The organism is Lentzea jiangxiensis (assembly GCF_900104175.1).
Taxonomy (GTDB): Bacteria; Actinomycetota; Actinomycetes; order Mycobacteriales; family Pseudonocardiaceae; genus Lentzea; species Lentzea jiangxiensis.
Map to the genome: position 1 here is coordinate 1 of NZ_FNIX01000016.1, position 112450 is coordinate 112450.

The 112450-nt window shown below is 69.3% G+C and carries 116 protein-coding genes (1 of these 116 cut by a window edge); 48 read left to right on the plus strand and 68 right to left on the minus strand.

Annotation, left to right across the window (positions count from 1 at the left end):
• Positions 1-326 precede the first annotated feature (326 nt).
• Positions 327-1409: a ScoMcrA-related endonuclease gene (locus BLQ91_RS30055; protein WP_143022883.1), complete on the plus strand. Its 1083-nt coding sequence runs from the start codon at positions 327-329 to the stop codon at positions 1407-1409.
• Positions 1410-1704: 295 nt separating this feature from the next.
• On the opposite strand, the gene BLQ91_RS30060 is transcribed toward BLQ91_RS30055, so the two are convergent.
• The 8 genes from BLQ91_RS30060 to BLQ91_RS30100 all read right to left on the minus strand — a co-directional run bounded on the left by BLQ91_RS30060 (position 1705) and on the right by BLQ91_RS30100 (position 7745).
• Positions 1705-2655 (minus strand): tyrosine-type recombinase/integrase, encoded by a 951-nt coding sequence (locus BLQ91_RS30060; RefSeq protein ID WP_425412561.1) that lies wholly within the window; start codon positions 2653-2655, stop codon positions 1705-1707.
• 230 nt (positions 2656-2885) lie between these two features.
• Positions 2886-3080: a helix-turn-helix domain-containing protein gene (locus BLQ91_RS30065; protein WP_090102250.1), complete on the minus strand. Its 195-nt coding sequence runs from the start codon at positions 3078-3080 to the stop codon at positions 2886-2888.
• Between the two features lie 15 nt (positions 3081-3095).
• Positions 3096-4670 carry a replication initiator gene (locus tag BLQ91_RS30070; protein WP_090102545.1) on the minus strand — a complete coding sequence of 525 codons (1575 nt, stop codon included), beginning with the start codon at positions 4668-4670 and terminating at the stop codon, positions 3096-3098.
• A 26-nt stretch (positions 4671-4696) separates the two neighbouring features.
• Entirely contained in the window at positions 4697-6274 is a 1578-nt protein-coding gene (locus tag BLQ91_RS30075; protein WP_342670675.1) for an FtsK/SpoIIIE domain-containing protein, read from the minus strand.
• A gap of 304 nt (positions 6275-6578) precedes the next feature.
• On the minus strand, positions 6579-6839 hold the full coding sequence (locus BLQ91_RS30085; protein ID WP_245733906.1) for an AMED_5909 family protein: 261 nt from the start codon (positions 6837-6839) through the stop codon (positions 6579-6581).
• Entirely contained in the window at positions 6826-7086 is a 261-nt protein-coding gene (locus tag BLQ91_RS30090) for a hypothetical protein (protein WP_143022884.1), read from the minus strand. Before BLQ91_RS30090 ends, BLQ91_RS30085 begins: the two co-directional genes overlap by 14 nt.
• Positions 7086-7286, minus strand: coding sequence for a hypothetical protein (locus tag BLQ91_RS30095; RefSeq protein WP_065915786.1), 201 nt, complete (start codon positions 7284-7286; stop codon positions 7086-7088). The genes BLQ91_RS30090 and BLQ91_RS30095 overlap by 1 nt, the downstream gene beginning before the upstream one ends.
• A 3-nt stretch (positions 7287-7289) precedes the next feature.
• Positions 7290-7745, minus strand: a complete 456-nt coding sequence (locus BLQ91_RS30100; RefSeq protein ID WP_090102262.1) for a hypothetical protein — start codon at positions 7743-7745, stop codon at positions 7290-7292.
• A gap of 158 nt (positions 7746-7903) precedes the next feature.
• On the opposite strand from BLQ91_RS30100, the gene BLQ91_RS30105 reads away from it, so the two are divergent.
• Positions 7904-8647: a DUF5919 domain-containing protein gene (locus tag BLQ91_RS30105; protein WP_090102264.1), complete on the plus strand. Its 744-nt coding sequence runs from the start codon at positions 7904-7906 to the stop codon at positions 8645-8647.
• Positions 8648-8657: 10 nt separating this feature from the next.
• Complete coding sequence (locus BLQ91_RS30110; protein ID WP_090102266.1) at positions 8658-9131, plus strand: NUDIX hydrolase; 474 nt, start codon at positions 8658-8660, stop codon at positions 9129-9131.
• Here BLQ91_RS30110 and BLQ91_RS30115 read toward each other — a convergent pair.
• The 4 genes from BLQ91_RS30115 to BLQ91_RS30125 all read right to left on the minus strand — a co-directional run bounded on the left by BLQ91_RS30115 (position 9116) and on the right by BLQ91_RS30125 (position 13424).
• Positions 9116-9682, minus strand: coding sequence for an HD domain-containing protein (locus BLQ91_RS30115; RefSeq protein WP_090102268.1), 567 nt, complete (start codon positions 9680-9682; stop codon positions 9116-9118). The two genes, BLQ91_RS30110 and BLQ91_RS30115, sit on opposite strands and share 16 nt — an antisense overlap.
• Before the next feature lie 106 nt (positions 9683-9788).
• Positions 9789-11675 carry a hypothetical protein gene (locus tag BLQ91_RS40575; protein ID WP_143022885.1) on the minus strand — a complete coding sequence of 629 codons (1887 nt, stop codon included), beginning with the start codon at positions 11673-11675 and terminating at the stop codon, positions 9789-9791.
• Positions 11676-11728: 53 nt separating this feature from the next.
• Positions 11729-12286, minus strand: coding sequence for a hypothetical protein (locus tag BLQ91_RS40580; RefSeq protein WP_143022886.1), 558 nt, complete (start codon positions 12284-12286; stop codon positions 11729-11731).
• A gap of 13 nt (positions 12287-12299) precedes the next feature.
• Positions 12300-13424 (minus strand): dsDNA nuclease domain-containing protein, encoded by a 1125-nt coding sequence (locus BLQ91_RS30125; RefSeq protein ID WP_090102272.1) that lies wholly within the window; start codon positions 13422-13424, stop codon positions 12300-12302.
• A gap of 502 nt (positions 13425-13926) precedes the next feature.
• On the opposite strand from BLQ91_RS30125, the gene BLQ91_RS30130 reads away from it, so the two are divergent.
• Positions 13927-14286, plus strand: a complete 360-nt coding sequence (locus BLQ91_RS30130; protein WP_090102275.1) for a hypothetical protein — start codon at positions 13927-13929, stop codon at positions 14284-14286.
• A gap of 265 nt (positions 14287-14551) precedes the next feature.
• On the opposite strand, the gene BLQ91_RS30135 is transcribed toward BLQ91_RS30130, so the two are convergent.
• Together BLQ91_RS30135 and BLQ91_RS30140 are read right to left on the minus strand one after the other, a co-directional pair.
• Positions 14552-15688: a tyrosine-type recombinase/integrase gene (locus BLQ91_RS30135; protein ID WP_245733908.1), complete on the minus strand. Its 1137-nt coding sequence runs from the start codon at positions 15686-15688 to the stop codon at positions 14552-14554.
• Between the two features lie 365 nt (positions 15689-16053).
• Entirely contained in the window at positions 16054-16827 is a 774-nt protein-coding gene (locus BLQ91_RS30140; protein ID WP_245733909.1) for a class I SAM-dependent methyltransferase, read from the minus strand.
• Positions 16828-17517: 690 nt separating this feature from the next.
• On the opposite strand from BLQ91_RS30140, the gene BLQ91_RS30145 reads away from it, so the two are divergent.
• The 3 genes from BLQ91_RS30145 to BLQ91_RS30150 all read left to right on the plus strand — a co-directional run bounded on the left by BLQ91_RS30145 (position 17518) and on the right by BLQ91_RS30150 (position 19109).
• Positions 17518-17949 carry a hypothetical protein gene (locus BLQ91_RS30145; protein WP_090102548.1) on the plus strand — a complete coding sequence of 144 codons (432 nt, stop codon included), beginning with the start codon at positions 17518-17520 and terminating at the stop codon, positions 17947-17949.
• A 126-nt stretch (positions 17950-18075) separates the two neighbouring features.
• The gene (locus tag BLQ91_RS41680; protein ID WP_176960027.1) at positions 18076-18228 is read left to right on the plus strand and encodes a hypothetical protein; all 153 of its coding nucleotides are present in this window, start codon (positions 18076-18078) and stop codon (positions 18226-18228) included.
• 149 nt (positions 18229-18377) lie between these two features.
• Positions 18378-19109, plus strand: coding sequence for a DUF7873 family protein (locus BLQ91_RS30150; RefSeq protein WP_090102277.1), 732 nt, complete (start codon positions 18378-18380; stop codon positions 19107-19109).
• Between the two features lie 459 nt (positions 19110-19568).
• On the opposite strand, the gene BLQ91_RS30155 is transcribed toward BLQ91_RS30150, so the two are convergent.
• The 3 genes from BLQ91_RS30155 to BLQ91_RS42225 form a co-directional block, all read right to left on the minus strand.
• Positions 19569-21011 (minus strand): MDR family MFS transporter, encoded by a 1443-nt coding sequence (locus tag BLQ91_RS30155; RefSeq protein ID WP_090102278.1) that lies wholly within the window; start codon positions 21009-21011, stop codon positions 19569-19571.
• Positions 21012-21241: 230 nt separating this feature from the next.
• Complete coding sequence (locus tag BLQ91_RS42220; protein WP_218130467.1) at positions 21242-21472, minus strand: zinc-binding dehydrogenase; 231 nt, start codon at positions 21470-21472, stop codon at positions 21242-21244.
• Between the two features lie 102 nt (positions 21473-21574).
• On the minus strand, positions 21575-21844 hold the full coding sequence (locus BLQ91_RS42225; RefSeq protein ID WP_218130463.1) for an MDR/zinc-dependent alcohol dehydrogenase-like family protein: 270 nt from the start codon (positions 21842-21844) through the stop codon (positions 21575-21577).
• 280 nt (positions 21845-22124) lie between these two features.
• Between BLQ91_RS42225 and BLQ91_RS41685 the strand changes: the two genes are divergently transcribed.
• Positions 22125-22820, plus strand: a complete 696-nt coding sequence (locus BLQ91_RS41685; protein ID WP_176960028.1) for a hypothetical protein — start codon at positions 22125-22127, stop codon at positions 22818-22820.
• Here the strand turns inward: BLQ91_RS41685 and BLQ91_RS30170 are convergent.
• Entirely contained in the window at positions 22785-23261 is a 477-nt protein-coding gene (locus BLQ91_RS30170; RefSeq protein ID WP_218130464.1) for a DUF6328 family protein, read from the minus strand. The two genes, BLQ91_RS41685 and BLQ91_RS30170, sit on opposite strands and share 36 nt — an antisense overlap.
• Positions 23262-23477: 216 nt before the next feature.
• On the minus strand, positions 23478-24158 hold the full coding sequence (locus tag BLQ91_RS30175; protein WP_176960029.1) for a DUF4241 domain-containing protein: 681 nt from the start codon (positions 24156-24158) through the stop codon (positions 23478-23480).
• Between the two features lie 63 nt (positions 24159-24221).
• On the opposite strand from BLQ91_RS30175, the gene BLQ91_RS30180 reads away from it, so the two are divergent.
• The 6 genes from BLQ91_RS30180 to phoU all read left to right on the plus strand — a co-directional run bounded on the left by BLQ91_RS30180 (position 24222) and on the right by phoU (position 31178).
• Positions 24222-24509, plus strand: a complete 288-nt coding sequence (locus tag BLQ91_RS30180) for a hypothetical protein (protein ID WP_090102283.1) — start codon at positions 24222-24224, stop codon at positions 24507-24509.
• Between the two features lie 10 nt (positions 24510-24519).
• Positions 24520-25644: a tRNA dihydrouridine synthase DusB gene (gene dusB, locus BLQ91_RS30185; RefSeq protein WP_245733911.1), complete on the plus strand. Its 1125-nt coding sequence runs from the start codon at positions 24520-24522 to the stop codon at positions 25642-25644.
• Positions 25637-26089, plus strand: coding sequence for a hypothetical protein (locus BLQ91_RS30190; RefSeq protein ID WP_090102285.1), 453 nt, complete (start codon positions 25637-25639; stop codon positions 26087-26089). Before dusB ends, BLQ91_RS30190 begins: the two co-directional genes overlap by 8 nt.
• 141 nt (positions 26090-26230) lie before the next feature.
• Positions 26231-27076, plus strand: a complete 846-nt coding sequence (locus BLQ91_RS30195; protein WP_090102287.1) for a GGDEF domain-containing protein — start codon at positions 26231-26233, stop codon at positions 27074-27076.
• Positions 27077-27374: 298 nt separating this feature from the next.
• Positions 27375-30440: an LCP family protein gene (locus BLQ91_RS30205; protein WP_143022887.1), complete on the plus strand. Its 3066-nt coding sequence runs from the start codon at positions 27375-27377 to the stop codon at positions 30438-30440.
• Between the two features lie 72 nt (positions 30441-30512).
• Positions 30513-31178: a phosphate signaling complex protein PhoU gene (gene phoU, locus BLQ91_RS30210; protein ID WP_090102293.1), complete on the plus strand. Its 666-nt coding sequence runs from the start codon at positions 30513-30515 to the stop codon at positions 31176-31178.
• Positions 31179-31191: 13 nt separating this feature from the next.
• On the opposite strand, the gene BLQ91_RS30215 is transcribed toward phoU, so the two are convergent.
• The 7 genes from BLQ91_RS30215 to BLQ91_RS30245 all read right to left on the minus strand — a co-directional run bounded on the left by BLQ91_RS30215 (position 31192) and on the right by BLQ91_RS30245 (position 38118).
• Positions 31192-32352 (minus strand): hypothetical protein, encoded by a 1161-nt coding sequence (locus tag BLQ91_RS30215; protein ID WP_090102295.1) that lies wholly within the window; start codon positions 32350-32352, stop codon positions 31192-31194.
• 10 nt (positions 32353-32362) lie between these two features.
• Positions 32363-33139 (minus strand): phosphate ABC transporter ATP-binding protein PstB, encoded by a 777-nt coding sequence (gene pstB / locus BLQ91_RS30220; protein ID WP_090102297.1) that lies wholly within the window; start codon positions 33137-33139, stop codon positions 32363-32365.
• Between the two features lie 10 nt (positions 33140-33149).
• Positions 33150-34064, minus strand: a complete 915-nt coding sequence (gene pstA, locus BLQ91_RS30225; protein WP_090102298.1) for a phosphate ABC transporter permease PstA — start codon at positions 34062-34064, stop codon at positions 33150-33152.
• Positions 34061-35125 (minus strand): phosphate ABC transporter permease subunit PstC, encoded by a 1065-nt coding sequence (gene pstC, locus BLQ91_RS30230; protein ID WP_090102301.1) that lies wholly within the window; start codon positions 35123-35125, stop codon positions 34061-34063. Before pstC ends, pstA begins: the two co-directional genes overlap by 4 nt.
• A gap of 33 nt (positions 35126-35158) precedes the next feature.
• Positions 35159-36271, minus strand: coding sequence for a phosphate ABC transporter substrate-binding protein PstS (gene pstS / locus BLQ91_RS30235; protein ID WP_090102303.1), 1113 nt, complete (start codon positions 36269-36271; stop codon positions 35159-35161).
• Between the two features lie 199 nt (positions 36272-36470).
• The gene (mshD, locus tag BLQ91_RS30240) at positions 36471-37346 is read right to left on the minus strand and encodes a mycothiol synthase (RefSeq protein ID WP_090102305.1); all 876 of its coding nucleotides are present in this window, start codon (positions 37344-37346) and stop codon (positions 36471-36473) included.
• 10 nt (positions 37347-37356) lie between these two features.
• Complete coding sequence (locus tag BLQ91_RS30245; protein ID WP_218130465.1) at positions 37357-38118, minus strand: response regulator transcription factor; 762 nt, start codon at positions 38116-38118, stop codon at positions 37357-37359.
• 175 nt (positions 38119-38293) lie between these two features.
• Here BLQ91_RS30245 and BLQ91_RS30250 point away from each other — a divergent pair, with 175 nt between their 5' ends.
• The 11 genes from BLQ91_RS30250 (at position 38294) to BLQ91_RS30295 (ending at position 47350) form a co-directional block, all read left to right on the plus strand.
• The gene (locus tag BLQ91_RS30250; RefSeq protein ID WP_245733912.1) at positions 38294-39016 is read left to right on the plus strand and encodes an alpha/beta hydrolase family protein; all 723 of its coding nucleotides are present in this window, start codon (positions 38294-38296) and stop codon (positions 39014-39016) included.
• Positions 39013-39831 carry an LmeA family phospholipid-binding protein gene (locus tag BLQ91_RS30255; protein WP_090102309.1) on the plus strand — a complete coding sequence of 273 codons (819 nt, stop codon included), beginning with the start codon at positions 39013-39015 and terminating at the stop codon, positions 39829-39831. Before BLQ91_RS30250 ends, BLQ91_RS30255 begins: the two co-directional genes overlap by 4 nt.
• Positions 39828-40238 (plus strand): thioredoxin family protein, encoded by a 411-nt coding sequence (locus BLQ91_RS30260; RefSeq protein WP_090102311.1) that lies wholly within the window; start codon positions 39828-39830, stop codon positions 40236-40238. The genes BLQ91_RS30255 and BLQ91_RS30260 overlap by 4 nt, the downstream gene beginning before the upstream one ends.
• Positions 40239-40323: 85 nt before the next feature.
• Positions 40324-40395, plus strand: coding sequence for a putative leader peptide (locus tag BLQ91_RS43865; protein WP_355300619.1), 72 nt, complete (start codon positions 40324-40326; stop codon positions 40393-40395).
• Between the two features lie 72 nt (positions 40396-40467).
• Entirely contained in the window at positions 40468-40905 is a 438-nt protein-coding gene (locus BLQ91_RS30265) for a DUF4395 domain-containing protein (RefSeq protein WP_090102314.1), read from the plus strand.
• 28 nt (positions 40906-40933) lie between these two features.
• The gene (locus BLQ91_RS30270; protein ID WP_090102316.1) at positions 40934-41779 is read left to right on the plus strand and encodes a sulfurtransferase; all 846 of its coding nucleotides are present in this window, start codon (positions 40934-40936) and stop codon (positions 41777-41779) included.
• Entirely contained in the window at positions 41779-42078 is a 300-nt protein-coding gene (locus BLQ91_RS30275; protein ID WP_090102318.1) for a DUF1416 domain-containing protein, read from the plus strand. Before BLQ91_RS30270 ends, BLQ91_RS30275 begins: the two co-directional genes overlap by 1 nt.
• A gap of 467 nt (positions 42079-42545) precedes the next feature.
• Positions 42546-43157 (plus strand): heme-binding beta-barrel domain-containing protein, encoded by a 612-nt coding sequence (locus tag BLQ91_RS30280; protein ID WP_090102320.1) that lies wholly within the window; start codon positions 42546-42548, stop codon positions 43155-43157.
• Between the two features lie 133 nt (positions 43158-43290).
• Positions 43291-43878: a 5-oxoprolinase subunit PxpB gene (gene pxpB / locus BLQ91_RS30285; protein WP_090102322.1), complete on the plus strand. Its 588-nt coding sequence runs from the start codon at positions 43291-43293 to the stop codon at positions 43876-43878.
• Positions 43875-44747 (plus strand): 5-oxoprolinase subunit C family protein, encoded by an 873-nt coding sequence (locus BLQ91_RS30290; RefSeq protein ID WP_090102324.1) that lies wholly within the window; start codon positions 43875-43877, stop codon positions 44745-44747. The genes pxpB and BLQ91_RS30290 overlap by 4 nt, the downstream gene beginning before the upstream one ends.
• 65 nt (positions 44748-44812) lie before the next feature.
• Positions 44813-47350: a glycosyl hydrolase family 18 protein gene (locus BLQ91_RS30295; protein WP_090102326.1), complete on the plus strand. Its 2538-nt coding sequence runs from the start codon at positions 44813-44815 to the stop codon at positions 47348-47350.
• Position 47351: 1 nt separating this feature from the next.
• On the opposite strand, the gene BLQ91_RS30300 is transcribed toward BLQ91_RS30295, so the two are convergent.
• Complete coding sequence (locus BLQ91_RS30300) at positions 47352-48194, minus strand: aminodeoxychorismate lyase (protein WP_090102328.1); 843 nt, start codon at positions 48192-48194, stop codon at positions 47352-47354.
• A 27-nt stretch (positions 48195-48221) separates the two neighbouring features.
• Here BLQ91_RS30300 and BLQ91_RS30305 point away from each other — a divergent pair, with 27 nt between their 5' ends.
• From BLQ91_RS30305 to BLQ91_RS30325, 5 genes are read left to right on the plus strand one after another with little or no spacing between them, the layout of a single operon-like run.
• Positions 48222-48659: a Fur family transcriptional regulator gene (locus BLQ91_RS30305; protein WP_176960030.1), complete on the plus strand. Its 438-nt coding sequence runs from the start codon at positions 48222-48224 to the stop codon at positions 48657-48659.
• Positions 48635-49720 (plus strand): CAF17-like 4Fe-4S cluster assembly/insertion protein YgfZ, encoded by a 1086-nt coding sequence (gene ygfZ / locus BLQ91_RS30310; protein ID WP_090102557.1) that lies wholly within the window; start codon positions 48635-48637, stop codon positions 49718-49720. The genes BLQ91_RS30305 and ygfZ overlap by 25 nt, the downstream gene beginning before the upstream one ends.
• A gap of 29 nt (positions 49721-49749) precedes the next feature.
• Positions 49750-50574: a beta-keto acid cleavage family enzyme gene (locus BLQ91_RS30315; protein ID WP_090102330.1), complete on the plus strand. Its 825-nt coding sequence runs from the start codon at positions 49750-49752 to the stop codon at positions 50572-50574.
• Positions 50575-50634: 60 nt separating this feature from the next.
• Entirely contained in the window at positions 50635-51204 is a 570-nt protein-coding gene (locus BLQ91_RS30320; RefSeq protein WP_090102332.1) for an RsiG family protein, read from the plus strand.
• Positions 51205-51261: 57 nt separating this feature from the next.
• Positions 51262-52443, plus strand: coding sequence for an MFS transporter (locus tag BLQ91_RS30325; RefSeq protein ID WP_090102334.1), 1182 nt, complete (start codon positions 51262-51264; stop codon positions 52441-52443).
• Here the strand turns inward: BLQ91_RS30325 and BLQ91_RS30330 are convergent.
• A complete protein-coding gene (locus tag BLQ91_RS30330; RefSeq protein ID WP_090102337.1) occupies positions 52386-53246 on the minus strand; it encodes a DUF8083 family protein in 861 nt (286 codons plus the stop codon). The genes BLQ91_RS30325 and BLQ91_RS30330 overlap by 58 nt on opposite strands.
• Positions 53247-53419: 173 nt before the next feature.
• Here BLQ91_RS30330 and BLQ91_RS30335 point away from each other — a divergent pair, with 173 nt between their 5' ends.
• The gene (locus BLQ91_RS30335; protein WP_090102339.1) at positions 53420-53608 is read left to right on the plus strand and encodes a DUF3073 domain-containing protein; all 189 of its coding nucleotides are present in this window, start codon (positions 53420-53422) and stop codon (positions 53606-53608) included.
• Positions 53609-53680: 72 nt separating this feature from the next.
• Here BLQ91_RS30335 and BLQ91_RS30340 read toward each other — a convergent pair whose 3' ends face one another.
• The 11 genes from BLQ91_RS30340 to BLQ91_RS30390 form a co-directional block, all read right to left on the minus strand.
• Positions 53681-54676 (minus strand): NADH:flavin oxidoreductase/NADH oxidase, encoded by a 996-nt coding sequence (locus BLQ91_RS30340; RefSeq protein ID WP_090102341.1) that lies wholly within the window; start codon positions 54674-54676, stop codon positions 53681-53683.
• Positions 54677-54757: 81 nt separating this feature from the next.
• Positions 54758-55558 carry a pentapeptide repeat-containing protein gene (locus BLQ91_RS30345; RefSeq protein ID WP_143022888.1) on the minus strand — a complete coding sequence of 267 codons (801 nt, stop codon included), beginning with the start codon at positions 55556-55558 and terminating at the stop codon, positions 54758-54760.
• Between the two features lie 51 nt (positions 55559-55609).
• Positions 55610-57463, minus strand: a complete 1854-nt coding sequence (gene iolD, locus BLQ91_RS30350) for a 3D-(3,5/4)-trihydroxycyclohexane-1,2-dione acylhydrolase (decyclizing) (RefSeq protein WP_090102344.1) — start codon at positions 57461-57463, stop codon at positions 55610-55612.
• Positions 57460-58347, minus strand: a complete 888-nt coding sequence (iolB, locus tag BLQ91_RS30355; RefSeq protein ID WP_090102346.1) for a 5-deoxy-glucuronate isomerase — start codon at positions 58345-58347, stop codon at positions 57460-57462. The genes iolD and iolB overlap by 4 nt, the downstream gene beginning before the upstream one ends.
• Complete coding sequence (locus tag BLQ91_RS30360) at positions 58344-59249, minus strand: Cgl0159 family (beta/alpha)8-fold protein (protein WP_090102348.1); 906 nt, start codon at positions 59247-59249, stop codon at positions 58344-58346. Before BLQ91_RS30360 ends, iolB begins: the two co-directional genes overlap by 4 nt.
• Complete coding sequence (gene iolC, locus BLQ91_RS30365) at positions 59246-60178, minus strand: 5-dehydro-2-deoxygluconokinase (RefSeq protein WP_090102350.1); 933 nt, start codon at positions 60176-60178, stop codon at positions 59246-59248. Before iolC ends, BLQ91_RS30360 begins: the two co-directional genes overlap by 4 nt.
• Complete coding sequence (locus BLQ91_RS30370; RefSeq protein WP_090102352.1) at positions 60175-60945, minus strand: ATP-binding cassette domain-containing protein; 771 nt, start codon at positions 60943-60945, stop codon at positions 60175-60177. The genes iolC and BLQ91_RS30370 overlap by 4 nt, the downstream gene beginning before the upstream one ends.
• Positions 60942-61991 carry an ABC transporter permease gene (locus BLQ91_RS30375; protein WP_090102354.1) on the minus strand — a complete coding sequence of 350 codons (1050 nt, stop codon included), beginning with the start codon at positions 61989-61991 and terminating at the stop codon, positions 60942-60944. The genes BLQ91_RS30370 and BLQ91_RS30375 overlap by 4 nt, the downstream gene beginning before the upstream one ends.
• A 15-nt stretch (positions 61992-62006) precedes the next feature.
• Positions 62007-62993 (minus strand): sugar ABC transporter substrate-binding protein, encoded by a 987-nt coding sequence (locus BLQ91_RS30380; protein WP_090102356.1) that lies wholly within the window; start codon positions 62991-62993, stop codon positions 62007-62009.
• Between the two features lie 14 nt (positions 62994-63007).
• Entirely contained in the window at positions 63008-63868 is an 861-nt protein-coding gene (locus BLQ91_RS30385) for a TIM barrel protein (RefSeq protein WP_090102358.1), read from the minus strand.
• Between the two features lie 2 nt (positions 63869-63870).
• Positions 63871-64866, minus strand: coding sequence for a Gfo/Idh/MocA family protein (locus BLQ91_RS30390; RefSeq protein WP_090102360.1), 996 nt, complete (start codon positions 64864-64866; stop codon positions 63871-63873).
• 134 nt (positions 64867-65000) lie between these two features.
• On the opposite strand from BLQ91_RS30390, the gene BLQ91_RS30395 reads away from it, so the two are divergent.
• From BLQ91_RS30395 to BLQ91_RS41690, 5 genes are all read left to right on the plus strand, one after another.
• Entirely contained in the window at positions 65001-66002 is a 1002-nt protein-coding gene (locus tag BLQ91_RS30395; protein ID WP_090102559.1) for a LacI family DNA-binding transcriptional regulator, read from the plus strand.
• Positions 65999-67492, plus strand: coding sequence for a CoA-acylating methylmalonate-semialdehyde dehydrogenase (locus tag BLQ91_RS30400; RefSeq protein ID WP_090102362.1), 1494 nt, complete (start codon positions 65999-66001; stop codon positions 67490-67492). The genes BLQ91_RS30395 and BLQ91_RS30400 overlap by 4 nt, the downstream gene beginning before the upstream one ends.
• 311 nt (positions 67493-67803) lie before the next feature.
• Positions 67804-68166, plus strand: coding sequence for a hypothetical protein (locus BLQ91_RS30405; protein ID WP_090102366.1), 363 nt, complete (start codon positions 67804-67806; stop codon positions 68164-68166).
• Between the two features lie 383 nt (positions 68167-68549).
• Entirely contained in the window at positions 68550-68816 is a 267-nt protein-coding gene (locus BLQ91_RS30410) for a hypothetical protein (protein ID WP_143022889.1), read from the plus strand.
• Positions 68813-69322 carry a BTAD domain-containing putative transcriptional regulator gene (locus tag BLQ91_RS41690; protein WP_090102370.1) on the plus strand — a complete coding sequence of 170 codons (510 nt, stop codon included), beginning with the start codon at positions 68813-68815 and terminating at the stop codon, positions 69320-69322. The genes BLQ91_RS30410 and BLQ91_RS41690 overlap by 4 nt, the downstream gene beginning before the upstream one ends.
• Before the next feature lie 46 nt (positions 69323-69368).
• Here the strand turns inward: BLQ91_RS41690 and BLQ91_RS30420 are convergent, their stop codons facing one another.
• From BLQ91_RS30420 to BLQ91_RS30430, 3 genes are read right to left on the minus strand one after another with little or no spacing between them, the layout of a single operon-like run.
• Positions 69369-70883 carry a tripartite tricarboxylate transporter permease gene (locus tag BLQ91_RS30420; protein WP_090102372.1) on the minus strand — a complete coding sequence of 505 codons (1515 nt, stop codon included), beginning with the start codon at positions 70881-70883 and terminating at the stop codon, positions 69369-69371.
• Positions 70884-71402 carry a tripartite tricarboxylate transporter TctB family protein gene (locus BLQ91_RS30425; RefSeq protein ID WP_090102374.1) on the minus strand — a complete coding sequence of 173 codons (519 nt, stop codon included), beginning with the start codon at positions 71400-71402 and terminating at the stop codon, positions 70884-70886.
• Positions 71399-72367, minus strand: a complete 969-nt coding sequence (locus BLQ91_RS30430) for a Bug family tripartite tricarboxylate transporter substrate binding protein (RefSeq protein ID WP_245733924.1) — start codon at positions 72365-72367, stop codon at positions 71399-71401. Before BLQ91_RS30430 ends, BLQ91_RS30425 begins: the two co-directional genes overlap by 4 nt.
• Before the next feature lie 130 nt (positions 72368-72497).
• Between BLQ91_RS30430 and BLQ91_RS30435 the strand changes: the two genes are divergently transcribed.
• The gene (locus BLQ91_RS30435) at positions 72498-74036 is read left to right on the plus strand and encodes a sensor histidine kinase (RefSeq protein ID WP_090102378.1); all 1539 of its coding nucleotides are present in this window, start codon (positions 72498-72500) and stop codon (positions 74034-74036) included.
• A complete protein-coding gene (locus BLQ91_RS30440; RefSeq protein ID WP_090102561.1) occupies positions 74033-74704 on the plus strand; it encodes a response regulator in 672 nt (223 codons plus the stop codon). Before BLQ91_RS30435 ends, BLQ91_RS30440 begins: the two co-directional genes overlap by 4 nt.
• On the opposite strand, the gene arfB is transcribed toward BLQ91_RS30440, so the two are convergent.
• The 6 genes from arfB to BLQ91_RS30470 all read right to left on the minus strand — a co-directional run bounded on the left by arfB (position 74687) and on the right by BLQ91_RS30470 (position 80109).
• On the minus strand, positions 74687-75109 hold the full coding sequence (gene arfB / locus BLQ91_RS30445) for an alternative ribosome rescue aminoacyl-tRNA hydrolase ArfB (RefSeq protein WP_090102380.1): 423 nt from the start codon (positions 75107-75109) through the stop codon (positions 74687-74689). The genes BLQ91_RS30440 and arfB overlap by 18 nt on opposite strands.
• A gap of 9 nt (positions 75110-75118) precedes the next feature.
• Positions 75119-76255 (minus strand): SigE family RNA polymerase sigma factor, encoded by a 1137-nt coding sequence (locus tag BLQ91_RS42970; protein WP_245733914.1) that lies wholly within the window; start codon positions 76253-76255, stop codon positions 75119-75121.
• Between the two features lie 54 nt (positions 76256-76309).
• The gene (gene purM / locus BLQ91_RS30455) at positions 76310-77371 is read right to left on the minus strand and encodes a phosphoribosylformylglycinamidine cyclo-ligase (RefSeq protein WP_090102382.1); all 1062 of its coding nucleotides are present in this window, start codon (positions 77369-77371) and stop codon (positions 76310-76312) included.
• 30 nt (positions 77372-77401) lie between these two features.
• Positions 77402-78907, minus strand: coding sequence for an amidophosphoribosyltransferase (gene purF / locus BLQ91_RS30460; protein ID WP_090102384.1), 1506 nt, complete (start codon positions 78905-78907; stop codon positions 77402-77404).
• A gap of 150 nt (positions 78908-79057) precedes the next feature.
• Positions 79058-79363 (minus strand): hypothetical protein, encoded by a 306-nt coding sequence (locus BLQ91_RS30465; protein WP_090102387.1) that lies wholly within the window; start codon positions 79361-79363, stop codon positions 79058-79060.
• Positions 79363-80109, minus strand: coding sequence for a maleylpyruvate isomerase N-terminal domain-containing protein (locus tag BLQ91_RS30470; RefSeq protein WP_245733915.1), 747 nt, complete (start codon positions 80107-80109; stop codon positions 79363-79365). The genes BLQ91_RS30465 and BLQ91_RS30470 overlap by 1 nt, the downstream gene beginning before the upstream one ends.
• 95 nt (positions 80110-80204) lie before the next feature.
• Between BLQ91_RS30470 and BLQ91_RS30475 the strand changes: the two genes are divergently transcribed.
• Both BLQ91_RS30475 and BLQ91_RS30480 read left to right on the plus strand, forming a co-directional pair.
• On the plus strand, positions 80205-80528 hold the full coding sequence (locus BLQ91_RS30475; protein WP_090102567.1) for a type VII secretion target: 324 nt from the start codon (positions 80205-80207) through the stop codon (positions 80526-80528).
• On the plus strand, positions 80525-82495 hold the full coding sequence (locus tag BLQ91_RS30480; protein WP_090102389.1) for an alpha/beta hydrolase: 1971 nt from the start codon (positions 80525-80527) through the stop codon (positions 82493-82495). Before BLQ91_RS30475 ends, BLQ91_RS30480 begins: the two co-directional genes overlap by 4 nt.
• Here the strand turns inward: BLQ91_RS30480 and BLQ91_RS30485 are convergent.
• Positions 82492-82848: a sterol carrier family protein gene (locus BLQ91_RS30485; protein WP_425412562.1), complete on the minus strand. Its 357-nt coding sequence runs from the start codon at positions 82846-82848 to the stop codon at positions 82492-82494. The two genes, BLQ91_RS30480 and BLQ91_RS30485, sit on opposite strands and share 4 nt — an antisense overlap.
• Positions 82849-82936: 88 nt before the next feature.
• On the opposite strand from BLQ91_RS30485, the gene BLQ91_RS30490 reads away from it, so the two are divergent.
• Both BLQ91_RS30490 and BLQ91_RS30495 read left to right on the plus strand, forming a co-directional pair.
• Positions 82937-84505, plus strand: a complete 1569-nt coding sequence (locus BLQ91_RS30490; protein WP_090102391.1) for a type VII secretion protein EccC — start codon at positions 82937-82939, stop codon at positions 84503-84505.
• Positions 84502-86196 carry a hypothetical protein gene (locus tag BLQ91_RS30495; RefSeq protein WP_090102393.1) on the plus strand — a complete coding sequence of 565 codons (1695 nt, stop codon included), beginning with the start codon at positions 84502-84504 and terminating at the stop codon, positions 86194-86196. The genes BLQ91_RS30490 and BLQ91_RS30495 overlap by 4 nt, the downstream gene beginning before the upstream one ends.
• Here BLQ91_RS30495 and BLQ91_RS30500 read toward each other — a convergent pair.
• From BLQ91_RS30500 to BLQ91_RS30535, 8 genes are all read right to left on the minus strand, one after another.
• A complete protein-coding gene (locus BLQ91_RS30500) occupies positions 86191-87834 on the minus strand; it encodes a glycosyl hydrolase family 28-related protein (RefSeq protein WP_090102395.1) in 1644 nt (547 codons plus the stop codon). The two genes, BLQ91_RS30495 and BLQ91_RS30500, sit on opposite strands and share 6 nt — an antisense overlap.
• A gap of 56 nt (positions 87835-87890) precedes the next feature.
• Entirely contained in the window at positions 87891-88697 is an 807-nt protein-coding gene (locus tag BLQ91_RS30505; RefSeq protein WP_090102397.1) for an ESX secretion-associated protein EspG, read from the minus strand.
• On the minus strand, positions 88694-90007 hold the full coding sequence (locus tag BLQ91_RS30510; protein ID WP_090102399.1) for a PPE domain-containing protein: 1314 nt from the start codon (positions 90005-90007) through the stop codon (positions 88694-88696). Before BLQ91_RS30510 ends, BLQ91_RS30505 begins: the two co-directional genes overlap by 4 nt.
• 15 nt (positions 90008-90022) lie before the next feature.
• Positions 90023-90361, minus strand: coding sequence for a transcriptional regulator (locus tag BLQ91_RS30515; RefSeq protein WP_143022890.1), 339 nt, complete (start codon positions 90359-90361; stop codon positions 90023-90025).
• Positions 90362-90513: 152 nt separating this feature from the next.
• Positions 90514-91107, minus strand: a complete 594-nt coding sequence (locus BLQ91_RS30520) for a DUF3558 domain-containing protein (RefSeq protein ID WP_090102403.1) — start codon at positions 91105-91107, stop codon at positions 90514-90516.
• Between the two features lie 82 nt (positions 91108-91189).
• Positions 91190-92989, minus strand: a complete 1800-nt coding sequence (locus tag BLQ91_RS30525; RefSeq protein ID WP_090102404.1) for a glycoside hydrolase family 15 protein — start codon at positions 92987-92989, stop codon at positions 91190-91192.
• Positions 92990-93009: 20 nt separating this feature from the next.
• Positions 93010-95175 carry a putative bifunctional diguanylate cyclase/phosphodiesterase gene (locus tag BLQ91_RS30530; RefSeq protein WP_176960031.1) on the minus strand — a complete coding sequence of 722 codons (2166 nt, stop codon included), beginning with the start codon at positions 95173-95175 and terminating at the stop codon, positions 93010-93012.
• A gap of 60 nt (positions 95176-95235) precedes the next feature.
• Entirely contained in the window at positions 95236-96048 is an 813-nt protein-coding gene (locus tag BLQ91_RS30535) for an SAM-dependent methyltransferase (RefSeq protein WP_176960032.1), read from the minus strand.
• Between the two features lie 72 nt (positions 96049-96120).
• Here BLQ91_RS30535 and BLQ91_RS30540 point away from each other — a divergent pair, with 72 nt between their 5' ends.
• On the plus strand, positions 96121-96993 hold the full coding sequence (locus BLQ91_RS30540) for a pentapeptide repeat-containing protein (RefSeq protein WP_090102408.1): 873 nt from the start codon (positions 96121-96123) through the stop codon (positions 96991-96993).
• Between the two features lie 871 nt (positions 96994-97864).
• On the opposite strand, the gene BLQ91_RS43455 is transcribed toward BLQ91_RS30540, so the two are convergent.
• Entirely contained in the window at positions 97865-98758 is an 894-nt protein-coding gene (locus BLQ91_RS43455; RefSeq protein ID WP_090102409.1) for a LysR family transcriptional regulator, read from the minus strand.
• A gap of 78 nt (positions 98759-98836) precedes the next feature.
• Here BLQ91_RS43455 and BLQ91_RS30550 point away from each other — a divergent pair, with 78 nt between their 5' ends.
• Positions 98837-99676, plus strand: coding sequence for an aldo/keto reductase (locus tag BLQ91_RS30550; RefSeq protein ID WP_090102411.1), 840 nt, complete (start codon positions 98837-98839; stop codon positions 99674-99676).
• A gap of 42 nt (positions 99677-99718) precedes the next feature.
• Positions 99719-100513: a lysozyme gene (locus BLQ91_RS30555; protein ID WP_090102413.1), complete on the plus strand. Its 795-nt coding sequence runs from the start codon at positions 99719-99721 to the stop codon at positions 100511-100513.
• A 34-nt stretch (positions 100514-100547) separates the two neighbouring features.
• Here BLQ91_RS30555 and purL read toward each other — a convergent pair whose 3' ends face one another.
• The 4 genes from purL to BLQ91_RS30575 form a co-directional block, all read right to left on the minus strand.
• A complete protein-coding gene (gene purL / locus BLQ91_RS30560) occupies positions 100548-102806 on the minus strand; it encodes a phosphoribosylformylglycinamidine synthase subunit PurL (protein ID WP_090102416.1) in 2259 nt (752 codons plus the stop codon).
• Positions 102803-103474, minus strand: coding sequence for a phosphoribosylformylglycinamidine synthase subunit PurQ (purQ, locus tag BLQ91_RS30565; RefSeq protein WP_176960033.1), 672 nt, complete (start codon positions 103472-103474; stop codon positions 102803-102805). The genes purL and purQ overlap by 4 nt, the downstream gene beginning before the upstream one ends.
• Positions 103471-103710, minus strand: a complete 240-nt coding sequence (gene purS, locus BLQ91_RS30570) for a phosphoribosylformylglycinamidine synthase subunit PurS (protein ID WP_090102420.1) — start codon at positions 103708-103710, stop codon at positions 103471-103473. The genes purQ and purS overlap by 4 nt, the downstream gene beginning before the upstream one ends.
• Before the next feature lie 228 nt (positions 103711-103938).
• Positions 103939-104478 carry a DUF3800 domain-containing protein gene (locus BLQ91_RS30575; RefSeq protein ID WP_090102422.1) on the minus strand — a complete coding sequence of 180 codons (540 nt, stop codon included), beginning with the start codon at positions 104476-104478 and terminating at the stop codon, positions 103939-103941.
• A 149-nt stretch (positions 104479-104627) separates the two neighbouring features.
• Here BLQ91_RS30575 and BLQ91_RS30580 point away from each other — a divergent pair, with 149 nt between their 5' ends.
• Positions 104628-105608, plus strand: coding sequence for an NAD-dependent epimerase/dehydratase family protein (locus BLQ91_RS30580; protein ID WP_090102575.1), 981 nt, complete (start codon positions 104628-104630; stop codon positions 105606-105608).
• Here the strand turns inward: BLQ91_RS30580 and BLQ91_RS30585 are convergent.
• Complete coding sequence (locus BLQ91_RS30585; protein WP_090102424.1) at positions 105592-106716, minus strand: trypsin-like serine peptidase; 1125 nt, start codon at positions 106714-106716, stop codon at positions 105592-105594. The two genes, BLQ91_RS30580 and BLQ91_RS30585, sit on opposite strands and share 17 nt — an antisense overlap.
• A gap of 66 nt (positions 106717-106782) precedes the next feature.
• Between BLQ91_RS30585 and BLQ91_RS30590 the strand changes: the two genes are divergently transcribed.
• Positions 106783-107406, plus strand: a complete 624-nt coding sequence (locus BLQ91_RS30590; protein WP_090102426.1) for an MBL fold metallo-hydrolase — start codon at positions 106783-106785, stop codon at positions 107404-107406.
• On the opposite strand, the gene BLQ91_RS30595 is transcribed toward BLQ91_RS30590, so the two are convergent.
• Together BLQ91_RS30595 and BLQ91_RS30600 are read right to left on the minus strand one after the other, a co-directional pair.
• Positions 107369-108019 carry a polysaccharide deacetylase family protein gene (locus BLQ91_RS30595; RefSeq protein ID WP_090102428.1) on the minus strand — a complete coding sequence of 217 codons (651 nt, stop codon included), beginning with the start codon at positions 108017-108019 and terminating at the stop codon, positions 107369-107371. The two genes, BLQ91_RS30590 and BLQ91_RS30595, sit on opposite strands and share 38 nt — an antisense overlap.
• Positions 108020-108069: 50 nt before the next feature.
• Positions 108070-108945, minus strand: coding sequence for a phosphoribosylaminoimidazolesuccinocarboxamide synthase (locus BLQ91_RS30600; RefSeq protein ID WP_090102430.1), 876 nt, complete (start codon positions 108943-108945; stop codon positions 108070-108072).
• Between the two features lie 88 nt (positions 108946-109033).
• Here BLQ91_RS30600 and BLQ91_RS30605 point away from each other — a divergent pair, with 88 nt between their 5' ends.
• Entirely contained in the window at positions 109034-109477 is a 444-nt protein-coding gene (locus BLQ91_RS30605) for a hypothetical protein (RefSeq protein ID WP_090102432.1), read from the plus strand.
• On the opposite strand, the gene BLQ91_RS30610 is transcribed toward BLQ91_RS30605, so the two are convergent.
• The 3 genes in view from BLQ91_RS30610 to BLQ91_RS30620 are tightly spaced (at most 25 nt apart) and all read right to left on the minus strand, a layout consistent with a single transcriptional unit that may run on beyond the window.
• Positions 109474-110268, minus strand: a complete 795-nt coding sequence (locus BLQ91_RS30610; protein ID WP_218130466.1) for an MOSC domain-containing protein — start codon at positions 110266-110268, stop codon at positions 109474-109476. The two genes, BLQ91_RS30605 and BLQ91_RS30610, sit on opposite strands and share 4 nt — an antisense overlap.
• Positions 110265-111683 carry an adenylosuccinate lyase gene (gene purB, locus BLQ91_RS30615; RefSeq protein ID WP_090102434.1) on the minus strand — a complete coding sequence of 473 codons (1419 nt, stop codon included), beginning with the start codon at positions 111681-111683 and terminating at the stop codon, positions 110265-110267. The genes BLQ91_RS30610 and purB overlap by 4 nt, the downstream gene beginning before the upstream one ends.
• 25 nt (positions 111684-111708) lie before the next feature.
• Positions 111709-112450 carry the 3' portion of a hypothetical protein gene (locus BLQ91_RS30620; RefSeq protein WP_090102436.1) on the minus strand. 20 nt of this gene lie beyond the right edge of the window, so the window shows 742 of its 762 coding nt (coding positions 21-762); its start codon lies off the right edge, out of view — the gene reads right to left on this strand; its stop codon occupies positions 111709-111711.

Genomic DNA, 112450 nt, shown 5'->3' on the forward strand with positions numbered 1-112450 from the left:
CCGGAGGGAACCGCGGAGACTTCAAGACATGTCCTCGCCGGACGGGCAGGTCTCCAAAATGGTGCGAGGAAGTGCCGGCACGTCACGTTCCAGCGTGGGCCGGGGCACGCACCATCCCGTATGACCTCCCCGAGGGCAACCACACGCGTCAAGGGGGCCGTTCCAGCGCATGATCACGTTGAGGCGGTAGGTGCCCCCTTGACACGTGTGGTTGGGACGAGCCAGGTCATACGGGATGGTGCGAGGCCCCTCCTTAAGAGGCGGCGATGCCGCGGCGGAGTTCGGTGCCGCCGGAAATGTCAGACCGTCCAGCTAGCCTCCACTGCGTGACGCTTAGTGCTCTGACGCGCGAGGGTGTGCTGGCAGCGATCGCCGAGTTCGATGAGCTGGGCAGGCACGCGTTCCTGAAGAAGTACAAGTTCAGCAAGGCCAAGTCGTACTTCCTTGAGTACGAAGGGCAGCTCTACGACTCGAAGGCGATCGTCGGTTCCGCGCTCGGACTGGCACCTGCGGACTTCTCCGGTGGGGACGCGACTGTTTCCCGGAGGCTGATGGAAGATGATCTCGGCTTCAAGGTCCGATACTTCCCAGTGCTTGACTGGACTCGTGACGAGATCCTGCTTGTCTGCGCAGTTGTGGAGGCCAACGGATGGAAGCAGCCCGAAGGCCATGAACGCGACTGGCGAATCGTCGAGCTCTCTGAGTTGTTGCAGACGTCTGCTTTCCACCAGTTCGAAGATCAAGGGCCTGACTTCCGGAATCCGGCCGCGGTTGGACGCAAGGCAGGCGACATTGCCACCAGCCACCCGGACTACCAAGGCGCGACGACTCGAGGCGGCAAGCTGACCGCACAGGTAGTTCGAGAGTTCCTAGCAAGGCCCGCAGAGCTACGAGCTGAGGCAGCACAGATCCGCGCAAGACTGCTCGGCTACGAGCCCGGCAGCGTGCAGCAGCAGCCACCACCTCACACGCCCGACGGGAACGCACCAAAGGTGTTCGACGTTCCAGTCGAGGCACACCGAACGACGAGCTTCCGGACCACCGTGCGTGCCGCGGAGCGGGTCGCAATCCGCCGAGAAGCCGAGATGATGAAGCGCTACCAGCAGTGGAGGCGGCAGGCCGGAGGCAGGGTCACTGGAAAGGTCATCTACGCGTCGGAACGCACCCGGCTTCGCATCGACCTCTTCGACCTCGAACGCTCTGAACTCATAGAGGCCAAGGGGTCGGCAGAGCGTGACTACATCCGCTTTGCATTGGGGCAGGTACTCGACTATGCCCGGTATATCGACCACGAGCGTCGCGCCGTTCTCTTGCCCAAGCACCCTGGGCAAGACATGGTGGACCTGCTATCGAGTTGCCAAGTGGGTTGTATCTACGAGACATCCGAAGGCAACTTTGAACGCGCGTGAACGTGACTGCATGACGGTCGCCCCACCTAAAGACTCAAGATCATCGCCCCCGCATACCCCTCGTTTATGACACCAAACGTCCACAAAGCGCCGCACACGACGAGGGTTCCACCAAGCGGATAAGCCGAGGTCACAACAGATATTGACAAATGTCCGCAATGGACTACGAAGCAAGATCGCCAAACTTCGGGTTCAGGGTTCGAGTCCCTGGCGGCCCACCAAACCCCCAGGTCACAGGCCTGGGGGTTTCGCTTTGTCCGGGTCTCCCCACACTTAACCCACACAAAACCGCTGGTCATTCAACTTCGTCGTCTTCTGCTTGATCATCTTTTGGCCCTCCGAGCGCGTTCTCCAGGGCGTCAGCGGCCCGCCGGTCGACCAGCTTCCGACCCATGTAGGTGTCCTGCGTCATGGACGGCCGCGCGTGGCCGAGCTGGTCCGCGACCTGCCGCGCGGAGAGCCCCGCCTCATCGAGGATGGTCGCCGCCGTCTTCCGGAAGACGTGCGAGGTGACCCAGGCGAACTCGTCCCCACCCCTCGCCTTCCGGAGGTCCTTCCGGGTGTTGGACGGGTCGCGGAGCCCGCCGAGGGCGTCCGGGAAGACCGGCCCGTTCGGGTGGCTGGTGGTCTTGCGCCTCCTTTGGAGCATGTCGAGCGCCCATCGTGGGAGCAGGAGCGTTCGCTCACCGGCCTCCGTCTTGGTCGACTTCCGGATCAGCCCGATGTCCTTGACCCGGATGACCGTGTAGCTCACGTTGACCGTGCCAGCGTCGAAGTCGACGTCTTCCCAGTAGACGGCCAACGCCTCACCGATGCGGACGCCCGTGGCCATCATGAAGCGCGACAGGTCAGGCAGGTCCCGCTTCACGGCCTTGGGATCCGACTCCAGCATCTCCAGCCAGCGGACCCGTTCTTCCCTCGTGAGCGCCCGCGGACTCTTCTTGCGGCCGGCCTCCAGCGGCTCAGCCTCCCTGACCGGGTTCGTATCCAGCGCCTTGTCCCGGACAGCGATCCGCAGGGCACCTGAGATCACCGAGCGAGCCGTCTTCGCCGTGTCCACGCTGACCGACCGCCACAGCGCACCGAGGAACGCGTCGATCCGCGCCACGGTCATCTCACGAATCCGCAGCTCACCGAGGCCCGGAAGCACATGCCGATCCATGATGCTGCGGTACGTGTCGACGCTGCTCGGAGACCTCTTCCCAGCGTCAGCGAGCGCCTGGAACTTCGTGAACCACTGGTCCAAGGCCTCCTTGAACCGGCTCTCACGCGTCAGCGAACTGCCGGACGGTCCCTTTCGCTCGGCGAGCGCCTTCTTGAGGCTCCGCTCTGCGGCACTCTTGCTCTTCCCCCACCGCTCAACCGGGCGCGTCTTGCCGTCGTAGTCGCGATACTTCGTGGTCGCACGCCAGCCTGAACCCGTTTCATAGCAACGGATCGCGCCGTATGTGCCGAGGTCCAGAGGTGGACGCCCCATCAGGCCGCCTCCTCAAGCAGGTGCTCGAACCAGCTCCGCACCTCGGACGGCAGGTACCGCAGGTGCTTGCCGACTCGCCGAGCGGGCGGTCCGTAGTTCTTGGTCCTCCAGCCGTAGAGCGTGTGCACCGGAACGTTCAGGTAGGCCGCAACGTCACTGACTGTCCACAGTGGCTCGAACTGACGTGTCTCCATGATGTTCCCCTTAGATCAAGCAGCGTGCGGAGTTGCCGAACTCCCCGGAGGTCCGGCAGATGCGAGCAGCGCAGCCGTGTATTCGGCCTTCCACCTCCGCCGCTCAGCGACAGCACTCAGCAGCAGGTGTGCTCGAGGCGGCACATTCGGGTCACCGGGCTCGACGTTGTTCCAGACGACCCGTTGTGGCTGGTCCTGGGGCTTGATCCCGACGTCCGCGAGCAGTTGCCGAACGAACGTCTTCCGGTCGTGCTTGTGGTCGGCGAGCGACTTCCCGGACCACTTCCGCGACACGAGCACCCGCCGCCCAGCGACGCCGAGCGTGGTTCGCTTGTGCGCCTTCCCCTTGCACTTGCCCGGCACCGTGGACAGCCGAGCCCCGCGAGGCTGGACGCCGTAGAGCAGCCAGATCGGACACTGCGGCGAGCAGGGCGTGACCGCGAGCTCAGCGCAGAGGCGTTCGGCGTGATCCTCCTGGCGGGCCGTCTGTGCCTCGAAGCACTCGTTGATGCTCTTGGTCAGGTACTTCGTCAGGTAGCCGATGTGGCGGCCGGCCTCTTCGGTGCCGCCGAGGATGCCCTTGGAGTGCACCTGCACCCCGAACCGCGCGACGTGTGCGGGCCGCTCCACCTGGTCGAGCGCGTCCTCCCAAGTAGGCAGGGCCTTCCGCGTCTGTGGATCAACGAAGCCCTTGGCCCGGACGTCCCACACAGGCAGGTTGTCGCCGCCGTACTTGATCTCGTCATGCTCGGGCCACCAGACCTGGTGATACGTCGCCTCAGCGACCGCCCGCAACTCTGCCCGCGAGATCGATCCCCGAACCGCCGCGTGCCAGTGCGGAGCCAACCGCCGCTGTGGCTCGACCGTCGAGAAGTACTGGACCTCCCAGCCGACACAGCGCCGAAGGTTCTGGACGAACCGATCGAGCAGCGCCGCGAAGTGCACCGCGTCCCGAGCAGCACGCCGGTAGTTGTACGTGGACGGATCAACGGGCGTGCCGTCGCTGCGAACCTTGCCGTAGGTGTCGAGCGTCAGCGTGAGGAACGTCGAGGGCTGGTATTTGCCCCCGAAGACCTTGCCCACGGTGCGCTTGCTGACCGGCCGCCGAGGCAGGTTGGGCGCGTCCTGCCGCCGCCTGGTCGACCGCTTCCGAGCTGCCTTGAGCGGAACTTCCAGGGAGGGGAGTGAACCGCGGACTCCGAGTTGCCGAAGTTCAGCGTCGACCTCCGCAACCTCGTCCCGGACCTCCTCCGCTCCAACCTCGTCACCCTCATCGAGGGCCAGGCGGAACGCCTTCACGAGGTCAGCCCGGTAGGCGGTCAGCTCCCGCTGATCGTCGCTCGGAGCATCCGGCGTGAAGTCGGGCTCCTCCGTCAGGTGCCAGCCCTCGCGACACTGCGCCATCCGCAGACGCCGGTTCTTCTCCGCGCAGGTAGGGCAGACACTCGCGACTGTTGAGCCGCACGGCACCGGCACGATGTCGACGCGTCCGGTGTCGAGGTCGATCCGCTCCTTGGCCAACGGCCGGACACAGACGCCGTGCTCCTCAGCGACGGCCCGAGCGATGTCGAGCGCGGCCGGCTGCTTCATCCGCTCCGAACGAGTCAGGTACTCAGTCACGCCGCCGCCCTCCCTTCACCGCTGGTCGGGAACTCGTGCACGGTGGCCGGGGCGAGGTAGACGCCCAGCTCGACCAAGTCCGCGTCGGTGACGTGGAAGGCCCGCGCCCTCTCCGGTTCGCGCTGCCCGTCCTCCTTGAGCCAGGCGACGCCAGGCGTGTTCTCGCTGATCTCGTGAGCAGCCGCGCCACGTTGCCGAACGCCATCCCCAAGCACCATGTCGACCTGGACCGGCTCATCGAGCCGCAGCGCAACGCGGGTGGTGAACAGGTGCCGGAAGGAGACGACCTCCTTGCGCGGGTCTTGGACCAAGCCGACCACGGCGTAGCCGGGAGCACGTCCCTGCGAGGTGATCGTCTGAACGGCCCGAGTCGCACGTTCGCGGAGGTTCCGGTCCGGCTGGTACGCGATCAGATCCGCCAACTCGTCCACGATGAGGACCGTGAACGGCTCACCCGTACCGCGTGCCCACAAGCGCCGGATGCCCCGATACCGCGCCGCGCGTTCCTTGACCTCTGCGGCGATTTCCTCAAGCAGGGCAACAGCTTCCGGCCCGTTGTCGTAGATCACCTTCTCGAACGCGTCCGGGCACTGCCCCAGCTCCATGCCGCCCTTGGGGTCAATTCCGACGAGCCGCACCATGCCAGCCTTGATGGCAGGGGCCAGCTGCCAGACGATCGACCAGAGAACCGAGCCCTTGCCAGCACCAGGCACGCCGACCACGAGCACCTGGGAACCGAGCAGCTTCAGCCGCCAGGGCTTACCGGTCTCGGTACGACCGACGACGACGCGCTTGAGGTCAACGTCCCCGACTGCGGCGAGCTGCGGCACCGCGACCGGACGCGACAGCGGATCGGAGTGGATGAAGTCGAGCTCAAGCACGCTCGGCCGCAGCACCCGCACCCGGCAGGACCGCGCGTTGAACGAGTGCGCCAGGTTGTCCCGCCGCGCTTCCCACTGGTCTGGAGACTGAGCTGGGATCATGCGAACCCGCACCTTGTCCCGCCAGCCCTCCGACCGGACGCGGCGCAGCTTCGGGCGGTACTCCCTGCCTCGGTTGTCCTTGGCCAGCTCTGCCAGCCGCATCACGGTGCGCCAGTGCGGCACGTAGACCGTGAGCCGCCGCCACTCAGTCAGGACGCGGTACCAGCCATACCGCAGGAACGAACCGCGATCGAGGCCGTACCAAACCGTCAGAGCACACACGAGCGACAGCAAGGCCAGGACCAGCGGCGACAGCCCGAACTGGCGATACCCGAAGTACCCGCCGAGGCAGGGCGTGACAGCAACCGGGTACCGGATTGCCACCAAGACGAGCTTCACGGCCAGTCGGCCGGCGAGCCAGATCAGCGCGACCGGCGCGAGCAGAACCTTGATCCAGCCGGGAAGCCACACCCACCACGGGACCCGTGGACGTGCGCCCTCGAACGGTGCGGGGTCGACCCATCGGTTGCCTTTCATCGCGCACCGCCAACGCACTTGAGACACTGGAAGACGTTGCCAACGCTGGGAATGCGTCCAACAGACCGGAACGCTCCCGAAGTGGCGGTGTGCTGCGCCCGACAGGTGAGGCATTCGAAGCCCCGAGCCTGTGCCGCCGTGAGTTCCATCGTCTCCAGCGAGCCGCCGTCAAGCATCACGGCGTAGGTGGAAACGGTCTGCCTGGCGGAGATCATTTGATGCCCGTCTAGCGCACGAATGCGCTCAGGCTCTACGCTCATCGTTGTTCACTCCTGAGTTGGGTGGACAACGCAGGAGCGGCGAGGTTGGTAGCCGGGTTCCGCTCCTGCGTCTCACGTTCTCTTTGCGCCACAACAAGACGTGCGACATCGCCACGTGACCCAGCAAAGTCACGCGCTCTGTCCAATGAGGATTTTTGCTACTTCTTCGCCGTCTTCGTGACCTTGATCGCCTCCCCCTTCTCGCGCTCACGGTTCGCCCAGTACATGGCCTCGTGGTGGTGGCTGCGATCGGTCTCGGCGACGCGTGCGTAGATGGCGGCCGAGCGGAGGTAGTAGTCCCTCAGCACCTCGGGCGCGGACTTGGGATTGGGCAGGAGCTTGCTCAAGACGTCGTGCGCCTCGCTGAGCGTCCGGGCCTGTTCCGCCAAGCCCCAGTGCATGGCGTTAACCGCGGACATCGGGAGCCTCCTCCGCGAGCGCGTGACGCCCCTCCTGGTTGCCGAGGTGATCAGCCAGCTTGGCCGCCTCCCGCGACAACTCGCGACAGAAGCGCATCAGCACGTCCGAGCCACCGGGGAACGGCGGGAGCTGGATCGCGATGTTCACCGGGTCGAGGTAGATGGCCAGTGCCGGAACCTCGGGCGTCACCCGGATCATGGCCGCGCCCGCGTCTCGACCGGGCGTACAGGTGGCGTTGAACCCCATCACTGACCACCCCGCGCCGCATCGAGAGCCGTCTGTCCCTCAGCGACAGCCTCAGCAAGGCGAGGCAGCGCCTCCGCGTCGACCACCAGGACGGCCGGGAACGCGTTGCCCAGCCGGAACTCAACCCGTCCGGCGAAGACGAGCGGTTCCACCCGGATCGGCAGGTTCGCCGTCAGGTGCAGGCGCATCAAGTCGGCCACGGATCACGCCGCCTTGGGTGCGGGCTTGGCCGCGACGGCCGCCTTCATGCCGGTGGCGCGCAGGCTGTAGCCCAGCTTGGCCCGGCAGCGGTGACGCTCACCGACGTGGCCACCACGGCAGCCCTTGTCATCGATCCACGGCGTGACCGTTAGCCCCTCGAACACGGCGGGCCGGATGTCCGTGCCGGGAATCGCCTCGGGCGGAACGGGCCGGTGAGGTGCGGAGATCTTGACCGTGACCGCCGCATCCGTCTTGCGCTCCGCCGCCTGGTCGATCACGAGGACGGACCACACAAGCAGCCCGTTGTCCTTGTCGACCTCCTGCTCGACAGGGAGCCCCTTGGCGCGGTCCTCGGCCGACTGGAACTTGAGCACCGGCTCGACGCCCATCACGAGCGCGCCCCTCGGGAACACGAAGTCGTGACCCGCCGGGAGCCTGCTCCCACCTGTGATCGCCATCGTCGTTCTCCTGTCGTTCGTGCCGGTCGGGGCCGTTCCCCGACGTTCCGACACCTACGACTTTCGACGAACCGGCAGGACGTCAACACCACACATCAGGACAACTACAGACGTCTCGACTACATTGAAGTCGTCCCTAGTTGTACGGAAGGTGGGCCATGCCGAACCAACGCCTGCGGGATGCGTTGCTGCGCAACACTTTGGGCTTCGATGAAGTCGCGAAGGCAACCGGCGTAGATCCGAAGACCGTCGAACGGTGGATCACGCAGGACCGGACGCCATACCCGCGTCACCGGCACGCCATCGCCGCGATGGTCCGCGAGACAGAGACCTACCTCTGGCCAGACGCCGTCGCACCGGAGAAGAAAAAAGAGATCAACGAGTCCGAGGTGGTGCAGGTCTACGCACACCGCCACGCCGTTCCGCAGGACATCTGGGGACACCTGATCGAGCAGTCCAAGATCAGCATTTCGATCCTGGTCTACGCCGGCATGTTCCTGGTGGACAACCCAGCCCTGATCAAGACGCTGCGTCAGAAGGCAGAGAGCGGCGTCAAGATCCGACTGTTGCTCGGGGACCCGGCAAGCCGAGAGGTCGCGCGCCGCAGCGAAGAAGAGGGCATCGGTAAGACCACGCTTGGCGCGAAGATCCGGAACGCTCTCGCGGTCTACAAGCCGTTGGCGGAGGTGCCCGGCGTGGAGATCCGGGTTCACGGGACGACGCTCTACAACTCGATCTACCGCTTCGATGACGAGATGCTCGTGAACACGCATGTGCACGGCTTCATGGCAGCTCACGCGCCGGTCCTGCACCTGCGGCGACTGTCCGGGGGCGACCTGTTCGAGACGTACGCCGAGAGCTTCCAGGGCGTCTGGGATGGCGCGAAGCCGCCGAAGTGGTAGGCAGGTAGGCATGGCTCGCACTGATCACTACAACGACCCGAACGCACCGAAGGCGACCAACATCGTCGTGGCGGTGACGGCGTTCGTGCAGGACGAGCAAGGCCGGCTGTTGATGATCCGGCGGACCGACAACGACCTGTACTCGATCCCTGGTGGGGCGCAGGACGTCGGCGAGACCATCGGCCACACCGTGACCCGCGAGGTCAAGGAAGAGACCGGGATCGACGTCGAGCCCGTCGACATCATCGGCGTCTACTCCGACCCCGCGCACGTCATCGCCTACACGGACGGCGAGGTGCGACAGCAGTTCTCGATCTGCTTCCGAGCGCGGTTGGTCGGCGGGGAGCTGCGGACCAGCGACGAGTCCAGCGAAGTTCACTGGGTAAGCCGCGGGGACCTGGACTCACTCAACGTTCACCCGTCCATCCGGCTTCGAATCGAGCACGGGTTCGAGGAGCGCACGACGCCCTACTTCGCGGTGTAGTCGACTCCCGCCGCTCGTAGCCGTTCCTCGGTGCGCTCGACCGCACCAACCAATTCAGGCTTGGCCTGCCGAATGAAGAAGGTCACTAGGTCTTCCGGACCGTAGCGCTTCTGGATCTCCTCGATCCGGTCGTGCACGCTCGTGGGTTCACCGTCTGGCGTGGTGGTCATGTCCGCCCACCAGAGGGCATCACGCAGAGGCGTGCTCTCATCCGTCCAGCGCGCGAGTTCGGCTGACAACCCGCGAAGCTCAGCTTCCCGGTACGCGCACGAGTGGTGCGCCACCAACGAGCACAGCCGACCGTTCGCCTGACCGTCAGCCAAGAAGCTTGCCCCGTCCAGCGGGTGAAACCCGGTATACGCCAGTCTTGGCGCGTAGCCGACGTCATGGAGCAAAGCCGAGGCAACCAGCAGTTCTCGTTCGTTCGGATCGAACAGAGGTGCTGCGATTCGCGCCTTACGCCCGACTCCCAGCACATGAGCGAACCTACGAGGCAACGACTCTGCGAGCTCATCTGCGACGACCTGGGTAGCCCAGAAAACGAGATCCACGCAGCCACCCTACGCATGTGCACCAGGACCCACTGACCATGTCGAATACACAATGGGGCCGAAAGAAGGTCATGTATCCTAGTCAGCCAAGCCGCATCAAAGGTTCTCAAAGCTCATCAAAAAGATACTCGTCTGGCATCTCGATCTCATGATGAGGGCTGCGAAGATCAACCGCCGGACGCGATTGCGTCGTGATCAACTGCCCCCCGGTGCGATAAGCGAGGTTACCGATCAAGTCCAAGCTTTCCCTGACCACGGTTTCCGCCAAATCATGCTGATACGGATTATCCAGGATGACGAGGCTTGGGGCGAAAGAGTCTTGACCGATATCCGATTCCAAAGCAAGCAGAGCATAGCTATAAGAAAGAAAGAAAAGGACGCGAGCTTCTGCGCCGAGCTGCTCATTCCAAGGACGGGTGCCCACAAAGAAGGTTAGATCTTGAGAAATCGTGACGCTACTTCCAACCCACCCGCGGCCTTGGAAATTGCGCAAGAACTCATTCATTCTGTCAGCCAGCTTAGAGCATCTCTCACCAGCGATACGCCTAAAAGCCTGATCGTCAAGGATAGCTGATTGAGCCCGGTCCGCTTCTTTGCGAGCAGCGATTACAACCCCCTCAGCGGTTCCTTGACGTGCGAGCGCTTGAGATATTGCCGGAAGCGCAGCACGTTGCTGGATCAGCTTGGCTGACTCTGAGGCAATGTCCTCAAGCGCAGTAACAAACGGCGCAAGCTGAGCAGATCTAACGTCATTGATCAGGCCAGCAAGCTCAGCCTGACGACTTTTCAGCGCCTGCTCTCTCTCGATCGCGTGCTCTAGGTCGTAGCGGGATCGGGCAAGGGCCTCTTCAACTTCTCTTTTTTCTGAGTCCAATGCTCTCTGCTCTAGCTCAACCCTCCTTTTACGCAAGTCCGCGACAACCGGCTGGAAACACAAATAGCACGATCCGTCGGGATGTTCTCGCTTGACATCAACTTTCTGCTCACATGCAGGACATGTACGCACAGGCAACTCATCAAACACTTCAAAAGCGCCTGATAGCCTCTCCAATCGACCCCGATCGAGTTCCACAAGAGAAAGAGACTGCGTGTGCTCCTGGACCAACACCCGAAGGCTTGCGATCGATTCGGCAGCCCTCTGCACGGCGACACTAACGTCCTGATAACTCTGCGTCAGCGCAGGATCATAACCTGCGGCGGTGGCGGCAACATCGCCCTCAGATTCACCAGACATCTGTTGGCCGACAATTTCATTACGACGCCGATGCAGTTCCGCAAGATGATCAGAGAGTTCAGTCTGAGCAGCCAGAATTCCGGATTCGTTCACCAGAATTGGTAGGCCGAGCTGAGTACAGACCGATCTGATCATCTCATTGGTACTATCCGTTACGTCCCGATGGACAGCTTCAGCCGCCGCTAGATCACGCTCCGCTTGAGCGAGTTTGAACTCCCGCGCATCACGCTCATACTTGTTTGGCGCGAGCCCAAGGAAATAGTTAACAACAGCGACCCTATAGTAATCGTACTCCTTACTCGCAAACTCCGTCCAAGACGATTCTTTTCGGTAGATATGGCGCAGCAAGGTACGGAATGAAAGAGCAACCATCTGCTGGGCAGTATCAGCGTTTCGACCCAGCGGGATCTGCAGGCTTGGCCATCCAAGCTGAGAGTAAATCCAGTCTGAAAAATTCTCCACCGGAAAATCTGACTCGTCATCGAGAAAGACTTTCGAATACTCACCTCTAACAAAGCTTCGACGAATCGTCCGATGAGTACCGTTCAGCGAGATCGTTAGGGATACATCCTGATACTTGTCAGCGATAGAACGGCCCACTGCGGAGTACGGGCCGTCACGATCCCCAAGACAGTAATCAATCAACTTCAGAGTTGAAGTCTTCGAGCTGTTGCGTGGCCCCGTGAGCACGGTGAAAGAAGATTGATCAAATCTATACTCTTCAATCTCACCCGTGCGTTGAACCAGCTGAAGACTCACAATTCTAATCCCGCGAACCGACCGTGCCGCGGCGATTGTGGAACCACTTTCAGTCACGGCACAATCTCCTCTTGCATCTCAAGCTCGCCAACCTCACGCGGGAAGACCTCATAGATCAGATCTTTCAGCGCGGTACCTGACATCTCAGCGAGATTTCCCCGCATGGCTGTGCATCTGTCGACCAGGACAGCGAACTCACTGCGTTCACCAATAGTTTCCGCAGCGCGCCGGCCTGCTGACGTCAACTTCACCCGCTCAGGTCGATGCGTGCGAGTTACTGTTACAAGATTACGAGATTCCAAGAATGCGAGAAACTGACGATAGCGATGATCCCACGGACCATACCGATATCTAATCATCGGAGCTTCCACTTCCTGCACGTTCCAAACCTCGAACGGCCGGATCGATGGATCAGCCTCACGCAGTTCTTCTTGAGCTCGCCTTAGAAATGACGGATACCGGACAAAGAAGTCCAGCTTCGCGAGCTTCGTACGACCATCAATGTACGGACCGGGATTGCTACCACAGTGATCTATCAGAAGTAGAAGTCGCGCAGCATGAAAATCCAAGCTTGCATCTGGGTCCATTGGACGATGCAGGGGAGGAACCACCCGCGGTCCTAGCTCACGAGGCATCTGCGTATCGATTCTGGCATCGCGCGGTGATGTCCGAGAGCAACGCGTGCGCGTGACGAAGTGGTATCTCGCCACTGATGACTTGAGGAAGATTCTTCACTTGCTCAAGAGTCTTCATGTACGACTCCGCGCCAGCAGATATTTCTCCACCGCGTCGTTTCGCCATCACTTCAGTACAGATTGCGTGAATGTCATCCGACAGATCGTTAAAAGTCTCCTGCTGCAGACCGACAGACGACCTGTAGAGGCGCCGAAAGCGCGTCATGGTATCGGCAATCCTGGCTGCCTCCGCCTCAGAAACACCGGCTGGAGCAAGCTTGTCTCGCAGGGGTATGAGAGGCTGGAGTTCGCCGTTCTGACCTACCCCGATGGCTTTCGAAATACAAGACTGCAGCTTCGTGTGAAATTCTTCAGCAGTCCACGTAGTAACTTCTTTCGCTCGTGCCTCACGAGCGATGCAAGTCAGTATTGCCGTGAGTGCGTTGTCGAGCTCTGATATCAGCGGCGCAGCTCTAAGCATACCTACTGCATGCGGCTCAAGTTTTCGAAGTGCGTCATTCTCAACATCTTCGATGTCTCGTTGGCGTATCTCTACCTCGAACCGGTCGGCGCACCACGCCAGGTCTCGCCCGTCCGAAACAGTGAGACCATCCAAACGGGTTACTATGTCCCTTTTGTGGTCTTCTAGATAGGACCTATCTCTACCGTCGTTGGCAGACACGAAACAGTAGAGATCAGCACCCGGAGTTTCGTTCACAACAAGGACAAACGACGCCCCATCAGGAAGCGGTTTCCCCGAAAATAGCTTCCCGAGGATACTGGTGTGTGGATCCTTGTTCTTCTCTGCCCTGCAGATCGAGGCAATACTGAAACGCGTTTGAGCGCCCTCTTGCGTTTTTACTTGCTTGTAAATCGGCACGTCCCCCCTGGCGCACTGGATGTCTTCCAGGTCTTCCCAGGAGATACGTGTATGACCAAGCTTTTCCATATCAAGGCAGGCCAGGAGTGTCACAGCATCCTGGTAGGCAAAGCCTCGACGACTCCGCCGGCCACCATCGCCAGGTATCAAAGTCAGCTCCCCCCATACGTCCGCAACGCCAACTAGCCTGGCCACGCCTTCCTATACGCAAGCAACCCGCGATGAACCAACTTCCAAGGTCATCGCATCGTGGCCAAGAACGTTACCTAGCTAGACGCCATGCTGTGTACATCCTTTCTGCTGAATTAAGCTCTACAGGATCAAGGCGCCGCCGCTGGCGGCGCGTGCGGTCTGGCGCTGCACCAACATCCATCCCGGCACTCCCGGCATCCGCTTCGCTGCGCCGGTCGGCCGGGCGGCGCTGCGCGCCGGACCTCAGACATCAGCTCACGGCGCGCACGATCGAGCCCGATTCGTCCCCGACTCCCGACGAGCGCCAGCACGGTCACCACGAGCTGGCTGGGCACGGCGCTCGACTGCCGCGACGGCTGCGCCGCCTTGCCACCGAATAGGGCAGTCGACATCCACGTGCCGGGCAACGGCCAGCAGAGGCCAGGCCGGCCAACGTCGCAGGTCCTCAACAAGCCAGGCCGCGCGAACGGGCAGGTCTGTCAGGGTGCCGTGTCAATCTGGCGGTATGTCCTACGACCTTGCCGTGTGGGAGGGCGCTCGTCCCGCGGACGACGCAGCTGCCCGAACGGCGCTCGACGACTTGTACGAGCGCTACGTCTACTCCGACGTCGAGCATGCTCCGACGCCGCTAATCAAAAAGTACGTCGCTGCACTGCTGGATCGTTGGCCAGACCTGAGCGAGGACGATGACGACACCTCACCCTGGTCGACAAGCCCACTCATCGGGGAGGCAAGAGGCCCGCTGATCTACTTCCCGATGCGCTACAGCATGGCGGACGAGGCTTCGGCCTTCGCGGCGCAGCTCGCCACATCGATGGGACTCGTTTGCTTCGATCCTCAGATCGACAGCCTTAGAAGCGTGTAGACCAAGATCAACCCACACTTTACTCTCACAAAACGACGGCAAACGTCGAGAAGCGACTGTCCACAGTGCTCAGATCAAGACCGCATCTGCGCAGGTAGCGAGCACTGTCGAGGAAGATCGACAAACGACGCCAAGCAAGTGCTCTTACTCTTCGGGTTCAGGGTTCGAGTCCCTGGCGGCCCACTAAACCCCCAGGTCACAGGCCTGGGGGTTTCGCATTTCAAGATCGCTGGCACACATTTGGCACGCTTTACCCCTCTGACTCTCAAGCTGCGGCATCAGGCGGGCCGTCCTTGACCTGGTCCTCTTCTCCCTCGTCAGCGTCCCGTTTCGGCGTGCCGAACGCGCTCTCCAGAGCATCAGCAGTCCTCTTGTCGACCACCTTGCGGGCGAAGTAGACGTCCTGCGTCATCGAGGGCCGGGCGTGCCCGAGTTGGTCCGCGACCAGGCGCGCCGAGAGGCCTGCTTCATCGAGGATGGTCGCCGCCGTCTTCCGGAAGACGTGCGAGGTGACCCACGCGAACTCTTCGCCGCCGCGAGCCTTGCGGAGGTCCCTCCGAACGTTCGAAGGGTCCCGCAGGCCGCCGAGGCTGCTCGGGAAGACCGGCCCGTTCGGGAAGAGCGTCACCGCACGCCGCCGCTTCAACATGTCCAGCGCCCATCGAGGCAGCGGAAGCGTGCGTTCTCCGGCCTCCGTCTTCGTGGACTTCCGGATCAGCCCGATGCCCTTGGCCCTGATCACGGTGTAGTTCACCGCGACCGTGCCCGCCTCGACGTCGACGTCCTCCCAGTAGACGGCCAGCGCCTCGCCGATCCGGACACCGGTCGCCATCATGAAGCGCGACAGGTCAGTAAGGTCCCACTTCACCGCCTGTTCGTCTGACTCCAGCATTTCGAGCCACAAGAGGCCGCTCTTCCAGCGTGAGCGCCCGAGGGCTCTTCTTGCGCCCAGCCTCCAGCCGATCCGTCTCCCGAACCGGTTCGTGTCGAGCGCCTTGTCCCTCACCGCGATCCTCAGCGCCCCGGAGAGCACCGAACGGGCCGTCTTGGCAGTGTCGACGCTGACCGACCGCCACAGCGCCTGGAGGAACGCGTCGATCCGCGCCACAGTCATCTCACGAAGCCGCAGCTCACCGAGGCCAGGCAGCACGTGACGGCCAAGGATGCTGCGGTAGGTGTCGACGCTGTCAGGCGACCGCTTGCCAGCATCTGCAAGCGCCTGAAACTTGCCGAACCACAGCGCCGCAGCTTCCTCAAGGCGCCGCCGCTGGCGGCGCGTCCCGGTCTTTCCGGCGGACAACATCCATCCCGGCACTCCCGGCATCCGCTTCGCTGCGCCGGTCGGCCGGGCGGCGCTGCGCGCCGCAACTCCGGCCTTACTCCAGCCGACGAGCTCACCCATAGAGCTGAGTCGTCCAGCAGCTCCCTACGAGCGCCAGTGGGCCACCACGGGCCGTTGGACACGGCGCTCGACTGCCGCGACGGCCGCGCCGCCTTGCCATCGCATCAGGGCCGGGACGAAGCTGCGGAAACGCTGAACGAGCACCAGACCGAGCCACCCCGACGCCGCGAGCATGACAACGGCCGGCGACTGTCGTTGCCACCGTCGTGGAACCATCGACTGCAGGTGATCCGCTGAGGGAACAGGTTCCAGATCTGCGTTAGCCCGGTCACGGCGACGGCAACCCAAACGTCCGGAAATGCCAATGAGAGGACGCAAGCCTCCTGTTTGCAACTGCGGCCCGACCACGGACTGAGAGCCCGTGTCTATACCTTGCTCGCCACCACCATGTAGTTCTCAGCCTCAAGGTTGAACGTACTCATTTCCGTCTGGAGCCCGACCCGGTGCAACTCGACTTCGAGTTCTTCGTATCGGTAGGGCCAGCTCGACAGCAGTTCCGAGCGGGCAAGAACCGACCCAGCCGTATCCACTTGCGCGACCGCAATCTCGATGTGGTGCTCGTCCTCCCAGTTCGGCGCGATGTCCCAGCGGTAGACCACGACGGCATTGCGACCGTTCCGGCGAACGAGTCGGTCACTGATGTCCAGCCGGGAACCTCTGGCCCTCACGAGTTCCCAAGTGCGGGAGGTGAGTACCAAGCGCCCGCCACGGCGCAGAAGCCGTGACATCGACTCCAGAGCAGCAACTCTGCCTCGCGCGCCCTCGGCATGGTGCAGCGAGTTGCCAACGCAGAACACCATGTCGAAGGTGTCGTCATCGAAATGGTCGGGCAACTCCTGCCAGTCCGCCTGCACTGTCCGGACAGATGCCCTGAACTCCTCAGACAACTCCGCAGTCCGACGAACCATCGCTTCGCTGGCGTCAGTTGCGACAACGTGCATGCCAAGACCCGCGAGGCCAACCGCCAACTGTCCGGTCCCGCACGAACAATCGAGGACGTGAGCGTTCGACGGCAGGAGACTGAGGACGTCATCGAACGACGAAGCGAACTCGGCCGGAGTCAGCTTTGCATCTGAGATGAGCCACTCGTACACCTCGGCAAGCGCGTTATAGGCACTCACAACTACTACCTCCGTCACGCGGCAGACTCACGGTGACCATCAGTACATCAGCGGAGCAAGTCGGTCACCAATGGTTTTCGCAAGGGCAACGCGTCCGCGCATGCCGCATTTCGGTCGTACGGGAACGCCCCGTTCGCCAATCGTCAGCGCGATAACCTGTTCCACTTCTGCGCTGCCGTCGGTGGTCCCACGACTAGCAACGTGGTGGTCCCATAACGCTGGCAGGCGACAGCGGCGCTGGGTCAAGGCTGGAACGAGTACCTTGACCCAGCGCCACCGGCCGCGTTCTAGGCTCAATGTCGGGATGATGGCAGAGGTGCGGGCGATCAGATGACCAAGATCGACGGCACACTTTAGTCTCAGAAAACGACGGCAAGCGTCGAGAAGCGACTGTCCATAGTGCTCAGTTCAAGACCACATCCGTGCAGGTAGCGAGCACTGTCGGCGAAGATCAGCGAACAACGCCGATCGACTTCCGGAAATTTTCAGGTTTCAGGGTTCGAGGCCCTGGCGGCCCACCAAACCCCAGGTCACAGACCTGGAGGTTTCACTTGGAAGTTCCACCCGATCCGAGCCTGGCGTCGTTCCCGGTTTCCGACATGCGCCAGCACGGTCACCCCAGGTCGGCTGCGTACGGTGTCTGACTGCCGCGATGGCTACGTCGCCTTGCCACCGTTCAACATGGCGGTGCTTCGTAGGATCCGGCTCATGACCGCAAGCGACCGCCCTGGACTCGTGTCGCCAGCCGAGTGCACGGACGTCTGGAGCGTCCTCGATCAGGTTCGGCTGAGGCCGGGCATGTGGATCCGCGGACGCCAGCTCCGCGACCTGGAAACCATCCTCTTGGGCTACGGCGTTGCGCTCGAAGTTCATGGCGTCAACGAATCGTTTCACCTCAACCCCGGCGGTCCGTTCGGCGAATGGCTCCACGCCCGGTTCGGTTGGAGCATGTCATGCGGGTGGGCTCAAGCCATCACCGAGAACGCCGGCACGGAAGACCCACTCGTCCTGTTCTTCGACCTCGTGGACGAGTACCGGACGGATGGTCACACCAGCCGCCAGACTGGAACTGCCGGTCGGGCCGGGGTACCGGAGGAAATCGGCGCAGGCCAGAAGAACCAAGATCATGATTGGCTTTGACCTGACGCGACGTCGATAGACGTCGAGCGCTTCGGAAGATCACTGATACGCCGCAGCCACCGAACTGGCCTCCTTCGAGGAAGGCGCGGTGGGCGCGATCAGCAGGTACTGGATCTCGTGGACGAGGTGACGCGGCGAGACGAGCAGCGCGACGGTCAGGCGGACTACAGCGCTTTGCGGATCGGGGGCTTCAACTCCGACAAGGTGCTGCCCCCGTTGCTCGCATGGATCGACCAGGTCCTACCGAACGAGGAACGGCATCCCGACGTGCAAATGTGAAGACGGCCGAACGGCCTGCTTCTGAAGTGACAGTCCACAGTGCTCGGTACACGACCGCATCTGTGCGACGAGTGAACCCGTTGGTGAAATCGCGTGCGAGCGCGGGTGTGCGCCAAGTACGGTGCGCTGGACCAAAAGGGGGGTGCGGCATGACGAAGCTGAACCAGATCATCGCGGTGGAGAAGAGTGTCAAAGGGGGCACGCTTCGGGACCTCACCGACGCGCACCACGGGCTGCAGAAGCCCGCGTTGCTGGCCGGTATCTCCCGGACGTACCAGCCGAAGGACGAGGACGGCGAGGTGTTGCCGCCGGAGTCCACCCGCGTGCAGGTGAAGGCCGAGGACGTGCTGCGCAAGACCGCGGCCGTGATGACCCGGCTCTTCGACGTCACGGCGACCAAGGACTGGGCCAACTGCGTTGCGAAGGCCGACGTGGTGGTCGACGGGCGGACGTTGCTGCGTGACGTGCCCGTGTCGTACCTGCTGTTCCTCGAAAAGCAGCTGACGGACCTGCACACGTTCGTGAAGAAGCTGCCCTTGCTCGACGCGGCGGAGGACTGGAGCTTCGACGAGTCCGCCGATTACTGGCGCACCGAGCAGGTTCGGACGATCCGCACCAAGAAGGTGCCGCGCAACCACGTCAAGGCCGAGGCGACGGAGAAGCACCCGGCGCAGGTCGAGGTGTACTACGAGGACATCCCGGTGGGGTACTGGACCACGGTGAAGTTCTCGGGTGCGCTGCCGGCCCGGCGGGTCAACGAGCTCGTCGACCGGGTGGAGAAGCTGCAGCACGCGGTGAAGTTCGCCCGGGAGGAAGCCAACAGCCTCGAAATCACCGACCAGCGCGTCGGTGACGTGGTCTTCGACTACCTGTTCCGGTAGCGTCCACAGACTCCCCCGCTGGAGCGCGGGGGTGCGCTCCCCCCACGTGGGAGCGTGAAAGCTGAAACTGAACGTCAGCCTGAACCACTCGGTGAAAAGTGGGGGTTCGAATCCCTCTCCCGGCACTTGCAGGCCGGGGTGGCCCAATCGGCAGAGGCAAGCCGGGATCAAGCTCAGACTCTCGCTCCAGGTTCAGCATTTCCGCCGAACGCCAGATCGCCCGAGCACGGACAAGACTCGCCGAGGTGCAGGTTCGAATCCTGCTGGCCGCTCTCGTGCGGCCGTAGCTCAACGGAAGAGCGCGGCGACCTAAGGACTGATCCGGCTCTTAAAAGTCGCTGGTGTGCGCAAATGGGCGGCAACCCGGGGCCCTGGACTGGACATGTCCGGGGCCCCACCTGCCTTTCCCGGCTCAGCAAGAAGCCCCGGACCAGCAGATCCGGGCCTCGAGGTGGTGTCTCAGTGACCGGCGTGGCCGGAGTCGCTCGTCTTGCTCGGCAGGAGCGCGGCGACGACGATGGTGACCACCGCCAGGGCGGTCGCGACCACGAACGCCAGGCGCATGCCGCTCAGCTGTGCCGCGGACTCGGTGGCGCCTTCGGTGACCAGCTGACCCGCTCGGGCGGACATCACGGTCACCACCAGGGCGGTGCCCATCGCCGCGGCCACCTGCTGCAGCGTGCCCAGGATCGAGCTGCCGTGCGGGTACAGGTTCGGCGGGAGGGCGCCCATGCCCAGGGTGAAGATCGGGGTGAACATGGCCGCGAGGCTCACCATCAGCAGGGCGTGCAGGCCCAGGACCTGCCAGTACGGCATGGTCATGGAGATCTGGGTGAAGCCCGCGAGGGAAGCGACCAGGCCGATGGAGCCCGGCAGGACCAGCGGGCGGCTGCCGAAGCGGTCGTAGAGCTTGCCGACGGTGGGGCCGAGCAGGCCCATGGCGAGGCCGCCGGGCATGAGCAGGAGGCCGGTCTGCAGCGGGGTGAGCGCCCGGATGTTCTGCAGGAAGAGGGGCAGCAGCATCATCGAGCCCATCATCGCCAGGAACGCGACGCACATCAGGGCCAGGGAGAGGCCGTAGGTGCGGTGGCCGAGGGTGCGGAGGTCCATCAACGGGGCGCCGGTGCGCTGCAGCCTGAGCTGGCGGACCACGAAGAACGTGACGGTGGCCGCGCCGGCGAGGACGATGCCGAGGGTGGGGCCGAGGTGGGCGTCGCGTTCGCCGAAGAGGCTCAGGCCGTAGACCAGGCCGCCGAAGCCGAGGGCGGCCATGACCGCGCTCAGCCAGTCCAGCGAGCTGACCTCGGGCTCACCGATGTTCTTGAGCTGCCGCAGGCCGAAGTAGGTCACCGCGCCGGCGATCGGGAGGACCGCCACGAACAGCAGGCGCCACGAACCCAGCTGCAGGATCAGGCCGGAGATGGCCGGGCCGAGGGCCGGCGCCACGGAGATCGCCAGCGTCACGCTGCCCATGACCCGGCCGCGGTCCCGTTCGGGTACGACGGTCATCAGCGTCGTCATCAGCAGCGGCAACATCACGGCGGTGCCCGCTGCCTGCACGACGCGGCCGAGGAGCAGGACCGGGAGCGACGGCGCGACGGCGGAGATCGCGGTTCCGGCGATGAAGACGCCCATCGCGATCGCGTAGCTCTGGCGGGTGGTGACGCGCTGCATGAACCAGCCGGTCACCGGGATGACGGCGGCCATGGTGAGCATGAACGCGGTCGACACCCACTGGGCGGCCTGTTCGGTGACGTGCATCGACTCCATGAGGCGCGGGATCGCGTTGATCATCAGCGTCTCGTTGAGGATCACGACGAACGTGGCCAGCACCAGCAGGCGCACGACCAGGGGTGTCCCGCCCGCTTTCGCGGCCGGTCGGTCTTGGATCGCAGCAGTCATGTCAGGGACCCTCACTAGGTTTCTGGCAGTCGCGTCGCGGCCAAGGCCGCCGGCGTCACCCGTGACACCGGTGGAGACCGGCAGATCAGGTGGAACTCATCGATGAGCCCGAGTGTTCCTCATCTCCGCGGCGGTCTCACCTGATTTCCGCTCCCGGCGGATCAGGTTCTTGCCCGTCTACCGGCACGTCGAACAGCAAGAGCGGGAATCGACACGGATCCGACCGGCCTTCAAGAAGTGACCGCTATCACGACGTTGCCGCGCTTGTGACCGGCATCGATGTAACGGTGTGCTGCGGCGATGTCACTCAGTGGATATGTGCGGTCGATGACGACGCGCAGTTCGCCGGACTCGAGCAGCGCGCTGATGAACCGCAGGGCCGCCCGTTTGTCCACGAACATGCCGGCGACGACGCGCTTGCCGAGGAACGCCGTCCCCAGCGCCCAGAGGTTGTTCGCCAGACCGGTGGTGTGGTCACCGTGTCGAACACGACGTCATAGGTGCCAGGTCAACGGTGAAGTCGCGCTCCGTGTAGCCGACCACCTCGTCGGCGCCCAGGGACCTCACCATCTCGACGTTCGACGGGCCGCAGACGGCGGTGACCACGGCACCGAGATGCTTGGCCACTGGACGGCGTGGGTGCCGATGCTCCCGGAGGCGCCGTTGACCAGCACCCGCTGCCCCGGCCGGACACCGGCCTTGTCGCGCAGGAAGAACAACGCCGTCGTGGCGCCGTCCGCGGCTGCGGCGGCTTCGGCGAAGGTCTCGCTCTCCGGCTTCCGGCACAACGAGCCCTCGGCGGGGAGGCGGACGTACTCGGCATGGCCGCCCACCGAGAAGCCGGTGAACCCGAAGACCCGGTCGCCCGGGGCGGAACCGCGTCACACCGGAACCGGCTTCTCCACCACCTGGACGACGTCGGGCGGACCGAAGCTCGTGTGCACGGCGGCTCTCGTGCGACGACGGTAGGGACGGCCGGATCCGTTGCGGAGCAACGGATCCGGGAATCAGGGAGAAAGCGGGGTGCCACCTGGGGGTCGGACCACGGGCCGATGGCCACCTCGGACCGCGGGCCGATCCGCCGGACGCGCGGCGGTGACAACGTCGTCCGGCATGAGGTTTCCGAACGGGTGGGTCGGTGGCACGGCACTGGTCGCCGGCCCGGTGTTGCTGGTGGCGGGAACGCTGTTGCGCTCCCCGTTCCACTTCTTCTTCCCCGACCAGTTGCGCGCGGTGGCCGAGCACCCGGCGTTGGTGCGCGCGGCCTACACGGCCTTCCTGGCGGGCACCGTGGTCCTGTGGGCCGCGGTCGCCTGGCTCGCGCACAGGATCGCGGAGCGCAGACCGGGGTGGGCGGTCTGGGGTGGCGTCCTCGTGACGGTAGGGCTGTTCGGGCGGACGTTCCACGCGGGCGTCGACCAGGCCGCGTTCAACGCTACGGAGCACCTCGGGGTCGACCGGGCGACGGACCTGGTCGCCCAGGGGTACGGGGAGCTGCACCTGTTCAGCTACCTGAGCTTCACGATCATGTCCGGCTGGTTCGTGCTGGCGGTCGGGGCTCACCGCGCCGACGTGCTCGGCGTGGTCAGGGCGGTCGCGCTGGCGTCGACGGGACTGCTGCCGCTCGGCGTGCTGAAGGGGACCGACGTCCTGTCGGTCATCGGGACGATCGGGCTGTGCGTCGCACTGGTGCCGCTGGGGATCAGGACGATCCGCGAGCAACCGCGCCTCACGATGAGGAACGTGCTGACGGCTGTCCCGGTGGCTGTGGGGCTAGGACTCCTCGCCGTCCTGAGCACGCTGGGATGACGCGAACGGCAGCACGAACCACAGGCCGGTGAAGATCGCGAACGCCAGGCCGCCGACCACCAGCGCGGGCCAGCCGCCGAGGACGATCTCCGCGAGCAGCAGGACGGTGCCGGTCATGGCCAGGGCCAGGAAGGCGAGTCCGACGAGCGCGAACGTGTTGCCCCGGCTGACCACGTCCTCGCGGCGGCCCTGCCGGAACAGCACGCGGTGCCACGCGGCGGGAGCGGTGAGGAACGCGACGGCCACCGCGGCGCACAGCACCGTGACCAGGTGGGTGATGCGGATGTGCGAACCGATGGAGACGTACTTCTCGGTGAACGCTATGGAGAGCAGGAAGCCGAACAGGATCTGCACACTGGCCTGCGCCACGCGGAGCTCCTGCATCAGCTCGTTCACGTTGCGGGCGAGTCTGCGTTGGTCGGACTCCTCAGCTTCGCTCACCCCACGCACGTACCCGGCTTGGAGGGGTTGAAACATCCGTTCGGACGCAAAATGGCCGGGTGAAGCCGTTCTGACCACGCCGACGACATCGGGGTGTCCACTGTGGACTGACGGCTCACCGAACGGCACGCGCGTCCGTTGCCGCACCGCGAACACGCGCACACCCGCCCGGCGCTGTCGGCCTCGCGGGGCGGGTGCGCCGTTCCGGACCCCGGACTAGAACTTGTTGATCACGAAGAAGTCGGTCACGAACGCCACCGGGTCGCCCGCGGTGTTGCGGCCCACCCAGGTCGGGTAGACGCCGTCGCCCCAGCCGGTCGAGAACGCCACGACGTTCAGCCCGGTCCGGGGGTCGGTCACGGTGGCCGGGCCGCGCCCACCGCCGACCGCGTTCAGGGCGTCGATCAGGGCGCAGTCGCCCGCCTCGTCGTCGCTCGCCAGCCGGTCGAGCGCCGGGGCGGCGGACAGGTCGAAGAACGCACCGGTGCTCGACTTCACCTCGTAGCCGAACTCCGGCATCACCGGGAGCATCGGCACGTGCTCACCGGGCAGGACCGCCGGTCGCCACGAGTACGCGGGTTCGTCCCGCACCGTCACCTTCGCCGCCGCGACGCGGTAACCCTGGCGCAGGTCGGGCACCCCGTCGCCGTCGAGGTACGACACCAGCGAAACCGACACCGGGTAGCTGCCCGGCTCGACCTCGTCGGTGAACGCCTCCGCGTCCTCCGGCCACAACACGAACGGGTCCGCCGCCACCAGCCTGCCGGTCGGCAGGGCCAGCTCACCGGCCTGCTGGACGGTGACGACCTGCTGTTCACCGCCGCCGGTGGGCCTGCCCACGGGCCCGTCCACGAAGAACCGCTCGAACCCGGACCTGATCAGTGCAACCGCCCCCATGCCGTCGACCACCTCCAGAGGCATGTTGGCAGAAGCCTCCGACACCCGATCGGGGCACCGGGGGTGTTCGCCGTCCGCGGAGACCCCCGCCGCCGCAACGGATCCGCTGCCACGCTGGTCAGCACGGAGATCGGGCTGGTGCCGGGCGACATCACCCGACAGCAAGTCGACATCGTCGTGACCGCGGCCACCGAGTCGTTGCCCGGCGGCACCGCCTTCCCTGCGATCGCGACGCGGACGATCCGGTCGTCGCCCACCGTGGCCACGATCCGGCTGGTGACATCCGACCGGGAGACCCACTACGCGATCGCGGTCACGTTCGGTGAAGATCGCGGCAGGTCAGTGCCGTAACCTGGAAGGCGTGCCCGTTCCCCCCACGCTGAAGATCGGCCCGTTCGCCGTCGACCCGCCCGTCGTGCTCGCCCCCATGGCCGGCATCACCAACGTGGCGTTCCGGCAGCTGTGCCGTCAGTACGGGGCCGGGCTCTACGTCTGCGAGATGATCACGGCACGCGCGCTGGTCGAACGCGACCCGATGACGATGCACATGATCACGTTCGACGAGGGCGAAAGCCCGCGGTCGATGCAGCTCTACGGCGTCGACCCGGGCAACGTCGGCGAGGCCACGAAGATGATCGTGGACGAGAACCTCGCGGACCACATGGACATGAACTTCGGCTGCCCGGTGCCCAAGGTGACGCGCAAGGGCGGCGGGGCGGCGCTGCCGTACAAGCGGGAGCTGTTCCGGCAGATCGTGCGGGCCGCGGTCCGCAACGCCGGGGACATGCCGGTCACCGTGAAGTTCCGCATCGGCATCGACGACGATCACCTGACGTACCTCGACGCGGGACGTATCGCGCAGGACGAGGGTGCACAGGCCGTGGCGCTGCACGCGCGCACGGCGTCGCAGCGCTACTCCGGCAAGGCCGACTGGACCGCCATCGCGCGGCTCAAGGAGGCCGTCACGAGCATCCCGGTGCTCGGCAACGGCGACATCTTCAGCGCCCAGGACGCGCTCGACATGGTGGCGCGGACCGGCTGCGACGGCGTGGTGGTCGGGCGTGGCTGCCTCGGCCGGCCGTGGCTCTTCCGCGACCTGCAGGCGGCGTTCCGGGGCGAGCCGGTTCCGCAGGGCCCGACCCTCGGCGAGGTCGCCGAGGTGCTGCGCAGGCACGCCCAGCTCCTCGCGGCCCACGACGGCGAGGACAAGGGCCTGCGCGACCTGCGCAAGCACATGGCCTGGTACTGGCACGGCTTCCCGGTGGGCGGCGACACGCGGCGGGCGTTCGCGATGGTGTCGAGCCTGCAGGAGCTGGACGACCTCATCGGCACGCTCGACGGGAGCGTCCCGTTCCCCGCGAACGCGGAAGGGCCTCGTGGCAGGCAGGGTTCCTCGGCGAAGGTCGTGCTGCCCGAGGGGTGGCTGGACGACCCCGAGGACGCGACGGTGCCGGCCGGTGCGGACGTGATGCACTCCGGTGGCTGAACGCATCGCGGTCCTCCTCGTCTCGCTCGCGCTCCTCGCGGGCTGCACCGGCCCGGTCGCGGGCACGGCGAAACCGGCCAGCCTGTCCGACGACGACCGCGCGCGGTTCCGGGAGTTCTACGAGCGCCTCAACAAGGCGGGTGACGAGGGCGCGTCCCAGCAGCAGAGGCTGCTCAAGGAGACCCAGCACCCGGACTTCCGGCAGAAGACGTGCGACCTGCGCGGCGCCACCATAAAGGTCGAACCGACGTGGGCCACGCTTCGGACGGACGCCGACTGGGCACCCCCCGGCGAGAAGGCCCACCCGCGCGGGAACGTCTACGTCGTCGCCGTCACGATCACGCTCAGCCGGGACGGTGCGGTGGTGGGCAGCCAGATCGGATCGCTGCACGTGGTGCACCTGGACGGACAGGTGTACGGGTTCGCACCCTGTCTCGGTGGCTGACCAGCTTGTCCACCTTCCAAGCTCACTGGATCGGAGCAGGCGACGGTCAACCGGACGGGGGAAATCCCGTCCCCGCGCGTCCTTCTGGCTCAAGCGCCGCCTCTTCGGAGACGACACCTGGCAGGTAAGGAGGTGACCGCGATGACCGCGCTGCGACCCGAGATCGCAGATCCCCAGCCCGACACCGGTGTCGACGAGCGGGGACCCGGGCCGATAGACCTGCACGAGTCCATCGCGACGTTGTTCGCCTCCCGCGGTGAGTGGCGCAAGGCGTACCTGCACCTGCGTTCCGCGCTCGACCTCGTCTACGCCGACCAGGTCGAGGAGCCGCACGTCCCGGAGCAGCTGCGCCGCGAGGTCGACAGGCTGCGCCGCGAGCACGCCGAGGCCCGCGAGCAGAGCCTGCGCGACAGTCTCACCGACTCCTACAACCGCCGTTACCTCGACCAACGGCTGATGGACCTGCTGACCGAGCACGGGGCGTGCCGGCACGGGCTCGCCATCGCCCTGATCGACCTCGACTGGTTCAAGCAGGTCAACGACACGTTCGGCCACCTGCTGGGCGACCGGGTGCTGCAGCGGGTGGTCGAGCTGCTCCAGGACGGCCTGCCGGAGGGCGCTTTCTGCGCCCGCTACGGCGGCGAGGAGTTCGTGCTCGTGCTTCCCCGCGTGGACGCCGCGAGCGCCCTGGAGGTCGCCGAGGCGGCCCGGGAACGTGTCGAGCGTCACCCGTGGCACGAGATCGCTCCGGGGCTGCGCGTGACCGTCAGCGCGGGTCTCGCGTACGAGCCGCCCGCCGACGAGGCGCCGGAACGTCCCGCCGTCAGCGCCGAGCAACAGCTGCTGCGCGCCGACAGCCTCCTGTACTCAGCCAAGCAGTCGGGCCGCAACGCGGTGGCGTACCGAGCCGACGGCCGAGTTCGCCTCGCGGGTGCCGCCTCAGGCAGGCGTGCGATCGCGCAAACACGTGCCCCTGACTACTGCTGAGTGACGTGGCTCACCCGTTCAGGGCAAGCGGACTGCGCATAATCGCGTACGGATCGCAGCTGTATCACCCGGAGTGGTCGTCAGAAGTCGCCTACATCCGTAGTATCGCGGGCGCAACTGACACGCCGGTGATGCAACCCTTGTGTCCCGGTCGTCGTCACTTCGTAATGACGAACCGCTTTTGCTTCTGACCCTGAAGGGAGATTGGGTGCCCGACGACCCCCGACGTGGCGGCCCCTCTTCCCGTGGTGATCAGGATCCCCAGCACGACCAGCCGACCGGCCGTAGACGTCGCTCGATGGAAGGCGCTGGGGGCCTGAGCGTCTCGGACCTCATCGAGCAGCACAGCAGGACGAACATCCCCCGGCCCGTCCCGCCAGGCTCGCCCGACGCACCCACGACAGGCAGGCGCGTCCTGCCGGACCCACCCGCGCCCACGGGCAGGCGTGCCCTGCCCGACCCGCCGGCGGCTCAGCCACCACAGGCTCCGCCACCGCAGGCCCCGCGGCAGCAGCCGCCCGCCGTTCACCGGCCCGGTGAGCAGACGGGTGCGCGCCCGCGGCCTCCGCTGCCGGACCAGGCGCCCCCGCAGAACTTCCCCGCCGATCAGACGGGCAGGCGGCGCAGGCCGGACGCCCCGGAGGCGAGCGCCGCCCAGACCGGTCAGCGGCCGCGTCCCGGCGAGCAGACCGGGCAACGGCCGAGGCCCGCCCAGAACGGCGCCTACCCGCCCGCGGGTGAGCAGACAGGACAGCGGCCGCGGCCCGACGCCACGGGAACGCAGCGCCGCCCGGTGCCCGGCGAGCAGCCGCCCGCGGCCCGCCGCCCCGAGGCAGCCGGTCCGCAGCGCCGTCCCGCGCCGGGCGAGATGCCGCCGAACGGCGCACCGCCGCGCAGGCTCGCCCCCGGCGACGTCCCGTCCTCGGGCGGCGTCCCGCGCCCACCGGCACCCGGTGACGCGGGCGCGCACGTCCCGCCGAGGCCCCCGGCTCCCGGCGATCCCCGCCGCATGCCGCCCGGTGACGCGCCTTCGGCCGGCGGCATCCCGAGGCGCCCCGCGCCCGGTCCGGCGCCGGAGGCGAGCGGCATGCCCAGCGGCACGCTGCGGCGCCCCGACGTCAGCGGCGCACCGCCGCGCAGGCTCGCCCCCGGCGACGTCCCGTCGTCGGGCGGCATCCCGCGCCCGCCCGCACCCGGTGAGCAACCGGGTCCCGCCGGGCGTCCCCCCGCGCCGGGAGGAACGCCGGACGGCCCCGCGCCGCGCCGCCTCCTGCCGGGCGACGCGCCGTCGTCGAACAGCATCGCGCGACCTCCCGTCCCCGGCGAGGGGCCGGAGAGCACCGGCCGCCGGCCCATGCCCCCGAACGGGGACGTGACCGGCAGGCAGCCGATGCCGTCCCGCGCGGAGTCGAGCGGCCCCCGGCCGATGCCCCCGCGGGCGGAGTCGAGCGGTCCGCGCCCGATGCCCCCCGTCATCTCCAACCGGCTCGGCGTGCCGTCGGACGCGCCCACGCCGGCGGAGGAGACCCAGGTCGGCGGGCCGGGACCCGAAGCCACCCAGATCGCCCCCGCGGCGGGTGTGGCCAGGGTCGAGAAGCGCGAAGACATGGACCCGATGAGCCTCACCACCGAGATGGAGGCCATCGGCGAGGACGTGAAGAAGCGCCGCGAGGTCGACCACACCCTCGCGCGGTTCTCCGCGGTGCACGACGAGCTGCTCGAGCAGGAGCGCCAGCGCAAGGAGCGGCGCGCCAAGCTCATGCCATGGGTCAAGGACGAGGACGAGCCCGACGAGGAGGCGACCCAGTTCGCCGACCCGGTGGTCGTCGACGACGAGACCGGCGAGCCGCGGGTCGTGGGTCGCACGCCCCAGCAGCGCAAGTGGATGCGCACCGCGCGGATCGGCGCGATCGCTGCCGCTTCCGTGATCTTCGCGTCGACCGGCATCGGCTGGGGCGCGATGAAGTGGGCCGACTCCAAGATCCAGAAGATCGACGCGCTCGGCGGCAACTCGCAGGCGGTGCAGCAGGCCGAGAAGCAGCTCGGTGACGAGAACTTCCTGCTGGTCGGCTCGGACACCAGGGCGGGCGCGAAGGCGGGCGACAACGTCGGAACGCAGGCGCAGGAGGGTGGCGCGCGGTCGGACGTGCTGATGCTCGCGCACATCCCGGCCGACCGGAAGCGCATGGTCGTCGTGTCGCTGCCGCGTGACGTGCGCGTCGACCGGCCCGCGTGCCGCAGCTGGAACCCGGACACCGGGCAGTACGCCGGCCCGCTGGCCCCCGAGAAGGACGTCATGGCGAACTCCGTCTACAACGACGGTGGGCCCGAGTGCGTCGCCAACATGATGACCCAGCTGTCCGGACTCAAGATCAACCACTTCGTCAGCATCGACTTCAACGGCTTCCGCGAGATGTCGACGGCGATCGGCGGCGTGGAGATCTGCACGCCGACGAAGATCGTCGACGGTGAGCTCGGCGTCATCATCGACAAGCCGGGCAAGCACCTGCTCAAGGGAGACCAGGCGCTGCAGTACGTCCGCGCGCGCAAGGTCGACGGCGACGGTGGCACGGACTTCGACCGCATCAAGCGCCAGCAGGGTTTCCTGTCCGCGATGCTGCGCCAGTCGTTGTCGAACGAGGTGTTGCTCAGCCCCACCAAGCTGAACAACTTCATCAACGCCCTCACCGGTTCCACCGTCGGCGACAACATCGACGTGGCTTCGCTGCTGGAGCTCGCGAACTCGTTGCAGAGCCTCGAGGCGGGACGCGTCTCGTTCGTGACGATGCCGCACTGGACCGACGACAACAAGCTGATCGACATCCCGGACGACAACATCGAGCGGCTGAAGGACGACGACGTCAAGGCGTTGTTCCAGACGATCATCGACGGAACGCCGCTGCCGCAGGAGAAGCCCGTCGACCCCAAGCCGGGGGACGCGAATCCCGCGGCCCCGCAGCCCGGCACGGTGATCGACCCCAAGGAGATCTCCATCCAGGTCCTCAACGGGGATCCGACGAACGGCGGCGCCGTCGCCAGGACGTCGAACGGCTTGGAGCAGCAGGGTTTCAAGATCGCGAAGCGGGACAACGCGCCGGAGCGCGCACCGAAGACGATCATCAGGTACGCGAAGGGCAACGAGAACAAGGCGGCGACGCTCAAGGCGGCCGTGCCCATCGCGGAGTTGGTGGAGGCGTCCGAGATGGGTGGCGCCGTCCAGTTGGTCATCGGTGCGAACTTCGACGAGAAGATCGTCTCCCCGAAGGGGAGCACCCCCGCCGGCACCAACCAGGGGCAGACCCAGCAGCCCGGTGGCGACTTCGCCGTGGTGAACGCGGCGCAGGACCCCTGCGCGGCGAAGTGATTCGCCGGGGGTTCACCTCCGGTTCATCCTTCGATGTCGCCGCCGCGGTGGTCGGGACGTAGGCTGAGCGCCATGCGCGAGGCCTACCACGACCAGCTAGAACAGCTCGCCGACCAGCTGGCCGACATGACCGGCATGGTCGCCGAGGCGATGCAGAACGCGACCGCCGCCCTGTTGCAGGCCGACCTCGGCTTGGCGGAGCAGGTCATCAGCGGCGACCAGAAGGTCGACGACGTCCGCTCCAGCATCGAGGAGCAGTCGTACGCGCTGCTCGCGCTGCAGGCACCGGTCGCGACCGACCTGCGCACCGTGCTGGCGGTCATCCACGCCGCCGAGAGCGTCGAGCGGATGGGCGACCTGGCCCTGCACGTCGCGAAGGCCGCCCGCCGCCGCCACCCGGCGTCGGCGCTGCCCGAGGACGTGCGGCCGTACTTCGCCGAGATGGGCCAGATCGCGGTCAAGCTCGCGAACGAGGCCGCGGAGATCATCCGCGAGAAGGACGTCGACCGCGCGCGCAGCCTCGAAGAAGAGGACGACGCGATGGACGACATCCACCGCCACCTGTTCTCCGTCATCATGGACAAGGAGTGGCAGCACGGCGTCCCCGCCGCGGTGGACGTGACGCTGCTCGGCCGCTTCTACGAGCGCTACGGCGACCACGCCGTGTCGGTCGCCAAGCGCACGGTCTTCGTCGTCACCGGCCGGATGCCCGGCTACGGTGGCGACGAGAACCTCTGAGAGCGCCGCTCACTCAGCGAAACTGCCCATCGCGTTCCGCCGCGAGCTCCGGATCGGCGTAGGCCTCGGAGAACTCGGCGAACACGGTGGGCAGTTCTTCGTCCCACGCCGCCCGCGCCTCGTCGCGCGGCAGATCCCGTGCCTCCACGGTGAAGTACGCCCACGCCCGCACCAGCTCCGGCAGCAGGGCCAGGTCCTCTTCGGACACGTGCAACTTCGCGGCCACGTTGAGGATCAGCACCGCGGTGAGCGACGCCGGCCCGTACACCACGGGGTCGCGGTTCTGCTCCACCGCGGCGGAAACGACGATCCCCGCGAACGCCCGCGCGGCCTCGGCGTCGGCGATCCCGTGCTGTGAAGCCAGGAACGCCTCGACGACCTCGTCCGTCCTCTCCGGACCGATGACCGGGATCTCGTACTCGCTCGGCACCAGCGCGCTCACGCGGGCGTCGGCCAGGGCGATCAGCTGGACGGGGTGCCGCACGTCCTCGTCGCCCATGAGGCCTTCCTCGGCCTCCTCGTCGGGCCCGTCCGCCCAGAACTGCTCGACGTCCGGCCACACGCGGTCGTAGACGCCGGTGGCGCTGAGCGGCGTGATCTCGTCGCGGAACGCGTCCGGGGTGGAGGCGATCATGTCCTCCAGCAGCGCCACGGTGCCCTCGTCCGGCGTCGAGAACAGCTCGATCGCGGTGGCCCCGAGCACCGGCTGGCGCATGAACAGCACGGTCTCGCCCACGCCGGCGCGTTCCTGGGTGATCGCGATGACCTCCACGTCGCCCAGCAGGTTCGTGACGAGGAAGGCGTCGCGGAAGTCGGGGACGGCGCCCGGGACGTACCAGTCCGGCTCGGCGACGCCGCGTGCCGCGACGGCTTGCGCTGCCTCGAACGCCTCGGCCCTGTGCTCGGCGGAGCCCACGCCGGACAGCGCGCGCAGCGCGGTGAGCGCCGCCGGGTCGTCCATCGCCTCCAAGGCCTCGACCATCGGCGTGTGGCCGGAGCCTGCGAGCCAGAGCGTGGCGTAGAGCTCGCTCGCCCAGGCGTCCGCGAGCAGCCACGACTCCGAACGCAGCGCGGCCGCCGACTCGAGCAGCGCCCCGTACGGGGACTGCTGCTCCTGCCGGCGGCCGGGTGCCTTGCCTTGCTTGCGCTTGCGCGACTTGCTCTGCGGGCTCACGCCCAGGAATTTAGCCGAAGCGGCCGGAGATGTAGTCCTCGGTCGCCTTCTGGCCGGGGTTGGAGAAGATCTTCTCCGTGTCGTCCACCTCGATCAGCTGTCCCGGCTGACCGACACCCAGCAGGTTGAAGAACGCGGTCTGGTCGGACACGCGCGCCGCCTGCTGCATGTTGTGGGTCACGATGACGATCGTGTACTCCTTCTTCAGCTCGGTGATCAGGTCCTCGATCGCCAGCGTGGAGATCGGGTCCAGGGCCGAGCAGGGCTCGTCCATGAGCAGCAGGTCGGGCTGCACCGCGATGGCGCGGGCGATGCACAGACGCTGCTGCTGACCACCGGAGAGGCCGCCGCCCGGCTTGTCGAGCCGGTCCTTGACCTCGTTCCAGAGGTTGGCGCCGCGCAGCGAGCGCTCCGCCACCTCGTCGAGCTTCTTCTTGTCCTTCACGCCCGCGAGCCGCAGCCCGGCCACCACGTTGTCGCGAATGGACATCGTGGGGAACGGGTTGGGGCGCTGGAACACCATGCCGATGGTGCGGCGCACCTCGACCGGGTCCACAGTGGACGCGTAGATGTCCTCGCCGTCGAGCAGCACCTTGCCCTCGACGCGGGCGCCGGGGGCGACCTCGTGCATGCGGTTGAGCGACCGCAGCACGGTCGACTTGCCGCAGCCGGAGGGGCCGATGAACGCGGTGACGTTCTTCGGCGGCACCGCGAGCGAGACGTTCTCCACGGCGTGGAACTTGCCGTAGAAGAGGTTCAGGTCCTTGATGTCGAGTCGCTTGGCCATGTCCGCCCGCTCACTTCGTCTTCGGCGCCAGCGTCCGCGAGATCACGGTCGCCAGCAGGTTGAACAGGGTGATGATCAGCACGAGCGTGATCGCCGCGCCCCACAGGCGCTCGTAGCCCGCCTGCGTCGGGTTGTTCCGCTCGTTCACCATCATCAACGGCAGCGACGCCATGGGGCCGTCGAAGAGGTTGTAGTTGATGTACGGGGCGTACGCGGCGAGCACGAGCACCGGTGCGGTCTCACCCATGACGCGGGCGAGGGCCAGCATGATGCCGGTCAGGATGCCGGACAGCGCCGTCGGGATGACGATCTTGACGATCGTCTTCCACTTCGGGATGCCGAGCGCGTAGGAGGCCTCGCGCAGCTCGTCCGGGACGATCTTGAGCATCTCCTCGGTCGTGCGCACGACGACCGGGACCATCAGCAGCACCAGGGCGAGCGACACGGCGAACGCGCTGCGGCCCAAGCCCGCGTAGGTGATCCACACCGTGTAGATGAACAGCGCCGCGACGATCGACGGCACACCGGTGAGGATGTCGACCATGAACGTCGTGGACTTCGCCAGCTTGGAGCGGCCGCCGTACTCGACGAGGTAGATCGCGATCATGATGCCGATGGGCACGGAGATGACCGCGCACACCAGTCCCTGGACCAGCGTGCCGTAGATCGCGTGGTACGCGCCGCCGCCCTCCTGGCGGGCGAGCAGGCCGGACAGCGACTTCTGCCACCAGTCCCCGTCGAGGATGACCGGGAAGCCGCGCTCGAGCACGGTGTAGAGCACCCACACCAGCGGGATGACGGCGACCAGGAACGCGCCCCAGACGAGGCCGGTGGCGAGGCCGTTCTTGATCCGGCGGGAGACGCTGACCGACTGGAACGTCGGCGGCGTCGCGAGGCGCGTCGGGTCGGCGAGGTTCGTGCTCACTCGTACTCCTTGTGGCCGGCGACGATCGAGCGCGCGATGGCGTTCACGACGAAGGTCAGCACGAACAGCACCAGACCGGCGGCGATGTAGGCGCCGGCCGAGCGCGGGTCGTTGAACTCCGGTGCGGCCAGCGCGATCTTCGAGGCGAAGGTGGCACCGCCGTCGAAGAGCGACCAGCCGAACGCCGAGGTCGCCGTGCTCAGGATGATCATGACCGCGATGGTCTCGCCGAGCGCGCGGCCGAGGCCGAGCATCGAGGCGCTGACGTACCCCGCCTTGCCGAACGGCAGGACGGTCGTGCGGACGACCTCCCACTTGGTCGCGCCGAGCGCGATGGCGCCCTCGACGTGCATCGTGGGCGTGCGTTCGAAGACCTCGCGGCTGACGGCCGTGATGATCGGCAGGATCATCACCGCGACGACGATGCCCGCGGTGAAGACGGTGGCGCCGAGCTGCAGGTTCACGTTGCCCTTGGCGAACAGCGGGAACCAGCCGAGGTTGTCGACCAGCCACTGCGACACCGGGTAGAGCTCCGGACCCAGCACGAACAGGCCCCACAGGCCGAAGACGATCGAGGGGACCGCGGCGAGCAGGTCGATGACGTACGCGAACGGCCGGGCGAGCTTGCGCGGCGCGTACTGCGTGAGGAACAGGGCGATGCCCAGCGCGATCGGCATGGCGATCAGCAGCGCCAGGATCGAGACGACAACGGTGACCAGCAGCAGGTCGAGGATGCCGAACCGCAGGTCCTCCGGGTTCGAGGTGTTCCACTCGCGGCTGGTCAGGAAGTTGACGTTGTCCAGCCCGAGCGACGGGATCGCCTGCACGATGAGGAACAGGCCGATCGCACCGATGAGCGCGACGATGAAGACACCGGATCCCGTCGCCAGGCCGCGGAAGATGCGGTCACCGGGCCGAACGTGCGGTGCCTTTGGGGTTTCTGGAGCTTCCGGTGTCGGGGGAATCGGAGCCTCCGAGGCGTGGGGAGCAGCCGCGACGCCCCGCTCCGCTCCGGGTTCACCGGAGCGGGCGGGGCGCCTGGCCACGACGGGATCGTTCATCGCGTCAGCGTTGGTCGAAGTGTCGCATCAAGCTCAGGCGATCGCCTTCACCGCGGTCAGCAGCTTCTCCTGGAACGCCTTGGGCAGCGGCACGTAGCCGGCCTCGGCGAGCTGCGCCTGGCCCGAGGTGGCGGCGACGGTCAGGAACGCCTTGACGGCCTTCGCGGTGTCGGCGTCGTAGCCCTTGGAGCAGACGATCTCGTAGGTCGCGAGGAGCAGCGGGTACGCACCGGCGGCCTTGGAGCCGTAGATCGAGTCGAGGTCGAGGACGAGGTCGTTGCCCTTGCCCTTGACCTTGGCCTCGTCGATCGCCTTGCCGGCCGACTCGGCGGTCAGCTCGACGGCGCCGGCACCGGAGTCGATCTTGGCGATCGACAGCTTGTTGTCCTGCGCGAACGACCACTCGACGTAGGTGATCGCACCGTCGATGGAGCCGACGGCCTGCGCGACACCGGCGGACTTCTCCTTGCCCTCGCCGACACCGCCCTTGAACTGCTTGCCGTCACCCTTGGTCCAGCCACCGGCGACCTTGAGGTACTTCTGGAAGTTGTCGGTGGTGCCCGACTCGTCCGAGCGGTAGACGACCGCGATGTCCTTGTCCGGCAGGGTCGCGGAGCCGTTCAGCGCCTTGATGGCCGGGTCGTTCCACTTCTTGACCGCACCGGAGAAGATCGCGGCGGTGGTCTTGGCGTCCAGCACGAGGCTGTCCACACCGGACACCTTGTAGCCGATGGCGACGGGGCCGAAGACCAGCGGGAGGTTCCACGCCGGGTTGCTCTGGCAGCGCTTGGCGGCGGCCTCGGTCTCGGCGCCTTCCTTGAGGGCGGAGTCCGAACCACCGAAGTCAACCTGGCCGGCGTTGAAGTTCTTCACGCCCGCACCGGAGCCGGAGGGGTTGTACGCGAGGTCCACACCGGGGCAGGCGGCCTGGTAGGCCTGGACGAACGCGTCGACCGCGTTCTTCTGCGCGGAGGAGCCCTCAGCGTTGAGCTTGGTCTTGCCACCGCACTCGACCGGGACAGAGGCAGCGTTCGACGTGGTGTTGGTGCCACCCGTCGGCGCGTTGTTGTCACTGCCACATGCACCGAGCAGCAGCGCGCTGGCCGCGACGAGGCCGAGCACGGCACCGTGCCGCTGGATCTTCACCTTGGTCCTCCACCTTGCGGAAAGCAGTAGCGGTTTCGCGACGGACCCCGCCGCTCGCTACGGAAGGTAGGTAGCCAGAGTGGACAACCCACCTAGACAGGGTGAACGGGAGGTGAACACCGAACGGGAAGTGACGGGTCACACGGCCGAAAGAGTGACTGCGTGACCAGCGCGTATGCGTTTTGTGACGGTACGTTGACTACCGGGCGTACTGGACGTCGGCGTCCCACAGGGTGAAGCCGAGCTTCGTGTAGACCCGGACCGCGGCCGCGTTGTCCGCCTCGACGTAGAGCATGACTTCCTTGACGCCCTGTTCGCGCAGGTGGCGCAGGCCCGCGAGGGTCAGCGCCCTGCCGAGACCACCGCCCTGCCTGTCCGGGTCGACGCCCACGACGTAGACCTCGCCCAGCTCGGGCGTGTGCAGCTTCGTCCAGTGGAAGCCCGCCAGCGTGCCGTCGCCGTCGAACGCCAGGAGGAATCCCTCGGGGTCGAACCAGTCCTCTTCTTCTTTGGCGCGGACGTCCTCGATCGACATGGAGCCCTGCTCGGGGTGCCAGTCGAACGCGCGGTGGTTCACGTAGACGACCGCGGCCTCGTCCCGGCCGGGCACGAACGGCCGGATGGTGATGCCCGCGGGCAGTTCGGGCTCCGGCAGGTCGTTCTCGACGCGCAGCCGCATCCGCAGCAGCTCGCGCACCTTGCGGAAGCCGAGTTTGGCCGCCAGCTTCTCGGCGTCCGGGTGGCCGCCGTGCGCCCAGATGCGCAGCGACTCCTGGGGCAGCGCCTTGACCAGCGCCTCGCCCACGCCCTGATGGCGGTGCTTCGGGTGCACGGCGAGCTCGGCGACCTTGTTGCCGCCGGAGTCGCCGGCCAGGTCGACGTGCGCGTACCCGGCGAGCTCGCCGTTCAGGTGCGCGAGGAGGTGGCGGCTGCCCAGCGCGCCGGGACGCATCCTCAGCCGCACGGCCTCGCCGACCGGGGCCACGCCGTCGGTGCTCCCGGCCGCCTCCAGCAGCCCCGTCACCTCGGCGGCCTGGTCGGCCGCCAGCTCCTCGAACCAGCTCAGTTGCGCCACACAGGCGAACCTACCGCGCGATCAAACGATCATCCAGGACGCGGGCGGAGTCGTCGATCTCCACCTCGGCGACGTCGGCGGGGCGACGGGACGAACCGGGACGCGGCGGGCGGACGAACTTGTAGCCCACGTTGCGGACCGTGCCGATCAGCGCCTCGTGCTCGGGGCCGAGCTTGGCGCGCAGCCGTCGCACGTGGACGTCGACCGTCCGGGTGCCGCCGAAGAAGTCGTAGCCCCAGACCTCCTGCAGCAGCTGCGCGCGGGTGAACACCCGGCCCGCGTGCTGCGCGAGGTACTTGAGCAGCTCGAACTCCTTGTAGGTGAGGTCGAGCGGGCGGCCCTTCAGGCGCGCGGTGTAGGTGGCCTCGTCGATCACGAGGTCGCCGAGCTGCAGCGCGCCGTCGCCACCGGGCGCCGTCGTGCCGCGGCGCGAGCGCACCAGGCGCAGGCGGGCGTCGACCTCGGCCGGACCGGAGTTCGGCAGCAGGATCTCGTCGACCGACCAGTCGGAGTTCACCGCGACGAGGCCGCCCTCGGTGACCACGGCCACCACGGGGACGTCCACGCCGGACGAGTCGAGCAGGCGGCACAGCGACCGGGCGCCGACGAGGTCGGTGCGGGCGTCCACCAGCACGATGTCGTGCGGGCCGGCTTCGAGGAGCGCGGAGACCTCCGGGCGCAGCGGCCGCACGGCGTGGGGGAGCAGAGCCAGTGCGGGCAGCACCGCCTCGGGGTCCGGGTCTGTCGTCAGCAGAAGCACGTCGATGCTCATCGCGGCGCCCTCCAATTCGGCCGTGGTCAGGTCACCTCGACCAGACCAGCGGCGTACGGTGACCGGGCCCCGTTGCCTGCGGATGACGGAGACGATACCTGTGCACCCCGAGAAAGTCCCAGGTCGAGAAGCCGTGCTCACACTTGTTTCCACAGACGTCATGCCTGTTACATCCATGTCACACGACGGAGTGCGCCTGCACGGCGTCCACCACAGGGGCGACGGCGACCTCGCTTTCGTTGTGGGACACGGGTTCACGAACAACGTGCGCAAGCCGTACGTGGCGCGGGTGCTGGCCCGGCTGGCCCGCCGGGCAGGGGTCGTCGCTTTCGACTTCCGCGGCCACGGACGCTCCGGCGGCCGCTCCACGGTCGGTGCCGACGAGGTCCACGACGTCGAGACGGCCGTGCTCAAGGCGCGCGAGCTCGGGTACTCGAAGGTCGCCACGATCGGGTTCTCGATGGGCGCCTCGATCGTGCTCCGGCACGCCGCTCTCGGCGCCACCAGGCCGGACGCCGTCGTCTCGGTGAGCGGGCCCGCCCGGTGGTGGTCCCGGGAGACCGCTCCCATGCGCCGGGTGCACTGGCTGCTGGAGCAGCCGCACGGCAAGCTCGCGGCGCGGGCGATGGGGGTTCGGCTCGGCGGCAGCTGGGTACAGGCGCCGGAGAGTCCGCTGGAGGTGGTCGCCCGCATCACGCCCACCCCACTGCTGATCGTGCACGGTGACCTGGACCACTATTTCTCCGTGGAGCACGCCAGGTCGCTGCACCGCGCGTCCTGCGGACATGCCGAGTTGTGGATCGAACCCGGCATGCGGCACGCGGAGTCGGCGGCGACTCCTGACCTGGTAGACCGGATGGCGACCTGGATCGCCGGCAACGTCGAGGACGAGGGATGACTGCGCACACTCCTGCACGGCCGCGGAAGAAGAAGTCTCGGCGCGGGAAGTTCCTCGTCATCACGGTGATCGTCCTGGGCGTCCTGCTCGTGGCGGCCGACTTCGCGCTGGCCGCGGCGGGCGAGTACCAGATCGCCCAGCGGATGCGGGAGAAGCTGCAGCTCAGCGAGGACCCGTCGGTGCGCATCAACGGCTTCCCGTTCACGCTGCAGGCGTTGCGCGGCGACTACCAGCACGTGGAGATCCGCGCGTACGGCGTGCCGATCCGCAACGAGCAGCAGGGCGTCGACCTGCGCGACCTCGACGTCGAGGCGGACCTGCTGCACACCCGCGTCGAGCTGGCGGACCTGCTGGCGGGCAACGTCTCCAAGGCGACCATCGACACCGTCAAGGGCAGCGTCCGGATCAAGGCGCTCGACCTCAACCGGCTGGCGAACCAGGTGACGCCGTTCGACAAGCTCTCGATCGAACCGGACAACCGCGCCGCGGTACCGGCACCGGCGAACCCGGCGGCCCCGAAGACGACGGCCGCGATCAAGCTCTCCGGCGAGACCAACGTCGCCGGCAAGGTCGTCACGCTCACCGCGTACGGCCAGATCGCGCTGGTCAGCGGTTCGATCCAGATCAACATCGACGACATCGAGCTGAACGACGCCTCGCTCAAGCAGATCGTCCCGCAGCTCCGCCAGGCGCTCGCGATCAAGATCGACCCCGGCACGCTGCCGTTCGGCGCGACGCCCACCGCCGTCGAGGTGGAGAGCGGTTCGTTCAAGCTGTCCGGCGAGATCGCGGACGTACCGCTGGTCCAGCGATGACAGGGGCGTGGGCGCTGCTGGGCGCGGTGGCCGTGGCCGGCGCGATCGGTGTGCTGCTCAAGCTCCGCGAGGGCCGCATCTCCCACCGCGCCCAGCCGTCGGCCGACCTGCCCGCTCCCGTGCGCGACCTGCTCGCGCCGGGGGTGACGCTGGTCCAGCTCTCCACGACGTTCTGCGCGCCGTGCCGGCACGCGAAGGTGGTCCTGCGCGACCTGGCCGACCGCGTCGACGGCCTCACGCACGCCGAACTGGACGTCACGAACCTCCCCGAGGTCGCCTCGCGCCTGGGCGTCATGCGCACCCCCACGACGCTCGCCCTGACGGCCGACGGCACCGAGGTGCTGCGAGTCGGCGGCGTGCCGAAACGCGACTCGTTGCTCGAGGCCCTGCGCCCGCACCTGCGCTGAGCCGGTCGGGTGAACCTGCGTTGTTCCACCAGATGGACATACCTCCCGCACCGAGGGATTGAGGGCTACCCTCGCTGGCATGACCATGCTGCTCACGAAGCGACGCGCGGTTGACCTGTGCCGCGTGCGCAGCAGCCTGTGTCGCACGACGAGCTGACCCGGGCCGCTTGACGCCCGTCAGCCACCTCTGCCGGACTGAATCCACTCGTCCGTCTGCCCGGAGGTCGTCGTGCCCAAGGACAACCCTGTAGACCCGCGCGGACCGCGCTTCTCCGCCTGGATGACCACCGTCGTCCTCGCGATCGTGCTGCTCACCGGCTGGTGGCGTCTCCTCGCCGCCCAGACGGTGCTCTTCGCGATGTGCGCGTTCATCTCGCTGAGGCTCAACCCGTGGGGTCACGTCTACCGCTACGCGATCCAACCGCGCCTGACCCCGACCACCGAACGCGAGGAAGCCGCCCCGCTGCGGTTCGCGCAAGGCGTCGGGTTCGTGTTCGCCCTGATCGGCACCCTCGGCTACGCCACCGGCCTCACCACGCTCGGCATGGTGGCCACCGGTTTCGCACTGGTCGCCGCGCTGCTGAACGCGACGCTCGGCCTGTGCCTCGGGTGCGAGGTGTACCTGCTGCTGCGCAGGCACGTGCCTGCCCTCGCTCGACCGCAATAGACACGCACTACTACAGGAGCAACTTCCCATGAGCCGTGAGAACGTGCTGGTCTCGGCCGCCTGGTCCGAGGAGAACCTCCAGACGCCCGGCGTCGTGTTCGCGGAGGTCGACGAGGACACCACCGCGTACGACGGCGGCCACATCCCCGGAGCCGTGAAGATCGACTGGAAGAACGACCTCCAGGACCCGGTCCGCCGCGACTTCGTCGACCGCGAGGGCTTCGAGAAGCTGCTCTCGGCCAAGGGCATCTCCAACGACGACACCGTCATCCTCTACGGCGGCAACAACAACTGGTTCGCGGCCTACGCGTACTGGTACTTCAAGCTCTACGGCCACCAGAACGTGAAGCTGCTCGACGGCGGCCGCAAGAAGTGGGAGCTCGACGGCCGTCCCCTCGACAAGGAAGAGGTGACCCGCCCCGCGACCTCGTACCAGGCGCAGGAGCAGGACCTCTCGATCCGCGCGTTCCGCGACGAGGTCGTCGAGGCCATCGGCAACAAGAACCTCGTCGACGTCCGCTCCCCCGACGAGTTCTCCGGCAAGCTCCTGGCCCCGGCCCACCTCCCGCAGGAGCAGGCGCAGCGAGGCGGCCACATCCCGTCCGCCGTCAACGTCCCGTGGTCGAAGGCGGCCAACGAGGACGGCACCTTCAAGTCCGACGAGGAGCTCCGCGAACTGTACGCCGAGGCGGGCTTCGACGGCAGCCGCAAGACCATCGCGTACTGCCGCATCGGCGAGCGCTCCTCGCACACCTGGTTCGCCCTGCGCGAGCTGCTCGGCCACGAAGACGTCAAGAACTACGACGGTTCTTGGACGGAGTACGGCTCGCTGATCGGCGTGCCGATCGAGCTCGGTTCCGGCAAGGAGTCCTGATGACCAACGGATGTGGAGCTCCCGCCCAGGGCGGCTCGATCGACGTCTCGACCACGGAGACGGTCCTCGAGGGCAAGGTCCTCTCCGAGGGCACCCCGGTGGGCGGCGCCTTCGTCCGCCTGCTGGACTCGACCGGCGAGTTCACCGCGGAGGTGGTCACCTCCCCCGAGGGCGACTTCCGCTTCTTCGCCGCCCCCGGCAGCTGGACCGTCCGCGCCCTGCACCGCACGGGCAACGGCCAGGCCGACGTGTCGGCCTCCGGCCCCGGCGTCCACGCGGTGGAGATCGCGGTCGCGTAGTCAGACCTGATCGGCAGGGCGAAGGCCCCGGCGGTGACTCACCGCCGGGGCCTTCCCACGTCCGGGGCGGAGTGGGGCGCGGCCGGGCAGGGCGAGAGGCGCGGCAGGGGCACGCCGGGGCTCGCTCCGCCCCGGCGCGTGACGAAGCCACCCCACCAACGCAAGAACCAACGCAACAGCAAGCCGCCCAACGCACCAGGCGTGCCATCAACCCGCCAACGGCGCCGGCCAGGCTTTGGACCAGATCGGCGGGGTCCGGGGCGGAGCCCCGCTCCTGGAACAGGCACCCGACAACACAACGCGACCACGCGGGCCCGGTGTCCTCCACCACCACAACCCTGCACGTCAAACCAGCCGGGATATCCTCATCCCGTGGAACACATCTTCACCGGACTCCTGGTGCTAGTGACGATCGCCATCACGTGGTTCGCCGGCTACGTCGTCTACCGCCTCTACTCCGACCAGCGATGACCAGCGGCGACGAGGCCATCCGCCTGGCCGAGGAACGAGCTGCCGCCACCAGGGCGCGCAACCTCCCGCAGTTCGACGACATGCCGATCCCGGCGGACACGGCGAACCTGCGCGAGGGCGCGAACCTGAACGACGCCCTGCTGGGCGTGCTGCCCCTCGTGGGCGTGTGGCGGGGCGAGGGCGAGGTCGTCTACCCGACGATCGACGGTCCGTTCCGGTTCGGCCAGCAGATCACGTTCGCCCACGACGGTCGTCCGTTCCTCGTGTACGAGGCGCGCAGCTGGCTGCTCAACGAGGCCGGTGAGGTCATCCGGCCCGCCGCTCGCGAGCAGGGTTTCTGGCGCCCGCAGGCGGACGACACGATCGAGCTGCTGCTGACGCACAACACGGGCATCGTCGAGCTGTACTACGGCAAGGTGCGCACGCAGACGTCCTGGGAGTTCGAGACCGACGCGGTCATCCGCTCGGCGAGCGCCAAGGACGTGAAGGCGTCGCAGCGCCTGTACGGCGTGGTGAACGGCGACCTCGCGTACGTCGAGGAGCGCGCGATGATGGGCCAGGAGATGCAGCCGCACGCGTCGGCGCACCTCAAGCGCATCGTCGGCTGAGCACCCGACGCGGAGCATGAGACCCAGGCAGGCCACCGATCGTTCAACGATCCTGCAAGCGCATTGCGGGATTGTTGAACGATCAGCGTGTCGGATTGTTCAACGATCCCACGATTCCCCGTAACATGGGTTCATGCTGCTGCGGCGCTGCGGAACCGACGCCCTGCTGGTCGAGGTCGACTCGCTGACCGAGGTCGCGGCCGTCCGCGCCGCGCTCCACGGTCTCGACGGCATCGAGGAACTGGTTCCGGCCGCACGGACAGTGCTGGTCAAGGGCGACCTCCACGGCATCAGAGCCGCCCTGAAGACCGTCGACCTGACCCGGGTCCCCGCCACACACCCGCGCGAGATCACCATCCCGGTGACCTACGACGGCCCGGACCTCGACCTGGTCGCGGAGACCGCCGGCACCACCGCCGACGAGGTCGTGGAGCTCCACACCGCCGCCACCTACGAGGTGGCGTTCTGCGGCTTCGCGCCGGGCTTCGGCTACCTCACCGGCCTCCCGGAGGTCCTCCGGCAGCCGCGGCTCGACTCGCCGCGCACCAAGGTCCCGCAGGGTTCGGTCGGCATCGCGGGCGAGTTCACCGCCGCCTACCCACGAGCCACACCGGGCGGCTGGCGGCTGATCGGCCGCACCGGGATCACGCTGTTCGACCCGAGGTCCGAGACCCCCGCGCTGCTGCAGCCCGGCGACCAGGTCAGGTTCGTGGTCGCATGAGCCGCACCGTCAGGATCATCAGGACCGGCCCGCAGGCGCTGGTCCAGGACCTCGGCCGGCCGGGCAACGCGCACCTGGGCGTCCCGCCGTCCGGCGCGGTCGACCCGCGCTCGCTCAAGCTGGCCAACCGCCTCGTCGGCAACCCCGAGACCGCAGCGGGGCTGGAACTGCTGCTGGGCGGCCTCGCGGTCGAGGCGAACGCGAGCTGCACCATCGCCGTCACCGGTCCGGCGGTCGCGGTCCGGGTCAACGGCAGGCTCGCCGACTCGCACCACCCGGTCCACCTGAGGGCCGGCGACACGCTGGAGATCGGCACGCCGGGCACCGGGCTGCGCACCTACCTCGCGCTCTCCGGCGGCGTCGACGCACCCGAGGAACTGGGCAGCCGCTCCACCGACCTGCTCTCCGGAATCGGTCCAGACCCCTTGCGGGACAACGACGTCCTCGAACTCGGTCCGCCGAACCCGGCCACCGGCGCGGACGTCGTGCCGCCGCACGAGGCGCCGCCGGCGTTGGTCATCCCGATCCGCCTCGGTCCGCGCGACGACTGGTTCGAGAACGCGGAAACCCAGCTGCGGCAGGGCTCCTGGACCGTTTCCGACCGCAGCAACCGGGTCGGCACGCGGCTCGGTGGCACGAAGCTGAATCGTCGTGACGGGGAGATCCCCAGCGAGGGGATGATCACCGGCTCGGTGCAGGTGCCGCCGGACGGGCAGCCCGTGGTCTTCCTCAACGACCACCCGACGACGGGCGGCTACCCCGTCATCGGCGTCGTCGACCCCGACCACCTGCGGTTCCTCGGCCAGGCGCGGCCGGGGACGGAGGTCAGGTTCCGGCCGGTCGACTGGGCATCCGGGTCATTGACGTGAGTGGTCCAGACCACATACCGTAACGACCAGGCCGCCGCGGAACCTCTACCAAACTGGAGTTCCGCATGCGCCGAATCCCTGCACTGCTGGCACTTCTGGTCGCACTGCTCGCACTGGCAACCCCTGCACAGGCCGACACGGGCATCACCGCGACCTTCTCCCGCACCGGCACGAGCGGCAAGTTCGTGGTCGCCAACGCGAGCACGACCGCGCTCACCGGGTGGTCGATCAAGTTCGACCTCCCGGCCGGTGTCACCGCCACCAACCCGCAGAACGCCACGATCACCCAGAACGGCACGAGAGTGACCCTCACTCCGGCCTTCTACATCAACACCATCCCCGCCGGACGCACCACCGAGCCGTACAGCCCGACGTTCACGCTGAGCGCCGCGGCCGACCCGGCGACCTGCACGATCAACACCATGGCCTGCGACGGCAGCGGCACCCCGCCACCCGCGCCGACTGGGCTCACCGCCGAGTACTCCGTGGCCGCGGGCGCGGCGAAGTTCGTCGTGCGCAACCACGGCACCGCCGCCGTCAGCGACTGGTCGCTCTCCTTCACGCTGCCCAACGGCGTGACGGTGAGCAACGGCCAGCACGGCACGATTTCCCAGAACGGCAACCAGGTCACCGTCACCCCGGCCCACTACAACAAGACCGTCAACGCCGGGGCGAGCACCGAGCCGTACAGCCCGTCGTTCTCCATCAGCGCGAACGCCGACCCGGTGACGTGCCGGATCAACAACGCCAACTGCGACGGCAGCGCGGACGCTCCTCCCGGCGTCCCAACGGGTCTCACGTCACCGACGAAGACCACGCGCACGGTGACGTTGCAGTGGAACGCCTCCACGCCCGGTTCGCTGCCCATCGCGGGCTACGACGTCTACCACGGCTCGGCACTCGCCGGGAGCTCCACGACGACGTCCACGATCATCACCGGCCTGGCGCCCAGCACCGCGTACTCGTTCACGGTGCGGGCCAAGGACACCAAGGGAGCCCAGAGCGGCCCGAGCGCCGCGCTGGGCGTCACGACCAACAACCCCGCCGACGACACCACGCCGCCGACCGCGCCGGGCACCCTGCGGGCGACGGCCAAGGACGCGGGCAGCATCACGCTGGCGTGGACCGCGTCGACGGACGACAAGGGCGTGGCGAACTACGACGTCTACGTGGGCTCGGCCGTGAAGCAGACGGTCAGCGGCACCACGGCGGTCGTCAGCGGTCTCGCGCCGTCCACGAGCTACACGTTCACGGTCAAGGCACGCGACGTCTACGACAACGTGTCCGCGGCGAGCAACGCGCTCACCGAACGCACCAACGACATCGTCAGCGGGTACGCCCGTGTCGGGTACTTCGTGCAGTGGGGCATCTACGGACGCCAGTACTTCGTGAAGGACATGGACGCCGCGAAGCTGACGCACGTCAACTACGCGTTCGGCAACATCGACCCGGTCAACCTGACGTGTCTGCAAGGCGTCACGAAGGGCACGAGCCCGAACCCGCAGGATCCGAACCAGGGCGATGGGGCCGGTGACGCCGAGGCCGACTACAGCAGGCCGATGAGCGCGGCGCAGTCCGTCGACGGCGTCGCGGACAGCGGCTGGGAACCGTTGCGCGGCAACTACAACCAGCTCAAGAAGCTCAAGGCGAAGCACCCGGAGCTGAAGGTGCTGATCTCGCTCGGCGGCTGGACCTACTCGAAGTACTTCTCCGACGTCGCGGCCACGGACGCGGCGCGCAAGAAGTTCGTGTCGTCCTGCATCGACGTCTACCTCAAGGGCAACCTGCCCGTGCACAACGGCGCGGGCGGTCCCGGCAGCGCGGCGGGCATCTTCGACGGCTTCGACCTGGACTGGGAGTGGCCCGGCGCCGAGGGCCACGCGGGCAACCACTTCGGCCCGCAGGACAAGGTCAACAACACGCTGCTGGTCGAGGAGTTCCGCCGGCAGATGGACGCGATGAGCGTCACGACCGGCAAGCGCTACCAGCTCACCGCCTTTACCCCGGCCGACCCGGCCAAGATCGAGGCGGGCTGGGAGCTAGGGCGGGTCGCGCGGTCGATGGACATCTTCAACGTCCAGGGCTACGACTTCCACGGCTCGGGCAGCGACAACTCGTGGGAGCCGAACCGCACCGGGCACCAGGGCAACCTCCACCCCGACCCGGACGACCCGTACACGACCAAGTTCAGCGTGGAGTCCACGGTGCAGGCCTACCTCGACGCCGGGGTGCCGTCGCGCAAGATCACGCTCGGGCTCGCGTTCTACGGGCGCGGCTGGCAGAACGTGGCGGGCGGCGGCAAGAACGGCGAGTGGCAGGCCGCGGGAGGCGCCGCGCCCGGCCAGTTCCCCGAGGAGGCGGGCACGCGCGGGTACGCGAACCTCGTCGCGTCCGTCCCGAACTGCACCGTCTTCCACGACGAGGTGGCCGTCGCGACGTCCTGCTACACCGGCGACCAGTGGTGGACCTTCGACGACGCCTGGTCGATCCAGCGCAAGACGGCCTGGCTCAAGTCGAAGAACCTGCTGGGCGCGATGTTCTGGGAGATGTCGGGCGACCGCGGCACGTTGATGGCCGCGGTCGACGCCGGTCTGCGCCAGTAGATCAGTACTCGGACTCGTAGAGGCCCTGCAGCTCCGCCAGCAGGGCCGACGAGTCGGGCAGCTGCTTGCCGTCCAGCACGTTCACGCGCGTGATCTTGCGGACGCTGGACGCGAGGAACAGGCCGTCGGCGTCGTAGAGCTCGCTGGTCTGGATCGGCTCGACGAGCACGGTCCAGCCGGCGCGCTCGGCGGCGCGGAACAACGCGTACTGCGTGGTGCCGGGGAGGATGCCGAACTTCGACGGCGGCGTGACGAGGGTCTTGCCGCGCACGAGGACCACCGTCGAGGTGGGGCCCTCGAGCACCGAGCCGTCCGAGGTCGTGAAGATGACCTCGGCGGCGCCACGGCGCTCGGCCTCGCGGAGCGCGGCCATGTTGATGGCGTAGGACAACGACTTCGCGCCCAGCAGCAGCCACGGCGCGCGGTCGGCGAGGTCGGCGTCGATGCCCCGGTCCAGCGTCACGGCGGACAGGCCCTCGGCGCGCTGCTTGTGCACCTTCGGGCCGATCTCCACGCCGAGCGCGAAGCCGGTGGGCGTGCCGTCGCCGCCCTCGACGCCGCGGGTGTAGACGAGCTTGAGGGCGAACTCCTCGCCACCGGTCCAGTTGCCGATGACGAGCTCGACCGCGCGCTCGAACGCCGCGCGGGGAGGCGGCTGCATGTCGAGCATGGCCGCGGACCGGTCGAGCCGGTCGAGGTGGGGCGTGAGCTCGCGGGGCTTCCCGCCGACCACGAGGATCGTTTCGAACACGCCGTCACCGCGCATGAGTCCGAGGTCCTCGACGCGGATCTGCGGCGAGTCGGGGTCAGCGAGGGTTCCGTCGAGCAGTGCCAGCACGCGCATGCGCCAAGCTTACTGGCAGCGATTAACATGGCCGGCGTGGAGACCGCAAGAGGCCTGCGGAAAACGCTGCACGACCGCGGCATGAGGATGACGCCGCAGCGCCAGCTCGTGCTGGACGCGGTCAAGGCGCTGGAGCACGCCACTCCGGAGCAGATCTGCGCGCGCGTCCAGGAGACGGCGCCGACGGTCAACATCACGACGATCTACCGCACGCTCGACCTGCTCGACCGGCTCGGGCTCGTGCGGCACACGCACCTGGGCCACGGCGCGCCGAGCTACTCGGTCGACGAGCACCGCCACGTGCACCTGGTCTGCCACGTGTGCGGCTCGATCCAAGAGATCCCGTGCGAGCTCCTCGACCCGTTGGTCGGAACATTGCGGGAGCGCGACGGGTTCGAACTGGATGCAAGCCATCTCGCGCTGTCCGGAACGTGCCGCGACTGCCTGACGCAGGAGACCGAGTGACCTTCCCCGGAGCCGTCCCGCCGCCGCCCGACGAGACCATCGACGCCGGTGTCGCCTGGCACTACGGCGACCCGTTCGCCGAGCAGCGGTCGGCCGTCCGGTCCGTCGTCGTGGTCGACCGCTCGAACCGCGGCGTCATCGCGATCCCCGGCGAGGACCGGCTCAAGTGGCTGCACCAGCTGACGAGCCAGCACTTCGAGCAGCTCGGCGAGGACGAGGCCACCGAGGCCCTGGTCCTCGACGCCCAGGGCCGCCTGGAGCACCACATGGTCGTCGCGAACGTGGGCGGCACGGTGTTCCTCGACGTCGAGGAGGCCGACGACCTGCTGGCGTACCTGCGGAAGATGGTCTTCTGGTCGAAGGTCGAGCCGCGCGACGCCACCTCCGAGTTCGCGCTGCTGACGATCACCGGCCCGGACACCCCCGCGCTGCTGGAGAAGCTGGACGTCCCGCTGCCGGCGAGCGCCGCTGCCCTGGGCGAGGGGTTCGTGCGGCGCGTGTCGTGGCCCGGGCAGAACTCCGTCGACCTGCTGGTCCCGCGCGCCGAGCTCGGCGACTGGTGGCAGCGCATCACGGACGCGGGCGCGCGCCCGGCCGGCAGCTTCGCGTTCGAGGCTCTGCGGGTCGAGTCGCTGCGCGCGCGCCAGGGCGTCGACACCGACGAGCGCACGATCCCGCACGAGGTCGGGCTGGTCGATCCGGCCGTGCACCTCACCAAGGGGTGCTACCGCGGCCAGGAGACGGTCGCGAAGGTCCACAACGTGGGACGCCCGCCCCGGCGGATGCTCCTGCTCCACCTGGATGGTTCTGCGGACGCCCAGCCCGTGACCGGTGACCCGGTGGTCCTGGACGGCCGCGTGGTGGGCCGGGTCGGCACCGTGGCACAGCACCACGAGCTGGGCACGGTCGCGTTGGCGCTGGTCAAGCGGTCCGTGCCGATCGAGGCGGAGCTGGTGGCCGGTGCTCCCGAGCGCGAGGTGCAGGCGCGGATCGACCCCGACTCGGTGCCGCCGGACACGCCCGGGCTGGGCCGGGAAGCGGTGCGCAACCTGAGGGGCTGAACCGGCCGGGGCCGCTACAGTCCGGAGCTATGTCCCTGGGCACGCTGATCACTGTCGCTCCCACCGGAGCGGAACACGCGAAAGCCGACGTCCCGCAGCTTCCGGTGACCCTGGAAGAGCTGGTCTCGACCGCACGGAGCTGCGAGCAGGTCGGCGCGGCGATGATCCACGTCCACATCCGCGGCGAGGACACCAAGCCGTCGCTGGACCTCGGTCGCCTCAAGGCCACCGTCGAGGCCCTGCGGTCGGAGACGAACCTCGTCGTGCAGCTGTCGACGGGCGGGTCGGTGCACGACCCCGAGGAGAACCGGCTGCGCGTGCTGGAGGCGGCTCCGGACTCGGCGTCGTGCACGATGGGCACCGTCAACTTCGGCGACGACGTCTTCCTGAACCGCTGGGAGTTCATCGTCTCCCTGCACAAGGGCATGCAGGAACGCGGCATCGTGCCGGAGTACGAGATCTTCGACATCGGCCAGCTCGCGTCGCTCAAGCGGCTGCTGGACCAGCACGGCCTGCCCGCGGGCGGTCACGTGCACGTCGACTTCGTCATGGGGGTCCCCGGTGGCATGCCCGGTGACGCCGCGACCCTCGTCGCCGCGGTGAACGCCCTGCCGGACGGCGCAACGTTCTCCGCCACCGGGATCGGCCGGACCACGCTGCCGGTGATGTTCACCGCATTGGGCGCGGGTGGCCACCTCCGAGTGGGTATGGAAGACACGACCAGCTACTCGCGGGGGGTTCCGGTGCGGGACAACGCACAGCTCGTGGCACGTGCCGCGGGCCTGTCGAAGATCGCTCAGCGGCCTCCCCTGTCGCCCGACGAGGCGCGAAAGCTGCTGGGTGTGCACATTTGAGACAAGTTTGGTGCATGGGATGTGTTGGCGGGTGAGGAGGATCTACCGCAGGATGGACACGTGATCGAGGTGCGTCCTGGCGGGCGCCGCCGAATCGACAGGGTGCTCGCCCCCGACTACGCGGAGGGCGTCGAGCAGCGCCCGCTCGTCGAGGTGCGCGAACTCCGCGACGAGGCCGCGCAGGAAGAGACAGATCTGTCCTACCTGCGGCGGCTGTTGCACGCGCGCATCGACATCGTGCGCGCGGAACAGGAGCGCCGCAGCTCGGGCGGTTCGGCGGTGGTCGAGCAACTGGCCACGATCCTGTCCACGAACGCCGTGGGGCCGGCGACAGGTCTCGGCCGGTACCAGACCCATGAGCCGTCTCGTGCTGATGCGCATCAACGGCACGTTGAGGCGCTCATCTCCGACGTCGACCTCTCCGACGTGAGCTCGCTGTCCGACGAACGCCTCGGCGAGGTGCTGGAGACGTTCATCTCGGAAGAGGCCTCCGTCTCGGTGCGGCGGCGTGAGGTCCAGGTCGTCGTCGACAGGCTCAACGCCGAGATCGCCTCGCGCTACCAGCGCGGGAGCGCGTCGGTGGACGAGCTGCTGGCAGCCGAGCGCGGACACCACCGCCGCAAGAGCTGATTCCCAGATCACGGGACGGTTGTTCCACTTTTTGGACGGCGGACCTAGCGTGCCCCCATGGGGTACCGCTGGGTCGTGCTGTCCGTCGGAGCTTTGGCGCAGGGCACCAACGCGGCCGTCTTCCTCGGACTGCCCGCGATCAGCCCCCAGCTCCAGCAGCACTTCTCGCTGACATTGCCCCAGGTCGGGCTTCTTCTCGGTGCGGTCAACCTCGGCACGATGGTCGCTCTCGTGCCGTGGGGAGTCGTCGCGGACCGACGCGGCGAACGACTCGTGATGACCATCGGCGGCGTGGGAGCCGCCGCCTGCCTGCTCGCCGTGGCGCTGGGCAACGCCTGGATCGCCGGTCTCGCGCTGCTCGGCGCCGGGCTCTTCGGGGCCAGCGTCAACGCGGCCAGCGGGCGGGCGGTGATGTCGTGGTTCAGCCGCGAGTCGCGCGGGCTCGCGATGGGGGTGCGGCAGACCGCGACCCCGCTCGGCGCGGCCCTCACCGCGGCCGTGCTGCCCGGGATCGCGATCTCGGCCGGCGTGCCCACGGCGTTCGTCGTGCTCGCGGGCGCGACGGTGTTCGTGGCGCTGGCCGTGGCACTGCTGGTCCGCGAGCCCCCCGGCGCGGTCCGGGCGACCTCGGAGCACGGGCTGGTGCTCAGGGACCCGCGGCTGCTGCGGCTGTCGCTCGCCAGCGGACTGCTCGTGGTGCCCCAGTTCACGACCACCGCCCTGCTGGTGCCCCTCCTGCACGACCACCGCGGCATGACCGTCACGGCGGCCGCGGCGGTCTTCGCCGTCGCCCAGGTGCTGGGCGGTGCCGGACGGCTCGCGGTCGGGGTGTGGTCGGACCGGGCGCGCAGCCGGATCGGGCCGCTGAAGATCGTCGCGGTGCTCACCGCAGGCGGGTTCGTGCTGGTCGCGGCGCTGGACCAGGCGCCCTTGCCGCTGCTGGTCGCCGTCCTCGTCCCGACCTCGGTGCTCGCGCTGTGCTGGAACGGCCTCGCGGTCACCGAGGCGGGCGAGCTCGCCCCGGAGGGCCGCGGCGCCACCGGGATCGCCCTGCAGAACTCGGCCAACTACCTCAGCGCCGCGCTGACGCCGTTCGTCGCGAGCTTCGTCGCGGTGTCCGCCGGTTGGCCGGCGGCGATGCTGCTGGCCGCGGCCTGCGCGGTGGCCGCGCGGGTGCTGCTTCAGCCGTGGCGTTCCCTGCGGGCCAGCTCGCCCCAGAACTCGCGCAGCGTCTCGTAGCGCAGCGCGACCTCCTCGGCGTCATCGGCTTCGAGGGCGTCCACGATGGCGTTCACGTCCGCCGCCGAGGTGTCCTCCAGCAGGTCCTTGTCCTCCAGCAGCTGCACGAGGCCGCCGTAGTCGAGCTCGACGGCCGAGTGCGGGTGGAAGTGCTCGAGCCAGCGGCCGGTGTCGGCGAGGACCGTCGCGGGCCCCTCGTCGCCCAGGGAGCTCTTCACGATCTTGAGCGCCCTCGCCACCCTGCGCCGCGCGTCCGCCATCGCCACGCGCCACGACACCTGCCGTTCCGGGTCGTCCTGGGCGCTCGCCAGCACCACGCGGCGCTGGGCGGGGTCGACGAGGGCGAACCACGGCAGCGGCACCGTCCACGTCGTGGAGATGACGTGGACCGCTCCCCCGGAGAGCTCGGCCATCACGGCCGCCGCGCGCGCTCGGACCGTTTCCGGCGAAAGTCCGAGGGCGGCGTCCTGGAGGATCGGCGGAGAAGAGGCCAGGAAGCCCACGAGAGCGGCGGCGGAGCGCGCCCTGAGGTCGAGGGGGCAGACGAGAGGCCCCGGGCCGACCCTGGCGGCCTCGGAGGTCGGAACCTCGGCCGGACTGATCGTCATCACGTCGAACGACTCGCCCGGGAGGAGCTTTCGCCCCAACTGTGATCGCAACCACAGCTCCCGTTCCCGGTCCCCGGCCTCCGAGCGGGGGACAGGGCCCTTTTCCAGGGCTTTTTCGACCTTGACCGCTAGCGGTGCGCCCAAGACCGATAACGGTTCGTACACCCGGAGGTAGGCGACGAACGGTCTGGGCACCTGTGCATCCTTCCACTCGGGGGCACCCGCGGGATTTGGCGGTACGTGTCACCCCTACCGCGTCGCGAGGAACCCCATCGGCACGGTACGGTAGTTACCAGGAACTAGTTGTCGAGACGAGTGGGGCCGCCGTTCCCCCGGCCGCCCCCGTCCCTGTGCGAGGGGGTCGAGCCATGGGGCGCGGCCGAGCGAAGGCCAAGCAGACGAAGGTCGCCAGGGAGCTCAAGTACAGCTCTCATGAGACCGACTTCGCTGCTCTTCAGCGCGAGCTGTCCGGTGACGAAAGGTCACCGAACGGGAGCGGCGGTGGCGATGAGCCACGCGACGACCCGTACGACGATTACGACGACTACCGTCGCTGAATTCAGCCTTCGGAGTTCAAGGGTTGGGCCACCGGTCTTCCGGGGCTCAACCCTTGAACTCTGAGGGCTGTCTCAGAACGCCCTGGCGTACTGCTTCGGCGCCCTGACCTCCACACCCAACTGCTGTGCCGCGTGCAGCGGCCAGTACGGGTCGCGGAGCAGTTCGCGTGCGAGCAGGACCAGGTCGGCGGAGCCGTCCGTCACGATCTTTTCGGCCTGAGCCGCCTCGGTGATCAGGCCGACCGCACCCGTGGGCACGTCTGCCTTGCGTCGCACAGCTTCGGCGAGCGGCACCTGGTAGCCGGGCCCGATCGGGATGTCCGCCTGCGCGGTGTTGCCGCCGCTGGACACGTCGATCAGGTCCGCACCCGCGGTCTTGAGCGCCTGTGCCAGCACGACGCTGTCGTCGACCGTCCAGCCGTCGTCGACCCAGTCGGTCCCGCTGATCCGCACGATCACGGGCACGTCCGGGCCGACCGCCGCGCGCACGGCCGCGGTGACCTCGACGGGCAGGGCGATGCGTTCTTCGATGCTGCCCTCGTTCGTGAGCGGCGAGTAGAACTCGTGCAGCAGGTAGCCGTGGGCCGCGTGCACCTCGAGGACCTCGAAGCCCGCCTCGACCGCCCGCAGCGCGCCGTCGACGAACGCCTTGACGATCTCCGTGGTGTTGGTGAGCTTCTCCGGCTGGTTGCCGCCGGGGAACGGCTCGGTCGTGGGCGCGACCGGCACCCAGTCACCGATCGCCTTGCGCCCGGCGTGCGCGAGCTGGATCGCGGGCACCGAGCCGTGCTCCTTGATGAACTTCGTGATCGGCTTCCAGGCCCGCACCTGCTCGTCGTTCCAGATGCCGGTGTCCTGCGGCGAGATCCGTCCGCGCGGCTCGACGGCCGTGGCCTCGGCCATCACCAGGCCGGCGCCGCCGACCGCGCGAGAGCCCAGGTGGACGAGGTGCCAGTCGGTCGGCACGCCGTCTTCCTCGTCGACCGAGTACTGGCACATGGGGCTGACCGCGATGCGGTTGGGCAGTGTGACCGAGCGCAGGGTCAGGGGGGAGAACAACAGGCTCACGGGAGCTCCTCGAACGTTCGTATACCTAACTGGTTGTTCAAGGGACTTCGCCGGGCCGTTGTTCCCCGCCGCCGGGTTGTCTCAGTCACTGAACAGCGACGCGGAGACACGGGCCGGCGTGAAGTCGGGTGGCCAGAGCGTCCCGCGGTTGACGCGAGCCCCGGTCAGGACGGCCTTGTCGAGGTTCACGGCGCGCATGTCGGCGCCGCGCAGGTCCGCGTCGGTGAGATCGGCGGCACGCAGGTCCGCGCCTTCGAGGCAGGCGACCCGCAGGGAGGCCCTGCGCAGCGAGGCCCCGCGCAGATCGGCGTCGCGGAGGTCCGTGGCGGAAAGGACGGAGTCGTCGAGGCGCGTTCCGGTCAGCCGGGCGCCGGCGAGGTTGGCGTGGCGGATCACCGCACCGCCGAGCTCCCGCTTCCCCAGGTCAGCGCCCCGCAGGTCGACCTGGGACAGGTCCAGCGCCGCACCGGGCAGCCCGGTGAGGATCGCCAGGGCCGTCGCGACGTCCGGCGCCGGTACCTCGCCGGTGAGCCGCGCCGGGTGCTCCGCGTCGGTCCAGGGAGAGCGTTCGCGCAGGAAGTCCCCGAGGGTCACGTCGACGAGCAACCGGCTCCTCGCGGAGTCCTTCGCGATCTGCTCCAGTTCGCGGAGCCCTCCCGCCCGGACCTCGGCCCGGTCGCTGCCGAGACGCTCGACGGCCTGGCGGTACCGGTCGATGATCTGGCCGTCCCTGGCCTGGCGCCAGGCCAGCACGCTCCCCCCGACGACCAGCAGACCGCCGATGAGCAGCGGTGACGTCGATCTCGGCGTGGTCGGCACCATCAGGGCGACACCGAGCACGACCAGGGCGACCGCCCCGAGCCTGACCATCCGCTTGCTCACGGAGGGTCATCCTCGCGACCACCCCCTCCCGGCGGTATCCGCTGTTGGAGTTCAGCTCAGATAGCGGACCTGTTTGGCCTTGCCCTCGAGCACCTCGTCGCGGGCGGCCGCGATGGCCGGCCGGTGCGACACCTCCGGCACCCCGACCTCCCACCAGGCCCCCGCCTCGGTCCACGACGACGGGTGCGTGCGGATCACGACCACGGCCGGCCGCTTCTCGCCGACCGCCACCTCGCGCGCCTTGCGGTAGGCGCCTTCGAGCTCGGCGAGGGAGTCCACCGCGAACACCGCGCAGCCCATCGCCGCGGCGTGGGCGGCGAAGTCCGTGCGCGGCGGCTCGGCGTGCGCGGACGTGCAGTCGGGGTAGAGGTTGTTGAAGCCGGAGCCGCCCTGGCCGGTCTGCAGGCGGTGGATCACGGCGTAGCCGTCGTTGTCGCAGACCACCGCGACGAAGCCGTGGCCCGCGAAGGCCGCGGAGAAGAGCTCGGAGTTCAGCATCAGGTACGAGCCGTCGCCGAGCAGGGTCGTGACGACGCCCCGGGTGTGGACGATCGCCGCTCCCCAGGCCCCGGCCAGTTCGTAGCCCATGCAGGAGAAGCCGTACTCGACGTCCATCGTGGACTCGCCGGTGGCGCGCCAGCCACCGATCAGCTCGCCCGGGAGACCGCCGGACGCCGTCATCACGTAGTCGGTGGGGGTGCTGACGTCGTTCACGACGCCCACCACCTGCGCGTAGGTCGGAAGGCCCTCGCCCGGTGTGCGCAGCGAGGTGATGTGCTCGTCCCACTTCGCGCGTTCCGCCGACGCCCTGGCGGCCCAGGAGGCCGGGGCCTGCCACGAGGCCAGCACGTCGGTCAGTTCGCGCAGTCCCTCGTCGGCGTCGGCGACCAGGGCGGACGAACCGTGCTTCACGGCGTCGAAGCGGGCGGCGTTCAGCGAGACCATCCGCGCGTCCGGCGCGAAGACCGTCCAGGACGCCGTGGTGAAGTCCTGCAGCCGGGTGCCCACGGCGATCACCAGGTCCGCCTCGCCCGCGAGGACGTTGGCCGAGGTGGAGCCGGTGATGCCGAGCGGGCCGGCGTGCAGCGGGTGGTCGTGCGGGACGAGGGTGCGACCGGCCGTCGTTTCGACGACCGGGATCCTGTGCTGCTCGGCGAAGCGGAGAGCCCGGCCCGCCGCGCCCGAGTAGCGGACGCCGCCGCCCAGGACGAGCAACGGGCGGGAGGCGGCCCGGATCGCGGTTGCGGCCTCGGCCAGGGCGACCAGGTCCGGGCGCGGCCGCAGCGGGCGGTGGACCACTGGGGCGAACAGGGCGTCCGGGAAGTCGTAGGACTCCGCCTGGACGTCCTGCGGGAGGGCGAGGGTGACCGGGCCGCAGTCGGCCGGGTCGGTCAGGACCCGTGCCACCTGCGGCAACGTCGACATCAGCTGCTCGGGGCGGGTGATGCGGTCGAAGTAGCGGCTGACCGCGCGGAACGCGTCGTTGACGGTCGCGGTCGGGTCGTGGAAGTGCTCGACCTGCTGCAGCACGGGGTCCGGGGCGCGGCCGGTGAAGGTGTCGCCCGGCAGCAGGAGGAGGGGCAGGCGGTTGGCGTGGGCGACGCCGGCGGCGGTGACCATGTTCAGGGCGCCGGGACCGATCGACGACGTGGCGACGCCGACCTGGCGGCGGTGCGTGGCCTTGCCGACGCCGACCGCGGCCAGCGCCATGCCCTGCTCGTTCTGGCCGCGCCACACCGGGATGCGGTCGCGGACCTCCTCCAGGGCGGTGCCGAGGCCGAGGACGTTGCCGTGGCCGAAGATCGCGAACACGCCCGGGAACAGCGGTGCCGCGGTGCCGTCCTGCAGTTCGGTCCGCTGCGCCAGCATCCAGCGGACCAGCGCCTGCGCGGTCGTGAGCTTCACTTGACGCGCCCCTCTGCTGTCGTGACCGGGCAACGCGGGTCCTGCTCCTGCGCCGCCCAGCTGTCGCGGACCCACGTGTGGGCCGGGTCGTCGCAGAACGCCATCGAGCGCTCGGGACCCGGACCGGCGAGGACGTTCAGGTAGTACATGGGGTAGCCCGGCGCCGCGACGCACGGACCGTGGTAGCCGCGAGGGATCAGGAACACGTCGCCGTCCCGCACGGTCACGTCCTCGTCGATCGTGCCGTCGCCGGTGTACGTGCGGTGGAAGCCGAACCCCGTCCGGGACGGCGTGACCTGGTCCCGGTCGGCGATGCGGAAGTAGTAGACCTCCTCGTTCTCCACCTCGCACGGCTCCGAGGAGTCGTGCTTGTGCGGCGGGTACGAGGACCAGTTGCCGTCCGGGGTGATCAGCTCGCACGCGGTGAGCTTGTCCGCGTGGTCCCAGACGCCCGGCACACCGAAGTTCGTGACCTGGCGGGTCGCGTTGCCGGAGCCGCGCACCTCCACCGGGACGTCCTGCGCCGGACCGTACTTCGGTGTCAGCCTGTTCTCGCAGCGCGCCATCGGCAGGGCGACCTCGCAGCCCTGTTCCGAGACGAGGACGACGGTCGCGTCCCGCGGGACGTAGGCGAAGTCGGTCACGCGGGTGAAGACCGAGTCGCGGCCCCGCAGCTCGAACCGCTCGGAGCCCACCTCGACCGACAGCGACCCGGCCAGCGGCAGCACGAACGCCTCGAACTCACCGGTCTCGACCGTGCGCGACCCGCCGGCCTCGATCCGCAGCACGCGCAGGCCGGTGTAGGCCCAGCCCGCGTCCCGCGGCGTCAGCGAGACGACGTCGGACGGGGTCGAAAGAGTCCCGTGTGGACGGTGCAGGGTCATTCCTGCACCCCCTTCGCGGCGCGCAGGACCTGGGCGGCGGCGGCAACTGCGGCGGCGACGTCGCCGTCCGGCGGGTAGAGCAGCGCACGGCCGACGACCAGGCCGCGCACGGTCGGGTGCTGCAGCGACCGGCCCCACGACGCCAGGTCGTCCGCGGGGTCCGCCGACGGCACGCCGCCCAGCACCAGCGCGGGCAGCGCCGTGGTGTCCAGCACGACCTCGGGTTCCTGCGGCGCGGGCAGCTTCAGCCAGGTGTAGGCGGAGGTGGAGCCGAGACCGGCGGCCACGGCGGAGGCACGCGAGAGAGCCGCGGAGTCCTTCTCCAGCACGAGCTTGCCGTGGTCGTCACGCCGGTACGGCAACGGTTCGACCATCGCCATCAGGCCGTGCTCGGCCAGTTCGGTGACCGCCCGCGCGCAGCCTTCCAGCGTCGGGATCGTGCCGGGGTCCGAGTCGACCAGGCGCAGCAGCATCTTGCCGCCGTCGAGCCCGAACGTCGCGATGGACGACGCGTCGTACGCGGTGAACCTGTCGTCGATCTCCCAGTCCGCGCCGGCGAGACCGCCGCGGTTCATCGAGCCGATGATCACGCGCTCGTTCAGGCCGTCCAGCAGCAGCAGGTCCTCGATCACGTCCGGCGTGCCGAGCACACCGTCCACGTCGGGGTTCGCCAGCGCCGTCAGCAGGCGGGACAGCAGCGACCGGCGGTCGGCCATCGCCAGCGGGTCGCCGCCGACGCCCAGGGCCCCGCGCGCCGGGTGGTCCGCCGCGACCAGGAACAGCGTGGACTTGCCGTTCAGCAACGAGTGGCGCCGCTTGCGCGACTGGTAGGCGCGTCTGATCGAACCGGGGTCCTCCGCCCGCCGCCACAACAGTTCGCGCCACTGGCCGTCGGTGATCACAGGAGTTCCTCGATCTCTTCCAGATCTGGCATGGCGTCGGCGCAGGCGAGGCGGGAGGCCACGATCGCGCCGGCCGCGCCTGCGTAGCGGGCGATCTTCACCGGGTCCCAGCCGGACAGCAGGCCGTGCACGAGCGACCCGCCGAACGCGTCACCGGCGCCGAGTCCGCAGACGACCTCGACGGGGTTCGGTTCGACGGTCCACCGGCCGTCGGGGGTGGCCACGAGGACGCCGTCGGCGCCCTTCTTGACCAGTGCCAGCGAGATCCCGCGCTCCAGCAGCCGGTCGGCGGCGAGGTCCGGATCGGACGTGCCGACCGCGATCTCGCACTCGGCGCGGTTGCCCACGGCGACCGTCACGTGGTCGAGCATCCAGCCGATCTCGGCCCGCGCGGTCTCCGCGTCCGGCCAGAACATAGGGCGGTGGTCGAGGTCCAGCACGGTGTGGCCGTTCTTCGCACGGCTCGCCAGCATCATCCGCTGCGACGACCGGGAGGGCTCGGCGGAGACGCCCGTGCCCGTCACCCACAACAGCGGGACGTCGCGCACCAGCGACCACGGCACGTCGTCCTCGCCGATGGTGAGGTCCGGCGCGGTCGGCAGGCGGTAGAACAGCAACGGCGGGTCCGCGGGCGGGTTCAGCTCGCAGAACACCACCGGCGTCAGCAGGTCCGGTGAGGTGCCGACGTGCTCCGACGAGACGCCGAAGCCCTCCAGCGCCTCGCGGACGTAGGTGCCGAAGCCGTCCGGGCCGACCTTCGTCAGCACCCCGGCCCGGCGGCCGAGGCGCGCGGCGGCGACCGCGACGTTGGTCGCGGTGCCGCCGAGCGACTTGGCGAAGGTGCTGACCCGCGCCAGCGGCACGCCGGACTGCTCCGGGTAGAGGTCGACGCCGACCCGGCCGACGGTCAGCACTTCCAGCGACGTCACGCCTGCACACCTCGCAGCTCGTGCTCCAGCGCCTCGAGCTCGGCACCGCCGGCCATCTGCTTCGTCAGCTCGCCGATGCCGATCTCGGACTTCTCGTAGCTGCCCAGCGCGCGGCCCCGCTTGAGCAGCAGGAAGCGGTCGGCGACCGGGTAGGCGTGGTGCGGGTTGTGGGTGATCAGCACGACGCCGAGGCCGCGATCACGCGCCTGGGCCACGTACTTCAGCACCACACCGGCCTGCTTCACGCCGAGAGCGGCGGTCGGTTCGTCGAGGATCAGCACCTTGGCGCCGAAGTGCACGGCGCGGGCGATGGCGACGCACTGCCGTTCGCCGCCGGACAGGGTGCCGACGGGCTGCTCGACGTCGCGGAGGTCGATGCCCATGTCGGACAACGCCTTCCTGGTGATCTCGCGCCCCTTCCGCCGGTCCAGGAAACCGAACTTCGTCGTCGGTTCCGAGCCCAGGAAGAAGTTGCGCCACACCGACATCAGCGGCACGACCGCGAGGTCCTGGTACACGGTCGCGATGCCGTGGTCGAGCGCGTCGCGGGGTGAGGAGAAGCGGATCTCCTCGCCCTCGACCCTGAACGAGCCCCGGTCGTGCTGGTGCACCCCGGCCAGGACCTTGATCAGGGTCGACTTGCCGGCGCCGTTGTCGCCGAGCACGCAGGTGACCTCGCCGGCGTTGACCACGGTGGACACGTCGCTCAGGGCGATGACGCTGCCGTAGGTCTTGCCGATGTTCTCGACCTCGATGAGTGGCGTCATCGCCGGACCCTTTCCGCTCGGCGGCGCAGCACGTTGTTCACCAGCACGGCGGCCAGCAGCATCACGCCGAGGAACAGCTGGAACCAGTCGCTGTTCCAGCCGGCGTAGACAATGCCCTGCCGGGCCATGCCGAAGATCAGCGCGCCGATCGCCGCGCCCACCGCGGAGCCGAAGCCGCCGGTGAGCAGGCAGCCGCCGATGACCGCCGCGATGATGTACTTGAACTCCTCGCCGATGCCCTGGTTCGCCTGCACGCTCGCGTACCGCAGGATGTTGATCGAGCCGACCAGCCACGCGGCGAACGCCGTCGTCATGAACAGCAGGATCTTGGACCGCACCACCGGCACACCGACTGACCGCGCGTTCTGCGCCGCACCGCCGACCGCGAAGATCCAGTTGCCGAACCTCGTGCGCAGCAGCACGACCGACGCCACGACGGTGAACAGGACCCACCAGATGATCGACACGAAGAAGCTGGTGCCGCCGATCTGGAACGTCGAGGCGAACAGGAACCCGGCCGACTCGTAGCCCGCCGTCTCCCGCATGCCCGACACCTGCACGCTGCCCGTCACCAGGCGCGTGACGCCGAGGTTGAGACCCTGCAGGGCGAGGAAGCTGCCCAGCGTCACGATGAAGCTCGGCAGGCCCGTGCGCATCACGAGCCAGCCGTTGAGCGCGCCCACCGCCAACGCGAAGGCGAGCGACACCAGCAGCGACAGCCAGACGTTCAGTCCGAGCCGGGTGGCGAGGAGAGCCGTGACGAGCGCCGTGGAGGCGGTCATGACACCGGCGGACAGGTCGAACTCGCCGCCGATCATCAGCAGTGCCACCGCGACCGCCATGATCCCGAGCATGGAGGCGTCGTCCAGCCAGGTGGCCGCGCCGCCCACGCTCAGGAACTGCTCGGTGACCACGGAGAAGAACAGGAACACGAGCAGTGCGCCGAGCATCGCGCCGATCTCGGGGCGCTTGACCAGCTGGTCCAGCGCCCTGGGCTTGCCCAGCCGTTCGTCGGCAGCCGGTGGAGCTGTGGCTGTCACGGTCATCTCCCCGCCTCCTCCTTACCTCTTGCCGTTCTTGGCGTACTCCGCGACCTTGTCCACGTTGGTCTTGTCGACGAAGCCGGGTCCGGTGAGGACGGGCTTGCCACCACCGAGCGTGTTGGCGTTGTCCTTGAAGAGCTTGAGCATCACGACCGGCAGGTAGCCCTGCTGGTACTGCTGCTGGTCGACGGCGAAGAGCACCTCGCCCGCCTTGATCGCGCTGACCACGTCGGCGTTGAGGTCGAACGTCGCGACCTGCGCCTTGGAGCTCGCGCCCTTGATGGCGGACGCCGCGTTCACGGCGACCTGCGGGTTGAGCGCCAGCACGCCGTCGACGGACGCGTCGGACTGCAGCTTGGCCCTGATGCGGGCCTCGATGTCGGTCGGGTTGGAGATGTCGACCTGGAGGTTCTCCACCGCGCCGCCGAAGCCGGAGCGGGCACCGTCGCAGCGCTGGTTGAGGCCCGAGTTGCCGGCCTCGTGGATCACGCAGAGCAGCTTGGTCTTGCCGGCGGCCTTGAGCTTCTCGCCGGCTTCCTCACCGGCGATCGTCTCCTCCTGGCCGACGTGCGCCATGGCGCCGAACTCCGCGCTCTTCGCGCTGCCGGAGTTGATCGTGATGACCGGGATGCCGGCCTTCACCGCGTTCTCGACGGACGTCTTGAGCGCGTCCGGGTTCGCCATCGACACCACGATGCCGCCGACCTTCTGCGACACGGCGTTGTCGATCAGCTTGGCCTGGGCGCCGGGGTCGCCGTCGGAGTTGTACGTGACGCCGACGCCGAGCTGCTTGCCCGCGTCCTCGGCACCGACCTTCACGACGCTCCAGAACGCGTCACCCGCGGTGCCGTGCGTGATGACGGACACCTTCAGGTCACCCGAGGCCTGCGAGCTGTTGTTGCCGCCGGTGTTCTGCGTGTTGGTGCCGGTCGGACCGCTGCACGCGGTGAGTAGAGCAACACCCGCGAGCGCCACGCCCGCGCGGATGACCAAGCGAGACTTCATCGTCTCCAGTCCCTTCAGAGGATCTTGCTGAGGTGCGCAAGGCTGCGCGCGGTGTCCTGGAGTGGCTTGTCCACCGGACTTCCGTGCTGGAGCCGGGTGTCCTGCTCGAGCACGAACCAACCGGTGTAGCCCGCCTCTTGAACGGACCGCACCAGTGCTACCACGTCCACGTCGCCGTCCCCGAGCGGCACGTAGATGCCCCGTTCCACGGCATCGGTGTAACTGAGCTCGCCGCCGCGCACCTTCGCCGCGATCTCGCCACGCACGTCCTTGAGGTGCACGTGGCCGACGCGGTCCGGGTAGCGGCGCGCCAGCTCGACCGGGTCCGTGCCACCGATGAGCAGGTGGCCGGTGTCCAGGCAGAGCTGGAGATCGGAGTCCGCGAGGAACCGCTCGACCTCCGCCTCCCGCTCGACGTGGGTGCCCACGTGCGGGTGCAGCACGGTGCGCAGACCGTGCTCCGCGGCGATCTCGCGGATCTTCGCGCAGGTGTCGACGAGGGTCTTCCACTCGTCGTCGGTGAGCTTCGGCGTCTCGTCGTAGCCGTCCAGACCGGTCGCGGCGGCGAGGACGAGGACCTCGCCGCCACCGGCCCGCAGGATCGCGGCCACGCGAGCGGCTTCGTCCAGGGTGGACCGGACGTCGGTGTGCAGGGTGACGGCGAGGAAGCCGCCGACCAGCGCCAGCTCGTGCCCGCTCAGCAACGCCTTCAAGGCTTCGGGGTCCGCGGGCAGGTAGTCGGGCGGGCCGAGCTCCGTGGCGGTGAGGCCCAGGGAGCGCATCTCGCCCAGCACCGTCTCGGACGGGAGCACGTCGCCCCAGCCCGGTACCTCGCACACGCCCCAGGAGATCGGTGCCCCAGCGATCTTCGCCATGCCTAGTTCCCCTCGATCCTCACCGGTGCGCCGCTGCGGCGCGACTGCTCACAAGCTTCTGCCAGGCGAAGGCTGATCAAACTCTCTCGCGCCGGGGACGGATTCGCGACCTCGCCCCTGATGACCTGCGTGAACAGGTTCATCTCGTTGACGTACGCGCGGTGGAAGCGCTCCGGGAAGCCGGGGTAGGCGTCCGCGCCGGCCACGTGACCACCGGGTTCGAGCGAGTTCAGCGGGGTGCGCGGGTCGACGCCCGCGACGAGCGAGTCCCTGCTGCCCATGACCTCGATGCGGTGGTCGTAGCCGACCGGGTCGTGCCGCCCGCCGGCCAGCGTGGCGTGCGCGCCGCCCGCGAACTTCAGCAGCACGACGGCGTTGTCGACGTCGTCGGCGTCCGCGAACGCCTGGTGCACCAGGACCGAGCCGCTCGCGTAGACCTCGACGACCGGCTCGCCGACCAGCCACGGCACGCAGTCGAGGTCGTGGATCAGCAGGTCGCGGAAGATGCCGCCCGAGGCCGGGAGGTAGGAGAAGTCGGGCGGGTTGGCGTCGTTGCCGATGGCCCTGACCAGGTAGACGTCCCCGACCTCGCCCGCGCGGATGCGGCGGTGCAGCTCGTGGATCGCCGGGTCGAAGCGGCGCTGGAAGCCCACCAGCACCTCGACACCGGACTTCTCGACGTCCTCGACCAGAGCCGTCATCTCGGCGACGTCGCTCGCGATCGGCTTCTCGCACAGCGTGGGAACGCCCCTGGCGACGGCCGCGCGCAGCATCTCGGGGTGGGTGTTCGTCGGGGTGGCCAGCAGGACGCCGTCGACGTCGCCCAGCAGCGCGTCCAGGTCGTCGACCGCCTTGGTCCCGGCGAGCTCCGCCGACGCCTGCGCTGCGCGACCGGGCACCGGGTCGAAGAGGAGCACCTCGTCGACCCCGTCCAGTGCGGCGAGGTTGGTCGCGTGCATGGTGCCGATCCTGCCGACACCCGCTACTCCGATCCGCATCGCAGGTTTCCCCTGTTCATGAGCCCGATGTGTTAGAGCGCTCTATTGGTTGGAGCGCTCTAATGCTGTAGCTTGCGTCACACGGGTGTCAAGGGTGCGTTTCCTGCCCGTGACGTGAGGGGGAGGTGTTGCCGGTGGTCAGGCCGACGATGGAAGACGTCGCCCTGCGCGCGGGGGTGTCGCGCGCACTGGTGTCACTGGTGATGCGCGGCTCACCCAAGGTGAGCGAGCTGCGACGCACCGCTGTGCTGAAGGCCGCGGAGGAGCTGGGGTACTCCCCGCACGCCATGGCGAGGTCGCTGGCCTCGCGCACGTCGACCGTCCTCGGCGTGATGGTGTCCGACCTGCACAACGCGTTCTTCGCCGAGGTCGTGGACGGCATCGACGAGGTGGCCCGCGAGCAGGGGTTCGACATCATCATCAACACCGGTGGGCGCTCGCCCGCCCGCGAACGCCGGGCCCTGGAGTCGTTGCTGTCCTTCCGGCCCGCCGGGCTGGTGCTGCTGTCGCCCGTCGTGCCGGCGACCGCCATCGGCAAGGCGGCCGAGCAACTGCCCGTCGTGCTGGTCGCGCGGTCGTCACGGGTGTCCACTGTGGATACGGTGAACGACGACGGCGAGACGGGCGCTCGCCTTGCCGTCGACCACCTGGTGTCGTTGGGCCACAAGCACATCGCTCACCTGGACGGCGGTGAGGGGTCTCAGGCCGGGCCGCGCCGGCGTGGGTACGTCGCCGCCATGGAGTCGCACGGGCTCGTGCCCCGGGTCGTGTCGTCCGAGTACACCGATGCGGCGGGCGCGCGGGCGATCCGCGGGTTGATCGAGGACGACGCCCTGCCCACGGCCATCCTGTCCTGCAACGACTTCAACGCCGTCGGCGCCATCTCGGCCTTGGAGGACGCCGGGCTGCGCGTGCCCGCCGACGTCTCCGTCGTGGGGTACGACAACACGTCGCTGGCCGCCCTGCGCCACGTCTCGCTGACCACGATCGACCAGCCCCGTGCCGAGTTCGGGCGGCTGGCTGCTTCCGCGCTGCTGCAACGGGTTCGCGACGGCCGCACCGAACCCGTGCGCCATCTGCTGAACCCCTCTCTCGTCGTCCGGACCACGACAGCTCCCCCAGGAGGACCGCGTTGAGCACCATCCCCCACTGGATCGACGGCGCCCGCACCACCGGGGTGTCGTCCCGGACCTCCGACGTCTTCGACCCAGCCACCGGGGCGGTCGCCGCGCGGGTCGTGCTCGCCGAGCAGGCCGACGTCGACCTCGCCGTCTCGTCCTCGCTGAAGGCGGCCCGGTCGTGGTCGGAGTCGTCGCTGTCGACGCGGTCGCGGATCCTCTTCGAGTACCGCCACCTCCTGCACACCCACCGCGACGAGCTCGCCGCGATCATCACGTCCGAGCACGGCAAGGTGCTCTCGGACGCGGCCGGTGAGGTGCAGCGCGGCCTGGAGGTCGTCGAGTTCGCGTGCGGCATCCCGCAGCTGCTCAAGGGCGAGCACTCCGAGCAGGTCTCGCGCGGGGTCGACGCCTACTCGCTGCGGCAGCCGCTGGGTGTCGTCGCGGGCGTCACGCCGTTCAACTTCCCGGTGATGGTGCCGATGTGGATGTTTCCCGTCGCCATCGCCTGCGGGAACACGTTCGTGCTGAAGCCTTCGGAGCGCGACCCGTCCGCGTCGGTGCGGCTGGCCGAGCTGTTCCAGGAGGCCGGGCTGCCCGACGGCGTGCTCAACGTGCTCCAAGGCGACGCCTTCGCGGTCAACGCCCTGCTCGACCACCCGGACGTCGCCGCGGCGTCGTTCGTCGGCTCCACCCCGATCGCGCGGCACGTGTACTCGCGCGGCACCGCGGCCGGCAAGCGCGTGCAGGCCCTCGGTGGCGCGAAGAACCACATGGTCGTCCTGCCCGACGCCGACCTCGACGTGGCCGCCGACGCCGCCGTTTCCGCGGGGTACGGCTCCGCCGGCGAACGGTGCATGGCGATCTCCGTGGTCGTGGCCGTGGGACCGGCCGGGGACGAGCTGGTCGCGAAGATCGCGGAACGGACCCGCGAGCTGCACCCGTCCGTGCTGCCCGGCACCGACCCCTCGGCGCAGATGGGGCCGCTGGTCACCGGGGCGCACCGGGACCGCGTGCGGTCCTACGTGGACGCGGGCGAGGCCGCGGGCGCGTCCCTGGTCGTCGACGGACGGGGTCACGCGCCGGAGGGCCACGAGGACGGCTTCTGGCTGGCGCCGACGTTGTTCGACCACGTCACGCCCGAGATGACGATCTACACCGACGAGATCTTCGGACCGGTGCTCTCGGTCGTGCGCGCCGAGACGTTCGAGGACGCCCTGGAGCTGGTGAACGCCAACCCGTACGGCAACGGCACCGCGATCTACACCGGGGACGGGCTCGCCGCGCGCGAGTTCCAGCGGCGGGTGCACGTCGGCATGGTCGGGATCAACGTGCCGATCCCCGTCCCGATGGCCTACTACTCGTTCGGCGGGTGGAAGGACTCGCTGTTCGGCGACACGCACGTGCACGGGGCCGAGGGCGTGCGGTTCTACACGCGCGCCAAGGCCGTGACGGCGCGGTGGCCGCAGCAGCACGGCGTGAACCTGGGCTTCCCGACGCACGGCTGATCCGTTCGGAGCAACGGCCGTCTCGCTGCGAGGCGGCCGTTGTCGTACCTGGTACGAACCAATCGAAGAGCGAACAACTCGCTGATCTGGACCGACGAACTAAGCGAACGATTGTCCTGCTGAAAATTTCCACGGTTCGCCGATCATGGAATAGCAGTGCGCGATCATCGGCTCGACAAAGACGCTGGACACACAGGTAGTATCCGCGTTCACAGCCGAACAACTCCCCTCTTTCTCGCGGGCAAGCCGCTGCCCGTTACAAATGTCGCGGGAAAGGGAGAGGAACGCCGCAAGCAGGAGGATCGACCACGATGTCGCCCAGCGAGGACGACAGTCCGTTCGCGACGGCATGCCGCGCCGCCACCGGTTGCGAATTCATCCGCGCTCTCGACGGGTTGCGCAGGTCGAGGCAGCTGTCGTTCCGGCAGGTGTCGGACAACGCCGGCGGCCTGGTCCTGGCGAAGAGCTCCGCGCACGCGATGTGCACCTACCGGATGCCGAAGCACGAGGAAGCGCTGAGGGCCTTCCTGACCGGCTGCGGCGAGCCGGAGGAGGCGCAGGAGCGGTGGGTCGGGCAGTGGCGGCGTGTGACGGCCTCCCGCGCCAACAGGAGGCCGCACCCCGCTGCTCAGCTGGTCCAAAGCTCGGCCAGGGGCTTCTCACCACCGGAGTAGCATTCCGGCGTCCGCGAGCCTAACGCCGCACACGGGTTACGCCTAGACAGTTGGACGACATTGGACGTTGCCGTTCCGAACAATTGTCCCCGGACGTGGTCAGAAGCTCCTGAGAACATGCCAAAAACTGGACATTTGGACGCCGTTGGACGGCTTTGCACGCCGATGGACGGCACGCGGAAAAAACCTGGACGATGATTCGGTTGGCAATCACCCGTGTGAGTGACATGCTCGTGGTCGAGCCGCTCTGTCGCACAGTCCGCGGCAACGCCAATTGACCGCGCAGACGATTCTCGGCATCCGGCTTTTCGTTGTTCTGCCACTCAGCTGGTCCACCCGGCGCACGGTGACGCCTGCGCCGGGCCCCACCTCAGGAGTTTCGGATGACCACGACCCCCTACAGCGGGCCTCTGCACCCCCGCCGGCGGTGCTCCACCTCCGGATCGAGCACCGTGCTGCTCGCGGCGCTCGCGTTCGGCTTCACCGGCTGGATGCTCGGGCAGGGCCACTCGCCGGTCGCCGCCATCGCCACGACGAGCGCGGTTCTGGCCGTGACGGTCGCGCTGGGCGGCAGCCGGCCGCTCACCGCGAGGTTCGGCCCGCTGCCGCCCGCCGGTCCGATGGTGATCTGGCAGGAAGAGCAGCGATGACCTACCCGGAGGGCGATCCGCTCGAGCGCCTCAACCGGCTCTGGTCCCAGCTCGTGTCCGGGCTGTCCCGGCCGGGCCGGCGGGCGGAAGCGATCGCCGCGTACCGCGAGGTGAGCGCACTGCTCACCGCCGAGCTCGGCATCGGGCCCGACCCGGTGCGGCCGCTGGTCGCGACGTCGACCGCGGAGCTGCGGGCCGCGACCGAGGCGGAGTTCGTCGAGCTGCTGCGGACGATCCACGCGCGGTCCGGGCTGACGCTGCCGGAGCTGTCGCGGCGGGCGGGGCAGGTGCTGCCGCGCAGCCAGGTCTACTCGCTGCTCAAGCGCGCCAGGCTGCCGACGAAGCCCGAGCAGGTGCGGACGTTCGTGACCATCTGCGGGCTGCCGGAACCGCAGGTCGCCCGCGTGATGGAGCTGTGGGCGACGTTGCGCGAGCAGACCGAGCTCGCCGTCAGAGGACCCGAGGACGAGAAGCCGTTCGCGATCCTGATCGTGCGCACCGCATGAGAAAGCCCCCGCCCGGTTCCTGGGCGGGGGCTTGCACACGACGCGTTCAGGCGTCCATCTTCTCACGCTCCGGCGCGGCGGCCGCGGCGGGGGTCTTCGGGAGGAACTTCCTGATCAGCGGGAAGAACAGGATCACGACGATGACCACGTAGACGACGATCGCCATCGGGCTGTTGACCAGGCCGGTCAGCGAGCCGTCGGACAGCTGCAGCGAGCGCCGCATCTGCTGTTCCGCGGCCGGGCCGAGGATCACGCCGATGATCGCGGGCAGCACCGGCAGGCCGTAACGGCGCATGCCGAAGCCCAGCAGGCCGATCACGAACATCAGCAGCAGGTCGAAGATGTCCGCGTTGACCGCGTAGGCGCCGACCGAGGCGAAGAACAGGATGCCCGCGTAGAGGTACGGCCGCGGGATGCGCAGCAGCTTCGCCCACAGCGGGGCCAGCGGCAGGTTCAGGACCAGCAGCAGGGTCAGGCCGATGAACAGCGACGCGATCAGCGCCCACACCAGGCCGGACTCGCGCTGGAACAGCAACGGGCCCGGCTGGATGCCGTACTGCTGGAACGCCGCGAGCATGACGGCCGCGACCGCCGTGGTCGGCAGGCCCAGCGTCAGCATCGTGACCAGGGTGCCCGCCGCGGAAGCGGAGGCCGTCGACTCCGGGCCCGCCACGCCTTCGATGGCGCCCTTGCCGAACTCGTCCTTGTGCTTGGAGAGCCGCTTCTCCGCCACGTACGACAGGAACGTCGGGATCTCCGCGCCGCCGGCCGGGATCGCGCCGAACGGGAAGCCGATCACCGGGCCGCGCAGCCACGGCTTCCAGGTGCGCTTCAGGTCCGCCTTCGACAGCCACGGGCGGCCGACCGGGATCGGCTCGAACGGCTTGCGGCGCAGGTGGGCGGCCACCCACAGGGCCTCGCCGACCGCGAACAGCGCCACGGCGACCACGACGATGTCGATGCCGTCGGCCAGGTGCAGTGAGCCGAACGTCAGGCGCTGCTGACCGGTCATCTCGTCCAGGCCGACCAGGCCGAGCGTCAGGCCGATGAGCAACGACGCGAAGCCGCGGATCCGCGAGGCGCCGAGCACCGAGGTGACGGCGATGAACGCGAGCACCATGACGGCGAACAGGTCCGGTGCGCCGATGTCGACGGCGTGCTTGGCGACGAACGGGGCCAGCAGGACGATCAGGACCGTACCGATGATGCCGCCGGTGAAGTGGCCGATGGCCGCCGCGGCAAGCGCTTGCGCACCCCGGCCCTTGCGGGCCATGGGATTGCCTTCGAACGCCGCCACGACCGCGGCGCTCTCACCCGGGGTGTTGAGCAGGATCGACGTGGTCGAGCCGCCGAACATGCCGCCGTAGTAGATGCCCGCGAACATGATGAACGCGCCGGTGGGCTCCATGCCGTAGGTGACGGGCAGCAGCAGCGCCACCGCCATGGCCGGGCCGATGCCCGGCAGGACGCCGATCGCGGTGCCGAGCAGCACGCCGACGGCGGCGAGCAGCAGGTGCGTCGGCGTCAGCGCGGTGGCGAAGCCGTCGAGCAGTTGTTCCACCTAGAACACCTCCATCAACGGGCCACCGGGGAGCGGGACTCCGAGCAGGTTGTTGAACATGACGAACGTGAAGATCGAGAGACCGGCCGCGATCAACGGGTCGCGCACCAGGTTGCGGCTGCCGAGCGCGTAGGCGGACCCCCAGAACAGGATCGCGCCGGAGATCGGGAACCCGACCACGCCGATCAGGGCGGCGTTCGCGAGGAAGGCGCCGCACAGCAGCAGCACCGTGCGCCAGTCGGCGGGGGCGGACAGGTCGACGTCCTCGCCCGCCTCGGCCTCGCCCTTGCCGCCGCGCAGCACGTCGCGGGCCAGCAGCGCGGCGACGACCAGCAGCAGCGAGCCGACGAGGATCGGCACCGCCTTCGGGCCGACGGGGCCGCGCTGGGCGAAGTCGGTGGGGATGCGCAGCGCGTCGGTGAGCACCAGCACGCCGAGCACGACCAGCAGCACGCAGATGCCCAGCTCGGAGTGTTCGCGGAGCCAGCTCCCGCGCTCCGGCTTCGTCACGGTCGTCATGCCAGCCCCAAGTCCTTGAGCACCGTTGCCACCCGCTTGTTCTCGTTGTCCAGGAAGGTCCCGAACTCGTCTCCCGGCGCGAAGGCGTCCGTCCACCCGTTGCGCTGCAGCGCTTCTTTCCACTGCGGCGTCTTCTGCAGGTTCTGGAAGACCTCGACCAGCTTCGCCCTGTCGGTCGGCGAGATGCCGGGCGGAGCGACGATGCCGCGCCAGTTGGTGAACTCGACGTCCACACCGGACTGCCGCAGCGTCGGCGCGTCGATGCCCCCGATGCGGTCCTTGCTCGTCACCGCGAGGACCCTCAGCGTGCCGGCCTGGATCTGGTCGCGGTACTCGCCGACGCCCGAGACGCCGAACGCGACCTTGCCGCCGAGCACCGACGCGAGCAGCTCGCCACCGCCGTCGAACGGGATGTAGTTCACCGTCTTCGGCTCCAGGCCCACGGCCTTCGCCATCAGCATCGGCGCCAGGTGGTCGGGGCCGCCGGGAGCCGAACCGCCGCCGACCGTCACGGTGCCGGGGTTGGCCTTCCAGGCGTCGACCAGCTGTTGCATCGACGTGTACGGCGAGTCCTTCGCCACCACGACGATGTCCGGTTCCTCGATCAGCTTCGCGATCGGGGTGGTGTCGAGCAGCGAGTTCGGCGACTTGTTCGTGTACACCGCGCCCACGACGCCCAGGCCCATCGACATGATCAGCTTGCCGTTGCCGCGCTCACCGACCGTGCGACCGAGCCCGATCGTGCCGCCCGCGCCGGGGAGGTTGAACACCTCGGCGTTGCGCAGCAGGTCGGCGTCCTCCATGGCCTTCGCCGCCGTACGGGCCGTGATGTCGTACCCGCCGCCGGGCGCGTTCGGCACCAGCACCCGCAGCGCGCGCACCTGGTTCGTTTCGCCGCTGTCCGCACCCGGCGTCAGCAGCGGTGGCACGAGCAGGACGGCGAGCAACGCCGCCGCCACTGCCACCCACACCTTCACCGACACTGTGATCCCCGCCTCTCGTCCGCGTGGTTGGACATGTTGCACTCGTGTAAACCTGGATGTCGCTCTTGCGCTTTTAAGGTTTCTTTCGGTCTTTCTGGTCACGGGAGGTGACATGCGCCGCCGCCGTTCCCTGGCCAGCCAGCTCCTCGCCTGGCAACTCGTAGTCGTCACGTTGCTGCTGGTCGCGGTGGGCGCGCTGACGGTCGTCCAGACGGCCGGCAACTTCCGCTCGAACGAGGAACGCCGGATGCTGGCGGTCGCCGAGACGGTGGCCGCGAACTCGCTGGTCCAGGAGCGGATGGGCAACTGGCGCGAGCTGTCCGCGCCCGCCGAGACGGCCCGCAGCCTGTCCGGCGCCTCCTACGTGCTGATCCTCGACGACCGGCGGCTCGTGATCGCCTCGCCGGACCCGGCGCAGATCGGGTCCACCCTGGACACGAGGACGACCGCGCTCGAGGGCCGGTCCTGGACGGGCACGGCCGGCGACTCGATCGAGGCGCACGTGCCGGTGTTCGACCCGGTCAGCCGCAGGGTCAACGGCATGGTGGTCGCGGGTGCGGAGGACCCCGGCATCTTCGCCGGCGCGCTGGAGCAGCCCGTCGACGTGCTGCGCTACCTGGCGATCGCGTTGATCATCGGCGTCACCGGCTCACTGCTGCTCGCGCGCCGCGTGAAGAACCAGACGCTCGGGCTGGAGCCGCACGAGATCACCGCGCTGGTCGAGAACCGCGAGGCGTTGCTGCACGGCATTCGAGAGGGCGTCGTAGGACTCGACGGTCAGAACAGGATCACGCTGGTCAACGACCACGCGAGCGACCTGCTCGCGTTGCCGGAGGACGCGGTCGGCCGCTCGGTCGAGGAGCTGGAGCTCAACGACCGGCTGCGCGACGTGCTGACGGGCCGCGCGACCGGCGTCGACCAGCTCGTGCTGCGGCAGGGCGTCGTGCTGACGTTGAACCGCATGCCGATCGAGAGCGGCGAGGGCGCGGTCGTGACGCTGCGGGACCGCACGGAACTCCTTGCGCTGCAGCACGAGCTCGACGCCTCGCAGCACGCGACGGACACGCTGCGGGCGCAGGCGCACGAGTTCGCCAACCGGCTGCACACCATCGCCGGCCTGATCGCGCTGAAGGAGTACGACGAGGTCACCCACTACATTCACCAGATCAGCTCGGCGCAGGACCAGTGGCGGACCGAGGTCAGCTCGTCGATCGGCGACTCCGCCGTGGCCGCGCTGCTGATCGCCAAGGCGTCGCTCGCGGCCGAACGCGGCACGGCGCTGCGGCTCGCCGCGGACAGCGTGCTGGGCAGGGTCGACGAGGCGCTGTCGGCGGATCTGGTGATGGTGCTCGGAAATCTCGTCGACAACGCGCTGGACGCGCTGAGCTCGCTGAGCGCCGACGGCGCCGGGAAGTGGATCGAGGTGGGTGTGGTGCAGCTGGACGACGAGGTCCAGGTCGTGGTGCGCGACTCGGGTCCGGGCGTGGCTCCGGAGCTCGCGGAAGAGGTGTTCCGGCACGGCTTCACGACCAAGGCGGCATCGCACGGCGAACGCGGGATCGGGCTCGCGCTGATCAGACGGGCGTGCCTGCGCCGCGGCGGTTCGGTGAGCGTGTCCGGGTCGGTCTTCACGGCAAGGCTGCCCTGGTGATCCGGGTGCTGGTCGTCGACGACGACTTCATGGTGGCCAAGGTGCACAGCGGGTACGTGGCGCGCACCGAGGGGTTCGAGGTCGTGGGCGTCGCGCACAACGGCGCGGACGCGTTGCGGCTGGTCGCGTCGCTGAAGCCGGACCTGGTGCTGCTCGACGTCTACCTGCCGGACGTGAACGGGCTCGAAGTGCTGAAGTCGTTGCGCGCCAACGAGGACGTGGACGTCATCGTCATCACCGCCGCGACGGACGTGGACACCGTGCGCAGTGCGATGCGCGGTGGCGTGCTGCACTACCTGATCAAGCCGTTCGACCACTCGGCGCTGCGCGACCAGCTCGCGCACTTCGCGGCGCTGCGGGAGAAGCTGCGCGGGCTCGCCTCGGCCGGGCAGGCGGACGTGGACCAGGTGTTCGGTGCTCGACCGACGTCGAAACCGTTGCTGCCCAAGGGTTTGACGCCGGAGACCGCGCGGCTCGTCGAGGGTGCCCTGAGGTCGCGCCCGGAGGGCTTGTCGGCGTCGGAGTGCGCCTCGACGACCGGCGTCGCGCGGGTGAGCGCACGCCGGTACCTGGAGCACTTCGTGTCGACGGGACGGGCCGAGGTCCGGTTGCGGTACGGCGGGACCGGCCGTCCCGAACGGATCTACGCGTTAGTCCCAGGAGCCTGAACGACCGCGCTTGGTCTGCGCACGCCGCTTCTTGCCGGCGATGCGCCGTTCCTTCGAGCCCTTGGTGGGCTTCGTCGCCCGGCGCACCGGCGGTGGCGGCGCTGCGGCGGCCCGCAGAACGGCGGCCAGGCGTTCGCGGGCCGCGGCGCGGTTCTGCAGCTGCGCGCGGTGCTCGGACGCGGCGATCGTGAGCACGCCGTCGACGAGCCGGCCCGCCAGCCGGTCGAGCATCCGGGCCTTGAGGTGATCGGGGACCGACGGCGAGGCAGCCAGGTCGAACGAGAGCTCCACACGGCTGTCCGCCGTGTTCACCCCCTGCCCGCCCGGCCCACCTGACCGGGAAAAACGCTCGCGCAACTCGGACGCCGGCACCACCAGCGTCCGAGTCACGGTCACGTCGTTCATGCCTCCAGGTTAGAAGGTGAGGCCCGGCAGTGTCGCGATCTTTATCAGGGCGTCCCTGCCGAGGACCGGGGCCGGCCTGCTCGGCGCGGAGTTCCAGTCGGACAGGCCGGGGACGTCGGGGACGAACGCCCCGAGGTTGGTGCTGCGGATCTCGATGTACGTGCCGTCCGGGCGGTACGCGCGCACGTCGTGCGCCAGCAGGCCGTCCTCGCGGCGCAACAGGCTGGACCGCACCTCGATGCCGTCGACGTTCTCGATCCGGCAGTCCGCGCCCTCCTCGGGCAGGCACGCGGGGGCCTTCGCGCCGGGATCGCGGTGCAGCAGGATCGTCAGGGCGCTGGAGCCCTGCGCGTCCACCAGCAGCGCCGCCGCCTGGCGCTTCCCGTCGCGTTCGAAGAACTGCAGCGCCTTCGCTCCCGGCGCGTCCTCCGCCTTCACGCCCGGCGGGACGATTCCGGCGTTGCGCAGGGTCGACGTGAGCCGGGCGTTCTCGTCGAGGACCGGGGCCGCTTCGCTCACCTGGTTGCTGCTCGCCTTCTCCGGCGACGCCAGGTAGCCGGCCGTGCCGAACCCCGCCAGCAGCACGAACGCCAGCGCGCCCGCGATCGCGGTGCGGCGGCGCACCAGCTTCGTCCGGCCCTTCCGGATCACCTCGGAGGTGTGGATCCGCGACACCGGCTCGTCCTCCAGCAGGTGGCGCAGCGCGGCGAGCCCCTTGGCGGCCTGGCTCTTCACCGTGCCCTCCGTCCTGCCGAGGATGCGGGCGGTCTCGGTGATGCTCAGGTCCTCCCAGTACCGCAGCACGACGACAGCGCGCTGCCCGGCGGGCAGCGCGCTGAGCGCCTCGCGCAGGTCCAGGTCGGCCGTGGTGTCCACGACCGCGCTCTCGGGCACGGTGTCCACGATGCGTTCGCGCTGGAAGAAGCCGCGCCGGGTCTCGTCGATGGCGGTCCGCACGAGCACCTTGCGCGCGTAGGCGTCGACGCTGTCCTTGCGCACGCGCGACCAGGCCACGTACATCTTGATCAACGCCTGCTGGACGATGTCCTCCGCGCGGTGCCAGTCGCCGCACAGCAGATAGGCCGTGCGGCGCATGACGAGAGCGCGTGCGTCGACGAACTCCCCGAACTCGCGGTCCCGGTCCAAGTGCCCCCTCCTCGGTCGCCGCTTACTACGCGGCGACCGGTTCAGGAGGTTGCCTCAGAAACGCGGGTGATCGCCGACGAGGGCGGCGCCGCCCTCCGCGGACTTCGTGATCTCGCCGAGCACCCACGCCGGGATGTGGCGGGCGGTGAGCACGGCCAGCGCGCGGTCGACGTCCTCGGGCGCGACGACGGCGACCATGCCGACGCCCATGTTGAACGCCTTCTCCATCTCCTCGCGCTCCACGCGGCCGCGCTGGGCGATGAGCTGGAACACCGGCGCGGGCGTCCAGGTGCCGCGGTCGAGCTGCGCGTGCAGGCCCTGCGGCAGCACACGGGCCAGGTTCGCGGCGAGGCCACCACCGGTGACGTGCGAGAACCCGCGGACCTCCGTCTCGGCGATCAGCGCCAGGCAGTCCTTGGCGTAGATCTTGGTCGGCTCCAGCAGCTCCTCGCCGAGGGTGCGGCCGAACTCCTCGACGTGGCCCTCGAGCGGCATGCGCGCGATCTCCAGCAGCACGCGGCGCGCGAGCGAGTAGCCGTTCGAGTGCAGGCCGGACGAGCCCATCGCGATCACGACGTCGCCGTCGCGGACCCTGTCCGGGCCGAGCAGCTTCGACTGCTCGACCACGCCCACGCCCGTGCCGGAGATGTCGTAGTCGTCGTCGCCCATCAGGCCGGGGTGCTCGGCCGTCTCGCCGCCGAGCAGCGCGCAGCCGGCCTGGACGCAGCCCTCGGCGATGCCCTTGACCAGCGCCGCGATCTTGTCGGGGACGACCCGGCCGACCGCGATGTAGTCCTGGACGAACAGCGGCTCGGCGCCGCACACGACCAGGTCGTCGACGATCATGGCGACCAGGTCGATGCCGACCGTGTCGTGCTTGTCCAGCGCCTGCGCGATCGCGATCTTGGTGCCGACGCCGTCCGTCGACGAGGCGAGGACCGGCTCCTTCCAGCGGTCGAGCTTGAGCTGGAACAGGCCCGCGAAGCCGCCGATGCCGCCCAGAACCTCGGGCCGGTGCGCCTTGGCCGCCCACGGCTTGAGCTTCTCCACCGCCTCGTCACCTGCGGCGATACTGACTCCGGCGGCGGCGTAGGTGGCCTTGGCGCTGTCGGTCACGTCAACTTCTTCCACTTGGATATCGGGTGCCTAGGGACGACGCAGGGCGTCTTCGGCACCATAGCCGTTCGGCAGGACGGGAGCCGCCGAGCCCGAGACACCCTTGAGGCCCTCGAGCAGGTGCTTGCCGATGAGCGCGTCCTGCGGCAGCTCGATCGGGTACTCGCCGTCGAAGCACGCCGAGCACAGCCGCGTCTTGGGCTGCTCGGTGGCCGCGACGAGCTGCTCCAGCGACACGTAGCCCAGCGAGTCGGCGCCGACCGACCGGCGGATGCCGTCGTCGTCCAGGCCGTTCGCGATGAGCTCGGCCCGCGAGGCGAAGTCGATGCCGTAGAAGCACGGCCACTTCACGGGCGGCGACGCGATCCGGACGTGCACCTCGAGGGCGCCGGCCTCGCGCAACATGCGCACGAGCGCGCGCTGGGTGTTGCCGCGCACGATCGAGTCGTCCACGACGACGAGCCGCTTGCCGCGGATGACGTCGCGCAGCGGGTTCAGCTTCAGCCGGATGCCGAGCTGGCGGATGGTCTGAGACGGCTGGATGAACGTCCGGCCGACGTAGGCGTTCTTGACCAGGCCCGACCCGTACGGGATGCCGCTGGCCTGCGCGTACCCGATCGCGGCCGGCGTGCCGGACTCGGGCACCGGGATCACGAGGTCCGCCTCGACCGGGTGCTCCTTGGCGAGGCGGCGGCCGATCTCGACGCGGGTCGCGTGGACGCCGCGCCCGGAGATCGTCGTGTCCGGCCGCGCCAGGTAGACGTACTCGAAGATGCAGCCCTTGGGCTCGGGCGTCGCGAACCGGGTGGACCGCAGCCCGTCCTCGTCGATCGCGATCAGCTCACCGGGCTCGACCTCGCGCACGAAGCTCGCGCCGACGATGTCGAGGGCGGCGGTCTCGCTCGCGACGACCCAGCCGCGCTCCAGCCGGCCGAGGACCAGCGGGCGCACGCCGTGCGGGTCGCGCGCCGCGTACAGCGTGGACTCGTCGGAGAAGGTCAGGCAGTACGCGCCCTTGACCGTCGGGAGCAGCTCCAGGGCGGCCTGCTCGATGCCCTTGTCGGCGGCCGCGTGCGCGAGCAGCCCGGTGAGGATGTCCGAGTCGGTCGTGGCGCCGTTGCGGCTGGTGATGCCGAGGGCCTTGGCCTTCTCCAGCAGCTCGGCGGTGTTCACGAGGTTGCCGTTGTGGCCGAGGCTCAGCCCCGATCCCGCGGCGGTGGTGCGGAACGTCGGCTGGGCGTTCTCCCAGGTCGTGGACCCGGTGGTGGAGTAGCGGCAGTGCCCGACGGCCACGTGGCCCTTGAGCGACTGCAGGACCTGCTCGTCGAACACCTGGCTGACGAGCCCGAGGTCCTTGAAGACGACGACCTGGGCCCCGTCTCCGACCGAGATGCCGGCCGCCTCCTGGCCGCGGTGCTGCAGGGCGTAGAGGCCGTAGTAGGTCAGCTTGGAAACGTCTTCACCGGGAGCCCAGACGCCGAAGACGCCGCACTCCTCACGGGGTTCCTGTTCGGACGGGGAATGGTCGTCGACCACCGAATTGGCTCCCTCACGACGGGGCTGGCTGCGCCTCCGAGTGTATGTGGCGCAGGGGGCCAATTACCCCATGCAGACCCCGGGTGAGGTGATGAAGCTCATGCCTCTGGAGCAGAACGGGACCCCGTTCCGCTCCAGCGCGGCGACCAGTCAGGCCTTGTGGCAGTTCGTCGTCTGCGTGCGGGTCGAGATGTGTTTCTCGTCGACCCGTTGCTGCACGACGTGGCACACGACCTCGTCGCCGACGGCCACCGGACCCGAGAACTCCTTCGCGAGGACCCGGCCCGAGTACCAGTCGCTGATCATGGCCCTCGGCTGCTCCTGCGCCAGCACGAGCTCGTAGCCCTCGGAGTCCGCCTTGGTGACCTTGAACCTGACGTCGCCCTCGAACTTGTCGCCGCCACCGCACGCGGTCACCGCGAGGCAGCACGTCAGGACGACCGCGAGCCCGCGCATCAGTGCCCCCGTCCGACCTGCAGGACGTCCAGCACGCGACGGTCCCCGGTCATCTCCCTGTAGTTCATCCGGTTCCACAGCCAGAAGTAGACGAGCTCGGCCTCACCGGTCACCTGCGCGTCGCCCTCCTCGCCGGGAGCGGCGGCACGGATCCGCGGCGCCTCGTCCGGTGCCAGGGAGATCAGCCACGACTCGGGCACGTCCGCCGGCCGCACGACGGCGCTTCCCGACACCATGTTCGGCACGTCGCCGTCGAGCTTGGCCGCGACGATCGTGGTCAGCACCTCGTCGATGCCGTCCACGCACAGGTCGGCGTCGGTGGCCACGACCTGGCGGACGACGGTCTGGGCGTCGAACCGGCGCAGCACCGTCTCGTGCGCGATCCGGCGGTGCCACACCCACGCGAGGTCGGGCGCCGCGGGCGAGAACGTCCAGACGGGCCGGTTGCCCGGCACGGCGGTGAGGATCTCCGCGGCGGCGGTGATCTGCAGGTCGAGGTACTCGAGCGGCGACAGGCCGGCCCGCGGCTCCGGCGGCCGCATCGCGGTGCGGCTGCCGGTGCGCAGGTACGGGGTCGAGGTCTCGAGGAAGCGCCCGAGGTGGATGACCAGGTCCTGAACGGTCCAGCCGGGGCGGGTCGGCACCTCGGCGGCCGGGTCCGCCTCCGCCACCGCCTCGCGGAACATCTCCGCCTGCTCGACGAACGCAGCGGTCCACCGCTCGGCCGTCCACCCTGTCTGCACCATGAGCGACATCGTGCCCGAAACGTTCATCGCACGAGTGGGGAACCGGCCATGATGTGACTGCGTCGCAGTGACCGAGGACCAACACGGGGGTGGCGATGTTCGGCGTTGAGCCAGAGCTGCTGCGCAACGCGTCCAAGGAGTTCGGCAACGGCTCCGACGCGGTGCGGGAGGCGGCCGAGATGATCTCGATGCTGCGGCTGGACCCCGGTGCGCTGGGCGAGGTCGACGGCGCCGCCGAGTTCGCCGGCGCGCTCGCGGAGTTCGTCGGCACGCACGCCCAGGACCTGCAGCGCGGGTCCGCCTGGATCAACGACGCCGCCGAGGGCCTGGTGTCGAACGCCGACGCCTACCAGCGCACGGACGAGGACCACGCGGCGGTGCTGAAGAAGCTCTTCTCCGGATTCGGGGGCGGCAAGTGAGCTACACGGACCCCGAGAGCCTGTACGGCAAGCTCGCCTCGGGCGACGCCGGCCGCATCGCCGCCGCCGCCGACCCCATCACCGGCGCGATCAGCGCGGTCGGACGAGCCGGTGAGTCGGTCGCCAGGGGCGGCAAGACCGCGGTCAGCAGCTGGGTCGGCGACACCGCCACCCGGTTCACCGCGCGCGCCGAGCTGTCCGCCACCGCCGCCAAGGCCGCCGTCGACCGGCTCGGTGCCGGCGTCGACATCGTCCAGGCCGCCTCGCGCGCCTACAGCCAGATGCGCGGTGCCGCCGACCAGGCCATCGGCGTCTGGCGCGGTCGTCCGCCCGGCCTGGACGCCGAGCAGACGCGCCAGCTGGCCCAGCAGGTCAACGAGCACCTGACCAAGGTGAAGGCGGGCTACGGCAACGTCCTGCGCTCGTACGCGAGCGCCCTCACCAGGATCCCGCCGGGCTTCGAGCAGTCCGCGCGCACCGACAGCGGCTGGAGCCGTGCCGCCGAGCGCGCCGGCGCCTCCGGCCCGCTGCCTCCCGTGCCGCCGCCGGGCAGCGACCCGAAGGCCGTCGCCGACTGGTGGAAGTCGCTCAGCCCCGCGCAGCAGGAAGCGCTCAAGAACACGAAGTACCAGGAGCTCGGCCAGCTCCGCGGCCTGCCCGCCGACGTGCTCGACTTCGCCAACCGCAAGCGGATCCCCGAGGACGCGGCCCGGTTCAACGCGGAGAAGGACCAGCTCGAGCAGCAGCTGGCCGACCGTGCGCGCGAGCTGGGCGTCGACCCGGACTCGCCGGAGGGCCAGCGGGCGCTGCGCAACGACGCCCAGGGCTCGCAGCTGATGTCGCAGTACGACGAAGCCGCGCGCCGGGCGAAGAACGCGGACGACGCGGTCGGCGCGTTGGGCAAGGCCGACTCGCTTAGCGACGAGAACGGCAAGAAGGCGTACGTCCTCGCGTGGAGCCCGGACGGCGCGGGTGCCAAGGAAGGCGCGATCGCCGTCGCGTTCGGCAACCCCGACACGGCGGAGAACGTCGCGGTCTGCGTGCCGGGCACCACGTCCAAGCTCAGCAGCTTCGGCCTCGACCAGGCCGCGAACCTCAGCGGCGAGATGGGACCGAACGGCGCCGCGATCCAGTGGCTCGGCTACGACGCGCCGGAGTTCCTGCCCGGCCAGGTGAACGACCCGGAGCAGGCCCGCGAGGGTGGCGCGATCCTCGCGAAGGACGTCGAGGGCTACCGCACGACCAACCCGAACGCGCACGTCACGGTCGTCGGCCACAGCTACGGCAGCACGGTCGTCGGCTACTCGGCGATGGACAACGGGCTCAAGGCGGACGACATCGTGTTCGTCGGCTCGCCGGGCGTCGGCGCGTCCAACGTGGACCAGCTCTCGGCCGGCGCCGGGCACGTCTACGTCGGCGGCACGGAGCACGACCCGGTCATCCAGGCGACCAGCGGTGACTGGTTCACCAAGGACGGGTCGTCGACCGGTCCTTACGACTCCTCGTTCGGCGCCAAGACGTTCGGCACGTCCGGCGAGTCCTGGATCGGGCACGCCCACTCGTCCTACTACGACAAGGGCACCGAGTCGCTCAGCAACATCGCGAAGATCGCCAGCGGCGAGGGCGGCAGCGTCAGCGAGCAGCGCTGGCAGGACGCCCCCACCCCGCGCGAGGTGCCCGGTTCGGACCTGCCGGTGGCGGGCCCGGTCATCGACTGGGGCGTCAACACCGGCAAGGAGGTCGTCGACATCGGCGAGGACGTCTGGCGCGGTGGCGGCCAGGTCGTGGACGACATCTCGAACGGCCGCTGGGGTGACGCGGCGGGCCACGCCGCGGACACCCTCGGCGAGGTGGCGAGCGACGCGGGCGACGTCGTGGTCGACACCGTCGGCAACGCGGTCGAGCTGGGCCGGGACGTCGTCGAGGGCGTCGGCGGCGTGGCGAAGACGATCGGTTCCTGGTTCTAGCCCGGTTCCTGGAAGCGCACGACCGGCAGCAGGGGTGAGAGGTCGGCACGGGTCCCCGACGCGGTGACCCGGCCGTCCAGGGCGTCGGCCCACTCGAGGCTGCCGGTCGCCAGTTCGAGCCACGTGCGGGCGTCGGTCTCGACGACGTTCGGGGGCGTGCCGCGGGTGTGGCGCGGGCCCTCGACGCACTGCACGGCGGCGAACGGCGGCACGCGCACCTCGACGCTGCGGCCGGGCGCGATCTGCTCCAGGGTGCGCAGGCTCAGGCGGACCGCGGCGGCGAGCACGGGGCGTTCCGGCTGGTCAGCCTCACCGCGCAGCCACGGCAGCACGGCCTGCACCGCTGCTCGCATCTCGGCGGGGTCGACGGCTCTGGCTGGCACGCCGCCCACATTAGCGAAGGGCCAGCGGCACTCCCGGGGCTGTTGGTATATCTGAACGGTGATCAGGAACTTCGCCGTCGTCGGTCCCGGGCAGGCGACCAGGGAGCGGCTGACGGCCGCTCTGGCGGCGGCACCGGACATCTCGGTCTACCGGATCGGGCGAGGTGCGGACCCGTTGCCGGTCTCGGCCACGTTCGACCCCTCCGACCAGCCGGGGTGCCGGAGCCTGCTGGACTGGTTCGAGCGCGGTGCGCCGTCGGGTGCGGTGCTGCTGGTGGACGACTGGGCGCTGTGCGCGGAGTTCGACCGCGGGCTGGAGCGGACCGTCGAGTGGATCGCCGCTTTCGGTCCCGCGCAAGGGGTGCAGGTCGTCGTCACCGCGCGGAAGTGGGCGGACGTGCCCGGCCGGTTGCGCCGCCGGTTGCACGGCGAGGCCACGGACTTCCTGGCGCTGCACGGCATCGAGCCCGACCTGAGCAACAAGCACCAGCACCGGGACCTCAGGGTCGCCGTCGGTTCCGACGACCGCGGCTGGCCGGTGCACCTGCACATCAGCGTGGACGGCGACGGCTACCTGGGCGCCTACGTCGGTCCGGCGGCTCAACGGGAGCAGAAGGTGCTCACCGCGTTGCTGGGGTTGATGGTCACGCACTCGTCCGCGGACCTGAACATCGGTTGCGTCGACATGGCGGACATCGGCGTGTTCGACGGCCTGGAACACGCGCCCCACATGGCCTTCAGCCTCAACGGCGGCGACAGCGCCGAGACCTTCGAGCGGTTCGGGCAGGGCCTCCAAGGCGAGATCGCCCGGCGTCAGGAGTTGCTGCGCGCCGCCGGGGGATGCCGCGACTTCCACGACTACCGCGCCAAGGTCCTCGCGGGTGAGGACCTCGAACCGCTGCCCGCCCTGCTGGTCTGCGTGGACAGCGCGGAGGTGGTGCCGCGGCGGCACCCCCGCTTCGCGGACGCCCTGAACGCGGTCACGAGCGCGGGCCGCGTCCTGGGCGTCTACGTGCTCTGCTCGGGGGACTCGTTCCCCGAGGGGTTGCGGGCGTCGGTGAGGTCGGAGTGGCCCTCCGGGGAGCCGCCGCACGACCTCGAGGAATGGGCCGACGTGCTCCCGCGGGCGTTGGCGGGGTCCGGTCCGCCCGCCCGCCCGCTCGTCCCGCCGCCGTTGTCCGACAGCGGGAAGGAGCTCAGGCTGAGCATGCTGCCGCCCGGGGGCATCGGCATCGTGGACCTGCCGTTCGAGCAGCGCCTCGCCGTCATGATCGTCCACTTCGACGAGCACCGGCGGCACGGCGCCATCGTCGGCGGGCCGGGGACGGGCAAGAGCACGACCCTGCGCACCCTGGCGACCGTGCTCGGGGACGAGGTGCACAGGTACCAGCTGCTCGACGGCCCCGGCGAGCCGATCGACCCGGAGCGCCACGTCGTCGTGACCGCGCGGACGTGGGACGAGGTGCCGCGGTTCATCCAGGACAGCCTGGCGTTCGCCGTCGAGTTCCGGCTCGACGACCCGGCCACCTCGAAGTTCGCTCCGCATCGCGCGGCCTTCGTGCCGGACAGGCCCGGCTTCTGCCTGTCCTGGCCCGACGTCCAGCAGGCGCGGATAGCGCTGCCGTGAACCACCTCGCGCTCATCGGACCGGCCGCCCTCGTCACGCGCCGCCTCGCGGGGACGCAGGGCGTCTACCGCATCGGTCGGGGCGCCCTGCCCGGGGTCGCGGTCACCTTCGAACCCGGTGACGAGCGGCGGCGGCAGAACCTGCTGGCGTGGTTCGAACGGGGCGCGGAGCCGGGCGCGACGCTGCTCGTCGACGACTGGAAGTACTGCAGCGACACCGATCCCGGGCTCGCCGACTCCGTCCGCTGGATCGCCGCGGCGGCGTGGAACGTGCGGGTCGTCGTCACCGCGCGGTCGCTCGACGAGCTGCCGGACCGGGTGCCGCTGCGGGTCGAGGTGCTGGACTTCCTGGCACTGCACGGGATGACGCGCTTCACGAAGGCGCTCTCGTGGAAGGGGCGGTGGTGGAAGGTCCCGGTCGGCGTGGGTCCCGGCGGGGAACCGGTGGCGGTGCGGCTCACCCACTTCGCCGACGAGAAGTGGCGCACGGGCTCGCACCTGAGCGCCCCCGCGCGCGGGACGTTCCGGAGCCTGGTGCTGGGCCTGATGACCACGCACTCGCCCAAGCTGTTCCAGGCGGTCTTCATCGACGCGCACGACACCGACGCGTTCGCCGGGCTCGACCGGGCTCCGCACGTGATGGCTCATCACCGTGACGCGGCAGGGGATTGCGCCCGGATCGCGGCGGAGCTCCGCGCGGAGTCGGAACGCCGGCTCGAGGTCGTCGGCAACACCTGGACGATCTTCGACCACCGCGGCTTCGACCAGGTGCTGCCGCAGCTGCTGGTCTGCGTCACCGGTTTCGCCGACCTGGCGGCCACGGAGCTCGGCGAGGCACTCCTCACCATCGCGCGGGACGTCCGCCAGTCCGGGATGCAGCTGCTGCTCGACGCACCGCACGACGTGGCCCTGCCGATCGGCGACTGCGAGGTGCCGGCGAACCTCGACGAGGCGGCGGAGTCGTTGCCGCGGTCGATGCACGACCCCGAGCCCGTCCCCGACTTCTCCACCCTGCACGAGGCGCCGGCCCACTCGTGGCGGCCGCGGCCGGTGAAGCTGCAGTACCGGGTCCCGGTCGGAGTGGACGAGCACGGGCAGCCGGTCGAGATCGACCTGAAGTCCCAGCACCTCCAGGACGGGATGGGGCCGCACGGCGACGTCGTCGCACCGGACGGGCGCCGGGCGGAGGGCATCCGCGCGCTGGTGCTCGGCCAGATGCTGCGGCACTCACCGCAGGACCTCCAGGTCGTCCTGATCGACTTCCACGGCGGCGGGATCTTCGCCGGCCTGGACGGCGCACCGCACGTGCGGCACGGCATCGTCGACCTGCTCGCGGACCACGAACTGCGCACCGCGACGCTGGCCGACGCCCGCCACCGCACCATCTGGGAGCACCGGGCGGCGGGGTTCGCGCTTCCCGAGCTCCTGGTCTGCGTCGACGGCGTGCACGGGCTCCTGGCGGAACGTCCGGAGTTCGCGGAGGTCCTGGCCACCCTGGCGGCGGCGGGACGGACCTACGGCCAGCACCTCCTGCTGTCCGGCACGACGCCGAGCGAGTACGCGTCGTACCGGCTGGAGCTCACCGGCACCGGCTGGACCAGGCGGATCGGGAGGTCGGTGGAGCAGGTCGTGCTCCCCACCGACCTCCACGACGTCGTGTGGTCGTTGCCGATCAGGATGGCGGAGTCATGACCGGCGCAACTCCCGTTGCGCGTCGTACAGGTTGCGCGGCGTCACGTCCGTCGTGCCGTACAGCTCCAGGCGCGAGTTCAGCTCGCCGGTGAAGTCCGGCTTGTCCACCTGACCGAAGTCGCGGACCTCGGAGATCGCGACCGTGGCGCTGCACGGCGCCACCTGGTCGATGCGGACGTTGCCCGCGCGCTGGTTGGTGACGGTGACGTTCCAGTGCGCGAACCGGGCGCCGTACAACGGACCCGCGTTCGCGCTGCCGCCGTGCGCGCCGACGTTGTTGATCGTGATCTCGGTGCGGACGTTGGCGAACGGCAGACCGCGGTGGGTGTCGAAGACGTCGTGGTCCATCCGGCCGCGGGTCCAGACATTGCCGCACGACAGACCTTCGACGTTCAGGCCGTGGTTGCCCGCGCCCGCCTGCGAGGGCTCGGACGGCGCCTCGACCACGAAACCGTCGGTGAGGTTGTCGTGGGACTGCTCCCGCGTCGCGTACGCGTGGTGGTGACCACGGCCGGAAACGCGCGTGTTCAGCAGTGAGATCCCCTTGGAGGACACCAGGAGGAAGCCGTTGTCGACGTCGTGGACGTGGACGTCGTCGGCCCAGCAGTCCCACGCGCACTGGAACGCGAGGCCGTTGTAGCCCTTGTCCTGCAAGTGCTTCGGCGTCGGAACCTTGACCATCTCGATCCGGATGCCCTCGACGCCGGCACCGGTGACGACCGGCGCCATCGTGGTGAGGCGCGGCTCCCACTCCGGACGGATCTCCAGCGGCAGCGGTTGCGCGAGCTTGACCCTGTTGCCCCGCACCCACTCCACGCGCACCGGCCACAGGAACGGGAAGTACGACAGGAGCTTGTCCTTGTCGTCCCACCGGTAGGTGGACGTTCCGGGGACGTCGCCGCACATGTGCCCGGGCAGCGAGTAGCCGTCGTCGTCCAGGCGCAGCAGCACGCGCTGACCGGCGCGCAGCTCCCGTCCGTCCTCGACGGTCACCACGAACGCTCCGCGCGCCGCGGAGCCCGTGACGGCGGTGAGCGTCTCACCGGCCTCCAGCTCGTTGCCGGTCCAGCCCTCGAACGGCCACTTCCTCGCCTTGATCGCGTCGACCAACGGCCGGTAGCGGTCGCGGTGGCAGACCCACACGAGGCCGCCCGACCAGCTCCACGCCGAGTTCTCCGAGCCGTAGCGGCTGCGGTTGACGCCGACGATCTCCTCCAGCGAGCGGGTCGCGTGGAAGGTCGTCTTCGCACTGCCCGCGCCGCGCAGCACGACGTTGTCGTAGCCGATGCGGATGATGTCGTCGATCCGGTAGCGGCCCGGCGGGACGAGGACCGTGCCGCCGCCCAGCCTGCCGACGAACTCGACCGCCCGGTTGATCGCGGCCGAGGCGTCGGCCGAGCCGTCGCGGCGGGCGCCGAAGAACAGCACGTTCGCCAGCACGGGCCTGCGACCGGGTTTCTCACCGGTCCGGTAACCGGCGTAGGCGACGTTGGGGATCTGCGGGTGGTCGTACGGGTTCGCCACGAACTCCGACCACAGCGAGGCCGGGGACGCTGCCAAGGCAGTCCCCGCCGTCACGGGCGAGCCGACCAGCGCGATCCCCGCGGCCAGCAGGAATCGTCGTCTGTCGATGTTCATTTCGCCGTCTCCAAGGGGTCTTGGCCACGGCGGCGGTGGTCAGATCAAACCAGACATCACGCGCCGGCGGAATGAACCGCCTCGGCGATCAGGTCGTCGACCTGGCGCAGCATCCGGCGCGCGTCGGTCGGCGTGAACGTGCTCCACGGCGGCTGGCCGTTCGAGGCGCGGCGCTGCTGCAGGTAGCGGCCCTCCTCGGTGTCGAAGAACCCGACCACGCGCTCGGGGCGCCAGCGCTTGCCGTACCTGTCCCTGGCGGCGGCACCGAAGTTCCCGGTGTGGACGATGCCGGTGAACATCTTGACCAGCTGCTTGGCGTCGTCCTCGCGCAGCCCGATGCCGCGGAACGCCGCCTCGGTCGACTTCGGCGAGCCGTCGGTCCGGGCGATCGCCTTCTCGATGTCCGCGCTCGGCAGCGTCACGGAGATCCCGGTTCCGGCGGGGTGCTGCGGCAGCACCGACAGCACCGCGGAGGCGAGCCCGGAGCCCGTCCACGGCTGGAACGTCAGCTGGTCGTCGCGCAACGTCGCCACCGCGCACCAGTCGCCGTTCGCGACGGCGAGGACGCGGAGGCTGTGACCGAGCCAGAGGCGGCCATCGGCCTCCCGCTCGGGCCTGACGAACATGCGCAGCAACCCGTCCAGCTCGGACGACAGACCGCGCGAGTTGCCCAGGCGGCGCTGGTCGAGCTGGGCGTAGACGCGGTTCTCGAGCTGGACGCGCTCGTCACGCGTCTTGCCGGGTGTGGGGACCTTGAGCACGAGCGGCATGGGACCGGCGTCCATCCGGTCCCACACCACGTCGAACTCCTCGGCGGAGAGGGTGATCGGTTCCCTCTCCGCCGGAGCACCGAACAGAGTCACTCGGACAGGCCGCCGATGACCGGAGGAGCGACCATGCGGTCGTCGCCGAACACGTCGTCGGTCTCGACCAGGTAGTCGGCCGCCTTGTGCTCGATGTCGTCCTCGCCCTCGCCCTTCTGGCCGTGGGCACCACCGGCACCCATGCCGGCACCGGCCGCACCGGCCTTGCCCGCACCGGCACCGGCGCCCACGCCCGGACCGGAGCCCATCGCGCCGCCGCGCACCGCGTCAGGACCGGAGCCCATCGCGCCGCCGAGGCCACCGGGCATGCCGACGGCCTTCATCGCGCCCTGGCCGGACGCGCCGCCGCCGAGCGAACCCGACATCGGGGCGAACGCCTTGCCGCCACCGGGACCGCCACCGGGCAGGCCACCGCGGGGACCACCGGGGGCACCGGGCTGACCACCACGCGGACCACCGGAGCCACCACCGGGAACGCCCGTGGTCGGCCGGGTGAAGACCGGCCCGCCGGGAGGAACCGGCGTGAGCGTCGGGGTCGGCTGCGGCAGGTTCGTCGGCGGCGGGGTGTACGTGGGCGGCGGCGTCGGCGTCGACGGCGGCTGCGTCCACGACGTGTGCGTGGTGTCCGTCGGCGGCGGCGTCCAGCCGGTCGAGACCGGGGTCTGCGGGCCGGTCGGCGTCGCCCACGACGGGGTGGTCGTGCTCGTGTTGCCGGACGGCGACGGCGCACCGGTCGACGTGTAGCCCGCGCGCGTGCTGCCCGTGCCCGTGTCGGACGGGGGCGGCGTGTCGATCACGACCTGCGGCGGCGTCGGGAACTCGCCGAGCGTCGAGGAGTTCCAGCGGCTGTCGGACTGGTAGTCCTCCATGACCTTGACGGCCTGGGCCGCGGCGTTGTCCGCGGCGGCCTCCTGGCGCTCGTGGTCCATCTGCTGGCTCACGACGTGCGCCATGCCGACCGGACCGGTCAGCGCGCCGGCGGCCATGTCGAGGAGGCCCGGCTTCTCGGTCGTGACGGGCACGACCTCGGGCATCTTCTTGCGCGCGTCGGCGATGTACTCGCCCTGCAGGCGCGCGGAGCTCTCCATGGTGGTCGCGCCGGACTCGGCGAAACCGGCCCACTGGGCCAGCGGCGACAGCGCGCCCTGGGCGGCGTCGGAGGCGTCGGACTCCCAGTCCGCGCCCATCTTCGCGAGACCGTCGTGCAGGTCGCTGTCGATCCGCGCGAGCATCTCGGCGATCGACTTCCAGCCCTGCTCGACCGGGATGGACGCGGAGACGCCGGGACCGGAGTTGATCATCTTGTACAGCTCGGGGTGTCCGTACCCCTGGAAGCGGTGCTCAGTCATCTGTCAGTCCCCCTCTCAGCCCATGTCCCGCAGGTGCTTGCCCCACATGGCCTCGTTGTCGCCCTCGGTCTGGCGGTACTGCTCCTCGATCGCCTTGAGCTGCGCGATGACGCCGACGAGCTGTTCGCGGTAGGCGTCGAGCGCGGCGAGCGCCTTGCCCCTCGTCTGCTCGTTGAACGCCTTCGACGTCTCGTCGCTGATCGGGTCCGCGGCCCACGGCCTGGTCGGCAGCTCGTGCACAGCCGCCTTGATCTTGGCGTCGAACTCGTCGAGCGCGCGCTGGAAAGCGGCCCGCGCCTGTGGAATGGCGTGTGGCTCCACCTTCAGCTTGCGCTGCCCGAACTCTGAAGGCACCGTGGTGCCCCCACCGTCCGCGAGATACACGGCACACCCTCCTCAGTACGGCCCCAGGAGATGGGCCGCGTGTGCATTTGGAACGACTTTAGCTCTGATGCGTGACGCGGGTGACCGGTTCCCGGTACAAGACGGGTAGTTCTACTCGAACGTCACTTGGTCGCGAGAACGGCGCCGACGGCCTCGGCGAGCTTCTTCGCCTGCGCGCAAGCCCCGTCCACCGTGGACTTGTCCTCGCCGAACCCCCCGACGGCGTTCACCAGCAGCAACTGCCCGTCGTTGGCGTCGAGGTAGACATCGCAGGCCGGTCCGATCCCCGACACGTCCCGCCCGTCGACGTACGCGGGGTAGCCCGCGACCCGCGCCGGGGTGAGCTCCGCCTCACCGACGGTCTGCCTGAGCCGGTCCACACCACCGTTGACCAGCGTGTAGATCGACGACGAGTACGTGGCGTCCTCGTAGTTGTTGCTGCACGTCCGGCTGCCCTGGCCGTAGTCGGCCAGGGCGGGGCGCTCCGTCACGAGGCGGACGCCCAGAGCCGACTTCACCTCGGCCGTGTAGAGCGTGCAGGGGTCGAGCGCCTTCATGTCGACGGCCTTGGGCCTCGCCACCGGGGCGGAACCGGTCGACGACCCGGTCGCGGGCGCGTCGACCGCCCGCTGCCCCGCGGAGGGCGATCCCGGCTCGGTGGTCGAACACCCGCACAGCACGGCTGCCAGCAACAACGGGACGGCAAGTCGACGCATGCGGGTCAACGTACCGAATCACCGGGCACGGAGGGTGGCGAACGGGGTGGCTCGCGTCACCCCCTCCACCCCCGGCCCACGGTCACCGGTAGCGCTGCACCACCACGGAGGGGCGCTCGACCGGTTCGCCCCGGTCGAGCGACCACGCCAGCCGGACGTACTGCGCGTGCGTCCAGGCGAGCGGGGTCGCCGACTCGGTGCCGCGGCCGTTCCAGACCTGCTCCGGCAGCATGAGCCCGCTGTTCGCGGCGGCCGCGATCTCCTCCAGCCTCTGAGCCGCCTTGCGCTTGTCACCGGTCAGCAGTTCGTACTCACCGCGTTCGCCGCTGAGCAGCGGCCACAGCCGTCCGTACGTGCGAGTCGGCGTCGGCCAGTTGATGTTCCACGGCCTGCCGTCCGCCGTCTCGCCGTAACCGTCCTGCGTGAAGCGGTGCCAGTAGCCCTGCTCCCGCAGGTGCTGGTCGACGACGCCCACCGTGTTGCGGATGACCGGGTCGTCGGCGCGCTTGACGCCGAGCCGGGTCAGTTCGAGGAAGCTCGGGTCGACGACCGCGCGCTGGTCGACCTCGGCCGGGTTGTTGTCACCGAGGTCGTACTTCGTGCCCTGGTCGGGCTTTCCGTCCTTGGTGACGCGCAGGTAGTACGGCTTGGGGTGGTGCGGACCGGTGTTCGTCGCCGTCCAGCCCTCGACGCCGCGCTGCCACTCGTCGGCGGTGGCGAGGTAGCGGTCGGCGTCCTCCCCGTTGCGCCGCAAGAGGTCCGCGAAGCACACCAGGCCGGCGACCGCCGAGGCGATGGTGGCGGGCGAGTAGCCGTCCTGGTTCTCCCACCGCTCCTGCTCGCTGAACGGCGCGTTGGGATAGCTCAGCAGGTAGTCGGCCGAAAGGCGCAGAGCGTCCATTGTGGACTTGTCCCGCCGGTCGAGGTGCCAGGCGAGCAGCAGCGGCGCCGCTACCTGGTCGAGCTGGACCTTGGTCCACACCGGGGTGCCGTCGACCCGCGTGTTCTGCGGCAGGTGCCCGTCCGGCTGTTGCTGCCTGGTCAGCATGAAGTCCAGCGAGCGCTGGGCGAACCCGGTGTCACCGGCGGCGATCATGGCCGTCGACACGTGGTACAGGTCGCGCGGCCACACCAGCGCGTACGGGCCGAGCTCCGGCGCGAGTCCGCGGTCGGACCCGAACGCCCACGGGAAGCTCGGCGAGGCGATCGACGCACCGGGGTTGGCCTTGTCCTCCGTGGCCGCCAGCACCATCACGGACATGTCGTAGAGCCGCCGGTCTGCCGACCTGGGCCGCTCCAGCCCGTCCAGGTACGTGCGCCAGCCCCGCGCGTACTCCCGTGCCACCACGCGGAAGTCCTGCTCCAGCGCCGCCTGCGCGACACCCTCGCCGAACCCGACCGCGAACGTGCCGTGCGCGTGTCGCACCGGTTCGGTGGGCAACGTGCTCGCCACGGAGCTGCCGTCCTTCATCGGCACGTGCTCGATCGACAGGCGGACCGGGCGTTGCGCGTGGAAGTCCACGTCGGCGAGAACGGCCGCGCGCCGCGGATCGGTGACGTAGGTGATCTCGGCCCGCCAGCCGTCCCCGCGCAGGTGCTGGCGGAACGTGAGCGACCGGTCGTCGGCCGGCTCGGTGCGCGCCCGGCCGGGCTTGCCGTCGACCAGCAGCCGCGTCTCGCGGGTCGCGGGCGTGCTGAGGTCGGGGTGGAAGATCTCCGAGAGCCCCTGGTGGCCGAGGGTGAACCAGACGGGGCTCTCCGCCGATCTCGCGGTGCCGAACCCCTGCTTGTCCGCCGGCAGGGGGACGACGTCGGCGGGAGCGGCGTGGACGACCGGGGTCGTCGCGGCGAGCAGGAGCACGACGAGCGCCAAGGGCTTCATGGCACTCGGAGTTCCCCGCCCTAGAGATCACCACGCAGGAGGCTGTCGATGTTCTCCGGCGGACCGGGCCGCGCGAAGAACCAGCCCTGTCCCGTGTCGCAGCCCAGGCGCAGCAGCCGGGCGGCCTGGGCCGGTGTCTCGACCCCCTCCGCGGTCACGCCGAGGGACAGCGCGTGGGCCAGTTGGACCAGCGTGGCGACGATCTGCGAGTCGACCGGGTCCTCCTCGTTCTCGGCCCGCAGCCCCTCCATGAACGAGCCGGCGATCTTGAGCTCGTGCACGGGCAGGTGCTTGAGGTAGGCGAGGTTCGAGTAGCCGGTGCCGAAGTCGTCGATCGCGATGCGGACCCCCATGTCGCACAACGCCCTCAGCGCCTCCAGCGGCTCGTCGGCGGTGCCCATGATCGCCGATTCGGTGAGCTCCAGCTGCAGGTGGTGCGGGGGCAGCCCGCACTCGTCGAGGATCCGCTTGACGTCGCGGACGAGCTCGGGGTCGCGGGACTGGCGCACGGCGAGGTTCACCGACACGAACGGCGCCGAGTCGCCGAACTCCTCCAGCCAGCGCCGGGCCTCCTCGCAGGCCCTGCGCAGCACCCACCGTCCCAAGGGGACGATCAGGCCGGTCTCCTCGGCCAGCTCGATGAACCGGTCGGGCGCGAGCCTGCCGAACTCCGGGTGCTGCCAGCGCACCAGGGCTTCGACGCCGGTGACCGTCGAGTCCTCCAGGCGCACCAGCGGCTGGTACTCGACGTAGAACTCGCCGCGCTCCAGGGCGCGCGGCATGGTGGCCGACAGCGTGAACCTGGCGACCTCCTTGGCGTTGCGCTCCGGGTCGTAGAGCGCCCAGCGCGCCTTGCCGTCCGCCTTGGCCCAGTACAGCGTGATGTCCGCGTCGCGCATCAGGTCGGCCGACGTCGTGCCGGACAGCTCCCGTTCGACGATGCCGATCGACGCCGACACCGACAGCTCGTGACCCGCGATGCGGATCGGCGCCTCCAGCTCGGTCAGCACCCGGTCGGCCACGTCGACGATGTCCTGCTCGCCGGACGAGCCCTCGACCAGGATGACGAACTCGTCGCCGCCCATGCGCGCGACCAGCTTGCCCTCGCCGGACACCGAGTGGTCGAGCCGGCGTCCGACCTCGACCAGCAGCTGGTCGCCCGTGTCGTGGCCCAGCGAGTCGTTGATGACCTTGAAGCCGTCGAGGTCGAGGTAGCAGAGGCCGGCCCGCACGTGCTTGGTGCGGTTGTTGAACACGCGGCCCAGCCGTTCGAGGAACAGCGCCCGGTTCGGCAGACCGGTCAGCGGGTCGTGCAGCGCCTGGTAGCGCAGCCTGTTCTGCAGCAGGTGCCGGTCGGTGACGTCCTCGATCATCGCGACCTGGTACTGCGGCTCGCCGTGGTCGTCGCGGACCAGCGACAGCGTCAGGTGCGTCCACACCTGCTCGCCGTCGGCGCGGTGGAAGCGCTTCTCGGCCCGGTAGTGGTCGCACTCGCCCGCGATGAGCTGGTCGTAGAGCCGCCACACGCTGCCCGCGTCCTCGGGGTGCATGAGGTCGCGGACGTTGTACAGGCGCATCTCCTCGACGCTGAACCCGAGCATGTCCTGCAGGGCCTGGTTGACGTCGAGTATCCGGCCCTCGATGTCCGCGATGCCGATGCCGATCGCGGCCTCGGTGAACATCGCGCGGAACCGGGCCTCCGACGCCCGCAGCATCGCCTCGGCCTGGTCGCGGGCGTCCAGCACGGCCGCCCTGATCGCTTCCTGCTCGGCGAGGGTGCGCTCCCGCAGCGCGCGGGCGTACCCGGCGGACAACGCGCCCTGCAGGGCGGCGAGGCGGGACTGCAGCTTGTCGTCACCGGGGAAGCCCAGGTCGGCCAGCAGGTCTTCGCCGAGCAGCTGGATCGTGCGGCCGAGCGTGTCGGTGCCGGTGAAGTGCGCGTCGACCAGCCGCGAGCCGATCTCGTAGCCGGGAGCGGTGCGGAACGGGCTCGCGAACAGCGCCTCGACCAGCAGCTCGGTGAGGTCTTGGAGGTGCTGCGCGACCTCGGCGCGGGTCATCGGGACGTAGCTCGACCCGATCACGGCCGTCGCCCAGCTGCGCGCGAACGCCTCGGCACCGGCCAGTACGGCCGGGTCCAAAGGAGAGCGGTCCTCGCGCACTCGCTGGTCAACCCGTTCGGTCATCTGCTCGGCCCTAACGCCACGAACGCGCAGCATACGGCCGGTTGCGGTGCGCAGTCATCTCTACGCCTTCCGGCCCACCGCGGCGAACCCGGGGAAGCGCCCCGCGAACTCCCCGTCGCCGTCGCGCGACTCCGGGTGCCAGTCCGGTACGCGGACCACACCCGGTTCGACCAGGTCGAACCCCTCGAACAACCGCGTGAGCCCCGCCCTGCCGCGCAGCGTCATCGGCGTGACGTCCCGGTCGTAGATCCGGCGCGCCTCCCGGTACGACTCCGGCTCCTCCTCGCCCTCGTAGCCCGCGTGGGAGATCGCGAGGAAGCTGCCGGGGGCGAGGCGGTCGCGGTAACCGCCGACCACGCCCCACGGGTCCTCCTCGTCCGCGACGAAGTGCAGCAGCGAGATCATCAGCACGGCGACCGGTTCGTCGAAGTCGAGCTGCTTGCCGACCTCGGGCGAGGACAGCACGCCCAGCGGGTCGCGCACGTCGGCCTGCAGCACGCCCACGTGCCCGTCGCCCTCCAGCAGCGACCGGCTGTGCGCGACCGCCACCGGGTCCAGGTCGACGTAGACGACCCGCGCCCCGGGGTCGGCGGCCTGGGCGATCTCGTGCACGTTGCCGACGGTCGGGATGCCGGAGCCGAGGTCGAGGAACTGGCGCACACCCCGGCCGAGCAGGTGGCGGACGACCCTGCGCAGGAAGGCGCGGTGGCCGAGCACGACGGCGCGCAGCTCGGGCATCGTCCGCAGGACCTCCTCGGCGACGGCCCTGTCCGCGGCGAAGTTGTGCGCGCCGCCGAGCCAGTGGTCGTACACGCGCGCGATGCTGGGCCGCTCCAGGTCGATGTCCCCCGGCGCCCAGTTCGGCCGTTCCACCCGTTCACCCCACCCGCGTTCGCACCCGTTCGACCCCATCATGCACCCGCCGCTTGGCAGAATGCCGACCTCGTGAGGAAAAGTTTGCTGCTGTCGACGATTCTCGCGTCGATCGGCGTGTTCCTGCTGGTGGGCGGCGGTTTGCTGCTCGTGGACCCCCGCGCGCCGAAGCACGAGGCGATCAAGACGGGCGGTCTGGCGGGCGGCGCGATCGTCGCGCTCTACGCGTTGTGGCTGAACGACCGGCGGCGCAAGGTCGAGGAGGCCCGCCAAGAGCTCGAGAGCCAGCGCATCGACCACGACAGGTCGCGCGTGGCCGACGAGCGGTTCGCGCGCGCCGTCGAGCTGCTCGGCCACGAGACGGCCCAGGTGCGGGTGGGCGCGATGCACGCGCTGGCCGGCCTCGCGAAGTCCAGGGCCGAGTACACGCAGACCGTGCTCGACATCCTCTGCGCCTACCTGCGCCGGCCGTTCAAGCGCTCCCCCGAGGACGAGGACGCCGCCGAGATCGAGCTGGAGGTCCGGCTCACCTCGCAGCGGCTGGTGGAGGACCTGCTGCCGCGCCTGGAGGAGAAGGACCCGCCGCGCTACGACCTCAACCTCACCAAGGCGCACCTCGAGTACATGGACCTGTCGTACCGGCAGGTCGGCGACCTGGTCATGCGGGTCGCACGCCTCAACGAGTCCAACGCGTTCCACCACATGGTGGTGCACGGCGACCTGTACCTCACCGATGCCGAGGTGACCGGCCGGATCTACATGCACCACAACGAGTTCCGCCGCAAGGCGTGGTTCAGCAGGGTCAAGGCGCGCGGGCTCGCCGTCTTCACCGAGACGAGGTTCCGGGGCGAGACCAAGTTCTCGGACTCGCAGTGGGCGGACGTGAAGGCGGACGGCTGTACGTTCGCCGTGCAGGCCGACCTTCCCGAAGCGTGGAGGAACTGACGTGAAGTGGCTGCTCGCGGTGCTCTCCGCCGGCGTGGTGACCGCGGCGACCGCGGTCCTGCTTTGGGTGGTCAAGGCACCGGCGGTGGAGATCGTGAAGACCGCCGGCGTCGCGGGTGGTGCCGTCGTCGCGCTGTACGCGTTGTGGCTCAACGACCGCAAGCACTCGCTGGAGAGCGACAAGGTCACCGACGAGCGGTTCGCCCGTTCCGTCGAACTGCTGGGCAACGAGGCCGACCAGGTGCGCGTGGGCGCGATGCACTCGATGGCGTGGCTCGCGAGGACGACGCCCCGCTACCGGCAGACCGTGCTCGACGTGCTGTGCGCCTACCTGCGCCGCCCGTTCACGCACCCCTCCCACCAGGCGAGGCCCGACGACCCGCAGCAGCACTTCGGCGAGGTGGACGAGGCGACCAGGCTGGAGCACCAGGTCCGGCTGACCGCGCAGCGGTTGATCAAGGACACCCTGTCGTGGGGGAAGAAGCGCAGGCACAAGCACTACGACCTCGACCTGACCGACGCCGTCCTCGAGTACTTCTCGCTGGACGGCCGGCACGTCAACCGGCTCGTCGCCCGGCGCGCGCAGTTCTACGGCATCACGAACCTGCGCAACGTGCACGTGCGGAGCGTCGCGCTGTTCTCCGGTGGCGCCTTCCACGGCCGCCTGGAGATGGAGAACGGCACCTTCGAAGGCGGGATCTCCTTCCAGCAGACGACTTTCGCCGGTCCCGTCGAGATGAGCTCGGCGAAGCTGGGCGTCGCGGAGGTCGGCCGCTTCTTCCACCCGTCCCCCGAGCCGCCCGCCGTGCAACGCGGTGAGATGCGGGTGCTGGAGGGGACCGAGTTCCGCGAGCCCCCGACCGGCTGGCACCTAACCGGCAGCACGGAGGCGGCCGGACCTGGCTTCCAGCACCATGTCGAGCAGAACGGTCGCGGCGGCGCAGGCGGTGGCCGCCCTGACGACGACGGTCTCGGCGACGGGCACGTCTCCGCGAAGGCCGACGAAGTGCGCGCGGTCGGTCTTGAGGGCGAAGGACTGCGGGACTAACGCGACACCGAGTCCGAACGAGACGAAGTCGAGCAGTGAGTGCACGTCGTTGACCTCCACGGCGACCCGCCGCTCGACACCGGCGGCGGCGAGGGCGCGGTCCACCTCGTCGCGCGTGCCCCAGTCGGCGTTGAAGTCGACGAACGACTGCCCGGCGAGCTCCGGGAGCGCGACGGACTCCCTCGCGGCGAAGGGACTTCCCGGCGCACACGCGAGCACGAGCGGTTCACCGGCCAAAGTGGACACCCGGAGGTCGTCGGCGATCTTCGGCTGACGCGTGACGAACGCGAGGTCGAGCCGCCCCACCCGCACGTCCTCGACGAGCTCGGCGTTGCCGGACTGGCGCATCCTGATCTCCACGCCGGGGTGCAGCTCGTGGAACCGCGCCAGCACCGCCGGCAGGTGCACCACGTGCAGGCACTGCAGGCTGCCGACGGACAGCGTGCCGCGCAGCAGGCCCTGGACGGCCGCGACGGCGTCCCTGGCCGCCTCGACGCTGCCCAGCGTCCTGCGCGCCTCGGGCAGCAGGGCCCGTCCGGCCTGCGTCAGCCCGACCTGGCGGGTCGTGCGCAGGAACAGCGGCGCGCCCAGCTCCACCTCCAGCGCCCGGATCGACGCCGACAGCCCCGATTGGGCGATGTGCAGGCGCTTGGCCGCTCTGGTGAAGTGGGACTCCTCGGCGACCGCGAGGAAGTGCTCCAGCTGCCTGAGTTCCACGATTCATCACCTGCGGTGCTCAATGAGATCACTTCTCTGCGTTGGACAGCTTAATCCCGAGGGTCCAGAGTGGAAGGCATGCAGAAGCGTCGCATCGGAGAAGTGGAAGTCAGCGCCATCGGCCTGGGCGGCATGCCCATGTCCGTGCAGGGGCGGCCGGACCGGGCGCAGGCGATCGAGACCATCCACGCCGCGCTGGACGCGGGCGTGACGTTCATCGACACCGCGGACGCCTACTCGCTCGACGACACCGACTTCGGCCACAACGAGGAGCTGATCGCCGAGGGCCTGAAGGGCCGCTCGGAAGAGGTGTTCGTGGCGACCAAGGGCGGCCACACCCGCGCGCCCGGTGGCGGCTGGGAGCTCGACGGACGCCCGGAGTACCTGCGCGGGGCCGTCGACGGGTCGCTGCGGCGGCTCGGCGTCGACCAGATCTTCCTGTACCAGTTCCACCGGCCGGACCCGAAGGTGCCGATCACGGAGTCCGTGGGCGTGCTCGCGGAGCTGCTGGACAACGGCAAGATCCGCTACGCGGGCGTCTCGAACTTCAACCCGGACGAGATCGTGCAGGCCAACGAGATCCTCGGCGGCCGGCTGGCGGCCGTGCAGAACCAGTTCTCGCCGGTGTTCCGGTCGAGCGAACCCGAGCTGGAGCTGTGCGCGAAGCTCGGCATCGCGTTCCTGCCGTGGAGCCCGTTCGGCGGCATCGGCAAGGCCGGTTCGCTGGGCGGCCCGTTCCAGGAGGTCGGCGAGGCGCACGGCGTGAGCGCCCACCAGGTCTGCCTCGCGTGGATGCTGGCGAAGTCGGAGGTGGTGGTCCCCATCCCGGGTGCTTCCCGACCGGCCAGCATCCGCGATTCGGCCTCCGCCTCCCACCTGGAGCTGACCGCCGAGGAGATGTCCCGCCTGGACGGGTGATCCCGGTAGCACGTCGCGACGAATGGCCGCACGATCTGGTCCATGCGGACCCTGATCAGCATCGTCGCGATCGTCGCCGGCATGTCGCCGGCACCCGCGTCCGCGGCGCCCTTGCCCGAGGGCTCCGCGGACCACACAGCGGGCTCCCAGATCCTCGAGCACGAAGGCCCCGGCGACCTCCGCTCGGCCTCGGGCTCCCCGCCTGCCGCGGGCAAGGTGCCGGGCATGGACGTCAGCAGCCACCAGGGCGAGGTCGACTGGAAGTCGGCCTGGGACGAGGGAGCCCGGTTCTCCTACGTCAAGGCGACCGAGGGCATCCGCTACCGCAACCCCGGGTTCACCCAGCAGTACGACGGCTCCCACGAGATCGGCATGATCCGCGGCGCGTACCACTTCGCGCTGCCGGACCGGGCCAGCGGAGCGGAGCAGGCGAACTTCTTCGTCGACAACGGCGGCGGCTGGTCACCCGACGGCAGGACGCTGCCGCCCGCGCTCGACGTGGAGTACAACCCGTACGGCGACACCTGCTACGGCCTGAGCCAGGCCGCGATGACGGCGTGGGTCAAGACGTTCAGCGACACGGTCTACGCGCGCACGAAACGGCATCCGATGATCTACACGTCCACGACCTGGTGGAACGAGTGCGTCGGCGGCTCGGTGGAGTTCGGTGCCGACAACCCGTTGTGGATCGCGCGCTACAGCACCGAGGTCGGTCCGCTGCCGATGGGCTTCGACTTCCACACGATCTGGCAGTGGCAGGCGGCCGGGCTCTTCCCCGGTGACCAGAACCTGTTCAACGGCAGGTTCGAGCAGCTGCGGCGCATCGCCGCGAGTTGAGGACGGCCCCCGCGAGGGCCGTCCTCCGCACGTCTCAGCCGAACAACGCGGGGAGGGTGCCCTCCCAGGCCTCGCGCAGCTCGTCCAGCGGGATCTCGCCGAGCCCCTGCACCTCGAGCGCCTGCGACTCCGGGTCGACGACACCGACCTTGCGCCACGGCAGGCGGCGCGCGGTGCACATGTCTGTGAAGCGCTGCTCCTCGGTGCGCGGCACGGCGACCAGCACGCGGCCGGCCGACTCGCTGAACAGCGCCGTGAACAGGTCGCCCTCGGGGAAGACCCGCGCGCCCACCTCGCCGATCAGGCACGTCTCGACCAGCGCCTGCGCGAGACCGCCCTCCGACAGGTCGTGCGCGGCGGAGATCATGCCGTCCCGCGAGCCCGCGACGAGCACCTCGCCGAGCAGCTTCTCGCGCTTGAGGTCGACCTTCGGCGGCAGACCACCCAGGTGGCCGTGGACGTGGTGCGCCCACTCCGACCCGCCGAACTCGTCGCGCGTCTCGCCGAGCAGCAGCAGCGTCTCCCCGGCCTCGGCCCCGATCCCGGTGGGGATGCGGCGCCGCACGTCGTCGATCACGCCCAGCACGCCCACGACCGGCGTCGGCAGGATCGCCGTGGAGCCGGTCTGGTTGTAGAAGCTGACGTTGCCGCCGGTCACCGGGATGCCGAGCTCCGCGCAGCCGTCCGCGAGGCCCTTCACCGCCTGCTCGAACTGCCACATGACCGCCGGGTCCTCCGGCGAGCCGAAGTTGAGGCAGTTCGTGACGGCGACGGGCGTGGCACCCGTGGTCGCGACGTTGCGGTAGGCCTCGGCCAGCGCCAGCTTCGCGCCCTCGTACGGGTCGAGCCTGGTGTAGCGGCCGTTGCAGTCCGTCGAGAGGGCGACACCGCGACCGGTCTCCTCGTCGATGCGGATCATGCCGCCGTCGCTCGGCTGCGCGAGGACGGTGCCGCCGCGGACGTAGCGGTCGTACTGCTGCGTGACCCACTTCCTGGACGCCAGGTTGGGGCTGGCCGCCATGGTCTTGACCAGGTCGAGCAGCTCCTCCTCCGCCGGCCGGGGAAGGCTGTCCGGCGTGTTCGCCCGCAGGTCGTCCTGGTCGGCCGGACGCTCGATCGGCCGGTGGTAGACCGGGCCCTCGTGCGCGACGGTGCGCGGCGGCACGTCGACGACGACCTCGTCGTGGAACGTGATGACCAGCCGGTCGCCCTCGGTCACCTCACCGATCTCGGTGGCGATGACGTCCCACTTCGCGCAGACCGCCATGAACGCCTCGACGTTGTGCGCCTCCACGACGGCGCACATGCGTTCCTGCGACTCGCTGGAGAGGATCTCCGCCGGGGTCATGTTCTCCGCCCTGAGCGGGACGCGGTCCAGGTGGACGCGCATGCCACCGTCACCGGCGGACGCGAGCTCGCTCGTCGCGCAGGACAGGCCCGCGCCACCGAGGTCCTGGATGCCCGCGACGAGGCCCTTCGCGAAGAGCTCCAGCGAGCACTCGATCAGCACCTTCTCGGTGAACGGGTCGCCGACCTGCACGCTCGGCAGCTTCTTGCGCTTGCCGGCCGTGTCGTCGAACGTCTCGCTCGCCAGCACGCTGACCCCGCCGATGCCGTCGAGGCCCGTGCGCGCGCCGTAGAGGATGACCTTGTTGCCGGTGCCGCTCGCGTGCGCGAGGTGCAGGTCCTCGACCCGCATCGCACCGACGCACAGGGCGTTGACCAGCGGGTTGCCCTGGTAGGACTCGTCGAACACGACCTCGCCGCCGATGTTGGGCAGGCCGAGGCAGTTCCCGTAGCCGCCGACACCCGCGACGATGCCGGGCAGCACCCGCCTGGTGTCCTCGGCGTCCGGCCTGCCGAACCGCAGCGGGTCCATGACCGCGAGCGGCCGCGCGCCCATCGCGAGGACGTCCCTGACGATGCCGCCGACCCCGGTCGCCGCACCCTGGTAGGGCTCGACGTACGACGGGTGGTTGTGGCTCTCGACCTTGAACGTGACGGCCCAGCCGTCCCCGATGTCGACGACACCGGCGTTCTCGCCGATGCCCGCGAGCATCTTGGCGCGCATCTCGTCGGTCGTGGTGTCACCGAAGTACTTCAGGTGCACCTTGGACGACTTGTAGGAGCAGTGCTCGCTCCACATGACCGAGTACATCGCCAGCTCGGCGTCCGTGGGGCGCCTGCCGAGGATCTCCTTGACGCGCGCGTACTCGTCGTCCTTCAGGCCCAGCTCCTTGTAGGGCTGTTCCTGGTCGGGAGTGCTCTCCGCGTTCTTGACGGTGTCGATCACGCCTTCACCACCGTGTCGAGCAGGGACAGGAACATGCCCAGTCCGTCGTCCGTGGGGCCGGTGAGCGCGTCGACGGCGTGCTCCGGGTGCGGCATGAGGCCGACGACGTTGCCCCTGGCGTTCGTGATGCCCGCGATGTCGTTGCGGCTGCCGTTCGGGTTCTCGCCGACGTACCGGAAGACGACCCGGTGCTCGTCTTCGAGCTGCTTGAGGGTGTCGTCGTCGGCCTGGTAACCGCCCTCGCCGGACTTCAGCGGCACGAGGATCTCGGCGTCGCGGTCGTACCTGGTGGTCCAGGCGGTGCTCGTGTTCTCGACCCGGAGCCACTGGTCGCGGCACACGAAGTGCAGCTTGTGGTTGCGGGTCAGCGCACCCGGCAGCAGGTGGGCCTCGGTGAGGACCTGGAAGCCGTTGCAGATGCCGAGGACCGGCATCCCCTTGTTCGCGGCCTCGACCACTTCCCGCATGACGGGCGCGAACCGCGCGATGGCACCGGCCCGCAGGTAGTCGCCGTAGGAGAACCCACCGGGCACGATGACCGCGTCGACACCCTGGAGGTCGTGGTCGCCGTGCCAGAGCGGAACGGCCTCGCCGTCGGCGTACCTCACCGCCCGCTGCGCGTCGACGTCGTCGAGGGTGCCGGGGAAGGTGACGACACCGACCCTCATGCCTCGACCCTGCGCACGGTCCAGTCCTCGATCACGGGGTTCGCGAGGAAGCTCTCGGCGATCTTGGCGAGCGTGGCGTCGTCGACGTCGTCGGCGACCTCCAGCTCGAAGTGCTTGCCCTGGCGGACGGCGGTGACGCCGTCGAAGCCGAGACGGGGCAGCGCGTTCGCCACCGCCTGGCCTTGGGGGTCGAGGATCTCGGGCTTCGGCATGACGTCGACGACGACTCGGGCCACGACGGACTGCTCCCTGGGGTGGAGGGCTGGCGGTACCCGCTGACCCTACCTGAGCTGGGCGTTCATCCTCCCGGCACGTGTTCGGGGGCACATCGTCACCGGTCCACCTTCGGGTGAACGAGCTTGCCGCGGCGAGGCCGTTTGGTAGAGTTGGAGTCGCCGAGGCCCGTAAGCCGAGGAAGTGTACCCAGCCCACGTCCGGACGGTCGACGGCTGGGTATCGCGCTTTTAGGGGCAGTCCAGGTCGACGATCGACTCGACGACCGGCATCACCCGCTCCCGCCACTCACCGCCGGAGCCGTAGCACCAAGCCACGAAGTCCGCGATCCACAGCAGTTCGTCGTTGCTGCTGCGGCAGTGCTCGTAGACGAGGTTCGTGGACAACGCGACATGGCCGAGTGACGTGCGGATCGTCAGGAGGTCGTGCTGGTCCCTCTGGGCACGCGAATCGAGGACGAGGCGATGAGCACCGGCTTCCAGCAGGTCCTCGACGAGCCGCCGCAGGCACGCCTGACGCGCCTGCTCGTCCCCCTGGTCGCAGCTGCGCCTGTACAGCCGCACCGAGACCTGCTCTGCCACGAGCCGCGACGCGATCATCTTGCGGCGGCCGGGGGTCTCCTTCTTGCAGTGCAACTCCCGTTGTCCCGGCATCAGCAGGCAGCGCAGGGACTTGCGGAACTTGTGCAGACGGCCGGGTGGCACCAGGGCCACCGCCAGCAGGTACGTGTTGTTTCGCCGCGACTCGTCGACGAAGGCGTGCAGACTCACGGAACGTCCATCGGCACGCCCCGAACACCAGTTCACCAAGTCCCACCGATCGGGCCCGAACGACTCTGGCTTGGATCTATTCCAACCAGCTATTTCGCCCAAAGCGAGACCGGTGGCACCACGGCCCGATCGGCCGGATGCTGGAGGTCATGAAGATCCTCGTGCTCGGCGGAACCGTGTTCCTCAGCAAGGCCATCACGGCGGAGGCCGTCCGCCGCGGCCACGAAGTGTTCTGCGCTGCCCGCGGCGCCTCGGGCAGCGTGCCGGAGGGGGCCACGCTGGTCCGGGTCGACCGCGACAAGCCCGGTGCGTTCGACCAGCTGGCCGGCGAGCGGTTCGACGCGGTGGTCGACGTGTCCAAGTACTCGGTGAACTGGGTGCGGGACGCGTTGGAGGCGTTCGGGTCCACCACGCCGCACTGGACGTTCGTCTCCAGCATCTCGGTCTACGCGGACCACGCGACCGGCAGCGACGAGCTGCTGCCGCCGCTGGAGGACGACCCGGCCGAGGAGTTCACGGCCGAGCGGTACGGCAGCGTCAAGGTGGCCAGCGAGATCGCGGTGCGCGAGGCGGTGGCGGGGCGGGACTTCATCGTCCGGGCCGGGCTCATCACCGGGCCGGACGACCCCAGCGACCGGTTCGGGTACTGGCCCGCGCGCCTGGCCCGGGGCGGGCGCGTGGTCGTGCCGGACAGCCCGGACCTCGGGTTCCAGCACATCGACGCGCGGGACCTGGCGCGGTGGATCGTGTTCGCGGCCGAGGAGCGGGTGACGGGCACGTACGACTCGACCGGGCCGGTCATGCCGTTCCAGATGGCCATCGGTGAGATCGCCGGCGCGACGGCCGCACCCGGGACTCAGCTCGTGCCCGTCGCGGAGGGCGTGCTCAAGGAGCTGGGCATCAACCCGTGGGCCGGGCCGCGGTCGCTGCCGCTGTGGCTGCCCCGGGAGTGGGCCAAGATGGTCGGCCGCGACGTCAGCAACGCCCTGGCGAACGGGTTGCGCGTCCGGCCGCTGGCCGAGACCGCGCTCGACTCGCTGGAGCACGAGCGCGGCCTCGGGCTGGACCGGCCCCGCAAGGCGGGGCTCACCGAGCAGGAGGAGCAGGAGATCCTTACAGCAGTGAGTTGACCTGCGCGGCGACGAGGTCGATGCGCACGCCCTGGTTCGGGCAGCCGCCGAAGTGGTGGAGCCCGATCACCTTGTGCGTGCGCCTCGACAGCACGGGTGAGCCGGACGAGCCGCCTTCGGTGTCGCACATGTAGCTGATGTCGGACTGCGACGAGCTGCCGTTCACCCGCACCGCGCGCACGACGCAGTAGCCGCCGCCGTTGTTGTTGTCGCGCAACGACAACTTCTTCAGCTTTCCGGCCGGGTGGCCGACGATGTACATCTCCTCACCCACGGCCGGAACGCGCGCGTCCAGCTCCAGGTAGCCGAACGAGCTGATGGCCGCGAAGTTGTTCACGGTGAAGAGGGTGTAGTCCAGCGCGGCGCTGTACTTCAGCACCTGGGCCGCCAGCACCTTCGTGACGGTGGCCGAGTTCGTGCCGCCGCAGGTCGGGCACTGGTAGTTGAACCACACCTCGATGCCGGTGGTGCTGGTGAAGCAGTGCTCGTTGGTCAGCATGCGGTTGTTGGGCCCGACGCGCCACGCCGTGCACAGCGAGCTGCCGTTGCGCAGCAGCTTCGCCACGGCCGGCGTCTTGCCCCACTCGGCCGGGTTGCTGGACTGGTAGCAGACCGCGTCCTTGTAGTCGTTCGTGCCGCAGATGCTCTGCACGGACGGCTGCGCGGACATCTCGGCCTCGGTGTAGCCGCGCGTCAGCTTGTCGATCCGGACGCGCGACAGCGGGTTCGTCACCGACACCACGGCGCGGTCGCCGGTGACGGACATGGCCCAGAAGCCGGACGCGTCGACCGTGGCCGTCAGGGAGGCCTTCAGGTCGCTCGTGTACGTGTACTTCTCGGTGCCGTCGGGGTTCGACACCGTGAGCACGTCACCCGGCATGATCCGCAGATCCGTGAAATGCAGCTTCACGTATCCGGAGCCGGGTCGTTCGACGGTCGTCGAACGGTTCGCGCCACCCACGCGGACCGAGACCGATTCCTCGGTTCCGATTTCCTGCGACTGCGGCGAGGACGCCTGCGCAGGTGCAGAGGTGGTGGTAGCAGGGATGATGGACGTCATCGGCAGGGCGAGCACCAGTGCCGTGAGGAGTTGCAGGGTTTTCCTCATGCCTTTTGATACTTCCGACGTCACCTCACCGTGTCAGCCCGCCAAACGTCGGTAATGGAGGATTGCGTGAAAGTTGTCCATTTCGGTCATGCCTGCGTGCTCCTCGAGACGGGGACCACCCGCGTGCTGATCGACCCCGGCACGTTCTCCGAGGGGTTCGAGGACCTCGCGGACCTGGACGCGGTGCTGGTCACGCACCAGCACTTCGACCACGTCGACCTCGAGAAGCTGCCCGCGCTGCTCAAGAGCAACCCGCGGGCGCAGCTGATCGTGGACGAGGGCACGGCGCCCACCGTCGAGAACGCGACCGTCGCCCGGCCGGGTGACACCTTCGAGATCGGCGACCTGGGCGTCCGGGTCGTCGGCGGGCAGCACGCGATGATCCACCAGGACATCCCGATCGTGCCGAACGCCGCCTACGTGGTCGGTGACGGCGCGTTCTACCACCCCGGCGACTCGCTGTTCGTGCCCGACGAGGACGTGGACGTGCTCGGTCTGCCCGCGGGAGCGCCGTGGATGCGCACCGGCGAAGCGGTCGACTTCATGCGCGCCGTGAAGCCGCGTGTCGCCGTGCCGATCCACGAGAAGACGCTCGCGAGCCCGCAGATGGCCCACCGGCTCTTCGAGATGCTCAAGCCGGAGGGCACCGAGGTCAGGCCGCTGACGCCAGGCGAGGCGACGGCAGTCTGACGTAGGTGGTCGGCGCGGCGTCGTGGGCGAGGGCGATGTCCACGGCGTCGAGCACGGCCTGCCGCGCACCGGGCCGGTGCAGGTCCCGGGCGTCGACGGTGATCCGGGTCAGCCCGCCGCGGCGTGCGGACCTGGCCGTCGCGTAGACCAGCGCGAGCGACCGCAGCTCGCCGAAGCTGCTGCGCTCGGTCAGCGCGTGCAGGCGGCCGAGCGTCGCGAGCCCGCTGCCCACGTCACGAACCGCGTGCGCGTCGGCGCAGAGCTTGAACCGGTGCTTGGCGAGCGCGAGCAACGTCCCGGGCGACGCCACGCAACGCCGAGGCGCGAACGTGTCGGCGTTCAGTCCGATGGCGTCCATCTGCAGACGCGCGCCCATCAGCAGCAGCCCGGCCTCATAGGCGGGCAACCGCCGTTGGCCGAGACCGTGCAGGACGACGGCATCGCCGAGCGCGGCGCGCTGCCGCACCCATTCCTGCGCCCTGCCGAGCTCGCGGGGGACCACGAGCAGCGACAACGGCACCCGCCGCGGGCCGAGGGCCGCGGCCAGATCAGCGCATCGGTCGAGTGTCTGCGGACCGATGCCGGACAGGGAGACCACGAGCTGTGAGTGCACGCAATGAGTGCGCCACGCCGTGGTGACATCCGCGTGAAAGCGGAGCTAACTCACGCGAGCCAGTCAGCGAAGGACAGGCCCGTCAGCTTCTCGTAGGCCTCGACGTACCGCGCACGGGTGGCCTCGACGACCTCCGCGGGCAGCGGAGGCGGCGGGGTGTCGCTCTTGCGGTCCCAGCCCGACGCGGGTGACGTCAGCCAGTCGCGCACGTACTGCTTGTCGAACGACGGCTGCACGCGGCCGGGCTCGTAGCCCTCGGCCGGCCAGTAGCGCGACGAGTCCGGCGTGAAGACCTCGTCCGCCAGCACCAGCTCACCGTCCGCGGAGAGCCCGAACTCGAACTTCGTGTCCGCCAGGATCAGGCCACGCGTCAACGCGTACGCGCGCGCCTCGCTGTAGAGCTCGATCGTGCGGTCACGCAGCTTCGACGCCAGCTCCACGCCGTGCTTCTCCGCGATGACGTCGAACGACACGTTCTCGTCGTGCGCCCCGATCTCGGCCTTCGACGCGGGCGTGAAGATCGGCGGGTCCAGCTCGGACGCCTCGACCAGCCCGGCCGGCAGCTCGATCCCGCAGACCGCGCCGGTCGCGGTGTAGTCGGCCATGCCCGAACCCGTGAGGTACCCGCGCGCCACGCACTCGACGTCGACCATCCGCAGCTTGCGCACCAGCAGCGCCCGGCCGCGGACCTCGGCGGGGATGCGCGGGTCGTCGCAGGCGACCAGGTGGTTGGGCGTGAGCCGCTCGAACCAGAACACGCTCATCGCGGTGAGCACGCGGCCCTTGTCCGGGATCTCCGAGCTCAGGATGTGGTCGTACGCGGAGATGCGGTCGGACGCGACGAACAGCAGCAGCTCGTCGTCCACGTCGTACAGGTCACGAACCTTGCCGCGGGCGACGTGCTGGTAGTCAGCGAGCGTAGGCACGCTGGTCAGACTACGTGCCCGCGTTCCGGGCACCGATCCACACCCCGCACCACTACAGATCAAGGCCGAAGAAGCTTAAGGTGCACCCGTGCTCACCAGAAAGGCCCTGTGGATCCCGGCATTGGCCAGTGCGGCCCTGCTCGTCGTCCTGGGCGTGGCCGGGTGGAGCTTCGACTCCAGCCCCGTCTCGTCGCCCACCTCCGGTGACCCGCAGGACACGAGCACGACCCAGTCGGTGAGCATCGTGCCGACTCCGGACGTCGCCGACATCACGGTCAAGGGCTCGTCCACGACGGCGACGACCACGACCACCACCACGAGGACGACGCAGCCGAAGCCGCCGCCCGTCCAGACGCCGCCCGCCGTGCAGCAGCCGACGACCACCGAGGCCCCGCCGCAGCAGGGCCTCCTGGTCAACGAGGGTGCGCGGTGCGATCCCGAGGGCGCGAACGGCATCGGCCTGCGCGGCGAGAAGCTGGTGTGCCGCAAGGACCCCCAGCGCGGCGACCGCCTGCGCTGGCAGAAGGCCTAGGCGCGCCACTCCAGCACGTCGAGCTCGTCGCCGACGGCGATGGTGCCGGTGCGGACGACCTGGGCCTTCATGCCGAACGTCACCCCTCCGTCGTCATCACGCCGATAGGTCGCCAGCGAACGGATCGGCTCCGGTCCGCTCTTCTGACCCGTCACCTGGTCGACCATCGGCACCGCGCAACGCACGCAGTCCTTGGCGTAGGCCAGTTCCACGTCACCGATGACCACCCGCCGCACGCGGTCCTCCGTGTGCGGCTCCGGCCAGCCGGACACGACCACGTTGGGGCGGAAGCGGTCCATCGGCACCGGCTCCCCGCCGCGTTCCACGATCCGCTCGTTCAAACCGTCCAGCGAGGACAGCGAGAGCACCAGCAGCGCGTTGCCGTCGGCGTACCCGACGAGGCCGGTCGTCTCACCGGTCGTCTCCCTGCGCAGGTCCGGTGGAGTGCGCACGAGCCGCACGGACTTGCCGAGCGCGTCGGAGAAGTACGCCGCCGCAGCGTCGCCCTGGTCCACCCCGGACCCGTGCCAGGCGTGCACGACGACCGGAACCCGCGGCCCGTCGGGGACGATCGGGAAGGACTCGCCACCGATCGACAGCGACGAGTCCACGAGGGACGGACGCAGCGCCGCCATCTCCGGGACCTTGCGCTGCGACAGGAACACGCCCTCGTCGTCGACCAGCATCATCATCCGGTCGTCGCGCAGGCCCGTCAGGTCGACGGCCGAGGAGGCGACGGGGTACCCGCCGCACCCCTTGACCGGGTGGACGCGCAGACCGGCGACGATCACAGGATCGGCTCCGGCTCGTAGGCCGGGTACTTGTCGACGACCGCGGCGACCTGCTCCACCACGGCCGCCACCTGCGCCGACGCCACGCCGGTGAACGACAGGCGGTCGGCCAGCAGCGCGTCCAGGGCGGCCCGGTCGAGCGGCAGGCGCGAGTCCGCCGCGAGCCGGTCCAGCAGGTCGTTCCGCGCGAGGCCCTGCTCGCGCATCGCCAGCGCGACGGCCACCGCGTTCTCCTTGATGGCCTCGTGCGCGGTCTCACGGCCGACACCCGCGCGCACGGCCGCCATCAGCACCTTCGTCGTGCCGAGGAACGGCAGGTAGCGGTCCAGCTCGCGCGCGACGACGGCCGGGTAGGCGCCGAACTCGTCCAGCACCGTCAGGAACGTCTCCAGCAGGCCGTCGAACGCGAAGAACGCGTCGGGCAGCGCGACCCGGCGGACCACCGAGCACGACACGTCGCCCTCGTTCCACTGGTCGCCCGCGAGCTCGCCGACCATCGACAGGTAGCCGCGCAGGACCACCGCGAAGCCGTTCACGCGCTCGCACGAGCGGGTGTTCATCTTGTGCGGCATCGCGCTGGAGCCGACCTGGCCGGGCTTGAAGCCCTCGGTGACGAGCTCGTGGCCCGCCATCAGCCTGATCGTCTTCGCGACCGACGACGGCGCCGCCGCGAGCTGCACGAGCGTCGAGACGACGTCGAAGTCGAGCGAACGCGGGTAGACCTGGCCAACGCTCGTGAGGACCCGCTCGAAGCCGAGGTGGCCCGCGACCGCCTGCTCCAGCTCCAGCAGCTTCTCGGGCGTGCCGAGCAGGTCGAGCATGTCCTGGGCCGTGCCGACCGGACCCTTGACGCCGCGCAGCGGGTAGCGGGAGATCAGCTCGTCGAGGCGGGAGAACGCGACCAGCAGCTCGTCGGCGCCCGTCGCGAACCGCTTGCCCAGCGTCGTGGCCTGCGCGGCCACGTTGTGCGAACGGCCGGCCATCACCAGGTCGGAGTGCTCGGCGGCGAGGCGGGCGAGGCGGCCGAGGACGGCGGCGACCTTGGAGCGGACCAGCTCGAGCGAGCGCAGCACCTGCAGCTGCTCGACGTTCTCCGTGAGGTCGCGCGAGGTCATGCCCTTGTGGACCTGCTCGTGGCCCGCGAGCGCGTTGAACTCCTCGATGCGCGCCTTCACGTCGTGCCGCGTGACCCGCTCGCGCGCCGCGATCGACTCCAGGTCGACCTGCTCCAGCACGCGCTCGTAGTCGGCGATCGCGGTCTCGGGCACCTCGATGCCCGCGGCCGCCTGGGCCCGCAGGACCGCGAGCCACAGCTGCCGCTCCAGCACGATCTTGTGCTCGGCGGACCAGAGCGTCGCGAGCGACGTGGAGGCGTACCGACCTGCGAGGACGTTGGCGATGCGGGGCTTCGTCACGCCCTCAGGCTAGTGCACCCCCGGCTCACTCCCAGTCGATGGCCGAGTCCATGACCAGCGCTGTGAGGACGTTCACCGACACCGGAACGGTCTGGCGCCGCCCGCTGCCGTTCGAGGGGTTGTAGGCGTAGGCGCCGATCTGCACGACCAGGCCGCTCTCGAACCGCCGAGCGACCTCGACCTGCTGGACGTCGGTGGTGCCCTGGAAGAACTCGCCCTCCGTGACGATCGTCCCGTCCGCCTGCGCCACGTCCCGGCACAACGTGGCGGAGGTGCAGAAGTTCTGCTTGTTGAAGCCGGCCTTCGTCACCACCACCCGCAGCGCGGTCGGTCCGATGATGTCGGTCAGGTAGACGTGCCCCGTGTACTCGGGGTCTCCGGTGCCCCGCGGCGGCGCCGAGGTCGAGGTCGAGTAGGGCGGGTAGACGAACCCGCCGGGCGTGAACGAGGCGTAGACGTCCTTCAGGTCCTTGCGCTGCGCCTGGAGGCTCTCCGCCAGCTTGTCGCCGAGGCGCTGGGCCTTCCGCTCGGCGGGCACGCTGGGCGGTGCGGACGTGGTCGTCTGGACCTCGGCGCCGAGGTGGGTGTCGCGGTCGCGGGGCAGCAGTCCCGGCAGCGAGAACGACGCTACCGCGATGACCGCCGTAGCCACGCCCACGGCGACCAGCGCTCGTCGACGACTTTTTTTCTGCTCCACCCGCCTGATCAGGGTGTCCGGGTCGAAGTCGAGGGGCGGCTCGTCCCAGACGGCCAGCAGCATCCCCTCG

What these genes read in the sequence shown, in the direction of transcription:
- BLQ91_RS30065 (WP_090102250.1), bottom strand. Translation starts at nt 3,080, where the DNA reads ATGGAGACACGTCAGTTCGAGCCACTGTGGACAGTCAGTGACGTTGCG.
- BLQ91_RS30070 (WP_090102545.1), bottom strand. Translation starts at nt 4,670, where the DNA reads ATGAAGCAGCCGGCCGCGCTCGACATCGCTCGGGCCGTCGCTGAGGAG.
- BLQ91_RS30075 (WP_342670675.1), bottom strand. Translation starts at nt 6,274, where the DNA reads ATGCCTCACCTGTCGGGCGCAGCACACCGCCACTTCGGGAGCGTTCCG.
- BLQ91_RS30085 (WP_245733906.1), bottom strand. Translation starts at nt 6,839, where the DNA reads ATGTCCGCGGTTAACGCCATGCACTGGGGCTTGGCGGAACAGGCCCGG.
- BLQ91_RS30090 (WP_143022884.1), bottom strand. Translation starts at nt 7,086, where the DNA reads ATGGGGTTCAACGCCACCTGTACGCCCGGTCGAGACGCGGGCGCGGCC.
- BLQ91_RS30100 (WP_090102262.1), bottom strand. Translation starts at nt 7,745, where the DNA reads ATGGCGATCACAGGTGGGAGCAGGCTCCCGGCGGGTCACGACTTCGTG.
- BLQ91_RS30105 (WP_090102264.1), top strand. Translation starts at nt 7,904, where the DNA reads ATGCCGAACCAACGCCTGCGGGATGCGTTGCTGCGCAACACTTTGGGC.
- BLQ91_RS30110 (WP_090102266.1), top strand. Translation starts at nt 8,658, where the DNA reads ATGGCTCGCACTGATCACTACAACGACCCGAACGCACCGAAGGCGACC.
- BLQ91_RS30130 (WP_090102275.1), top strand. Translation starts at nt 13,927, where the DNA reads ATGTCCTACGACCTTGCCGTGTGGGAGGGCGCTCGTCCCGCGGACGAC.
- BLQ91_RS30135 (WP_245733908.1), bottom strand. Translation starts at nt 15,688, where the DNA reads ATGGGTGAGCTCGTCGGCTGGAGTAAGGCCGGAGTTGCGGCGCGCAGC.
- BLQ91_RS30145 (WP_090102548.1), top strand. Translation starts at nt 17,518, where the DNA reads ATGACCGCAAGCGACCGCCCTGGACTCGTGTCGCCAGCCGAGTGCACG.
- BLQ91_RS30150 (WP_090102277.1), top strand. Translation starts at nt 18,378, where the DNA reads ATGACGAAGCTGAACCAGATCATCGCGGTGGAGAAGAGTGTCAAAGGG.
- BLQ91_RS30155 (WP_090102278.1), bottom strand. Translation starts at nt 21,011, where the DNA reads ATGACTGCTGCGATCCAAGACCGACCGGCCGCGAAAGCGGGCGGGACA.
- BLQ91_RS41685 (WP_176960028.1), top strand. Translation starts at nt 22,125, where the DNA reads ATGAGGTTTCCGAACGGGTGGGTCGGTGGCACGGCACTGGTCGCCGGC.
- BLQ91_RS30175 (WP_176960029.1), bottom strand. Translation starts at nt 24,158, where the DNA reads ATGGGGGCGGTTGCACTGATCAGGTCCGGGTTCGAGCGGTTCTTCGTG.
- BLQ91_RS30195 (WP_090102287.1), top strand. Translation starts at nt 26,231, where the DNA reads ATGACCGCGCTGCGACCCGAGATCGCAGATCCCCAGCCCGACACCGGT.
- BLQ91_RS30205 (WP_143022887.1), top strand. Translation starts at nt 27,375, where the DNA reads ATGGAAGGCGCTGGGGGCCTGAGCGTCTCGGACCTCATCGAGCAGCAC.
- phoU (WP_090102293.1), top strand. Translation starts at nt 30,513, where the DNA reads ATGCGCGAGGCCTACCACGACCAGCTAGAACAGCTCGCCGACCAGCTG.
- pstB (WP_090102297.1), bottom strand. Translation starts at nt 33,139, where the DNA reads ATGGCCAAGCGACTCGACATCAAGGACCTGAACCTCTTCTACGGCAAG.
- pstC (WP_090102301.1), bottom strand. Translation starts at nt 35,125, where the DNA reads ATGAACGATCCCGTCGTGGCCAGGCGCCCCGCCCGCTCCGGTGAACCC.
- BLQ91_RS30245 (WP_218130465.1), bottom strand. Translation starts at nt 38,118, where the DNA reads ATGAGCATCGACGTGCTTCTGCTGACGACAGACCCGGACCCCGAGGCG.
- BLQ91_RS30250 (WP_245733912.1), top strand. Translation starts at nt 38,294, where the DNA reads ATGTCACACGACGGAGTGCGCCTGCACGGCGTCCACCACAGGGGCGAC.
- BLQ91_RS30255 (WP_090102309.1), top strand. Translation starts at nt 39,013, where the DNA reads ATGACTGCGCACACTCCTGCACGGCCGCGGAAGAAGAAGTCTCGGCGC.
- BLQ91_RS30260 (WP_090102311.1), top strand. Translation starts at nt 39,828, where the DNA reads ATGACAGGGGCGTGGGCGCTGCTGGGCGCGGTGGCCGTGGCCGGCGCG.
- BLQ91_RS30270 (WP_090102316.1), top strand. Translation starts at nt 40,934, where the DNA reads ATGAGCCGTGAGAACGTGCTGGTCTCGGCCGCCTGGTCCGAGGAGAAC.
- BLQ91_RS30275 (WP_090102318.1), top strand. Translation starts at nt 41,779, where the DNA reads ATGACCAACGGATGTGGAGCTCCCGCCCAGGGCGGCTCGATCGACGTC.
- BLQ91_RS30280 (WP_090102320.1), top strand. Translation starts at nt 42,546, where the DNA reads ATGACCAGCGGCGACGAGGCCATCCGCCTGGCCGAGGAACGAGCTGCC.
- pxpB (WP_090102322.1), top strand. Translation starts at nt 43,291, where the DNA reads ATGCTGCTGCGGCGCTGCGGAACCGACGCCCTGCTGGTCGAGGTCGAC.
- BLQ91_RS30290 (WP_090102324.1), top strand. Translation starts at nt 43,875, where the DNA reads ATGAGCCGCACCGTCAGGATCATCAGGACCGGCCCGCAGGCGCTGGTC.
- BLQ91_RS30295 (WP_090102326.1), top strand. Translation starts at nt 44,813, where the DNA reads ATGCGCCGAATCCCTGCACTGCTGGCACTTCTGGTCGCACTGCTCGCA.
- BLQ91_RS30300 (WP_090102328.1), bottom strand. Translation starts at nt 48,194, where the DNA reads ATGCGCGTGCTGGCACTGCTCGACGGAACCCTCGCTGACCCCGACTCG.
- BLQ91_RS30305 (WP_176960030.1), top strand. Translation starts at nt 48,222, where the DNA reads ATGGCCGGCGTGGAGACCGCAAGAGGCCTGCGGAAAACGCTGCACGAC.
- BLQ91_RS30315 (WP_090102330.1), top strand. Translation starts at nt 49,750, where the DNA reads ATGTCCCTGGGCACGCTGATCACTGTCGCTCCCACCGGAGCGGAACAC.
- BLQ91_RS30325 (WP_090102334.1), top strand. Translation starts at nt 51,262, where the DNA reads ATGGGGTACCGCTGGGTCGTGCTGTCCGTCGGAGCTTTGGCGCAGGGC.
- BLQ91_RS30335 (WP_090102339.1), top strand. Translation starts at nt 53,420, where the DNA reads ATGGGGCGCGGCCGAGCGAAGGCCAAGCAGACGAAGGTCGCCAGGGAG.
- iolB (WP_090102346.1), bottom strand. Translation starts at nt 58,347, where the DNA reads ATGACCCTGCACCGTCCACACGGGACTCTTTCGACCCCGTCCGACGTC.
- BLQ91_RS30370 (WP_090102352.1), bottom strand. Translation starts at nt 60,945, where the DNA reads ATGACGCCACTCATCGAGGTCGAGAACATCGGCAAGACCTACGGCAGC.
- BLQ91_RS30375 (WP_090102354.1), bottom strand. Translation starts at nt 61,991, where the DNA reads ATGACCGTGACAGCCACAGCTCCACCGGCTGCCGACGAACGGCTGGGC.
- BLQ91_RS30380 (WP_090102356.1), bottom strand. Translation starts at nt 62,993, where the DNA reads ATGAAGTCTCGCTTGGTCATCCGCGCGGGCGTGGCGCTCGCGGGTGTT.
- BLQ91_RS30385 (WP_090102358.1), bottom strand. Translation starts at nt 63,868, where the DNA reads ATGGCGAAGATCGCTGGGGCACCGATCTCCTGGGGCGTGTGCGAGGTA.
- BLQ91_RS30390 (WP_090102360.1), bottom strand. Translation starts at nt 64,866, where the DNA reads ATGCGGATCGGAGTAGCGGGTGTCGGCAGGATCGGCACCATGCACGCG.
- BLQ91_RS30405 (WP_090102366.1), top strand. Translation starts at nt 67,804, where the DNA reads ATGTCGCCCAGCGAGGACGACAGTCCGTTCGCGACGGCATGCCGCGCC.
- BLQ91_RS30410 (WP_143022889.1), top strand. Translation starts at nt 68,550, where the DNA reads ATGACCACGACCCCCTACAGCGGGCCTCTGCACCCCCGCCGGCGGTGC.
- BLQ91_RS41690 (WP_090102370.1), top strand. Translation starts at nt 68,813, where the DNA reads ATGACCTACCCGGAGGGCGATCCGCTCGAGCGCCTCAACCGGCTCTGG.
- BLQ91_RS30425 (WP_090102374.1), bottom strand. Translation starts at nt 71,402, where the DNA reads ATGACGACCGTGACGAAGCCGGAGCGCGGGAGCTGGCTCCGCGAACAC.
- BLQ91_RS30435 (WP_090102378.1), top strand. Translation starts at nt 72,498, where the DNA reads ATGCGCCGCCGCCGTTCCCTGGCCAGCCAGCTCCTCGCCTGGCAACTC.
- arfB (WP_090102380.1), bottom strand. Translation starts at nt 75,109, where the DNA reads ATGAACGACGTGACCGTGACTCGGACGCTGGTGGTGCCGGCGTCCGAG.
- BLQ91_RS30465 (WP_090102387.1), bottom strand. Translation starts at nt 79,363, where the DNA reads ATGCGCGGGCTCGCGGTCGTCCTGACGTGCTGCCTCGCGGTGACCGCG.
- BLQ91_RS30470 (WP_245733915.1), bottom strand. Translation starts at nt 80,109, where the DNA reads ATGGTGCAGACAGGGTGGACGGCCGAGCGGTGGACCGCTGCGTTCGTC.
- BLQ91_RS30475 (WP_090102567.1), top strand. Translation starts at nt 80,205, where the DNA reads ATGTTCGGCGTTGAGCCAGAGCTGCTGCGCAACGCGTCCAAGGAGTTC.
- BLQ91_RS30485 (WP_425412562.1), bottom strand. Translation starts at nt 82,848, where the DNA reads ATGCGAGCAGCGGTGCAGGCCGTGCTGCCGTGGCTGCGCGGTGAGGCT.
- BLQ91_RS30500 (WP_090102395.1), bottom strand. Translation starts at nt 87,834, where the DNA reads ATGAACATCGACAGACGACGATTCCTGCTGGCCGCGGGGATCGCGCTG.
- BLQ91_RS30510 (WP_090102399.1), bottom strand. Translation starts at nt 90,007, where the DNA reads ATGACTGAGCACCGCTTCCAGGGGTACGGACACCCCGAGCTGTACAAG.
- BLQ91_RS30520 (WP_090102403.1), bottom strand. Translation starts at nt 91,107, where the DNA reads ATGCGTCGACTTGCCGTCCCGTTGTTGCTGGCAGCCGTGCTGTGCGGG.
- BLQ91_RS30525 (WP_090102404.1), bottom strand. Translation starts at nt 92,989, where the DNA reads ATGAAGCCCTTGGCGCTCGTCGTGCTCCTGCTCGCCGCGACGACCCCG.
- BLQ91_RS30530 (WP_176960031.1), bottom strand. Translation starts at nt 95,175, where the DNA reads ATGACCGAACGGGTTGACCAGCGAGTGCGCGAGGACCGCTCTCCTTTG.
- BLQ91_RS30550 (WP_090102411.1), top strand. Translation starts at nt 98,837, where the DNA reads ATGCAGAAGCGTCGCATCGGAGAAGTGGAAGTCAGCGCCATCGGCCTG.
- BLQ91_RS30555 (WP_090102413.1), top strand. Translation starts at nt 99,719, where the DNA reads ATGCGGACCCTGATCAGCATCGTCGCGATCGTCGCCGGCATGTCGCCG.
- purQ (WP_176960033.1), bottom strand. Translation starts at nt 103,474, where the DNA reads ATGAGGGTCGGTGTCGTCACCTTCCCCGGCACCCTCGACGACGTCGAC.
- BLQ91_RS30580 (WP_090102575.1), top strand. Translation starts at nt 104,628, where the DNA reads ATGAAGATCCTCGTGCTCGGCGGAACCGTGTTCCTCAGCAAGGCCATC.
- BLQ91_RS30585 (WP_090102424.1), bottom strand. Translation starts at nt 106,716, where the DNA reads ATGAGGAAAACCCTGCAACTCCTCACGGCACTGGTGCTCGCCCTGCCG.